Here is a 115,343-nt window from a genome sequence, read left to right on the forward strand (position 1 = left end):
GCTCCGTTTTCCCGGAGTTTCCTTCATCGGATTCGCTTTCCGCTTTGTCGCCCCGGTCTCCCGCGGCGACTCCGGAACTGTACGGGGCCGGGCCCGCCACATGCAAATCGCCCCCACCCGGGGTCCGGGAGGGGGCGATCGGCGAACGACCGGCGAACGGCCGGCGAAGCGTTGACCGGGGTCAGCGGACCTCGGTGATCTCCGGGCCGCGGGCAAACGGATCGATCGAGGCGCCGCCGAAGCGGCTCTCGCCCTCGGCGGCGGCAGCGGCTGCCCCGCCGCCGTCGGCCACCATCTGCGCGTCCTCAGGGAGCTTCAGCACGATCGGGTCGCGGGGCGCCATCGGGCTCTCGCCGCGCACGACGACGGTCTGCCGGAAGACCTGCTCGAGAATTCCGGCCATCTCCGGCTGCACCGCAGCCTGGCCCGAGATCACGCCGCGCAGGAACCAGCGCGGACCGTCGCAGCCGACGAAGCGCACCAGCTGCACACCCTGGGTGCCGTCCGGCAGCTGCACCGGGACCTGGGCGCGGAGGTGCCAGCCCAGCGGGCCCTCCTCCTCCTCGATGAGACCGCCCTGCGAGGTGATGCCGTTGGCGATCTCCTCCCGGACCTCCCCCCAGATGCCCTCCGACCGCGGCGCGGCGAAGGCCTGGAGCTGGATGGCGCTGTTGCCGAGGACGAGGGTCGCGGCGACGATCGCGTCACCGGCGACCTCGACGCGCAGCTCCATGCCCTCGACACCCGGGACCAGCAGGCCCCCGAGGTCGACGCGGCCCTCCTCGGGGTTCTCCAGCTCGGAGTGGTCCCACGGACCGTCCGGCCGCGGGGCCGGCGGCAGGCCGACCTTGTCGGCCGGGTCCAGCTCGGTCACGTTCTCGCTCTCGGCGGAACCTTCGACGTCATCGGCCGTCTCGTCGGCGCTGATGGCGTCGTCGGCGAGCTGCTCGACAGCGTCCTCGCTCTTCTGGCGACGACGGAACACGGTCACTGTCCTTCCCGGTCCAAGACCGATGCGAATACCTGCTCGGCTTCCTGCGAGGCCGCGGGCATGCTAGACCGCAGCGTGGCCACCGGTCGACCCGAACCCGCCCTCGGCGCGTGCCGACCCGGGCAGCTCGGCCACCTCGTGGAAGCGGGCCTTCTCGACCTGCTGGATGACCAGCTGGGCGATCCGGTCCCCTCGGCGGAAGCTGACCCCCTCGCGCGGGTCCAGATTGACGACGATCACCTTGATCTCTCCACGGTACCCGGCATCGACCGTCCCCGGGGCGTTCACGAGAGCAACTCCGCAACGAGCTGCCAGCCCGGACCTGGGGTGGACGAAGGCCGCGAAGCCGTCCGGGAGGGCGATGGCGACGCCGGTCGGCAGCACGGCCCGCTCGCCGGGCGCCAGCTCGGCGTCGACGGTGGTGCGCAGGTCGGCGCCCGCGTCACCGGGCTGCGCGTACTCGGGCAGCGGCAGCTCGGGGTCGATGCGCCGGATCAGGACGTCCAGCGGCTGGGGGGTGTGGCTCAAGGGTTCACCTCAAAGGCTCGTGCGCGCTTCATCAGGTCCGGGTCGTCGAGGACCTTCTCGATGTCCTCGGGACGACCGTGCGTGGTGAAGTGTTCCAGCTTCACCTGGATGAAGAGCGCCCGCGCCCGTACGGCGACCGGCCCGTCCGGCCCGCCGATCCGCGCCTCGGCGGCGCTGTAGATCTTGCGGCCGTGCACACCGGTGATCCAGGCGCGCAGGTGCAGCACCGAGTCGACCGGGACGGGGCACAGGAAGTCGGTCTCCAGCCGGCCGGTGACGGCGGGGGCGTGCAGCAGCCAGTTGAGCGTGCCGAGGGTCTCGTCCATGGCCGTGGTCAGCACGCCGCCGTGGGCGAGGCCGGGGCCGCCCTGGTGGACGTCCCGGACGGTGAACTCGGCGGTGACGTCGAGCCCGGCACCGGCGACGGCGTCGATCCGCAGGCCGCCGGGGTGCTGCGGGCCGCAGCCGAAGCAGTGCTCGTAGTGCGAGCCGAGCCGGGTGCCGGGGGCGGGCGCCTCGGGGGCGCGCGGGGGCAGCACGGCGTCCGGCGGCGGGGTGGTCGGGGTCGGCGGCGTCGCGGGCGCCGACCGGTCGGCGGGGGGCGTGGGGGCAGTCGTACCGGTCACGCTGCCCCACCCTACCGACGCGTTACCGGGCGGTAGGAGGGGTGACGGACGGGGCGCCGTCCGGGCCCGGCCGTGAGAGCGCCCACAATGGGGGCATGTACGACGAACGCCTCACCGTGCCCCGCTCCTGGTGGCTGTTCCCGGTCGTGACCGGGCTCGCGCTCGCGTTGATCCTGCTGCGGGTCAGCGGGCTGGGCGCACTGATCGGGCTGGTCGTCGGGATCGCCGTCGGCGCGGTCGCGATCAGCAGCTACGGCTCGGCCCGGATCCGCGTGGTGCAGGGTTCCCTGGTCGCCGGTCCGGCCCGGATCCCGGTGGACGCCCTGGGCGACGCGCACGCGCTGAGCCCGGCCGAGGCGGTCGCCTGGCGCGGGCCGAAGGCCGACCCGCGGGCCTTCATGCTGCTGCGCAGCTACGTCCCGACGGCGCTGCGGGTCGAGGTGACGGACCCGACCGACCCGACGCCGTACCTCTATCTGTCCACGCGCTCGCCGATGAAGCTGGCGGAGGCGCTGGAGGAGGCCCGCCGGAGCGCGCGGGCGTAGCACCGAGCGCGCGCCCGCAGCAGCGCGCCGGGAGGCACTCCTGTGGGCGTCGGAGGAAGCGCCGGGAAACGAAGAGGGACGGTTCCGCGATTGCGGGACCGTCCCTACGACTTTGTCCTGCCCGGACCTGCCGTCCGGCTCCGCTGCCCGGAGCCGGAAGGGGCTTGGTGCCGGCCCCGCGCGAGCCGCGGGTGCCTGGCCGTGTCCGCCGCGGTGCTCAGGCGCCGCAGTCCCGGCAGATCGGGTTGCCGTTCTTCTCGCTGTAGAGCTGGCTGCGGTGGTGCACCAGGAAGCAGCTCATGCAGGTGAACTCGTCGGCCTGCTTCGGCAGGACGCGGACGGCGAGCTCCTCGTTCGAGAGGTCGGCGCCGGGGAGCTCCATGCCCTCGGCGGCATCGAACTCGTCGACGTCGACAGAGCTGCCGCCCTTGTCGTTCCGCCGAGCCTTGAGTTCCTCAATGCTGTCCTCGTTGAGCTCGTCGTCAGTCTTGCGTGGGGTGTCGTAGTCCGTTGCCATTTTTCGCTCTCCCCCTCCGGGTTGTGCGGTGTGTGCGGTATCTCCAGCGCACGTAACGCATGGGGGGTCGGTCTTGTGCCCGACCCGAGGCGGAGATTTTGCCTTACTTCAAGCCCTGTTACTCAATCGACACTCAGCCGGGGGTCCGTTGGGGTGATCCGCCGGGGCGCGGCAGGCCTCACGCTGGGCCATCGCCGCCTCGCTCCGGGGCCCGCCGGGCGGCGACTCACAGTGAGCGCGGACCGTACGGGTACCCGCCGAATCCCTTGCCCAGCAGGGGCGTCCGTCAACCCCGTGGAGGCCCACGCGCCGGAAATCCGGTCACGGACCGCGATCATGACCCTGATCACAACGATCACTCTCCGAGTTCGCCCGGCGCCAGGGAGCGACACGGTGTGACCTTGGTCACGTTCAGAATCTTCCGGGGCAAATCATGGAAAATCCACCCAGTCCGAACCCCCTGACGGCCCTCGGGAGCGCCCCCGCAACCGTACGCCGCCCCGGAGGGCGGCGCACCGGCGGGCGGTCGCCCCGCGGGGCGTGCTAGGAGGCCTGGCGCGCGGCCCGGCGGGCCAGCAGGGCGGCCTGGCGCTCCTCGAACTTGCGGGCCTGCCCGTCCAGCCCCTCGAGGAAGAGCCCGAGCTCGTCCTGGGCCATCAGACCTTCCGGGCCGAGGCCGTCGATGTCCATCACCCGCAGGTGCCGCAGCACCGGCTGCAGCACGTCGTCGTGGTGGATGCGCAGGTTGTACACCCCGCCGAGGGCGATCTGCGCGGCGGCGCGCTCGAAGCCGGGGATGCCGTGGCCGGGCATCCGGAAGTTGGTCACGACGTCGGCGACGGCCCGCATGGCCTGGTCGGGGGCGATCTCCAGGGCGGCCTTGAGCAGGTTCCGGTAGAAGACCATGTGCAGGTTCTCGTCGTTGGCGATCTTCGCCAGCAACTGGTCGCACAGCGGGTCGCCGGCGTGCTTGCCGGTGTTGCGGTGCGAGATGCGGGTGGCGAGCTCCTGGAAGGCCACGTACGCGACCGAGTGCAGCATGCTGTGCGCGTTGTCGGACTCGAAGCCCTCGGACATGTGCGACATCCGGGCCCGCTCCAGCTCCACCGGGTCGACGGCCCGGGTGGCGAGCAGGAAGTCGCGAATGGCTATCCCGTGCCGGCCCTCCTCGGCGGTCCAGCGGTGCACCCAGGTGCCCCAGGCGCCCTCGCGGCCGAACATCGTCGCGATCTCGTGGTGGTAGCTCGGGAGGTTGTCCTCGGTGAGCAGGTTGACCACGAGCGAGACCCGGCCGAGCGGCGTCACCTGGGACTGCTCCAGCGCCCAGGCCTCGCCGCCGAGCACGCCGTCGAAGTCGCGGCCCTGGCTCCAGGGGACGTACTCGTGCGGCATCCACTCCTTGGCCACCGCCAGGTGGCGGTCGAGCTCCTTCTCCACGACCTCCTCAAGGGCGAGGATCAGCCGCGTGTCGGTCCAGGCGCTCGATCCGAGCGAGGTGCTTCGCTGCACAGGGGCGGTGGTCACGGGGCTTGCTCCTGGGGGACGGCACGCGCGGGACGGGCGCGTTGGGCGGGCACGTCGGGGGACGTACGGAGGGACACACTTACGGTTGCGTAGGTTACGACACCGTAAGTTGCCCGGGCCGGAAAAGACAAGCCGCCCCCGCCTGGCCTTATGTCGTCTTGACGGGCCTGGCGGGGGCGGCCGGGAACGGTCGCTTACGGAGGGCGGTGGCGCGGACGGCGCGGCGGGCCCGGGAGCGGCCCGCGGGCGGGGTCAGGGTCCGGGGATGCGCACCCGCATCGTGAGGCCGCCCCCGGGGCGCGGGGTGGCCTCGATGGCGCCTCCGTGGGCGCGGACCACCGAGCGCACGATGGACAGGCCGAGCCCGACCCCCTTGTCACTGCGGGTGCGGTCGGCGCCCTTGATCCGGCGGAACGGTTCGAAGATGTGCTCCAGCTCGTACTGCGGCACCACCGGGCCCGTGTTGGCGACGACCAGCTCGCCGCCGCCCGGCACCTCGGCCGTGGTCAGTTCGACCCAGCCGCCGGCCGTGTTGTAGCGGACGGCGTTCTGCAGCAGGTTCAGCGCGATCCGCTCCAGCAGGACGCCGTTGCCCGAGACCACGGCCGGATCGAGCGTCGAGCGCAGCTCGACCTCGCGCTTGTCGGCCTCCGCGCGGGTCTGCTCCAGCGCCCTCGTGGCCACCTCGGACAGCTCGACCGGGCGCCGCTCGGTGAGCTCGTTGTCGCTGCGGGCGAGCAGCAGCAGCCCCTCGACGAGCTGCTCGCTGCGCTCGTTGGTGGCCAGCAGGGTCTTGCCGAGCTGCTGGAGGTCGGGCGAGGCGGCCGGGTCGGAGAGCTGGACCTCCAGCAGGGTCCGGTTGATCGCCAACGGCGTGCGCAGCTCGTGCGAGGCGTTGGCGACGAAGCGGCGCTGGGAGTCGAACGAGCGGTCCAGCCGGTCGAGCATGTCGTCGAAGGTGTCGGCGAGCTCCTTGAGCTCGTCGTCCGGCCCGTCCAGCTCGATCCGCCGGTGCAGGTCGGAGGAGGCGACGTCGCGGGCGGTGCGGGTGATCCGGCCGAGCGGGCGCAGCACCCGGCCGGCCATCGCGTAGCCGGCCGCGAAGGCGATCACGGCGAGGCAGACGAGCACGGTGAGGGACTTGCGCAGCAGCGTGTTGGCGGCGACGGCGGAGGCCGCCTCGTGCTGGCTGGCGATCAGCTTGTTGAGCTGGTCGCTGTTCATCGGCACGCCGCGGACGCTGAACGTGTTGGAGATGCTGCCGGTGCGGGGGTCGACGACCGCGAAGTCGAACTTCGGCGGCGCGACGTCGTTCAGCGCCTCGTGGACGAAGAAGTACATCACCAGCAGGAGCACGACACCGGCCATCAGGAACATCCCGCCGTAGAGCAGGGTGAGCCGGATGCGGATGGTGGGGCGGAAGGGCAGCCAGGCGAGCATGCCGTCGCCGGGCACGTAGGCGGTGTCGTGCCCGGACTGGTGCAGTCGGGGCGCGCGCGGGGGGTGTGCGGGCTTGGGCGGTACGGTGCGCGGGCCGCCGGCGGGCGCGCCGGAGGGCCCGCCGGCCGGGGGCGGGGTGGTCATGATGGTCCTCTCGGGGCGTCCGCCGGGGCGGGCGCTGCTCGGTGGGGAATCCGGTGGGGAATCCGGGGTCGGACTCCGGTCAGATCCGGTAGCCGGATCCCGGCACGGTGACGATCACCGGCGGGTCGCCCAGCTTGCGGCGCAGCGTCATCACGGTGACGCGCACGACGTTGGTGAACGGGTCGGTGTGCTCGTCCCAGGCCTTCTCCAGGAGTTGCTCGGCGGAGACGACGGCGCCGCCGGCGCGCATCAGGACCTCCAGGACGGCGAACTCCTTGGGGGCGAGCTGGACGGTGCGTCCGTCCCGGATGACCTCGCGGCGGCCGGGGTCGAGCGAGATGCCGGCGCGTTCCAGGACGGGCGGCAGCGGGATGGTCGCGCGGCGGCCCAGCGCCCTTACCCGGGCCACGAGTTCGCTGAAGGCGAACGGCTTCGGAAGGTAGTCGTCGGCGCCGATCTCCAGGCCCTCGACCCGGTCGCTGATGTCGCCGGAGGCGGTCAGCATGATCACCCGGGTCGCCAGGCCCTGCTCGACCACCTTGCGGCAGACGTCGTCGCCGTGGACCAGCGGCAGGTCCCGGTCCAGCACCACGACGTCGTAGTCGTTGACCGCGATGCGCTGGAGCGCGGCCTCGCCGTCGTACACCACGTCGACGGCCATCGCCTCGCGGCGCAGGCCTGTTGCGACGGCCTCGGCGAGCAGCTGCTCGTCCTCGACGACGAGAACCCGCACGGTCGTTGTCCCTTCTCCAGGCCGGCCCCGGAAGCGGACGCGCGGCTCCGACGGTGCCTCCATCCTGCCTGGTCCTTCGGTAAAGCAGCGATAAGCTGCCGCCCGGGCAGGTTCGCCCGACTCCCCGCGGTCACGGTTCGCATCCGGAGCAGTCCGATTGGACTGTGACACGGGCAACTTTCTCGCCCGGGAAGGTTTCCCCGCCCCCGAGGTGGGGAGGACAGCTGCACACCCGCGATCCGGCCCTTGGCTGATCGCACCCACCCGCCGTGCGTTCATCCGCGCCGGCCCTGGGGCTGGGACGTCACCGGGAGCGGCCGAGCGGCCGTCTCCGCGCCCGACCGGAGCAGCAGACCCACCGGCTCGGGCGCTTGCGTCGACCGGACCACCTCAGGGCGGAGAGCGCACGACCGTGCACGTCCGACACAGTAAGGGGGCCCGTATGGACGCCTTCAAGGCCGGAATCCTGCAGCGCATAGCCAACGCCGAGCAGGATCTGCACCGCGCGATCGAGGCCGGGGACGAGTTCCTCGCCGAGGTGGAGCAGTCCGAGCTGGACGACCTCCGCCGGCTCGCCGCCGAGCACGGCGTGGACACCGTGCTGGAGCGCCACCGCACGGCCGCGTGACGCTCCGCAACGCCTGACCCGACGCCGGTCCTCCGGCACCAGCGGCCCTGCGGGGGTCGTGCGAAACCCCAGGCCCTGGCATCCCCCGTATGCCAGGGCTCTTCGCTTGCCCCGGCGACACCCCTTCTCCACGGGGCAAAGTTTTGCCCCTGAGGCACGACAGGCCTCAGGGGCGGACGTACCTCAGGGGCAGGAGCGGCGGCTCAGTCGGCCCACGCGCGCAGCGCGGCCAGGCGCGCCTGCAGCGGCTCGTACACGCCGGGTGCGGCGGCGACGGTCAGGTCGCCGTCGGGGCCGTGCCCCGGCCGGCCGCCGGTCAGGGCGCCGGCCTCGGTGGCGATCAGGCAGCCCGCGGCGCGGTCCCAGGGCGCCAGGCCGCGCTCGTAGTAGCCGTCCAGCCGCCCGGCGGCGACATCGCACAGGTCCACCGCGGCGGCGCCGCCCCGGCGGATGTCCCGCACCTCGGGCATCAGGGCCAGCAGCACCTCGGCCTGCCGGACCCGCACCGACTGGACGTAGTTGAAGCCGGTGCCGATCAGCGCCTGCCCCCACGGCGGGGCCGGGCGAGCCGAGAGCGGCCGGCCGTCGAGGTGGGCGCCGCGCCCGAGGACGGCGTGGAACAGCTCGCCGCGCGCCGGGGCGTACACCACGCCGACGACCGCCCGGCCGTCCACCTCGGCGGCCACGCTCACCGCCCAGGAGGGCAGCCCGTACAGGTAGTTGACCGTGCCGTCGAGCGGGTCGACGACCCAGCGCACCCCGCTGGTGCCGGGCCGGTCGGCACCCTCCTCGCCGAGGTAGCCGTCCTGTGGGCGGCGCTCGGTGATCAGCTCCAGGACGAGCTTCTCGGAGGCGAGGTCCATCTCGGTGACCACGTCGACCGGGCTGCTCTTGGTGCCGGCCACGCCCAGGTCGGCGGGCCGGCCGTCGCGCAGCAGGGCGCCGGCCCGGCGGGCCGCGTCCAGGGCCACGTCGAGCAGTTCGTCGAGCAGCCGGGCGTCGGGCAGGGCGGGGCTGGACACGGGGATCTCCTCCGGTACGGGGTCAGTGCTCGGCGGCGGCCGGGCGGGGAGCGCGCGGGTTGGGGCAGCAGGCCACCGCGCACACGTCGTGGCTGGGCCCGAGCGCCCCGAGGGCGCAGCGGGTGGCGCCCTCACCGCGCTCGGTGGCGGCCCGCTCCAGGACCAGCTCGCGCACGGCCGCGGTGAACCGCGGGTCGACGCCGACGGTGGCGGCCCGGGCCACCGGCAGGCCGAGCTCGGCGGCCTTGGCGACGGCCTCCGTGTCGAGGTCGTACGTGACCTCCATGTGGTCGGAGACGAAGCCGATCGGGACCATCACCACGGCCGGCGCGCCATCGGCGTGCTGGGCCTCCAGGTGGTCGCAGATGTCGGGTTCCAGCCACGGGATGTGCGGAGCGCCGCTTCGGCTCTGGAAAACGAGCTCCCACGGCCGGTCGGCGACGCCGGTGCGTCCGGCGACGGCCTCGACGATCAGCCGCGCGACGTCCAGGTGCTGGGCGACGTACGCGCCGCCGGGCCGGCCGCGGGCTGGGTCGTCCGGGGCGCCGGAGGTCTCGGCCATCGTGTCGGGGATGGAGTGGGTGGTGAACGCGAGCCGGGCGCCGGCCCGCACGTCGGCGGGCAGCTGCTCCAGGGCGGCGAGGGTGGCGTCGATCATCGGCTCGACGAAGCCCGGGTGGTTGTAGAAGTGCCGCAGCTTGTCGACGCGCAGCTCGGGGCGGCCCTCCTCGGCGAGGGTGGCGAGCGCGTCGGCGAGGTTCTCGCGGTACTGGCGGCAGCCGGAGTAGCCGGCGTAGGCGCTGGTGGCGAGGACGGCGATCCGGCGGTGCCCGTCGGCGGCCATCTCGCGCAGGGTGTCGACCAGGTAGGGCGCCCAGTTCCGGTTGCCCCAGTAGACCGGCAGGTCCAGGCCGTGCTCGGCGAAGTCCTTGCGCAGCGCGGCCAGCAGCTCGCGGTTCTGCCCGTTGATCGGACTCACGCCGCCGAACATGAAGTAGTGCCTGCCCACCTCCTTCAGGCGTTCCTTCGGGATTCCCCGGCCGCGGGTGACGTTCTCCAGGAACGGCACGACGTCCTCGGGGGCCTCGGGGCCACCGAAGGAGAGCAGCAGGAGGGCGTCGTAGGGAGCGGCGCCGGAGGGGGAGGGTTTGTGCGCGTCGGACATGGCACCGATCCTGCCATCGAGGGGCCGGGACCCGTCGCCGGGGCCGCACGGGAGACCGGAAAATACCGTTTGCCAACATACGTAAGCTGTGTTCAACCGCCTTGTTCCTTACCCCCACGGAGCTTCCGCGTGCTGTCCAGCTACCGCCAGATATTCGCCGCTCCCGGCACGCTGGCCTTCTCCTCCGCAGGGTTCATAGCCCGCCTGCCGATATCGATGACCGGCATCGGCATCGTGACCATGCTGTCCCAGCAGCGCGGCTCCTTCGGGGTGGCGGGCCTCGTCTCGGCGACGCTGGCGATCGCCGCCGCGGTGCTCGGACCGGCCGTCTCCTGGCTCGTCGACCGGCACGGACAGCGCCGCGTCGCGCTCCCCGCCGCCGCGCTCACCATGACCGCCGCGGCCGGGCTGCTGCTCTGCGCCCACTTCGGCGCGCCGGACTGGACGCTCTTCCTCTTCGCCGTCGGCATGGGCGCGATGCCGAGCGCCGGCGCCATGGTCCGCGCCCGCTGGGCCCACCTCTACCGGGACAAGCCCGCCAGGCTGCACACCGCGTACTCCTTCGAGGCGGTGGTCGACGAGTTCTGCTTCATGGTCGGCCCGATCCTCGCCGTCAACCTGGCCACCAACGTCTTCCCCGAGTCCGGCGTGATCGCGGCGGGCCTCGCGCTCACCGTCGGGATCGTCCTGTTCACCGCCCAGCGGCGCACCGAGCCGCCGGTCCACCCGGCCGCCGCCCGCAGCGGCCGCAGCGCCATCCTCAACCCCGGCCTGATCGTGCTGGTGCTCACCTTCATCGCCACCGGGGCGATCTTCGGATCGGTCGAGATCGTCACCGTCGCCTTCGCCCGGGCCCAGGGCCACGAGGGGCTCGCCGGCGCCGTCCTCGCCGTGTGGGCGCTCGGTTCCGGCCTGGCCGGCATGGTCTACGGCGCGCTCAAGCCCACCAGCCCGCTGGCCACCCGCTTCTTCATCGGCGTCCTGATGATGGCGCTCACCATGATCCCGGTGCTGCTCGTCGCCGAGGCGATGCAGGGGCTCGGCGGGCTGCTCGCCACCGGCGCCGTCCTGATGCTGGCCGGCCTCGCCATCTCCCCCACCCTGATCTCCGCGATGGCCCTGGTCGAGCGGCTCGTCCCGGCCGCCCAGCTCACCGAGGGCATGGCCTGGACCACCACCGGGCTCGCCCTCGGCGTCGCCCTCGGGTCGTCGGCCGGTGGCTGGGTGGTCGACGCCTCCGGCGCCGCCGCCGGCTACTGGGTGCCGCTGGTCGCCGGCGTGTTCGGCGTCCTGGTCGCCCTGGTCGGTCTGCGCACCCTGCGGGCCGGCCTGCCCGCGGCCGAGCCCGTAGACCTCGGACGGTGAACTGACTAATCTCCTCCCTACTCGCGGGCCTACCCGCTGGTAGGGGTCCGCGCGGCCCCGTGCACAGGCCCCACCGGCGGCCCCCACCGCCCGGACCCCCGCCGACCCCGTTCGGCCACGGAGCAGGAGGCAGCGCAATGCCCCAGGCCAGTACCGCGACCCCCACCCGCTGGACCAACTGGGCCGGCAACCAGAGCGCCCGGCCCACCCGGGTCGCCGTGCCCGGCACCGCGGAGGAACTGGCCAGGGAGATCCGGCGCGCCGCCGACCAGGGCCGCACCGTCAAGGCCGTCGGCTCCGGCCACTCCTTCACCGCGATCGCCTCCGCCGGCGACGGGGTCCAGATCCGCCCGCACGCCCTCACCGCCGTCCGCGAGATCGACCGCGCGGCCGGCACCGTCACCGTCGAATCCGGCCTCCCGCTGCACCGGCTCAACCGGCTCCTCGCCGCCGAGGGCCTCTCCCTCACCAACATGGGCGACATCGAGGTCCAGACCGTCGCCGGCGCCACCAGCACCGGCACCCACGGCACCGGCCGCGACTCCGGCTCGCTCGCCGCGCAGATCCGCGCCCTGGAGATCGTCCTCGCCGACGGCACGATCCACCGCTGCTCCCCCACCCGGAACCCGCGGCTCTTCCAGGGCGCCCGGCTCGGCCTCGGCGCGCTCGGCGTGATCACCGCGCTCACCTTCGGCGTCGAACCGGCCTTCCTGCTCACCGCCCACGAGCAGCCGATGCGCTTCGACGAGGTCCTCGACCGCCTCGACGACCTCATCGCCGTCAACGAGCACTTCGAGTTCTACTGGTTCCCGCACACCGACCGCTGCAGCACCAAGCGCAACAACCGCAGCCAGGGCCCGGCCGCCCCGCTGCCCCGGTTCAAGGGCTGGCTGGAGGACGACTTCCTCTCCAACACCGTCTGGGAGGGCGCCTGCCGGGTCGGCCGCCGTTTCCCCGGCAGCATCCCCACCATCGCCTCGCTGGCCAGCCGCGCGTGGTCCGACCGCAGCTACACCGACACCTCGCACAAGGTGTTCACCAGCCCGCGCAAGGTCCGCTTCGTCGAGATGGAGTACGCGGTGCCGCGCGCCGCCGTCGCCGACGTGCTGCGCGAGCTGAAGGCACTCATCGAACGGTCCGACTGGCGGATCAGCTTCCCGGTCGAGGTCCGCTTCGCCCCCGCCGACGACCTCTGGCTCTCCACCGCCTCCGGCCGCGACAGCGCCTACATCGCCGTCCACCTCTACCGCGGCACCCGCGACCAGGGCTACTTCACCGGCGTCGAACACCTGATGACCGCCCACCAGGGCCGCCCCCACTGGGGCAAGCTGCACACCCGCGACGCCGAGTACCTCGCCGGGGTCTACCCGCACTTCGGCGACTTCACCGCCCTGCGCGACGAGGTCGACCCCGGCCGCCTCTTCGGCAACCCCTACCTGCGCCGGGTGCTCGGCGCTTAGGGCGCCGGGGTCTCGGCGGCGGGCGGTGCCGTCGACGCCGGGGCCTGGCCCGAGGTGGGCGGCTGCGGGGTCACCCCGCCGGTCGGCGTCCCGCCGCCGCTCGGCGACGGGGACGTGCCGGAGGTGGGCGTCGTGCTCGAACCGGGGTCCGGGGTCGGCTTCGGGTCCGCCGACGGCGACCCTCCGGAGGCGGGCGTCCCGCTCGGGCTGCCGCTCGGCTCCGGCCGCGGCTTCGACGTCGCCGCGGCCGACGCACCGCCGGACGGCGCCCCGCCCGGCTCGTGCCCGCCACCGGACGGACGGCTCGCCGGTTCGCCGGCCGGCCGCTTCGAGTCCGTGCTCACCTTGCCTCCGAACGACGTGCCGTCGCCCGCCTGCCCCGTCACCGTCGCCGCCACCGGCTGTCCGGTGGCCAGCTCGAACGCCACGATCGGCGTCATCGCCAGCGCGAACACCAGCCCCGACACCGCCGCGTACGTCTTCCACGTCCACCGCCGGCGCGCCCGCACCATCTGCGGCTCGTTCCACTCCGCGGAGATCACCGGGGGCGCCTGCGGGGGTGCCTGCGGGAGAGCCCCGTCCGCCGGCGCCTGGCGCAGCTCGTTCGCCGTCTGGTTCGGCCCGCGGTCCACCGCCTCGCGCAGCTGCTCGCCGGTGCGTTTGAAGATGTGCTGGAACACCGCGCCGCCCGTGGTGGCCCCGACGCTCACCACCGCCGCGCCCATGATGGTGCCGTAGACCCCGAGTTCGGAGGCCAGCAGCGCCCCCGCCACGGCGGCCAGCGCGCTCGCCACGACCTGAGCCATGCTCAGATCGATGCGCTTGCGCTCGTCCTTCCCGCCCTCCCCGACGGGGTTCCGCTCCGGCATCGACATCCCTCGGTCCGCACGACTGTTCTTCGAACAAGAGACTCCATCTTGCCCAAAGAAGGACACAAGGGACGAAAATCCGGTTCTCCGCTCCGGGATTGTGTGAAGATGATCACCGTTCATCCGGCGGTGGTCCGCCATTGGGGGCGCGCGCTCTTGAGATTCCCGTGAATCGCGGGAGACTTGAGCGGCGAGCCGCCCCTTCGGGTGCCACGAATGGAGTACTGTTCGTAAAGCCTGAGCCTTGGGTCGACTTGTCGACTGTGCCTACCGCGGCAGCTTGACGAAGAGCCACGACACAGGCACGCACGGCGACGCCGGTCCCGGATCGTCGCGACCACTGCGCGTGCGAGGACCGGCCGGGACACCCAGGCGCGACGTCGACGGATGACGTGGCAAAAAGGCAACCGTGCCACAGCGGCGTGGACGGGCACAGGCCCGACACGCCGGGGAACTCAGCAAGGTTGTGGCCAGTCGCGAGCGGGCAGGCCACACTCAGTACGGGAGCAGCGACGCAGGTGACGTCGGCAGGCACCACCCGGGAGGTAACCGTGCCCGAACTGCGGGTTGTGGCCGTCAGCAACGACGGCACACGGCTGGTGCTCAAGGCTGCCGACAGCACGGAGTACACCCTCCCCATCGACGAGCGGCTGCGCGCCGCCATCCGCGGCGACCGCCCGCGCCTCGGCCAGATCGAGATCGAGGTCGAGAGCCACCTGCGCCCCCGGGACATCCAGGCGCGGATACGAGCCGGTGCCTCCGCCGAGGAGGTCGCCCAGGCCGCCGGCATCTCCGTCGACCGGGTCCGCCGCTTCGAGGGCCCCGTCCTCGCCGAACGCGCCTTCATGGCCGAGCGCGCCCGCAAGACCGCCATCCGCCGCAACGGCGAGTCCCCCGGCCCGCAGCTCGGCGAGGCCGTCGCCGAGCGGCTCGCGCTGCGCAGCGCCGAGAAGGACACCGAGCGCTGGGACTCCTGGCGGCGCGACGACGGCACGTGGGAGGTCATCCTCTCCTACCGCTCCGACGGCGAGGGCCGCAGCGCCTCGTGGACGTACGACCCGCCCCGGCGCCTCGTCACGCCCAACGACGACGAGGCCCGCGCGCTGATCGGCGAGACAGTCGAGCGCGAGGAGGACTCGGTCTTCCCGTTCATCCCGCGGATCGCCCGGCTCCCCCAGGACCGGCCGCCCCGCCCGATGATCGACCGGCCCTCCGCCGACCGCATCATGTCGGCCCGCGAGGCGCGCGAGGCCGCGGCCGAGGGCCGGGACTCGCTCACCAGCCTGCTCGACGTCGTCCCCGCGTTCCGCGGCGACCTCGCCGTCGGCCCCGCCCCGATCGAGCCGGTGCCCGCCGAGGTCGCCGAGGAGAACGAGGAGCCGGCCGCCGCCGCGGCACCCGCCGTCGGCGCGGGCTCGGCGTACGCGGACATCCTGATGCCGCGCGCCGTCGCCCCGCACCGCGAGCGCCTGGTCGGCACCACCGACCGGCAGGCCGAGGCGGACGGCGTCCGGCCCGGCCGCCGGGCCACCGTGCCCAGCTGGGACGAGATCGTCTTCGGCAGTCGGCGCAAGAAGCAGGAATAGCCCTGCACGTCGAAGGGGCGGGAGGCTTCGGCCTCCCGCCCCTTCGACGTGCCCCGCCGGCGTCGGGGTGATCAGCCCGGCTGGTCCGTGACCGCCACCGGGCGGCTCCCGTCGCTCGACCACTCGCTCCACGACCCCGGGTACAGCGTGGCCGGCACGCCCGCCACCTCCAGCGCCAGGATCTGGTGCGCCGCCGTCACCCCCGACCCGCAGTACACGGCCGTCTCCCGCTCACCCGCACCCAGCGCGCGGAACCGCTCGGCCAGCTCCGCGGCCGGCCGGAACCGCCCGTCCGGGCCGACGTTCTCGGTGGTCGGCGCCGACACGGCCCCCGGGATGTGCCCCGCGCGCGGGTCGACCGGCTCCGTCTCGCCCCGGTAGCGCTCTCCCGAGCGGGCGTCCAGCAGCAGGCCGCTGCGCGCCCACGCCGCCGCGCCGTCCGCGTCGACCGTCGGCAACCGGCCCGGGACCGGCTTGAAGTCGCCCGCCTCCGGCGCCGGCACCTCGGCCGTCACCGGCAACCCGGCCGCCGACCAGGCCGCGTAGCCGCCGTCCAGCACCCGCACGTCCTGGTGCCCGGCCCAGCGCAGCAGCCACCAGGCGCGGGCCGCCGACAGCGAGGGCCCGCCGTCGTACACCACGACCGGGCGGTCGGCACCGACGCCGAACCGGCGCATGGCGGCGCCGAACTCCTCCAGATCCGGCAGGGGGTGGCGGCCGCCCTGCCCGGGGGCGCCGGGCGCCGCCGCGAGGTCCTGGTCCAGGTCGACGAAGTGGGCGCCGGGCAGGTGCCCGGCCCGGTACTCCTCCGCCGCCGTCGGGCCGGAGGCGGCCGCACCGACCAGCTGGTAGCGCACGTCCAGCAGCACCGGCGGACGCGACGAGGCGAGCGCCTCCCGCAGCTCGGCCGCGGAGATCAGCGGGGAACCGTCGTTGTAGGTGGTCATGCCGGACATTGTCGCGCAGCAGGGGCGAACCGCCGCTCTTTGTGGGGTCTTTGCCGGAATTTCCGCGCGGCCCGAGGGTTCGGCGCGCGCCGGAGTGGAAGCATCACCCTCGCGTGCGCGAATTTCCGTGCGCCAACCGCCCGTGAGGAGGCCCGCATTGCCCGCGGTGAAACTCCGGCTCGCCCAGGGCACGCCCTGCTGGGTCAGCCTGCTGACCGACGACCTGGCCGGCGCCCGCGCCTTCTACGGCGAACTGCTCGGCTGGAGCTACTCCCCCGGCCCGGCCCAACTCGGCGACTACGTCCGGGCCGAGCTCGACGGGCAGCCGGTCGCCGGCCTCGGTGTCTCCACCGCCACCGGCTTCCCGGTGCAGTGGACCACCTACTTCGCCGTGGACAGCGCCGACTCCGCCACCCAACTCGTCCGCGAGTGCGGCGGCACCGTCGCCGTCGGACCTCTCCAGGCCGAACGCGCAGGACGGATGGCCATCGCCGCCGACGTGTCCGGCGCCGTCTTCGGTCTCTGGCAGGGCGAGGAACACGTCGGCCGCGAGGCGGGCCCCGAACCCGGCGGCCCCGCCTGGGCCGAACTGCTCACCCCCGACGGCGAGGGCGCCGCCGCCTTCTACGCCATGGTCCTCGGCCGCACCGTCCGGCCCGGCACCGACGAATCCGCGCTGCTGGTGCAGGGCCGACCGGTCGCCGGCATCCGGCACGGCGCCGAACTGCGCGGCCACCCGCCCCGTTGGCGGATCCACTTCGCCGTCCGCGACGCCGCCCAGACCGCCCGCCGCGCCGTCGAACTCGGCGGCCGGGTCCTCGTCGAGCCGCACGACACCGCGCGCGGCCGGGCCGCCCGGCTGGCCGACCCGCAAGGCGGGCACTTCTCCGTCCTGGAATCCCGCTAGGACACTACGGCTGAGACTGCTCGAAGGGGAGCACGTCCGGGGAGAGCACCGAGGCGCGGGCGGTCGCCGCGGTCAGGCGACGGCGGTGGTGCCGGCGGCACAGCACCTCGTAGCCGACCTCGTCCTCGTTCACCGAGATGTCGCCGATGACGACCTGCGCGCCCTCGACGACCATCACGCCACCGACCGTCCGCGCGTTGTGGGTGGCCCGCGCGCCGCACCAGCACAGCGCCTCCACCTGCAGTACCTCGACCCGGTCGGCCAGCTCGATCAGCCGCTGCGAGCCGGGGAACAGCCTGGTGCGGAAATCCGTCGTGATCCCGAACGTGTAGACGTCGATGTCGAGTTCGTCCACCACCCGGGCCAGCTGATCGACCTGCTCGGCCGCGAAGAACTGGGCCTCGTCGCAGATCAGGTAGTCCACCCGGCCGCCGGCCGACAGTCGCTGCACCACGTGCGCGTGGAAGTCGAAGTCGTCGGTCACCTCGACGGCGTCGGCGCGCAGGCCGAGGCGGCTGGAGATGGTCGCCGCCCCCGCCCGGTCGTGGCGGGTCAGGATGATCCCCTGCCGGCCGCGGGCGGTGTGGTTGTGGTCCATCTGCAGCGCCAGCGTCGACTTGCCGCAGTCCATCGTGCCCGAGAAGAACACCAGTTCAGCCATGGGTGGAGCAGAGGCCTTTCAAATCAGGGGAGTTCGGGCACAGGAAGGTTCGGGCACGGGGGGTTCGCGCACGGGGGATTCGAGCGCGGCGGCATCGGCGGCACGGCTCAGGCGCGCACTTCGAGCAGCGGCACGAACTGCTCGACCGGGGTCATCGAACCGTGCAGACCGACCATCGCCGACTCACCGGGCTCGTTGCGGGAGGCGATGATCGCGACGTCGTCCCTGGCCGCGGCGACCACGTCGCCGATCCGCCGGTAGACCCGCTCGTCCACGGCCGGGCCGAACCAGCCCGCCGCGATCGCCTCGTCCCGGGTCGCCACCCACATCCGGTCGCCCAGCACCTCGCTCCAGACCGTGTGCACGTCGGCCGCCGCCCCGGGCACCGCGTACACGTGCCGGGCCCGGCCCTCGCCGCCCAGCAGGGCCACGCCCGCGCCGAGCTCCCAGTCCTCGTCGAAGTCGATCCGGTCCTCGGGCGCGATGTCGATCATGCCGTGGTCGGCCGTGACGTACATCGCCGAGCGCGGCGGCAGCTGCTCGGCCAGGCGCCGGGCCAGGCGGTCCACCGCGTCCAGGGTCATCCGCCACTCGTCCGAGTCCACACCGAAGCGGTGGCCCGCTCCGTCCAGCTCGCTGACGTACGTGTACACCAGCGCCCGGTCGTGCTCGGCCAGCCAGGCCGCGGCCTGGTCCATCCGCTCCTCGCCGGTGGTCCGGCCCATGAACGTGCCGCCGGACAGCGCCACCCTGGTCAGCGGGGTCTGCGCGAACAGCGGGGACGACACCTGCGCCGTCGCCACCCCGGCCGCGTGCGTCCGCTCGAAGACCGTCGGGTACGGCTGCCAGGCCGTCGGATCGGTCGGCGGCTGCCAGCGCAGCTGGTTCATCAGGTAGCCGGCACCGGGGACCGCCACCGTGTACCCGGCCAGACCGTGCAGCCCCGGCGGGGTGCCGGTGCCGACCGAGGCCAGCGAGGTCGCCGTCGTCGACGGGAAACCGGCCGTCAGCGGGCGGCCCGTGCCACCCAGCGAACTTCCCGCCAGCGAGGACAGGAACGGCGCGTACTCGGGGTGGCGCAGCAGCAGCTCCCAGCCGAGGCCGTCGACCAGGAACACCACCACGCGGTCGGCCGGGGCGATCGGGAGCGTCGCCGAGAACCCCTCGACGCCCAGCCCCGCCGCGACCGAGGGCAGCAGGTCGCAGAGCGAACCGCTGCCGTAAGCGGGAGCGGGGGCGGAGGCGGGATCGAGGATCTCGAAGGCGTCGTAGCCGTCGGAAGGTACGAAAGACATTGATCCGGTTTCGTGGCGGTCGGCGCGGTCGGCGGCGCGGTCGTGCGCGGCGGGGCTCAGGCCCGCGGGGCGTTGCTGATCGTCGCGTCCGACAGCGCCCGGGCGAACACCAGCGCCTGCGCGACCGTCTCCGGGCCGTCGCCGGCCTCGCTCACCCGCAGTGACAGGTCGTCAGCCGTCGCCGAACCCGTGTAACCGTGGTCCGCCTCGCAGTTCGGGTCCGAGCAGCCCGCCGGCTCCAGGTCCAGCCGCTGCACCGCGCCCCAGCCGATCGTCAGCACGACCTCGCGCGGCAGCGTGCCCGGGGTGTACGTCTCCGGGTTCGCCACCATCCGGCTCACCACGACCGAGCCGATCCGGTCCAGCCGGACGCTCTCCGTCGACGTCGTCGCGAGCGGCACCGACGGGCTGGCGGCGTCACCGGTCTGCTCGTCGGTGTGGCTCACCACGAAGCGGGTCGGGGTCAGCACCAGCACGGTGACGTGGCGGCGCACCTCGTTGGCGTCGAACGTCGTCTCCTGGTGGACCAGGTAGGAGCTGATCGGCTCCGGGCCAACCGCGGACTCCACCGCCTCGGACACGAGGGCCGGGTAGTAGCCGCTGCGCTCGATCGCCGAGCGCAGGTCCTGAGTGGTGGTGGTACCGGTCTTCGCCATAACTCCATCCTGGCATGGTCCGCCGACGAAGCGGGCGGCGCGGCGCCGAGCTTCGGACAACAGCGCCCACGGGCAGGCGCAACCAAGGAAGGTTACAGGGTGCTCATGGCACGCGGGCCCAGATCGCTGCGGACGGGCAGGGGCGCGATGCGCACCCGCGCCCCCAGGATCGCCAGCCCGTGCGGGGCCACGACCACCGGTTCGAGGTCCACCGACGCCACCTCCGGCAGATCGTCCACCAGCCGCGACACCCGCAGGAGCAGCTCCTCCAGCGCGTCCGTGTCCACCGCCTCCGCACCCCGCCAGCCGAACAGCAGCGGGGCCGCCCGGACCTCCCGGATCAGCCCGGCGACGTCCTGATCGGTGGCCGGAACCAGTCGGTGCGCGACATCGCCCAGGAGTTCGGCCGGCGCGCCGGCGAGACCGAAGGACAGGATCGCGCCCACCGCGGGGTCGACCGTGGCGCCGATCACGGTGTCCACCCCGCGCGGGGCCAGCCGCTGCACCACCAGCTCGGCCTGCGCGGCGCCGCCGAGCAGGGCGTCCAGCTCGCGGTGGGCGCGGCGCAGGCCCGGCTCGCCGGTGAGGTCCAGGCGGACGCTGCCCAGGTCGGGGCGGTGACGCAGGTGCGGGGCGGTCGCCTTGAGGGCCACCGGATAGCCGAGCGCCGACGCCGCTCGCACCGCCGTCTCCTCGTCCGGCGCCGGGAGGGTCGGCGAGACGTCGATGCCGTAGCGGGCCAGCAGCGCGCGGGCCTCCGTGTCGGGCAGCGTGATCCGGGTGCCGCCCGGCTGGCTGCGGAAGAGGATGGAGCGGCGCGTAGTGCCTGGAGCAAGGGTGGTGGCGGGCGACGGACGGGAGATCGCGGTGCGGGTGTTCAGCACGGCGTCCACCAGGGCGCGGGCGCCCGGCTCGTCGATCCGGTCCAGTTCGGGCACCCGGGCGGTCTCCTCCGCCTCTGCCATCCGACGGCGCCACTGCGCGTAGTGCACCGCGTGCGCGAGGGCGCGCACCGCGCGCTCGGGCGCCGCGAACGCCGGGATGCCGCCCGGGCGCAGCCGGACCGGCAGATCGGTCAGCGCCAGGTGCGCCAGCACCAGCGGCTTGCCCAACTCCCTTGCCCGCTCGCCGGCTTCGAGCAGCGCGGCGGCGATCTCCGGGTCGTCCGAGCCCATCTCCGGGTCCTCCGGGCCGGTCAGCCGGCCGCCCATGAACGCGTGTGCCGAGGTGCCGATCGGCGGGATCGCGACGGCGATCACGGCGTCCACGGCGGGGTCGGCGAGGGCGACGTCCAGCGCGATCCGGAAGTTCTCGCCGGTCGCGGCGGTGGTCAGGTCGACGGGGGTGCGGGGGCGCAGGCCCGCGCTCAGGCAGGCGTCGTAGGTCAGCAGGCCGAGCGAGTCCGAGTTGCCGACCACCGCGACCCGGTCCCCCGGCGGCAGCGGCTGCTGCACCAGCAGCTCGCCGGTGTCGTACAGCTCGGTGATCGTCTCCACCCGGGTGACCCCGGCTTGTTCGAACAGCGCGTCCACCGTCGCGTCGCGCAGCCCGGTGGCCGTGGCCGGGACGGTGTGGCCGGGCGGCAGGCTGCCGGTGTGGCGCGCGCCCTTCACGACGACGATCGGCTTCACGGCGGCCAGGCGGCGGGCGATCCGCGTGAACTTGCGCGGGTTGCCGAACGACTCCAGGTAGAGCAGCACCACCTCGGTCGCGTCGTCCTCCGCCCAGTACTGCAGGAAGTCGTTCCCGGAGACGTCGGCCCGGTTGCCGACCGACGCGAAGGAGGAGACGCCCAGGCCCCGGCGGTGCGCGGCCTCCAGGAGCGCCACGCCGATCGCGCCGGACTGGCAGAAGATCCCGAAGCCGCCGCGCCTCGGCAGGTGCGGCGCCAGCGAGGCGTTCAGCGGGAGCCCGGGATCGGTGTTGATCAGGCCGAAGGCGTTCGGGCCGATCACGCGCATCCCCGCCGCACGGGCCTGCCGGACCAGGGCCCGCTGGCGGTCGCGGCCCTCCGGACCGGTCTCGGCGTACCCGGCGGTCACCACGACCAGGCCCTGCACCCCGTGGGCGCCGCACTCGGCGACCGCCGCCGGCACCGAACCCTCGGGGACGGCGATCACGGCCAGGTCCACAGGACCGGGGACGTCCAGGACCGAGCGGTACACCGGGACACCGTCCAGCTCCGTCCCGGACGGGGCCTTGCGGTTCACCGCGTAGACGGGACGCGGGGCGTCCTTCTCCTCGGCCTCGTACCTGCTGTCGAACTCGGTGTCGAAACTGCCGAGCAGATCGCGCAGGAGTGCCCGGCCGACGGTCTGCGGATTGCGCGAGACCCCGATCACCGCCACCGAGCGCGGGGTGAGCAGCCGCTGCACCGAACGCGCCTCCGCGCGGTGCTCGCGCGCCCGCATCACGGCCAGCGAGCGGGCTGTCGGTTCCAGGTCGAACTCCAGGTGCACCACGCCGTCGGCGAAGCTGCGGCGCTGCGTGTAGCCGGCGTCCGTGAAGACCTTCACCATCTTCCGGTTCTCCGGCAGCACCTCCGCCTGGAAGCGGCGGATCCCGCGCTCCTGCGCCACCGCCGCGATGTGCTCCAGCAACGCCGACGCCACCCCGCGGCCCTGGTGCGCGTCCTGCACCAGGAACGCCACCTCGGCGTCGGTACCGGTGTCGCAGGGGCGGCCCTCGGCGTCGATCCGGTCGTAGCGGACGGTCGCGATGAAGCGGTCGCGGACGACGACGGCGAGGGCGACCCGGTTCACGAAGTCGTGGTGCGTGAAGCGGCGGACGTCCTTCTCGGAGAGCTTCGGATACGGGGCGAAGAAACGGAAGTACTTGGACTGGTCCGAGACCTGCTCGTAGAACTCCACCAACCGCCCGGCGTCGGCGGGAGTGATCGGCCGGATCCGGGCCGTGCCGCCGTCGCGCAGCAGGATGTCGGCCTCCCAGTGCTGCGGATAGTCCGGTTGCTCGGGGTGTTGCGCCGCCGCGGAGTCGTCCACGTTCGTCAGGTTATCCGGCAGCAGGCCGGATGGCGCACGGCAATGCACGCGCGGCAGGGTGGCAGGGCCACCGGCCGGGCCTTATGCCCCGAAAAGAAACAATCACAACTCCCGAACACGGCGGCCCGCAGGGGCCGACTGCGTGCAACACTGGTCTAGACAACATGGCCGCTTCCCCGAGCACGGCCGTGACCAGCTTCACCGGAAAGGCACGTCTCATGGCCGAGCGCCGCGTCACCATCGGTTGGGCCGAGGGCCTGCACGCCCGTCCCGCCTCCATCTTCGTCCGGGCGGTCACGGCCACCGGCGTGCCGATCACCATCGCCAAGCCGGGCGGCAACCCGGTCAACGCCGCCTCCATGCTCGGCCTCCTGGCCCTGGGCGCCCAGGGCGGCGAGGAGGTCATCCTCGCTTCCGACGCCCCGGGCGCCGACGAAGCCCTCGACCGCCTCGCCAAGCTGGTCCAGGAAGGCCTCGACGAACTCCCCGCCGCAGCCTGAGCCCACTCGCTCGACGCACAGCGTCCGGCAGTGCATCACACTGCCGGACGCTTTGCGCAGGCAATTCGATCGCATCCACACCATTGAGCGAACTGGTGCACGATCGCCCCTCTCGAACGGCTTTTCGCGCGCACACTCGCCGCATGACGTTCTTCGATCTCGAACGACCCGAGCACGCCTACATGTTCGCCTTCCTCCAGGCGGACGGCCACCTCACCGAGCAGTCTCGCAACCGCGGCCGGCTCTCCGTGGAGCTCTCCGCACGCGACGCCCCGATCCTGGAGGAGTTCCAACGGCTCTGCCCGTTCAACAGCAGCATCCGTTACCGAACGCGCAGCACCAACTTCAAGGCGGACCACACCTCGGTAATGTGGACCGTGTGCGCCCGCGAGTTCCGCGAGGAACTGCAGGCACTCGGCCTGCCCGTGGGGCCCAAGTCCGAGATCGTGGTACCGCCGAACAGGCCCTTCTCCGAGCGCGACTACGTGCGTGGTCTCATCGATGCCGATGGGTCACTCGGCATCACCGCCAAGACCTTGCCGTTCCTCAGCTTCACCACCCAGAGCGACACGATGGCCGCCTTCTTCGCGGGCTATGCCGAGCAGCTCTGCGGCATGAAGCGCAAGCTCGCCCGAAACAAGCGTGACGGCATCTACAACATCCTCTTCACGAGGGAAGCCGCGGTGGCCATCACTGCCGAGCTGTACTATCCGGGCTGCCTCGCACTGCCACGCAAGCAAGCGGGTGCCGCGCACGTCGAGGCGTGGGTCCGCCCGCCGACGATGGGGATAGCCGCTCCTCGGCGCAGCTGGACCACCGAAGAAGATGTGGTGCTCCTGGGCGCGGCCAGCATGGAACTGGCCGCCGGACAGCTGGGCCGGACCCTCAAGAGCTGCACCATCCGCAAGTGGCGGCTTGCCGGTCCCAAACGCCCGAGAGTGTTTCCACAGCGGTAGAGATGGCCCCCGACATCGTCGGGGGCCATCTCATTTCGACTGCTCATCCCTTGATGCAGATGACCTGCTTGATCTGAGCGACGACCTCGACCAGGTCGCGCTGCTGATCCATGACCTTCTCGATCGACTTGTAGGCGCCCGGGATCTCGTCGACGACGCCGCTGTCCTTGCGGCACTCCACGCCCCGCGTCTGCTCCTCCAAGTCCCGTACGGTGAAGCGCTTCTTCGCCGCCGTGCGGCTCATCTTCCGCCCGGCGCCGTGCGAGGCCGAGTTGAACGCCGCCTTGTTGCCGAGGCCGCGAACGATGAACGAACTGGTGCCCATCGAGCCCGGGATGATGCCGTACTCGCCCGTCCCTGCTCGGATCGCGCCCTTGCGGGTCACGAGCAGGTCGACACCGTCGTACGTCTCCTCAGCCACGTAGTTGTGGTGGCAGCTAATGACCTCGTCGAAGGTGACCTTCGCCTTGGGGAACTCGCGGCGGACGACGTCCTGGAAGAGCGTCATCATGACGGCACGATTGTGCTTGGCGTACTCCTGCGCCCAGTACAGGTCCGCTCGGTAGGCCACCATCTGCGGAGTGTCCGCGATGAACACCGCGAGGTCGCGATCGACCAGGCCCTGGTTGTGCGGCAGCGACCGGGCAACGGTCATGTGGTGCTCCGCCAGCTCCTTGCCGATGTTGCGCGAGCCGGAGTGCAGCATCAGCCACACCGTCCCGATCGTATCGATGCACAGTTCGATCATGTGATTTCCGGCTCCGAGCGTTCCCATCTGCTGCATGGCACGTTCACGACGCCATTTGACCGCTTCTGCCACACCATCGAACCGCTGCCAGAAGTCGTCCCAGCCCGCCGTCTGGAAGCCGTGGAGCTTGCGCGGGTCGACGGGGTCGGTGTGGAGGCCGCGGCCGACCGGGATGGCCTGCTCAATCTTGGAGCGGAGGCGGGACAGGTCGTCCGGGAGGTCCTTGGCGGTGAGGGAGGTCTTCACCGCACTCATCCCGCAGCCGATGTCCACGCCGACCGCCGCCGGGCAGACGGCGCCCTTCATGGCGATGACGGAGCCGACGGTCGCGCCCTTGCCCAGGTGGACGTCGGGCATGACGGCGAGGCCGTGCAGCCACGGCAGGGAGCTGATGTTGCGCAACTGCTGCATCGCCGCGCCCTCGACGGTGGCCGGGTCGGTCCACATCCGGATCGGGACCCGGATACCGGGCACTTCGGTGTACGACATGGGTGTTCGACCTCCAGGGTCGGTTGGTTCACAGGGAGTTGCCGCGCAAAAGAAATCCCGGCGCGGCTCGGGGAAGACCAGGAAGGGCTCAGACGCCCAGGGCATAGAGGGAGTGCGGCCTTGGGGAGCGTCGTCGTATGGTTCGCTCGACCCGCATGGTGACCGCCTCCCTTCATTCGTCAGAGTCAGACTTCGTACATCTGTGCCGGGGGATATCTATCCACGGAACGGCCCGGGCTCGCAACGGATTTAAAAGCGGCGGATCCGGAAACGGCGGCAGGCCCGCCGGAGCGTGGAGCGCTCCAGCGGGCCTGCCGCGCATCGGAAGGGTCAGCTGATGACCGTGACCTCGCCGATGCCCAACTCCCGCACGTCGTCCGCGATCGCTGCGGCGTCACCGACCAGCACCGTGACCAGCCGGTCCGGCGGGAAGGCGGCGACGACGGCCTCGGTGGCCGCGGCGGTGGGCAGTTCGGCGAGCTGCCGGTAGACCTCGGCCTGGTAGTCGTCGGGCAGGTGCTGCTCGACCTGGTCGGCGAGGGTGCCGGCGACCGAGCCCGCGGTCTCGTACTTGAGCGGCGCGACCCCGACCAGGAACTGCACGGCCTCGTCCCGCTCGGCGTCGGTCAGGCCCTCGGCGGCGAGGGTGCGCAGGATCGTCCAGGTGTCCTTCAGGGCCGGGGCGGTGGAGGCGGTGTCCACCGAGCCGCTGATGGCGAGCAGCGAGCGCCCGCTGCCGTCGGCGGCCGAGCGCAGCGGCTGGGCGAAGGCGCGGACGCCGTAGGTGTAGCCCTTCTCTTCGCGAAGGACGCGGTCGAGGCGGGAGGTGAGGGTGCCGCCGAGGCAGTAGGTGCCGAGGATCTGGGCCGACCAGGCGGGGTCGTGGCGGTCGGGGCCGATGCGGCCGATGAGGAGCTGGGTCTGGACGGAGTCGGGCCGGTCGACGATGACGACGCGGCCGCGGTCGTCGGCGGTGACGGGCGCGTGGACGCCGGCCGTGCCGGCGGAGCCGGTCCAGGCGCCGAGGGTGCTCTCCAGGAGGGCGGGCAGGTCGACGCCGGTGAGGTCGCCGACCACGACGACGGTGCTGGTGGCGGGCCGGACGTGGGTGTCGTAGAAGGCCTTGACGGCGGCGCGGTCGATGGACTTGACCGTGTCGGCGGTGCCGCCGCGGGGGCGCGAGAGGCGGTCGGCGGCGTCGAAGAGCTCGGCGTAGAGGGCCTTGGCGGCGCGCCGGGCGGGGTTGGCCTGCTCGTGGACGATCTCGTCGAGGCGGTTGGCGACGAGCCGCTCGATCTCGTCCTCGGGGAGGGCGGGGGCGCGCAGGGCGTCCGCGAGGAGGGCGAGGCCGCGCTGGAGGCGGGAGGCGGGGACTTCGAGGGAGACGCGGATGCAGGGGTGGTCCGCGTGGGCGTCGAGGGTGGCGCCGGCGCGCTCGAGTTCGGCGGCGAACTCCTCGGCGGTGAGGGTGTCGGTGCCTTCGCTGAGGGCGCGCGCGAGGATGGCGGCGATGCCGTCGAGGCCGGCCGGTTCGGCGGCGAGCGGGGCGTCGACGAGGACCTCGACGGCGACGAGCTGCTGGCCGGGGCGGTGGCAGTGCAGAACGGTGATGCCGTTGCCGAGGGCGGTGCGCTCGGGCGCCGGGAAGGCCCAGGGGCTCGGGGTGCCGGGCCTGGGCTGGGGGTGGAAGGTCATGGCGGGGACGTAGTCGGTGCTCATGCGGCGGCACCCTCCTCTTCGGAAGCGGCGTCGGTGTCGGCCGTGGTCGGCTCGTAGACGAGGACGGCCCGGTTGTCGGGGTGGAGTCGGGCCTTGGCGACGGCCTGGACCTCTTCGGCGGTGACGTCGAGGACCTTGGGGAGGGCGTCGTTGAGCAGCTTGGGGTCACCGAACAGGACGGCGTAGCGGCAGAGTTCGTCGGCGCGGCCGGCGACGGTGGTGAGCCGGTCGAGCCACTCGCGCTCGATCTGGGCCTGGGCGCGTTCGAGTTCCTCGGGGGTGGGGCCCTCGGCGGCGAAGCGGGCGAGTTCCTCGTCGACGGCGGTGTCGATCTGCGCGATGGTGGCGTCGCCGGAGGTCTTGACGTCGAGCCAGCCGAGGCTGGGTGCGCCGGCGAGGCGGAGCAGGCCGAAGCCGGCGGCGACGGCGGTGCGGTCGCGGCGGACGAGGCGGTTGTAGAGGCGGCTGGACTCGCCGCTGCCGAGGATGGTGAGGGCGAGGTCGGCGGCGTCGGCCTCGCGGGTGCCGTCGTGCGGGAGGCGGTAGGCGGCCATGAGGGCGCGGGAGGGGACGTCCTCGTGGATCTCCTCGCGCAGTTCGCGCCCGATGGTGTCCGGGAGTTCGCCGGAGCGCGGGGGCTGCTTGCCGTCGTGGGCGGGGATGCTGCCGAAGTACTTCTCGACCCAGGCGATGGTCTGCTCGGGGTCGATGTCGCCGACGACGGAGAGGACGGCGTTGTTGGGCGCGTAGTAGGTGCGGAAGAACGCGCGGGCGTCCTCGAGCGTGGCGGCGTCGAGGTCGGCCATGGAGCCGATGGGGGTGTGGTGGTACGGGTGGCCGTCGGGGAAGGAGAGCGCGGTGAGCTTCTCGAAGGCTGTGCCGTAGGGGACGTTGTCGTAGCGCTGGCGGCGCTCGTTCTTGACGACGTCCCGCTGGTTCTCCATGGAGGTCTCGTCGAGTGCGGCGAGGAGGGAGCCCATGCGGTCGGCCTCGAGCCAGAGGGCGAGCTCCAGCTGGTGGGCGGGCATGGTCTCGAAGTAGTTGGTGCGCTCGAAGCTGGTGGTGCCGTTGAGCGAGCCGCCGGCGCCCTGGACGAGCTCGAAGTGGCCGTTGTTGGAGACGTTGGCCGAGCCCTGGAACATGAGGTGCTCGAAGAGGTGGGCGAGGCCGGTGCGGCCCTTGACCTCGTGGCGCGAGCCGACGTCGTACCAGAGGCAGACCGCGGCGACCGGGGTGAGGTGGTCCTCGGAGAGGACGACGCGCAGGCCGTTGGCCAGGCGGTGCTCGGTGATGGCGATGCCTCGGCTGGAGGCGGGGGCCGGGTTGGCCATGCGCTCGGGTCCTTCCCGTCGTCGATGTCGGGGTTCGTGTGGCGTCCCCCATTGTGGTGCAACGCGCGAGGGGCACGGATGTGTCCGCGCGGAGGGGGCGTTCGCCAGGGGCGGAAGAGGGCCGCTGGCCGGGAGTGTCGGTCCGAGGGTCCACAATGGGGGCGCCACGCCCTGTTGACGGGGGCAGCCGGCCGGCCGACAGAGCCGGACGACTGAGCCGGACACCGGAGCCGGACGAAGAGACTGACCGAGACACAGAGCAAGCGAGACGTAAGGGAGCCCCGCCGCGATGGCCCGCCGCAGTTCGCAGACCCCGCCGCCCGGAGACTTCGAGGAGCGGATCCTCGACGTCGACGTCGTGGACGAGATGCAGGGTTCCTTCCTGGAGTACGCCTACTCGGTGATCTACTCCCGCGCGCTGCCGGACGCGCGGGACGGTCTGAAGCCCGTGCACCGGCGAATCCTGTACCAGGCCAACGAGATGGGCCTGCGCCCGGAGCGCGCGCACGTGAAGTGCGCCCGTGTGGTGGGCGAGGTGATGGGCCGCCTGCACCCGCACGGCGACCAGTCGATCTACGACGCGGTCGTCCGGATGGCACAGCCGTTCTCGATGCGCCTGCCACTGATCGACGGGCACGGGAACTTCGGTTCGCTGGGCAACGACGACCCGCCGGCCGCCATGCGTTACACCGAGTCGCGGCTGACGCCGGCGTCGATGGCGCTGGTGGAGTCGATCCACGAGGACACCGTCGACTTCGGGCCGAACTACGACGGCAGCGAGCAGGAGCCGCTGGCGCTTCCGGCGGCGTTCCCGAACCTGCTGGTGAACGGCGCGACGGGCATCGCGGTCGGGATGGCGACGAACATGCCGCCGCACAACCTGTCCGAGGTGGTGGCGGCGGCCCGGCACCTGATCAAGCACCCGAACGCGGACCTGGACACGCTGATGCGGTTCGTGCCCGGTCCGGACCTGCCGACCGGCGGGCGGATCGTGGGTCTGTCGGGCATCCGGGACGCGTACGAGTCGGGCCGCGGCACGTTCAAGATCCGCGCCACGGCGACGGTGGAGGCGGTGACGGCGCGCCGCAAGGGCATCGTCGTGACGGAGCTGCCGTACAACGTCGGCCCGGAGAAGGTCATCTCGAAGATCAAGGACCTGGTCAACGCGAAGAAGCTGCAGGGCATCGCGGACGTCAAGGACCTGACCGATCGCGAGCACGGGCTGCGGCTGGTCATCGAGGTGAAGAACGGCTTCGTGCCGGAGGCGCTCCTGGAGCAGCTGTACAAGCTGACGCCGATGGAGGAGACCTTCGGCATCAACAACGTGGCGCTGGTGGACGGCCAGCCGCTGACGCTGGGGCTGAAGGAACTGCTGGAGGTCTACGTCGACCACCGCTTCACGGTGGTGCGCCGGCGCAGCGACTTCCGCCGGCGCAAGCGCGAGGAGCGGCTGCACCTGGTCGAGGGCCTGCTGGTGGCGCTGGTCGACATCGACGAGGTGATCGCGATCATCCGGTCGAGCGACAACGCCGGGCAGGCGAAGGAGCGGCTGATGGAGCGCTTCTCGCTGTCGGACACGCAGACGGCGTACATCCTGGACACCCCGCTGCGCCGGCTGACCCGGTTCGACCGGGTGGAGCTGGAGCAGGAGAAGGCGAAGCTGACCTCGGAGATCGCGGAGCTGACCGAGATCCTGGAGTCGGACGCGAAGCTGCGCAGCGTGGTGTCGTCCGAACTGGGCGCGGTGGCGAAGCAGTTCGGGACGGAGCGGCGCACGGTGCTGCTGGAGGCGGGGGCGGCGCCGTCGGCGGCGCTGGCGGTGCCGCTGGAGGTGGCGGACGATCCGTGCCGGGTGCTGCTGTCGTCGACGGGTCTGCTGGCGCGGACGGCGGACGGGGAGCCGTTCGAGCTGTCGGAGGCGCGGGCGAAGCACGACGTGATCGTGTCGGCGGTGCCGGCGACGGCCCGGGCGGACGTGGGTGTGGTGACGTCGGCGGGCCGGGTGTTGCGGCTGCCGGTGATCGACCTGCCGGCGCTGCCGCCGACGCCGTCGCCGACGCTGGCCGGTGGGGCCTCGGTGGAGGAGTTCCTGCGGCTGGAGGCCGGTGAGCGGGTGCTGGCGCTGACGACGCTGGACGAGTCGTCGCCGGGGCTGGCGCTGGGCACGGTGCAGGGCGTGGTGAAGCGGGTGGTGCCGGAGTGGCCCGCGAACAAGGACGAGTTCGAGGTGATCGCCCTCAAGGAGGGTGACGAGCTGGTGGGCGCGGTCGAGCTGCGCACTGGCGAGGAGGACCTGGTCTTCATCACGTCGGACGCGCAGTTGCTGCGCTACCCGGCGGGCCAGGTGCGTCCGCAGGGCCGCCCGGCGGGCGGCATGGCGGGGGTCAAGCTGGCGGACGGGGCCCGGGTGCTGTCGTTCACGGCGGTGGATCCGGCGGTGGACGCGGTGGTGGTCTCGGTGGCGGGTGCGTCGGGCACGTTGACGGGCGGCGAGCAGTCGACGTGGAAGGTGACGCCGTTCGAGCAGTACCCGCGCAAGGGCCGGGCGACGGGTGGTGTCCGCTGCCAGCGGTTCCTGCGCGGTGAGGACCTGCTGACGTTCGCGTGGGCGGGCGCGGCGCCGGCCCGTGCGGCGACGGCCAAGGGCGCGCCGGTGGAGCTGCCGGAGCGGGACCCGCGCCGGGACGGTTCGGGCTCGCCGGTGACGACGCCGATCGCGGTGGTCGCGGGCCCGGCGTGACCGGGTGAGCGGGTGAGTGGGAGGAGGGGTGCCGGTCGGGTGCCCCTCCTCCGCCGGCCTGGGCTCCTGCCGCCGTTCGGGGCCGGTCCGCCGCCCGGGAGCGCCGGGAGGGCTGAGGGTAGCCTTGCCCGCGTGAGCACCTGTGCGACGCAGTCGCGTGAACTTTCGGAGCCGCTGACCGCCACGGCGGCGGTGGCGACCACCTGGCTGCTGGTGGAGCAGAACGGGCCGTGGGGCGCGAAGGCGCTGGGCGAGAGCCACCTCGACCCGGCGACCGGGCGCGCGCTGGAGTCGGCCGCGGCGGGGACGGGCGTGCGGGTGGCGCTGATCCGTCGGCCGGGCCGGCACGCGGACTGCCTGCCGACGTCGCGGCACGAGGTGATCGTGGCGCACACGGTGCCGGGCCGCGGCTGGGTGCGCCGGGCCGGGGTGGCCGATCCGGCGGAGCTGCTGGAACTGGACTTCGCGGCGCTGGGCGTGGGCGACCACACGGGTTTCGGCACGGAGCACGTGGGCGGTCCGGTGGCGCTGGTGTGCACGAACGGGCGCCGGGACCGCTGCTGCGCGCTGCTGGGCCGTCCGCTGGCGGCGGACCTGGCGGCGGCGGGCCACAGCGAGGTGTGGGAGGTGACGCACCTGGGCGGGCACCGCTTCTCCCCCACGATGCTGGTGCTGCCGTCCGGTTACGCGTACGGGCGGCTGACGGCGGAGACCGCCAAGGAGGTGCTGGCGGCGACGGCGGCCGGGCACATGGTGCCGGAGTGGTCGCGGGGCTGCTCGGGCTGGGACCGTCCGGGTCAGGCGGCCGACCACGCGGTGCGGCTGGCGATCGGCGAGACCCGGGTGGACGCGCTGACCGCCGCGCAGCGACCGGACGGCGAGGGCCGCTGGCTGGTCACGGTGCTGCACGCGGACGGGCGGGCGTGGGAGGTGGACGTGATCGAGGGCCGGAGCGAGCCGCCGCGTCCGGAGAGCTGCGGGAAGGCGGCGGGCACGCCGTCGCGGATGGACGTGCTGTCGGTCCGCGGGATCTGAAAGGGCGGGCCCGCGCCCGTGGGGGTGAGCGCGGGACCGCCGTGCCGGCCCGGGATCAGCCGGTGGCCTTGTCGACGAACTCGGTGGTGTAGGTGCGGGAGAGGTCGATCGAGCCCTCCTTGCCCTTCACGTCCGGGTGGAAGGCCGCGAGCACCGCGAGGACGGTCTTCGGCCCGTCGGCCGGCATCACGCCGTCCGTCGTGAACATCGGCAGCGTCGTCTTGATCGCGGCCGCGTACTGGTCGGCGCCGCCCTGCGCGTAGTCGGCGGGCATCTTCGTGGCGATCTCCTCGGGGGTGTGCGTGGACATCCACTTGAGGGTCTTCACGAAGGCGTTGGCGAGCTTCCGGGTGGTGTCCTTGTTCTTCTCCACCCAGTCGGTGGCCATGTAGAGCGAGGACGACGGGTAGAGGCCGCCGAGCGCCTGGCGCGAGCCCTCGGGGGTGCGCAGGTCGTAGAGGATCTTGCCGAGGCCCTTGTCGAGGACGTTGGCGACGGTCGGGTCGGTCGTCATGCCGGCGTCGATGCTGCCCTGCTGGAGCGCGGCGACGAAGGTCTGGCCGGCGCCGACCGCGATCGGGCTGAACTCGCTGGCGGAGGTGCCGTTCTTGACCGCGAGGTACTTGGTCAGGAAGTCGGTCGAGGAGCCGAGGCCGGTGACGCCGAGCTTCCTGCCCTTGAAGTCGGCGCCGGACCTGATGGCATCGGCCTGCTTGGCGGAGACGAGTTCGACCTCGCCGGGGGCCTGCGCGAACTGCACGACGGACTCGACGTTCTTGCCCTTGGCCTGGAGGTCGATCGTGTGGTCGTAGAAGCCGACGGCACCCTGGACGTCCCCGGCGAGCAGCGCGGTGGTGGCGTTGACGCCGGCGGGCTCGGTCATCAGCTCGACGTTCACGCCGGCCTCGGCGAAGAACCCGAGCCGCTGGGTGAGCATCGCGGGGAGGTAGATGACCTTGTCCAGACCGCCGACCATGATCTTGACCTTGGGTCCGTCGACCTGCCGGCCGGCCGGGACTGCGGCACCGTGGTCGGACGTTGCGGCGTCGTTGGCACAGGCGGAGAGCGGAAGGAGGAGGACGGTGGCGAGGGCCACGGCAGCAGATCTGCTTGTCGAGTTCGGACGCATGGGTGAGAGTGCCTCTCTGCTACGGACGAGGGGATCAGCGGCCGTCGCCCGCGTCGGCGGGCTTCCAGCGGAACAACTTCTTCTCGGCGAAGGTCAGCAGGCCTTCGGTCACGAGTGCGACGACGGCGAGGATCGTCATCGCGGCGTACACACCGGCCGCGTTGAAGGTGCCCTGCGCGGCGGCGACGAGCAGGCCGAGGCCCTTGGTGGCACCGATGTACTCGCCGACGATGGCGCCGATCAGCGCGAAGCCGAAGCTGACGTGCAGGCTGGTGAAGATCCAGGTGGTGGCGGCGGGGATGACGACCTGGAGGGTGACCTTGCGGTTGTCCGCGCCGAGGATGCGGGCGTTGGCGACGAGGTTGCGGTCCACCTCGCGGGCGCCCTGGAAGGCGTTGAAGAACACCGGGAAGAACACCAGCACCACGGCCGAGGCGACCTTGGAGGCCGGGCCGAGGCCGAACCAGATCAGGAAGATCGGCGCCAGGACGATGCGCGGGATCGCGTTGAGCACCTTGACGTAGGGTCCGAACACGTCGGCCAGGAAGCGGATCCGACCGAGCGCGATGCCGAGCAGCACACCGGCGACGACACCGATCACCCAGCCGGTGAGGGCCTCGTAGAGGGTGTAGCCGATCTGCTCGCCGAGCGAGCCCTGGGCGGTGCCGTGGGTGATCCACTGCCAGATCTGGTCCCATATCCTCGACGGCTGCGAGAAGTTGAACGGGTCGATGACGTCCGTCCGGGCGCACGCCTCCCACAGCCCCAGGAAGGCGAGGAGCACCGCGACCCGGGCACCGTGGACGCTCAACTTCCGCTTGCGGGCGGCCCGCTCGCGGGCCTCGGTTCTCGTCGTGGTGGCGGCCGGTGCGGTGGGCACGGCCGACGCGGTCTCAAGCGGCACGACCCGCTCCTCTCTCCCGGGTGATGCGCACCTCTTCGCCGAGCGAGGCCCATATCTCGCGGTACAGCTCGACGAACCTCGGTTCCAGCCGGACGGCCTCCACGGTGCGCGGTCGTGGCAGGTCGACGGTGAAGATCTCCTTGACGGTGGCCGGCCCGGCGGTCATGACGACGACGCGGTCGGCGAGCGCGATGGCCTCGTCGAGGTCGTGGGTCACGAAGACGACCGACGCCGCGTTGCCGGAAGAACTCGTGCCCGCCCACAACTCCAGCAGCTGGTCGGACATCAGCGCTCGGGTCTGCACGTCCAGCGCCGAGAACGGCTCGTCCATCAGCAGGATGTCCGGGTCGTTGACGAAGGTCTGGGCGAGCGCGACGCGCTTGCGCATGCCGCCGGACAGCTGGTGCGGGTAGCGGTCCTCGAAGGCACCGAGGCCGACCCGGCCGAGCCAGTCCCGGGCCCGTTCCTTCGCCTCTGCGGTGGGCACGCCGCGGAAGCGGGGGCCGGCCATGACGTTCGACAGGACGGTGCGCCAGGGGAAGACGGCGTCCTGCTGGAAGACGAACCCGACCCGGGGGTGGATCCCGCGGACCGGCTCCCCGTACACCCGGACCTCGCCCTCGGTGGGCTCCTCCAGGCCGCTGACCAGCGTCAGCGTGGTGGACTTGCCGCAGCCGGTCGGGCCGACGACAGCGACGAACTCGCCCTGGGCGACGGTCAGATCGAGATCGCGGACGGCGGTGTGCAGGGTCCCGGAGGGGGTGCGGAACCGTTTGGTCGCGCCGGTCAGCTCGATCGCCGGGGTCTTGCTCATGCCCGCACCTCGCTGCGCTCGGCGCTTGCTTCGCAAGGCCTGTCCTTGTTGATTCGCTCGCTTCGCTCGCTCATGTCGACCTCCCGGGTCAGTGCTTGCCCCGGAAAGGTAGGAGCGGGCCCGGCCCCGGCGGGAGCCTTCTCCGCGTAGTGCGACTTCTCCGCATTGAGGGGTGTTCTGCTCGTTTTGCTTCCGCTACAACTGCGAGGACGCGGTGACGCAGACACGCCGGAAACATAGGGTGTCCCGACCCCCGGTCCCGACCCCCACGTACCCCCACAGCCGCCGAGAGGAGGCCCGGATGAAGTTCCCCCGCTGGCCCCGCCGGGTCTTCGCGCAGCTGCTGCTCAGCCAGACCGTCGTCACCGTCGGTGTCACCGCCGTGACCGCCGGGCTGTTCCTCGCCCCGGTCAGCAACGAGCTCGACCACGACGCGATGCAGCGCGCCCTGTCCATCGCCCAGGCGACCGCCACCGACGAGGTGCTCGCCCGGGCCGCCGCCGCCCGCGACTGCGCCACGGCGCAGCACACCGCCGAACAGGTCCGCCTGTCCACCGGCGCGAGCTTCGTCGTGGTCACCGACCTGGACGGAATCCGGCTCTCGCACACCGATCCGGACCGGATCGGCCACCGGGTCAGCACCGACCCGGAGCCCGCGCTCAGCGGGCGCAGCGTCACCGCGATCCAGCAGGGCACCCTGGGGCGCACCGCGCGCGGCAAGGTGCCGCTGCGTCTCGCGGACGGGCGGATCGTCGGCGAGGTGTCGGTCGGCATCAGCGACGACTCGATCCGCCGCCGGCTGCTGAAGATGCTGACCGGGATCCTGTTGTGCGCGGGCGCCGGCCTGGCCGCGGGGACGGTCGCCACGCTCGCGCTGGCCCGTCGGCTCAAGCGCCGGACGCACAACATCGCGCTGGCCGACATCTCGGCGCTGCTGGTGGAGCGCGAGGCGATGCTGCACGGCATCCGCGAGGGCATGGTGGCGCTGGACGAACGCGGCCGGATCCGGCTGGCGAACGACGAGGCGGTGCGGCTGCTGGGCCTGCCCGAGGTCTGCACCGGCCGCCGGATCGACCAGGTGCTGCCGCCGGGCCGGCTGGCGGACGTGCTGGCCGGGCGGATCACCGGCCCGGACCTGCCGGCCGTCCGGGACGACCGGGTGCTGGTGGTGAACCGCATGACCACCGCCGAGGGAGGCGCCGTGGTGACGCTGCGCGACCGCACCGAACTGGAGTCGCTGGTCCGTGAGCTGGACACGACCCGCAGCCTCACCGAGGCCCTGCGCGCCCAGGACCACGAACACGCCAACCGGATGCACACCCTGCTCGGTCTGCTCGAACTCGGCCGCCACGAACAGGCGGTGGCATTCATCTCGGAGCAGTCCGGTTCGCACGCGGTGGTCGCGGCGCGGATCGCCGAACAGGTGCAGGACCCGCACGTGGCGGCGCTACTGGCGGGCAAGTCGGCCGTGGCGGGCGAGCGCGGGGTGCGGCTGGTGCTGGCCCCGGCGGCGCACCTGCCGGACGCGGTGGTGGACGCGCGGGCGCTGGTGACGGTGCTCGGCAACCTGATCGACAACGCGGTGGACGCCCTGGGCGGGGGCGGCCGGGTGGACGTCAGCCTGGCCGCAGCGGGCTCCACGCTGCTGCTCCAGGTCGCCGACAGCGGCCCGGGCGTGCCGGAGGAGCTGCGCGAGCAGGTCTTCGAGGAGGGGTGGAGCAGCAAGGACGCGCCCGCGCACCGTCCGCGCGGGCTGGGGCTGGCGATGGTGCGGCGGCTGGTGGAGCGCACCGGAGGCCGGATCGTGCTCGACGCGGGGCCGCTGGGCGGCGCCCGGTTCACGGTCGAGCTGCCGGAGGCCCTGCTCACCGCTCGGCACGTGGAGGCGTGATGATCGACGTACTCGTGGTGGACGACGACTTCCGGGTCGCGGACGTGCACGCCGCCTACGTGGCGAAGGTGCCGGGCTTCCGGGTGACGGGCACGGCGCACTCGGCCGGGGAGGCGCTGGCCGCGCTGGAGCGCCGCCCGGTGGACCTGCTGCTGCTCGACCACCACCTTCCGGACGAGACGGGCCTGGCCCTGGTGCGCCGACTGCGGGAGCGGCAGGTGGCGTGCGACGTGATGATGGTGACGGCCGCCCGGGACGTGTCGACGGTGCACGCGGCGATGCAGCACGGCGCGCTGCAGTACCTGGTCAAGCCGTTCACGTTCGCCGGGCTGCGCGAGAAGCTCTCGGCGTACGCGCAGCTGCGGCACGCGCTGGCCGGTCCGGCGGCGCGGGAGGCGGGCCAGGACGAGGTGGACCGGCTGTTCGCGACCTTGCGCAGCGCGACGGCCCCGGCCGGCGCGCTGCCGAAGGGGCATTCGGCGCCGACGACGGACCTGGTACTCGGGGTGCTTCGGCGGGCGGGCCGACCGCTGTCCGCGCAGGAGGTGGCCGACGAGACCGGGCTGAGCCGGTCGACGGCGCAGCGCTACCTCAAGCAGCTGGAGCGGAACAGCCGCCTGCGGCTGACGCTGCGCTACGGCGACACCGGACGGCCGGAGCACCGGTACGGGCTGGCCGCCCGTCCCTGAGCACGGGGGAACCCCGGCGGCCCCAGGACCGCCGGGGTTCCCCGGGGGGCGCGGCTCAGGCCGCACCCGCACCGGTGAGGGCACGCACCTCCAGCTCGGCGAAGCAGTCCGCATCGGCCGGTTCGGGCGACGTGAGCGCCCCGATCCAGCCGGCCAGGAAGCCGAGTGGGATGGAGATGATGCCGGGGTTCTCCAGCGGGAACCAGTGGAAGTCGACGCCGGGGAAGAGCGCGGCCTTCGTGCCGGAGACGACCGGCGAGAAGGTCACCAGCACGATGGCCGGGACGAGGCCGCCGTACACCGACCAGACCGCGCCGCGGGCGGTGAACCGCCGCCAGAACAGGCTGTAGAGCAGCACCGGCAGGTTGGCCGAGGCCGCGACGGCGAAGGCCAGGCCGACCAGGAAGGCGACGTTCAGCTGCTGGGCGAAGAGGCTGATCGCGATCGCCACCGCGCCGATCACGACGGCGGCGATCCGCGCGACGACGACCTCCTGGCGGTCGCTCGCGGGCTCCTCAGTCCGCGGCGCCCCGTCGTCCGCCCGCCGGCGCAGCGTCCGGCCGCGGAGGGCGCCGGCCCAGATGTCGTGGGCGAAGGCCGCCGAGGAAGCCAGGGTGAGCCCGGCGACGACGGCGAGGATGGTGGCGAAGGCGATCGCGGAGATCAGCGCGAACAGCAGCACCCCGCCGGTGCTGCCGTTGCCGCCGCCGAGCACCAGGGCGAGCAGCGGAACGGCGGTGTTCCCGGCCGGGTTGGCGTTCCGCACCTCCTCCGAGCCGACCAGGGCGCTGGCGCCGAGGCCGAGCGCGATGGCCATCAGGTAGAAGCCGCCGACCAGGCCGATCGCCCACATTGTGGAGCGGCGGGCGGCCCGGGCGGTGGGCACGGTGTAGAAGCGGGACAGGATGTGCGGCAGGCCGGCGGTGCCGAGCACCAGGGCGAGGCCGAGGCTGAAGAAGTCGAGCCGGCTGGTGAAGGTCGCGCCGTACTTGAGCCCGGGTTCGAGGTAGCGCCGTCCGGCGCCGCTGTGCCGGGCGGCCTGGCGCATCAACTCGCCGACGTCGCCGTGGTAGTGGACCATCAGCAGCACGGTGAGCAGCACCGACCCGGCGGTCAGCAGGAACGCCTTGACGATCTGGATCCAGGTGGTGGCCCGCATGCCGCCGATCGTCACGTAGACGATCATCAGGCCGCCGACCGCGACGATGGTCCAGGTCCTGGCCGACGCGCTGTTGGTGCCGAGCAGCAGGGCGACCAGCGAGCCCGCGCCGACCATCTGCGCGACCAGGTACAGCAGGGTGACGACGACGCTGGCGCCGCCGGCCGCGGCCCGGACCTTGCGCTGGCGCAGTCGAAGCGCGAGCACGTCGGCGAGGGTGTAGCGGCCGGCGTTGCGGACGAGTTCGGCGACCAGCATCAGGACGACCAGCCAGGCGACCAGGAAGCCGATGCTGTAGAGCACGCCGTCGTAGCCGTAGAGGGCGATCAGCCCGGCGACGCCGAGGAAGGAGGCGGCGGAGAGGTAGTCGCCGGAGAGCGCGAAACCGTTCTGCAGCGGGGTGAAGTCCCGCCCGCCGGCGTAGAAGTCCTCGGCGGCGCTGCCGCGGCGCCCGACCCAGAGGGTGATGCCGAGGGTGACCAGGACGATGACGGCGAAGAGCGCGATCGCGAGGTCGTGGTGGTCGCCGGTGGGGACGACGGGGGGCTGGGTGGCGGTGGTGGTCACGGCCGTCGTGGTGGTCATCGCAGCTGGTCCTGGGTGTCCCAGCGCAGGCCCAGGGCGGCGCGGTCGCGCTTGGTGCGGGCGTTGCGGGCGTAGAGCCAGGTGAGCAGGAACGTGCTGGCGAACTGCAGCAGGCCGAGCAGCCAGGCGACGTTGAACGGCCCGGCCACCGGGGTGCGCATCAGGTCGGGCGCGGCGGCCTGGGCGGCGACGTACGCCAGGTACCAGGCGAGGGACGCGCTGCTGACCGGGAAGACGAACGACCGGTAGCTGCGGCGGATGTCCTGGAAGGCGCCGCTGCACTGGATCGTCCGGTACACCTCGGTGCTGTCCGTGGTGGTGGCCGGTGCGGCGGCGGGGGCGGGCTGCGTGGGCACCGCGTGGTCCGTCCGGGTGGAGGCCGACCGGGTGACCGGGTCCGGCCGATCGGACGTGGTGGGCGCGCTCGTGGCGGCCGGAGCGGCCCACCAGTCGAATCGCTGCCCCTGCCCGGGACTGCTCGTCTGCTGCTGTGGCACTGCTGCTCCTGAACCGGCGGGCACTCTGACCCGACCCATGATGAGGGCCTCTGAGCAGCGACTTTGACCATTGCAGATGCGTTCACTCGATGAGGTGATCGATCATCCGACATACACTCATCCGACTACTGCTGCATACCGGTGATTCCGTGTCGAAACGCGTACGCGACGGCCTGCGCCCGGTCCCGCACGGCGGTCTTCGCGAACAGGTTGTTGATGTGCGTCTTCACGGTGGCCGGGCTGACGAACAGCCGCTGGGCGATCTCGGTGTTGGAGAGTCCCTCGGCGATCAGCGCCAGAACCTCCGCCTCGCGGGCGGTCAGCCCGTCCGGCAGCTCCGCCGTCCGGGCGGCGGGCTGTGCGGGGGCCGGTCCGGGCGCCGCCGGGGATGCCTTCGGGGCCTCCGAAAGCCGTTCCAGCAGCCGGAGTTGGACCTGCGGCGAGAGCCCGGCCGCGCCCGAGCGCACGTCCGCGATGGCCCGGACGATCTCCTCGCCGCCGGCGTCCTTGGTGAGGTAGCCGCGCGCCCCCGCCTGGAGCGCCGGGAACAGCGAGTCGTCGTCGGCGTAGGTGGTCAGCACCACGACCTCGGTCTCCGGATGCGCCGCCCGGATCCGCCGGGTCGCCTCGACGCCGTCGACGCGCGGCATCCGCAGGTCCATCAGCACCACGTCCGGGTGATGCCGCTCCACCAGGGCGACGGCCTCCTCGCCGTCCGCCGCCGCGCCGACCACCTCGATCCCGGGCAGCAGCCCGAGCAGCATCACGATGCCCTCGCGCACCACCGTCTGGTCGTCCGCGACCAGCACCCTCGTCGTCCCGGCGCTCATACCGGTCATGCCGGCACCCGCAGCAGCACGCGCCACCCTCCGTCCTCCGGGCCCGCCAGCAGGGTGCCGCCGAGCAGTTCCGCGCGTTCGCGCATCCCCAGCAGACCGTACCCGCTGCCGCTCGCCGCCAGTTCCCCGGGCGCTTCGCCGCGCGGCGACTCGGAGTTGCGCACCTCCAGCTCCACCGCGTCCGGCAGGTACCGCAGTTCGACCTCGCACCGGGCACCCGGCGCGTGCTTGCGGACGTTGGTCACCGCCTCCTGCGCGGTGCGCCGCACCGCGAGCGCGACCTCGGCGGCGAGCGGCCGGGGCGCGCCGACGACGCCGAACACCGCCCGTTCACGCCCGGTCAGTTCGACCAGGAAGTCCCCCACAGGGGTGAGTTCGCCGCGCAGCGCGGACAGCGCCTGCCGGGTCTCGGCCAGCCCGTCCTGCGCCATCCGCCGGGCGGCGACGACGCGTTCGCGGATCCGCTCGCGGTCGGTGCCGGCGTCCAGCATCAGCCGGGCCGCCTCCAGGTGGACGAGCTGCGCGGAGAGGCTGTGGGCGAGCACGTCGTGGATCTCCCGGGCGATCCTGGCCCGTTCGGCGAGCGCCGCGCTCTGCGCCTCGGCGGCCCGGGCGGCCCGCTCCTGCGCGAGCAGCCGACGGGCGGTGCCGCGGGCCTCGATGTCCAGCCGCAGCAGGAAGCCGAGCAGGCCGAGACCGACGACCGACGACACGACGCTGAGCCAACTCGCCCAGCTGGCCGCGGTGTACGACCCCAGCGCGGCCACCGCGACGAGGACGGCGGGCGCGGGCGGCAGCCGGACCAGCGCCATCACGGCCAGCCCGAGCCAGGTGATGTCCGCCAGCATGTACGCGCCGCCCCAGTTGGCCAGCCACGCGAGGCCGATCAGGGCGACGGCCAGGGCGAGCGAGGGCACCAGCCGCTGCGCCCGGCTGGTGTGCAGGTAGGCCGTGCTCAGCCCCACCATCGCGACCAGCCCGCCGGCCGCGGCCGCCGCCGCCCAGCCCTCGAAGCGGCCGCCGGCGAACGTCCCCCAGGTGGCGCTGACGACCAGCACGATCCGCCCGAGCACGGTGAGGACCCGCCGCGGGCCGCTCTCGGCCTCGCGCTCCAGTCCCTCGCGGGACGGCCAGCGGGTCCAGTACCCGGTCACGGATGCCTCCTCGGGGATGCCGTACACGGTGACGGCTCGAACATGGCGGTGGGGGCGGTCAGCCGACGGCGACGGTCTGCCGGGGCAGCTCCATGGTCCGCGCCCTCCAGTTCACCACGAGCGACCGGACGAGGAGCATGACCGCGAGGCCGAGCATCAGCGCGCTGCTCGCCTGGTGGACGTGCATCGCCGAGCCGATCCCGTACAGGCCGAGCCGAATGGCGATCATGCCGACCCAGGCGGCCACCGTGGCCTTGGTGCCCTTGGCCCAGACCGAGCCGTCCTCGGCCTGCCGGAGCCGGACGGTCCAGCCCCAGACGGAGCCCATGGCGAGCACCGCCACCAGCGAGCAGGCGAGCAGGACGGCGGAGACCGCCGCGTGGTCGTGGTCGATCAGCTGCGGGTCGCGCACCGCGAGCACGCCGAGGATCAGCGGCAGCAGCCAGAAGCGGCGCTGGGTGTCCAGGCGCCGGGCGCGCATCTGCCGCTGGACCACCAGGACCAGTACCGCGGTGATCACGACGATGTTGACGAGGGCGGTCATCGGACTCTCCGTCCAGACGGGAGGCTTCGTGCTGACCTCTCCGACGCTACGGATCCGGCACCGCCCGGTGATCGGAGCCGGGGTGGACCGGGGGTGGAACCGGCAGCGCGAGGGCCCTCCACCCGTGGGTGGAGGGCCCTCGCGCGTACGGGCCGGTCAGGCGTCGATGCGGGAGCGGTCCAGGGTCGCCGCCGAGTCCACGATGAACTCCTTGCGCGGGGCGACGTCGTTGCCCATCAGCAGGTCGAAGATCTTCTCGGCCTGTTCCAGGTCGCCCAGGTTGATCCGGCGCAGCGTGCGGTGGCGCGGGTCCATGGTGGTCTCGGCCAGCTGGTCGGCGTCCATCTCGCCCAGACCCTTGTACCGCTGCACCGGCTCCTTCCAGCGCATCCCCTTGCGCTGGAACTCCAGGAGCGTGGAGCGCAGTTCGGCGTCGGAGTAGGTGTAGTGGTACTTCTCCTGGCCGCGCTTGGGGTTGGTGAGCTCGATGCGGTGCAGCGGCGGCACCGCGGCGAACACCCGGCCCTGCTCGACCATCGGCCGCATGTAGCGGTGGAAGAGGGTCAGCAGCAGGGTGCGGATGTGCGAGCCGTCGACGTCGGCGTCGGCCATGAAGATGACGCGGCCGTAGCGGGCCTGGTCGATGTCGAAGGTGCGGCCGGAGCCGGCTCCTATGACCTGGATGATCGCGGCGCACTCGGCGTTCTTGAGCATGTCGCTCACCGAGGCCTTCTGGACGTTGAGGATCTTGCCGCGGATCGGCAGCAGCGCCTGGAACTCGGAGTTGCGGGCGAGCTTGGCGGTGCCGAGCGCGGAGTCGCCCTCGACGATGAAGAGTTCGCTGCGGTCGACGTCGTCGCTGCGGCAGTCGGCGAGCTTGGCCGGCAGCGAGCTGGTCTCCAGCGCGGTCTTGCGGCGCTGGGCCTCCTTGTGCTGGCGCGCGGCGACCCGCGTGCGGGCGGCGGCGACGACCTTCTCCAGGACGGCCCGGACCTGGAGCTTGTCGTCCTTCTTCGTCGAGGTGAGGAAGGCCTTGAGCTCCTTGGCGACGACCGCGGCGACGATCCGGTTGGCCGCCGAGGTTCCGAGCACCTCCTTGGTCTGGCCCTCGAACTGCGGCTCGGCGAGCCGGACGGTGACGACGGCGGTGAGGCCCTCGGTGGCGTCGTCCTTGGTGATGTCGTCCTCGGCCACGCGCAGCAGCTTGGTGGCGCGCAGCACCTCGTTGACGGTCTTGGCGAGCGAGCGCTCGAAGCCGGTGACGTGGGTGCCGCCCTTGGGGGTGGCGATGATGTTGACGAACGAGCGCAGGGTGGTGTCGTAGCCGGCGCCCCAGCGCAGCGCGATGTCCACGCCGAGCTGGCGGGTCACCTCGGTGGGGGTCATGTGACCGAGCTCGTCCAGGACGGGCACGGTCTCCTTGAAGGTGCCCTCGCCGCGCAGCCGCAGGATGTCGCAGACCGGCTTGTCGGGGGCCAGGAACTCGCAGAACTCGGCGATGCCGCCGTCGTAGCGGAAGACCGTTTCCTCGATCTGCTCGCTCTCGGTGAGGCGCTCGTCACGGACGACGATGGTCAGGCCGGGGACGAGGAAGGCGGTCTGCCGGGCCCGGCTGTGCAGGTTCTCCAGCGAGAGCCTGGCGTCCTTGAGGAAGATCTGCCGGTCGGCCCAGTAGCGGATCCGGGTGCCGGTGCGGGTCCTGGGCACCTTGCGGGCCTTGGTCAGACCGTTGGCCGGCTCGAACGGCGCGTCCGGGCTGGTCTCGGTGAAGATGCCGGGGGTGCCGCGGCGGAAGCTGATCGCGTGGGTGTGGCCGCCGCGGTCGACCTCGACGTCCAGGCGGGCGGAGAGCGCGTTGACGACGGAGGCGCCGACGCCGTGCAGACCGCCGGAGGCCGCGTAGGAGCCGCCGCCGAACTTGCCGCCGGCGTGCAGCTTGGTCATCACGACCTCGACGCCGGACAGCCCGGTCTTGGGCTCGACGTCGACCGGGATGCCGCGCCCGTTGTCGCGGACCTCGACCGAGGAGTCCGGGTGCAGGACGACCTCGATGCGGTCGCAGTAGCCGCCCAGGGCCTCGTCGACGGAGTTGTCGATGATCTCCCACAGGCAGTGCATCAGGCCGCGGCTGTCGGTCGAGCCGATGTACATGCCGGGGCGCTTGCGGACCGCCTCCAGGCCCTCCAGGACGAGCAGGTGCCGAGCGGTGTAGTTGGAGCCGTCGTCACCGGCCAGCAGTGCGGACGGCACGGTCGTTTCGGCACTCACGCGGCACTCTCCTCGGTGAAGTTCTGTCTCATCGGTCACATCCGGAACACGTCCGGACCGTCCGCCAGTGCAGCACACCGCACCGACAGCCGTCGCCCGGCGTGTGCGCACCCCTGCGCCGGGTGCCCAGCACGGCGGGCCGGTCCCGCGCAGCTTGTACGCGCTGCGCGAACAAGGACCGGGCTGGAGTCCGGAGCTCCGGGACGCCATCTCCTCCCGGTACCACCGGTCCTGGCGGATCGTGGGGTCCGGCGCAGGCTCCGGAACTGCCGTTATGCAGGCTACCGGGGCCTGGGACGGGGCTTATGCTCCAACCCGGCAGAGGATTATGCTACGCGGACCTCGGACCCGGTCCCGATCGGGCGTTCGAGGGACGGGCGGATCCTGGGATCCGGTACGCATGAACCACCGGCCCCCGGGGCACGTCCTCATCAACACAGCAGAATCCTCAGAGAAGAAAAGCCACGAGCGGGAACGTTTTCGGCCTGGTTGGATGTTGACCCTGGTACGACAGCTCGTCGAGCTAGAGAAGAGGCGACGTGACTACTGTTCTGACACCTGCGAGCCCGCTGACCGCGGCTGACCGCTGCGACCGCTGCGGCGCCCAGGCCTACCTGCGCGTCGTACTCGCCAGCGGCGGAGAGCTGCTCTTCTGCGCCCACCACGGCCGGAAGTTCGAGCCCGAGCTCAAGAAGATCGCCGTTGAGATACAGGACGAGAGCGGCCGTCTGACCAGCACCACCGCGACGGCCACCGACGACGAGCGCTGATCCCGGGCGCCTCACCAGCAGCCAGCGTCGAGCTGTGTCCGGTCGCGCACCACGCGCGACCGGTGGGCCGGGCGATCGACCCCTCCGGGGCCGGTCGCCCGGCTCTGCTGTTCGCCGAGGAGGCCCGCCACTCCCGATGGAACGTCAGAACGTGACCAGGAGGTCACGTTCCGGCGTCACAGCGCCGAGCGCACCGTGTCCGAGAAAGCGGCGATCCTCGTGTACACCCCGGGGTGGTGCGCCTCCGCGCAGCCCGTCCCCCAGGAGACCAGGCCGGCCAGTCGCCCACCGATGACCAGCGGACCGCCGCTGTCGCCCTGGCAGGCGTCCTTGCCGCCCTGCTCCTCCTCGCCCGCGCACACCATGGCCCGGGCGTCGAACTTCCCGTCCGACCCGCCCGGGTAGTCGCGCGCACACACCTGGTCCGCGACGACCGGCACGTCCACCGTGCGCAGCGTGGCCGAGTAGTTACCGCGCCCCGTGCTGTCACCCCAGCCGAACACCTGCGCCCTGGTCCCGGCCGCGTACGGGTCGGTCTCGCCCTGGCCGAGCAGGTCGATCACCGGCCGCGCCCCCTGGGACTCGCCGAGCGTGACCACGGCCACGTCGTTCGTGTTGGTGGACCAGTTGTAGTCGGGGTGGATCCAGACCTTCTTGACCGGCACCTCGCGGCCGGCCGCCCCGCGCAGGTCGTCCCGGCCGATGATCACCCTGAGGCCCGGTCGGTCGACCCGGACACCCTTGGGCTCGTCGAAGAAGCAGTGCGCGGCCGTCACCACCTTGGTCGCGGTGACCAGCGCTCCCCCGCAGAACTGGCCGGAGCGCCCGGGGCCGAACTGCTGCCGGCTGCCCAGCGCGACCACCCATGGGAACTCCGCGGTGCTCACCACTGCGCCGCCGACCACCCTGCGCTGGGCCTCGGCGGGCGCGGCCGGGCCGAAGGCGACCAGCGGGACGGGAACCGCGGCCAGCAGCACCAGCACGGCGGCCCGCTTTCGGCGGCCCAGCCGGGCGGCGGCCGGGCTTGCCGGGGGCGGGGCGGCGGTCGTCAGGTCCGCGCGGTCCGGGTTGGGCAGCACCGTTTCTCCAGGTGGCTCGGCAGCAGGCAACCGGCACAGCGTAGGCGATCGACTACACTGTGCGACCGCTTCTCGCCGGACGGCCACCCGGACGAGCGACAACAGACACTCGGACGGTGACGAACCCCGCCCCGACGGCCGAGAAGGCCCGGAGCCGTGGGGCTCCGGGCCTTCTCAGAGGTGCTTCACTGCCGTCGGATCAGTCCAGGTAGTCGCGCAGCACCTGGGAGCGCGACGGGTGGCGCAGCTTCGACATGGTCTTCGACTCGATCTGGCGGATGCGCTCACGGGTGACCCCGTACACCTTGCCGATCTCGTCGAGGGTCTTCGGCTGACCGTCCGTCAGGCCGAAGCGCATCGACACGACGCCGGCCTCGCGCTCGGACAGGGTGTCCAGCACCGAGTGCAGCTGCTCCTGGAGCAGGGTGAAGGAGACCGCGTCGGCCGGCACGACCGCCTCGGAGTCCTCGATCAGGTCACCGAACTCGCTGTCGCCGTCCTCGCCGAGCGGGGTGTGCAGCGAGATCGGCTCGCGGCCGTACTTCTGGACCTCGATGACCTTCTCGGGGGTCATGTCGAGTTCCTTGGCCAGCTCCTCCGGGGTGGGCTCGCGGCCTAGGTCCTGGAGCATCTGGCGCTGGACGCGGGCCAGCTTGTTGATGACCTCGACCATGTGCACCGGGATGCGGATGGTGCGGGCCTGGTCGGCCATGGCGCGGGTGATCGCCTGGCGGATCCACCACGTGGCGTAGGTGGAGAACTTGTAGCCCTTGGTGTAGTCGAACTTCTCGACCGCGCGGATCAGACCGAGGTTGCCCTCCTGGATCAGGTCCAGGAAGAGCATGCCGCGGCCGGTGTAGCGCTTGGCCAGCGAGACCACGAGGCGGAGGTTGGCCTCCAGCAGGTGGTTCTTGGCGCGGCGGCCGTCCTCGGCGATGATCTCCAGCTCGCGCTTGAGCTTGGGGGCGAGCTTGTCGGCGGCCGAGAGCTTGTCCTCGGCGAACAGGCCGGCCTCGATGCGCTTGGCGAGCTCGACCTCCTGCTCGGCGTTGAGCAGCGGGACCTTGCCGATCTGCTTCAGGTAGTCCTTGACCGGGTCGGCGGTGGCGCCGGCGACGGCGACCTGCTGGGCCGGCGCGTCGTCCTCGTCGTCGTCGGAGAGGACGAAGCCCTCCGACTCCTCCTCCGGGCCGGTCTCGGCCTCGGCACCGGCCTTGTCGCCGGGCAGCGCGACGTCGTCGAGCAGTTCCTCGTCGCCGAGCAGCTCGTCCTCGGCGCCCTTGGCGGCCTTGGCGGTGGCGGTCTTCTTGGCGGCGGCCTTCTTGGCCGGCGCGGCAGCCTTCTTGGCCACGGCCTTCTTTGCCGGGGCGGCCTTCTTCGCCGGGGCCGCCTTCGCCTCGGCGACGACCGTGGTCGTCCCCTCGACGGTGATCTCGGCGGACACGGTGGGCGCCGGTGCCGCGGCGGCGGCCGCCACGGCCGGGGCCGCGACGGGGGCGCCGGGCGCGATGCGCACGGGCGGCTTGGTCGGGGCCGACGGAGCAGCCGGGGTCCGGGTGGTGACAGCCTTGGTGGCGGTGCGCTTCGTGGGGCTCTTGGCGGCAACGCTCTTGCGCTTGGCACCGGCCGGCTCGGCCGCGCTCACCATGAGGTCCACCCCCTCCTCAATCAGCACCTGATTGAGGCTGCGCATGACGTTCTTCCACTTGGTGACCGGGATCTGGTCCGCCTCGAACGCCTGGCGCACGTCGTCACCGGCGATCTGCCCCTGGGCCTTGCCCCGCTCGATGAGCGCCAGCAGAGCCGCGGACTCGGCGATCTCGGGGGGAAGCGAACGGGATGTGCTGGCCGACACGAACAACCTCTCGGACGATGAGTGGACTCGAACCCGTACCGGCCGCCCGAGCGGGCGGGGAAGGAGATCGCGCGTCGGACGCGCGGTGTCGATTCCGACCGACTCGGGCTTGAGGACAGGGTTTGCAGGACGGCAGCAGCGCCGCGGACCAGCACAGCCATCTGGCGCGCTGGAGTATTCCGGAGCTGCTTCCGCTCAGGACACATCGCTGCTACTCGTCAAGTGTTACGCATGGCCTTCGTGTCGCGGGTCACACCGCTCGGCGACCGCGGCCCGGGGCCGGACTCCATCATCGCGCACTCGCGCCGGAGTCTTCTGCCATGGACATGTTGCCCAGACTGGGAGCTCTTCCGAAAAGCCCTGCCGGGAGTCGTTCCGGGCGTCCAGCAGGACGGCCCTCCGGCTGCACCGGACGGTGCGACCGGAGGGCCGTGGGCGGGCGGACCGAACCAGACAGCTCAGTGCTCCCGGGGAGCCGGGACGGACGGCTCGATCTCGGGATGGACGGTGAGCAGCGACCGCATCGCGGCCTCGCCCGCGGTGCCGTCGCCGGTACCGAGCGCGTCCACCAGCCGGGCGTGCAGGCTGACCGAGGCCTCGGAGGGCCGCTCGCACGAGGTGGCCGGTCCGCCCGAGACCTGGAGCGCGCAGGAGACGATCCCCGAGAGGTGCTCCAGCATCCGGTTGCCCGCCATCTGCAGGACGAGGCCGTGCAACTCGGCGTCGGCCCGGGTGTAGGTGGAGAGGTCGGCCTGGGCGGCGGCGTGGCCCATGATCTCGACCAGCTCGACCAGGCGCTGCTGGACGTCCTCACGGCCGTGGCCGGCGGCCAGCCGGGCGGCCAGCGGCTCGATGGCCCAGCGCAGCTCGAAGAGCTCCCGGCGCTGCTCGTCCCGTTGGGGGCCGAAGGCGCGCCACTCGATGATGTCCGGGTCGAGCAGGTTCCAGTCGCCGACCGGGCGGACCCGGGTGCCGACGTTCGGCCGGGCGCTGACCAGGCCCTTGGCCTCCAGTACGCGCAACGACTCGCGGACGACCGTACGGGAGACCTCGAAGCGCTGCCCGATCTCCTCGGGCACGAGCGGGCGGTCGGCGCCGAGGTCGCCGGAGACGATCATCTGGCCGAGCTGCTGGACCAGCTGGCCGTGCAGGCCGCGACCGCGGCTGCTGGTGGTCTTGCGGCCGACCCGGGCGAGCTCGGACTCGGCGCCCTCCCAGCGGGGCGCCGGCGGGGTCGGCCGGTCGGCGTACGAGAAGCGGTCCAGGTCGCCGGGGCCGTGGACGGGCCCTTCGGCGGAACGGGCGGGGGTCATGGTGGGGTGCGCAAGGGTACTCACAGGTCCTTTGTCGGCGATCGGCAGGCGCAGCTTGAGAATTCTCGTGAAAAGCACACGAAAGGGTGATCGACCGTGACTGGATAATTGACTTCTTATCAGGAAGAACCACGCAATACGGTCACTGCTGGTCGATCTTGATGGTTCGGGGCGGCGACCCGGGAATCAGAACGCGCGACGGCGGGTCTGGACCGCCAGGGCCGCCACCAGCAGGACGGCCGCCGGGGCGGCCGCCGCCGCGAGGAGCGCCGGGTCCGTCAGCGCCGCGCCGCCGGGCGCCACCCGCCGGGCGCCACCGTAAACCCACCCGTACGCCCACTCGACGCCGGACTGGAACGGCAGCAGTTCGGCCATCCGGGTCGGCCACGGCGTGCCGGTCTGCCGCAGCAGCAGCGCCACGCCCGACTCCAGCAGGGCCGGCAGCGCGCACAGCAGCAGCACCCCGGCGGTGGCACTGCGGGTGAGCGAGGCCGTCAGCACGCCGGTCCAGCCCGCCACGACCGTCAGCACGACGAAGGCCAGCAGGGCGCCCGGCACCCCGTGCCCCGCGACCAGGGCCGCCGGCGCGAACGCCCCCGGCAGGTCGGCGAGCCGGGACAGCCCGGCGGATGCCAGTGCCCCGGACACCCGGCCGGACAGCGCGGACGGGTCCGCCCAGGCCGCCACCGTCACCCCGGCGGGCAGCGCGAGGTGCACGGCCACCGTGTCCACCAGCAGGGTGGCCAGCGCCAGCAGCCCGGCCACCGGGCCGATCACCAGCAGCTTGGCCACCAGCAGTCGCACCCGGCGCAGGCACGACACGTACGAGCCCGGCAGCCCCGGGTAGCTCACCTCGTGCCCGTACGCGAGGGCACCCAGCACGCCGGCCCCGAGCGCCGCGAACGGCAGCGGGAGCAGCGGGACGGCCGCGGTCAGCAGCCGCACCCCCGCCGGGCCGGACAGCGGGCCCTCGGGCCGCTGGCTCGCCAGGACGGCGGCCACGACGGCGTCGCAGAGCAGCACGGCGGCGAGGAGCAGCCAGGTGGAACGGAGGCCGCGCAGCCGGCGCAGCTCGTAGGCCAGGACGCGCACGGTTCACTCGCTCCGGTGGTCGTCGGGGGTGGTGGGGATCGCGGAAGCGGCCGGGGTGACGGCCGGGGTAGCGGTCGAGGTGACAGCCGGGGGCCCGTTCGGCGTCAGCCGGCCGAGCCGGACGGTGTCGTCGGACGGCAGGGTGCCGGCCGGAGCGGCGGGACCGTCCCGGTAAAGCCGGCCCTGGGCGACGGTCGGAGCGGTGCTGTCGGCGGCGCGGGGCTCGGGCCGGGGCACGAGCGTGGGCACGGGCGCGGGCCTGGGCGCGGGCGCGGGCCTGGGCACGGACTCGGGCTCGTGCGGGGGCTCGGGCTCGTGCGGGGGCTCGGGGGAGAGCTCATGCAAGGGCTCACGGGAGGCCTCGGCGACAGCGAGGGCGGTCGCGACGGGCAGGGCTTGGGTGGGGAGCGCGGCGTCGTCCTGGGACTTCGGGGCGGCCGGTTCGGCCACCGACCGCGGCTGCGCGGCGGACTTCGGCTGCAGGTGGATCTGGCCGGAGCGGCCCGAGGAGACCGTCAGGGCGGCCTTCGGGGCGGGCTGCTCGACCACCCGGTCCGCCAGCTCGTGCAGCAGGATGCCGTGCCGGTAGGCGAGTTCGCCGATCTCGGTGCGTTCGATGCCCGCCACGGCGAGACCGGCGCCGCCGTCCCGGCGCACCTGGGCACCCTGGCTCACCAGGAGGTCGGCGAGGCGCGCCATCTGCGGTCCGCGGACGGCTACTTCGGGGCTGAGCCGGGTGCGGCGGAACTCCGCCACCGGCTGGTCCGCCACCAGCTGGCCCTGGTCCAGCGTGATCACGCGGTCGGCCAGCAGGGCAGCCTCCTGCGGGGTGCGGGTGGTCACCAGGACCGTCCCGCCCGCGACGGCGAACGAGCGCAGGAAGGAGTGGAACCACTCCACGTTGCGCGGGGACAGGCCCTCGGTCGGCGCGTCCAGGAGGAGCGTGCCGGGGTCGCCCAGCAGCGCGACCGCCAGCGCCAGCCGCCGGTGCATGCCGGGCGAGAAGGTGCGCAGCCGCTGCCCGGCGACGGTGGCCAGCCGGGTCTGCTCCAGCAGTTCATCGGCGCGCCCGGCGGGCACGCCGACGGCCGCGGCGAGCATCAGCAGCTGGCCGCGCGCGGTGCGGCCCGGGTGGCCGGCCACGGCCGCCGCCGCCTCCCCCGGCCCGGGCAGCAGCACGCCGACCTCGCGCTCGGGGCGGCGCAGACGGCGGTAGGTGCGGCCGTCGAAGAGCGTGACACCATGACCCCGTTCGAGTTCGAGCATCAACCGCAGCGCGGTGGACTTGCCGGAGCCCTCGGGGCCGAGCAGCGCCGTCACGAGGCCGGGCCTCGCGTCGAAGGTCAGGTCCAGCACGGCCGGCGGAACGCCCTTGCCGCGAACCTTGGTCAGTCCGGTGATCTGGATCATCGCTGCCTGCTCCCATGCCCTCGACCGGCCCCGCGCCAGCACATTAGGGGTCGGCGAAGGAGATTCCGGGCATTACGGGAGCGGCACGGGCCTGCGGGCCACCCACCTCACCCGATCAGGGGACAATCCGATCCTGCGGTTCCCGGCCGCGCGGGCCCAGGCACGGGGGCACGCGACCTCAGGACTCCGGGCGGAGCATGGGCGGGTTGAGCACGGTCGCGCCGCCGGCGGTGAACAGCTGGGCCGGGCGGCCGCCCTGACGGGTCGTCGTGCCACCGGAGGGCAGCAAAAAACCGGGGGTGCCGGTGACCTTGCGATGGAAGTTCCGCGGGTCCAGGGCCACGCCCCAGACCGCCTCGTAGACCCGCCGCAGCTCGCCGACGGTGAACTCGGTCGGACAGAAGGCGGTCGCGAGCGAGGAGTACTCGATCTTGGAGCGGGCGCGCTCGACCCCGTCGGCGAGGATCAGTCCGTGGTCGAAGGCGAGCGGAACCCCGTCGGCCGGGCTCTGCCCGAGCAGTTCGGCGACCGGCGCCCAGCGGGCGCTGCTGGCGTCCCCGCCCGCCCGCGGTGTCGGCAGGTCGGGAGCGAGGACGAGGTACGCGACGCTGACCACCCGCATCCGGGGATCGCGCTGCGGGTGGCCGTAGGTGGCGAGCTGCTCCAAGTGGGCGCCGGCCGCGCCCGGGCCCGCCGCGTCGTGCCCGGGCGCGGAGTGCGCCCGCAGCCCGGTCTCCTCGGCCAGCTCGCGCGAGGCCGCCTCGGCCAGCCCTTCGTCCGGCCGCACGAACCCGCCGGGCAGCGCCCAGTACCCCTGGAACGGGGGCTCCCCTCGTCTCACCAGCAGGGCGCACAGCGCATGGTCGCGCACCGTCAGCACCACCAGGTCAACCGTGACAGCGAACGGGGGGAAGGCCGACGGGTCATAGCGCGACATGGCGACGATCATAGTCGTCTCTCTGACGATAAGCACAGGCCCGTGTACAACCCGTGCCCGTGGTCCGCGGGCGGGCCGGGGCAGGGATCAGCGCGCCACCAGCTGGAGGTCCGCGGGCGCCTCCTCGACCATCGCCACGCCGATCCGGCTCACCCTGACGGAGAAAGGCTCGCCGGACACCCGCAGGTTGGTCAGTTCCAGCTCTCCGAGGGGGGCCGTGCTGGCCGGGCGGACCTTGACCCGGCCACCGGGGACGTCCGGGCGGACCCCGGCGAGGGCGAAGACCGCGTGGGCGGCCCCGGCGGCCGAGACCGCCGCCGGGCGGCACGCCGCCGGGTGCGGGACGGGCGGGCAGCCGGGGATGCGCTGCTCTCCGGCGTACATCTCGGGCACGCGGCCCTCGAAGTGGACGGCCGCGGCGAGCAGGCCCTCCAGTAGGGTGCCGGCCTCGTTCTCGTGGCCGGCCTCGGCGAGCCCGGCGATCGCGAGGGCGGTCTCGTGCACCCGCACGGCACCGCTCCGGTGGCCCAGCGGGTTGAAGCGGGGCGACTTGGCGCTGAGGGTGCGCAGACCCCAGCCGCTGTCGAGCTCCGGGGCCACGAGCCGCTGGGCGAGCAGCCGGGTCTGCTCGCGGTCCAGCAGGCTCTCGTGGCGACCGCCGTCGACGGCCAGGCCGGTGTCGAGCAGGTGGACGAAGGAGGAGACGACGGCCGGGAGCGGCTGACCATCCGGGCCGAGGCCCGCGGCGGGGCGGCCGCCGAAGAGGTCGTCGATCCAGAACCGCTCGCGGAAGCGGCCGCGCAGCCCGGCGGCCCAGCCGCGCCACTCCTCGGCGCCGGGGCGGCCGAAGGCCTCCAGGAGCTCCGCGCCGTGCAGGGCGGCGCGGTGCGCCTGGGCCTGGACCTCCGCGCGGGCGGCCACCGGGTGGGCGGCACGGTCCTCCACCGGGCGGCTCAGGTCGGTGACGAAGCCGTCGACCAGGCCCTCGCGGAGGGCGTCGAGGGCCCGCTCGGCGGCCGGGAGCAGGTCCGCGACCTCGGCCCTGGGCAGGCCCCAGCGCCAGGCCTCGGCCAGCACCGTGACGAACAGCAGGGTGGCCTCGGTGGCGGTGCAGGTGGGCGGCAGCTCGGGGCCGCCGTGCCGCAGGGCGCCGGGCAGCAGCCCCTCGGTGCGGCCGGGGGCCGGGGTGAGCTGCTGGCGCCGGGCCAGGGCTCGCAGGGTGCCGGCGGCGAGCCGGGTGCCGAGCGGGAGCGTCAGCCGGGCGGCCCAGAGCGCGTCGGCCGGGGCGAGGCCGAAGCGCCAGGGTGCACCCGAGGCCGGGTAGAGGTCGGTCGGGCGGTCCGGGTCGGCGAACAGCAGGCCGCCGAGGGCGTCGAGGGAACGGGCGACCAGCAGCGCCGCGCGGGGGTCGTCGCTGCGCACCTCCGGTTCGGACCAGGGCAGCGGCACGCCGGTACCGCGGCCGCCGGGCGGACGCGGGCCGGGCACGGTGCTCTCCAGTTCGGCGCGCAGCTCGACCGACCAGCGCGCGCCGGGCTGCACCTCCAGGTCCCAGCGGAGCACTCCGGCACCGGCGAGGACGGCGTGCGGGGACGGCTTGGCGGCGACCACGGCGCTGTGCGCCGGGCCGGCCCAGCGCAGGCCGGCGGACTGCACCTGCCCCGGCAGGTCCGGCGAACGGTGCCCGGCGGCGATCTCGCCGACCGGGCCGAGGTCGGTGCCGAGCGCGATCTCCAGCGGGAGCCGGGCGGGCCGGGCGCCGGTGTTGCGCACGATCACCGTCTCCAGGCCGTCTGCGTGGCGCAGCCGCTCGACGGTGAGCGCCGGGTCCGGGTCGAGGTCGCCGGGGAGGCGGACGGCGCCGAGGAAGCGGGCCTCGGCGGCGCTGGTCGGGGTGCCCTGGAGGGGCAACGGCTCCATGCCGCCGAGGCGCAGCTCCATCCGGGCGAGGACCCGGACGCCGTTGCGGTAGAAGCCGTGCAGCCCATGCCCGCGCAGCTGGCCGTCCGGGCCGGAGGCGGCCATCCCGGGGGCCTTGACGCAGAGCACCGCGTGGTGGACGGCGGCGGGCTGCGGCCGGGGCGGGCCCGCCGGGACGTGGTCGGGACGGCCGACCGGTCTCGGCGCGCCGACCACGCTCTCGGCCGGCACGGCCTGGGGCGGCCTCATGGCGGTCACCGGACTCTCCTCCCCTCGGCGGTCCGGTGGCCGGGTCAGGCCGGTGGGCCGCGAGCATGCTCGATCGCGTGCTGATGGTGCCGAGCCGGCGGGGTGTCCCGTCGGCGGGTGTGCCGTGTCTGGCCGTACCCGGTGCCGGGCCGTGCCATGCCGTGCGCGGTACCGGGCCGGTACCGGCGCGCCGGGTCTTCGCGCCGGGCACGTCGGTGTGCCCGGCCCGTCGTCAGGTCGTGCGCCCCGGCACGCCGGTGACGCCCTCTCCCCGCGGCCCGCCGCCCTGGCCTGGCGCTCGCGCGCGGCGGCCGGGCGCGGTGCCGTGTGCGGACGCTCGCGGTCCGGTGCGCGGGGGCGCCGGTGCGGCGCGGATCCCGCCGCGGTGCGCACACAGGGCCCCCGGAGTCAACGTCGCACACCGGCCCCAGGTCACGCCCGCCCGGAGCTCGGGGCTCCGGCGCACCGGGACCCGCAGCGCCCGGGTGGCCGCTGTCGGGCCGTCACCGACGGCCCCGGCGGCGAACCGCGTGGTCCCGGCGTCGGCCGGTCCCGGGCGCGCCCCGGCAAGGAGCGCAGCTGTCGAACCGGTGCCCGATCGCGGCCAGGATACGGTGCGGAGGTCGCGGCGCCCGCACCCGGTGACACCGTGAACGGCGACGTGACCGCTGTGACCTGCAGAGACCGAGGAGTTGTATGTCCACCGCCAGCCGGCTGCCCGGGATTGTCACGACCGACCACGTCTTCCAGCTCCCGCTCGACCACGCCACCCCGCAGGGCGAGCAGATCGCGGTGTACGCCCGCGAGGTGGTGGCCGCCGGCCGCGAGCGGGACGACCTGCCCTGGCTGCTCTTCCTCCAGGGCGGCCCCGGCGGCAAGGCGGCCCGCCCGCTCGGCCGGGACGCCTGGCTGGACCGGGCCCTGGACGACTACCGGGTGCTCCTGCTCGACCAGCGCGGCACCGGGCGCTCAACGCCCGCGACCCGGCAGACCCTCGCCCGGCGCGGCGGCGCCCGGGAGCAGGCGGACTACCTGGCACACTTCCGCGCGGACTCGATCGTGCGCGACGCCGAGCTGATCCGCCACCGCCTGCTCGGCGCGGACCGGCGCTGGAGCGTGCTCGGCCAGAGCTTCGGCGGTTTCTGCACCCTCACCTACCTCTCGATCGCCCCCGAAGGCCTGACCGAGGCCTTCATCACCGGCGGCCTCGCCGGCCTGCGGAGCTCGGCGGACGACGTCTACCGGGCCGCCTACCCTCGGGTGGTCCGCAAGAACGAGGGCCACTACGCGCGCTTCCCGCAGGACGTCGAAGCGGTGCGGCGGATCGCCGCGCACCTCGCCGCCGCCCCGGCGACGCTGCCCGACGGCGCTCTGCTCACCGTCGAAGCCTTCCAGTCGCTCGGGATGATGCTGGGCGGCGGCAGCGGCTCCGGCGCCCTGCACTACCTGCTGGAGGAGGCCTGGGTGGAGGGTCCTACCGGGCCCGAGCTCTCCGACACCTTCCTGTACGGCGTCCAGGCCAGGATCTCCTTCGCCGAGGGCCCGCTGTACGCGGTGCTGCACGAGTCGATCTACGGCCAGCGGTCGGTGGACGGGGGCGGCACCGTGTGGTCGGCCGAGCGAATCCGCAAGGAGTTCCCCGCATTCGACGCCCGGGCCGCGCTGGACTCGGACGCCCCGGTGCTGTTCACCGGGGAGATGATCTACCCCTGGATGTTCGACACCGACCCGGCGCTGCGGCCCTTGAAGGAGGCCGCGGACCTGCTGGCCACCCGGAACGACTGGCCCGATCTGTACGACCCGCAGCGGCTGGCCGCCAACGAGGTGCGCGTCGTGGCGGCCGTCTACCACGACGACATGTACGTGGACACCGCCGACTCGCTGGAGACCGCCCGCGCGGTGCGCGGCCTGCGGACCTGGATCACCAACGAGTGGGAGCACGACGGCCTGCGGGTGAGCGGCGGCAAGGTGCTGGACCGCCTGATCAAGATGGCGCGCGGCGAGGTGTAGCCGGCCCCGGCCCCGGGAAGCCCGCGGCGGGCGGGCGAGGACGTCAACGCGCATGGCGGGCTCCCCTGGCCGACCGCCGGGTACAGCGGTGCGCGCCGCCCGCGACCGGCACCGCGGTCCGGGCGCAGGCCCGACTCCGGCCGAGCCGCAGGCTCCCGGAGGACCGCTCGCCCGGGCGGCGGCCCGGCTCCGGGAGCAGGGCGACCGGCCCGGACCCCTCCGGTTCCGGCGCGGCCTCGACGGCGCCACCGGGAGCACCGCCCGTCGGTGCCGGGCCGGTGACCGAGCCCGCCCGGCGGCCGCCCCTGCGGCGGCGCCTGGCCGTCGTCGGCTTGCTCTCCCCTCCGCGGGATCCGCCCGGCGCCTCGCCGGGAGCCCCGTCCGGGGCCACGGCCGGGCCGGCGGGCTCCTCGACGGCCGGTTCCGGCGCCGCCGGGCGCTCACGTGCCTCCTGTGCCTCCCGTGCCTCCCGGCGCAGCCGCTGGCCCTCGACGGCCGCGAGCAGTGCCTCCGGTGTCATGCCGTCGTTGAGCGACTCGTGCAGCAGATCGGCCAGCAGGTAGGACGGGTCGAGGTCGAGCGCGCGACCGAGCACGACCCGGGCCGTCGCGGTGTCTCCCGCCACCCAGGAGGCCCAGGCCAGCAGGGTGAGCGGGGCCACCGCACAGCTCTCGTGGGGCGGCACGGCGCGCCGGGCGAGGAAGCGCCAGAGCCGCTCGGCGGGCGCCAGCTCCGCAGGCCGGACGTACTCGGCGCCGCGGTCCCGGGTGAACCGGTCCCGGAGGGCGACCAGCAACTGCGCCGCCCGGTCCTCGTCGAGCTCGCGGGCACCGGCCGCGAACTCGGCGAAGGCCCGGTCGAGCAGGGCGCCCCCCGGCTCCGGCGGATCGGCCGCCTCGGCCCGGGCGAGGGCCGCGCGCTGGGCGTCGGCGCCCGGCGGCCCGATCGGGGCCAGCCCGGCGATGATCGCCTTCCGGCTGCCGCGCGGGGCGAGGCCGGCGAACGTCGCCGCGGCGGCGGCCGGTCCCGGGGCGGGGGCACGGCGGATCGGGTTCCCCGCCGAATCGCAGCAGCCGTCCCGGCGGCAGAGGAAGGACCACCAGCGGCCGTCCGAGACGCACAGCGACTCCTTGACCGGCACGCCCCGGCGGGCGAACGCGGCCCGGAGGCCGTCGGCCAGGGGCCGCAGGCCGTCCACCGCAGGCGGCCCGTGCCCCGGGACGGGATCCTGGCAGAGGTAGAGGAGCACCTGGATCGGGCGGCTGCCGCGCTGCTCGGAGACGTCGACGAGAAGGGCCGCCGTCTCCTCCGCCGCGGCCGGCCACTGCGCGCGGGACGCGGGGATGTCCGCCCGGAGCACCCCGCCCTGGTGGAGGTCGGGGCCGTGCAGACCGACGGCGACAATGCTGTCGTCGGGGAAGAACCCCAGGAGGTAGGGCAGCAGCTCGGCCATGTCGGCCGGGCCGCGCATGGTGACCGGCCGGTGACCGGAGGCCGGGCCGAGGGAGAGCGTCACGTGGTCGTTGTTCACGGCGTTGTCGTTGTTCATGGCGTTCATGACCGGAAGAGTGCCGCACCCCGGAATCCCCGTCGGACTTTTGTTTTTTCCTGTGGACAACTCCGTGCCGAAATTCCGCTTCCCTCGTTCGGAGCAGGCCACCACCACTCTCCCGGGGGATATTTGACAGCCGTTCAACCGAAGAGCGGATGACATACACCTCCGCTCCACCTTTCTCCCCGCCCCGGCATTCGCCCGTTGTCGGCACCTCGGGGTTACATGGACGCCATGCAGCCGCACGAGATCCACACCACCGCCACCACCGCCGACCGCGCCGAGGTCAGGGCGCGGGCCGAAGCCGTCCTGCGCGAACTGGCCGGCTCGGGCGCCGCCCTGCGCGACGACCAGTGGACGGCCATCGAGGCGCTCGTGGTCGACCACCGCCGGGCCCTGGTCGTGCAGCGCACCGGCTGGGGCAAGTCCGCCGTCTACTTCATCGCCACCGCCCTGCTCCGCGCCCGGGGCGCCGGGCCGACGGTGATCGTCTCGCCGCTGCTCGCCTTGATGCGCAACCAGGTCGAGTCCGCGGCCCGGGCGGGCATCCACGCCCGCACCATCAACTCGGCCAACACCGAGGAGTGGGACGCGGTCCAGGCCGAGGTGGCGGCCGGGCAGGTGGACGTCCTGCTGGTCAGCCCGGAGCGGCTGAACAACCCCGACTTCCGCGACCAGGTGCTCCCCAAGCTCGCCGCCTCCACCGGCCTGCTCGTGGTCGACGAGGCGCACTGCATCTCCGACTGGGGCCACGACTTCCGCCCCGACTACCGCCGCCTGCGCACCATGCTCGCCGACCTCCCGCCCGGCGTCCCGGTGCTGGCCACCACCGCGACGGCCAACGCCCGGGTCACCGCCGACGTCGCCGAGCAGCTCGGCACCGGCACCGCCGACGAGCACGCCCTGGTGCTGCGCGGCCCGCTCGACCGGGAGAGCCTCACCCTCGGCGTGCTCGCCCTGCCCGACCCGACGCACCGGCTCGCCTGGCTGGCCGACCACCTCGACCGGCTGCCGGGCTCGGGCATCGTCTACACCCTGACGGTGGCCGCGGCCGAGGAGGTCGCCGCGTTCCTGCGCGAGCGCGGCTTCGCCGTGGCCTCCTACTCCGGCCGCACCGAGGACGCCGAGCGCCGCACCGCCGAGGCGGACCTGCTGGCCAACCGGGTCAAGGCGCTGGTCGCCACCTCCGCGCTCGGCATGGGCTTCGACAAGCCCGACCTCGGCTTCGTGGTGCACCTGGGCTCGCCCAGCTCCCCGATCGCCTACTACCAGCAGGTCGGCCGGGCCGGCCGCGGCGTCGACCGGGCCGAGGTGCTGCTCCTGCCGGGGCGCGAGGACGAGGCGATCTGGCGCTACTTCGCCTCGCTGGCCTTCCCCCCGGAGGAGCAGGTGCGCCGCACGATCGACGCCCTCGCCGAGGCCGGCCGGCCGCTGTCCACGGCCGCCCTGGAACCCCGGGTGGACCTGCGCCGCACCCGGCTGGAGACCATGCTCAAGGTTCTCGACGTGGACGGTGCCGTCCGCCGGGTCAAGGGCGGCTGGACGGCCACCGGGCAGAGCTGGGAGTACGACACCGCCCGCTACGCCAAGGTCGCGGCCTCCCGCGAGGCCGAGCAGCGCGCCATGCGCGAGTATGCGGCGGCCACCGGCTGCCGGATGGAGTTCCTGCGCCGGCAGCTGGACGACGAGGAGGCCTCGCCGTGCGGGCGGTGCGACAACTGCGCCGGACCGCTGCACTCCCCGGAGGTGTCCGCCGCCACGCTGGAGGCCGCCCGCGCCGCGCTCGGCCGCCCCGGGGTCGGCTTCGAGCCGCGTCGGCTCTGGCCGACCGGCATGGACGCCCTGGGCGTGCCGCTCAAGGGCCGCATCCCGGCCGGCGAGCAGGCCGAGAGCGGCCGGGCGCTCGGCCGGCTGTCCGACATCGGCTGGGGCACCCGGCTGCGCACCCTGCTCGCCGAGCAGGCGCCGGACGTGCCCGTCCCCGGCGAAGCGGTGGACGCCCTGGTCACGGTGCTCGCCGACTGGGCGCGCGGGCCGGGCGGCTGGGCCGGGGCCGCCCCGGCCGACGGCACCCGGCTGGAGCGGCCGGTCGGCGTGGTGACCATGGCCTCCTCGACCCGCCCCCAGCTGGTCGGCAGCCTCGGCGCGCGGATCGCCGAGATCGGGCGGCTGCCGCTGCTCGGGCGGATCGAGTACGCGGCCGGCCGTCCGCCGCACGGCGCCCGCAGCAACAGCGCGCAGCGGCTGCACTCGGTCGCCGAAGCACTGGTCCTGCCGCCCGAGTTGGCGCAGGCGGTGGCCGCCGCGGGCGGTCCGGTGCTGCTGGTGGACGACCTGGTCGACTCGGGCTGGACGGTCACCGTCGCCGCGCGTCTGCTGCGCCGCGCCGGAGCGAGTGCGGTGCTGCCCCTGGTGCTGGCCGTACAGGCCTGAGCCGGGCCCGGACGGCGGCGCCGCGCACGCGAATGGACTCACTCGAATGGCCTAAAGGAGGGAGAGATCACACCGGCGGGGGACCCACGGAACACCAGCGACAGGAGAGGGGCGATGACATTGCGGAACCCAGTTCACGGGCCGTTCACACCGGTCCTCGCCGGGCTGCGGAGATGCCTGAGCGCCGCTTGCGCCGCGGTGGAATATATCCGGCAGAACGTGGACTTTCGGGCGGCGTTCATCATTTCATCGTTGCCGCTCCGCCCCCGATGCCACGAGAATTGGCGGGTACCCGAAACCCGGTCCGGTGGACCCGGCCTTCGGCGTACACACGTACCCGCGTGCCCGTGGGTCGGGAAGGAGGATCGTGATCAACGGTATCGGCCGAGGTCAGTCTCCCCTCGCCCGGAGTTCGGCGCCCAGACGGCTGCTGGACCTGGAGACCTGGACCGCCTCGGGGATCCCGTTGCTGCGCGATCCGCGCGAGTTCGTCCTGGAACTGCACCAGCGCCACCTGCCCCAACCGGGCACGGTCGTGATCGCCGTCCTCGACGCGGTGCACCACCTGAGCGCCTCGGCCTCGTTCACGCCCTGGCCGCACGACACGGACGGCTGGCAGCACCGGAACGCCCTGCTCGCGCACCTGCGCCAGATCACCCCGCACGACCTGCGCCAGCCGGCGCCGACCCGCACCGCGGTGCTGCTGCGCTGCCGCGAGGGCGCCCCTGGCTGGACCGAGCAGGACGGGGCCTGGATGTGGGCGCTGCGGGACGCGTCCGCCCTGCACGGACTGCGCTGCGGCTCCTACATCGGGCTGACCCCGGCCGGCTGGCAGATCCTCGGGGACGGACGGCAGGGCCGCAATCCGCACGCTGGTTCGTGGGCGGACGGACCGGTCCACACCGTGACGGAGCTGCCTCCGCGCTCGGCCCTGGACACTCCGAGTGGCCGGCGCGCGCTGCGCCAGACGTCCGAGCAGCCCTGGACACCCGCCAGGGTCGCCGCGGTCCAACCGGCCCGGCGCACCGGGACCCGCTGAGCCCCTCGGGCCCCACGACCACCGGCGGACGGCAGCGGGGTACGACGGCCCGCGGGCCCGGCACCGTACGGCACCGGGCCCGGGCGGGACCGCTCGTCTCAGGCGCTGACCGGACGACCGGGGGCCGCTCCGGCGGCACCCGCGGCGGCCGGGCCGGCGTCACCGCAGACCACGAGCAGCACGGACGCGCGCTCGAGCGCCCCGGGGCACGCCTCTGCGGCCCGGGCGGCCGGTCCGCCGTTGGCGACCAGGACGACCACCTCGCGGCGGGCCGGGCGGATCAGCGCGGCGTCCGCGTAGAACACGTCCCCGCCCTCGGCGAGTTGCGCCCAGTAGCGCTCCTCGCCGAAGGACAGCTCGTGCTGCTGCCACGGGTGCGCCTCACCGACCGTCAGCACCAGGATCTCGCCCGGGTCTCGCCCGGCGTCGAGCAGCTGGTCGACCACCTCGTCGGCGCGCTCCAGTGCCTCGGCCGGGGTGGCCGCGACCCGCCGGACCTCGATCTGCGGCACGGCGGGCGCCGGACGGCGCGGCGTCGGGCCGGGCCTGGGCACCGGGCGCGGCTGCGGACCGGGCCGGTCGGCGCGCGGCGGTGCCGGGCGCGGCGGCGCGGGGCGCGGGCCGGGCACCGGGGCGGGTGCGGCGACGGTGGTGGGTGCGGTGGCGGGCGCGCTGCCGGTGGCAGGCGCGCGGAGGGCTTGTGCGTCCGACTCGCGGGGGAAGGGAACGCCGGGGCCCGGGAGGCTCTCGTGAATCTCCGGCTCCTCGGGGAAGACAGGCATACCCGGATATCTATCAAATGCCGGTCGAACGCGCACGGGCACCCCACCCATTGGGCACCGCCGCGCCACCGGAGCCACCCGGGGCAATTCCAGACGGACCGTCAGAAACCGAGCGTCAACTGTTCGTCGGCGGAGCCTTCGGCCGACTCCAGACCCGGTCGAACCCGTTTCAGGTGACGCCACTTCGGCAGTGCGTCCAAGTACGCCCAGGAGAGCCGGTGGTGTTCGGTGGGCCCGAACTCCTCCAGCGCGGCGCGGTGCACCGGGGAGGGGTAGCCGGCGTTGTCGGCGAAGCCGTACGCGGGGCACTGCGCGCCGAGGTCGGCCATCAGCCCGTCGCGGTGGACCTTCGCGAGGACCGAGGCGGCGGAGACGCAGATGCAGGACTGGTCGCCCTTGATCACCGTGCGCACCCGCCAGGGGCCGCCGAGGTAGTCGTGCTTGCCGTCGAGGATCACCGCATCGGGCTCGACCGGCAGCGCCGCCAGGGCGCGGACGGCGGCCAGGCGCAGGGCCGCGGTCATGCCGAGCTCGTCGCACTCCTGCGGCGAGGCGTGGCCGAGCGCGTACGCGGTGACCCAGTCGGCGAGGACCGGGGCGAGCGCGCGGCGCCGCAGCTCGGTGAGCAGCTTGGAGTCGGTGAGCCCCTCCGGCGGCCGGCGCAGCCCGGTGACGGCCGCACCGACCGTGACCGGGCCCGCCCAGGCGCCGCGCCCCACCTCGTCCAGCCCGACGACGATCTTGGCGCCGGCCCGGCGGAGCGAGCGCTCGACGGAGTGCGTCGGCGGGACGATGGGCATCACAGGCTCCGTTCGGCTGGGCGGCCCGTTCAGCTGGGGCAGCCTCCAGCCTAAGCCTGTCGCCGAGGCGCCCCGCGCCACCTCGGAGGAGGCCGCCGAGGCCGCGCCGGAGGGCCGCCGCGGGTCACCCGGGAGCCGCCACGGGCCGCCCGGGACGGCCCGGGTCGCACGTCACACCCGGATCATCGGCACCAGCACGTCGTCGACCAGGCGGACCGCGTAGTCGGGGGGCATGTTCTCCCGGCCGCGGATCTTGACCTGGTAGAGCAGCATCGCCGGGGCGACGTCCGCGACCATCGGGGTGACCGCCCCCGGGCGGACCTCGCCGCGCTCGGCTCCGCGGCGGAGGATGTCGAGGATCGTCCCGGTGGTCGGCGCGATCACCCGCTGCACGATGAAGTCCTTGAACATCAGGGCCTGTTCGTGGTCGAGCTCGCCCATCAGCACCTGCAGGGCGCTGCCCGCGCGCGAGCTCATCGCGCCCGCGAACACGTCGATGAGCTGCAGGAGTTCACCACGGGTGGACCCGAGGTCGGGGATGCCGTTAGGGCGTGGGAGAGTGGAGTCCAGGGCGTCCACGACGAGTTCGACCTTGGAGGCCCAGCGCCGGTAGAGCGCGGCCTTGCCGGTCCGCGCCGCAGCGGCGACGCCCTCCATCGTCAGCCGCGCGTACCCGCCGGAGGTGAGCTGGTCGAGCGTGGCCTCGAAGATCGCGTTCTCCAGTTCCTTCCCCCGGCGCCGCGCCGGCCGGGTGAGGACCTCGGCGGCCACCCGCACCGGACACAGCGCCGGCGAGCCGGACGCCGTCCGCGACGGCGGCACCGTCGCACCCTCCGGGGCCGGGCCCACCGCCCGGTCCATCACCTGGCGTCGCACCGAATGATCCATTGCCACCAACCTTAAGGAACGCTTGCGTTCACAAACCGGCCCAGGATATCGTCCCACCTTAGTGAACGGTCCCGTTCCTTCCTAGCCCGCAGCACGGCGCAGGATCCCGCCGGACCCAAGGTCCGCAGCACATCGAGCACATGGCCAGCAGGGGGCACTTTCGTGGCTATATCCGACACGCTCAGCAAGAACTCACCACCGCGCGGCGGCCAGAGCCGGGGCAAGGGCATCACCCTGGCGGTCATCGCGGCGACGCAGCTCATGGTGGTGCTCGACGCGACCATCGTGAACATCGCGCTGCCGCACATCAAGGACGCGCTGAACTTCTCGACCACCGACCTGTCGTGGGTCATCAACGCCTACACGCTGACCTTCGGCGGGCTGCTGCTGCTCGGCGGCCGCGCGGGTGACATCCTCGGGCGCCGCCGGGTGTTCATCTTCGGCACCCTGCTGTTCGGCCTGGCCTCGCTGCTGGGCGGGTTCGCACAGGACAGCGGCCTGCTGCTGGCCGCCCGGGCGCTCCAGGGCATCGGCGGTGCGATCTGCTCCCCGACGGCCTTCGCACTGATCGCCACCAACTTCGAGGAGGGGCCGGAACGCAACAAGGCGTTCGGCGTGTTCTCGGCGGTGGCCGGCTCGGGCGCCGCGATCGGCCTGCTGGCCGGCGGTCTGCTCACCGAGTACCTGAACTGGCGCTGGGTCTTCTTCGTCAACGTGCCGATCGCGGTGCTGATCGCGATCGCCGCGCCGCGCTACATCGCCGAGTCCGAGCGCACCGACGGCCGTTTCGACCTGCCCGGCGCGTTCACCTCGACGCTCGGCCTGGTCGGCCTGGTCTACGGGTTCATCCGGGCCGCCAATCCGGACTACGGCTGGTCGGACGGGCTCACGATCGGTTCCTTCGCGGCCGGCGCGATCCTGCTCGCCGCGTTCATCGTGATCGAGCGGCGGACGGCCCAGCCGATCACCCCGCTGCATCTGTTCGCCAACCGCAACCGCACCGGCGGCCTGGTGATGATGCTCTGCCTGGCCGCGGCCATGTTCGGCATCTTCTTCTACGTCGTGCTCTTCGTGCAGGGCCCGCTCGGCTACAGCCCGCTGAAGGCAGGCGTGTCGTTCCTGCCGATCAGCGTGGCGATCATCATCGCCGCGCAGATCGCGTCCGGCCTGCAGGCCAAGTACGGCCCGAAGCCGTTCATGGCGGGCGGCGCGCTGCTGGTCACCATCGGCCTCGGCTGGCTGACCCAGCTGGGCAAGGACAGCGGCTACGTCGACGGGGTGCTCGGCCCCACGGTGGTCTTCGGCTTCGGCATGGGCCTGATCTTCGTCCCGGTCATGCTGCTCGCCGTCGCGGGCGTCCCCGGCGAGGAGACCGGCGCCGCGTCCGGCCTGCTCAACTCGATGCAGCAGATCGGCGGTTCGCTGGGCCTGTCGATCCTGACCACGGTCTACGCGCACTACGCCACGGCCGAGGGCAAGCTGCAGCTGCCCAAGTTCCTGGCCTCGGCCACGCCGGAGCAGCAGGGCTACTTCAAGGAGCACCACGACTTCCCGACGGGCACGGACGCGGCCAACTCCGTCCTCGCCCAGGGCATTTCGCACGGCTTCATCGTGGGCGTCGCGCTCGCGGCCGTCGCGTTGCTGGTCGCGGTCTTCGCGATCAAGGCCAAGGCGAGCGACCTGCCGTCGGGGTCTTCGGGCGTCGCGATGCACTGAGGCGCCCACTGAGGCGCCGGAGGGACACCACGGCCGACGGGCCGGCCGGGAGCGCACTGCTCCCGGCCGGCCCGTCGGCCGTTCCCGCCTTCGACCAAGCATCAGACGTGCACGTCAGCGCACATCAGTACACGTCGTACCGCAATCCGGCCTGCTCGCACGCGCTCGGCCCGCCGCGTCCGTCGTCCGCCAGGGGCCGTGCGGCGAGGATCTCCCGGGCCCGGACGGCGGAGCGGCTGGTGGCGTACCAGGGCTCGGCGCGGTTCGTCAGGTCGGTGCGGATCAGCTGCAGCGCGCACGTCCGCTGGACGCCCGGCAGCCGGTCGAGGGCGGGGACGGCGTCCGGCGAGAGGTCGCGGACGTTGCGCAGGTCGATCCGGCCCGTGCGCTCGTAGCGGGCGACGTTCTGCTCGGCGACGATCGCGTCCGGCCCCATCAGCCCGTAGACCACGGCGGCGAGCGCGCCGCTGAGCACGACGGCTCGCGGCAGCCAGGCGGCGGAGCGGGTGAGTCCGGCGGCGATCACCAGGGCGAAGACGGTGCCGAGCCAAATCTCGACCACCAGCACCCAGAGCCGGAGCCTGGTCAGGCCCGAGGCGTCGACGTAGAACCACATCCGCCCGAGCGCCGACGCGACGACGGTCAGGGCGAGCACGCAGAGCGTGCCGAGCAGGATCCGCGCCACGCGGCGGTCGACGGGGGTCGCGCGCGGGGCCCAGCGCTTGGCAACGGCCACGACGACCAGCGTGAGCACCGTGATGACGGACAGCTGCCAGAAACCCTGCCGCGCGTACTCCGAGCGGCTCATCCCGGTGTTCCGCAGGACGGCGTCGGCACCGCCGAGCACCATCACGGCCTGGATGACGGCGAAGACGCCGAACATCAGGTTGAGCGCGACGAGCGGCAGCGCCCACTCCAGCCGCCCGCGGGCCCGGCCGGGCCGGACCACCGTGCGGTCCCAGCGGCGCGGGCCTGCGGCGATGTGCGCGAAGCCGAGCGCGGCGAGCAGCCCGACCGCGAACAGCACGGCGCGCACCGGGAGCCGGTCGAGGTCCAGGCTGGGGCTGAGGCTGCCCAGGACGTCCGCCATCGCGGCGTCGGCCCCGGCGAACAGCCAGCCGAAGACGACGAGCAGGACGGCGGCGACCGCGAGCGCCTTGAGCACCGGGGCGATCCGGCCCCGGCCGCGCAGGCCGTGGCCGGCCATGCCGTCCACGGCCCAGAGCACGCCGGGTCCCACCTGCCAGAGGACGCCCGGCAGGGCGAGCAGCACGCCCGGCCAGCGGCGACCGCCGTGCAGCGCGAGCGAGGCCAGGGCCAGCGCGCCGACCGTGGCGAGCGCCACCGGCCAGCCCGCCTCCCACAGGGCCGGCACCACGAGCAGGGCCATCGCGAGCGCGCTCCAGGCGACCGTCCAGGGCCGGAGCCGGCGGCCGGCCGCGCGGGCGGCGAGCCCGGCCCCGACGGCCGCGGCGGCCCCGCAGATCGGCAGGCCGATGCCCATGCCGTCGCCCAGCAGCCAGGCCGTCAGGAGCCCGGTGAGCAGCGCCGCGAGGAGCACCCACGGTGAGGCGGCGGCCTTGTCGGCGGGGTCACTGGGCCGCAGCCACGAGGACGGCTTCGGGGCGGGCCTGCCGGTCCCCCAGGCGGGCCCGGCGGCAGGTCCGGCGGCAGGCCCGGCGGGCGGCGGATCGGCCTGGGCAGGGCTGGACAGCGCGGACATGAGTCCCCCTCGGTGGTCGGTGGGCAGGCGGAATCCGCCCTCGGGGCAGTCCGCCAGCAGGCGCGCTCGGCGCTGCGGCTGCAGCCGACTGTAGACCATTCTGAACGGGTTCAAAAGTCAGATCTGAACGCGTTCAGAACACCTGACCGCCCGGGGGCACCACCCACCCCGCCGCCAGCCCCTTTCACCTCCCCCTCGTCGACCCCTCACCTACCCCTTCACCGACCCCGCCAGCAGTCCGCGGACGAAGTACCGCTGGAGACCGAAGAAAACGATCAGCGGGACGACGATCGACAGGAACGCCCCCGCCGTCAGCAGCTCCCAATGCCCGCCGAACGACCCGGACAGCTGCGCCAGCCGGACGGTCATCGGCGCCACCTCCGGTGTGCCGCCCGCGAAGGTCAGCGCCACCAGCAGGTCGTTCCAGACCCACAGGAACTGGAAGATCGCGAACGAGGCCAGCGCCGGCGTGCACAGCGGCAGCACGATCGAACGGAAGATCTTGAAGTGCGAGGCGCCGTCCACCACCGCCGCCTCCATCAGGTCCCGCGGCAGCTGCGCGATGAAGTTGTGCAGCAGGAACACCGCCAGCGGCAGCGCGAACATGGTGTGCGCCAGCCAGACCGGCGCGTAGCTGCCCTTCAGGTCCACCGGTGGGATCAGCGTGAGCGAGCCCAGGTGCGCGCCGCCGGAGAACAGTCGCAGCAGCGGGATCAGCGCCATCTGGATCGGCACCACCTGGAGCGCGAACACCACGAAGAACACCGTGTCGCTGCCCCGGAACCGCACCCACGCCAGCCCGTACGCCGCCATGGCCGCCAGCACCAGCGGGAAGACCGTCGCCGGGATGCCGATCGCCAGCGAGTTGACCAGGAACGGCATCAGGCCGGTCGAGACGCCCGAGCCGCCCTCGAACAGCACCGTGTGGTAGTTGCCGAGGCCGAGGTCCGGGTGGAGGAAGGCGTTCCACCAGCCGTCGGCCGTGACGTCCTGCTTGGGCCGCAGCGACGTCACCAGCAGGCCCAGTGTCGGGATCGTCCACAGCACGGTGACCGCGATCACGAACACCGAGGCGAGCGGGCTGCTGAAGGCCTTCCGGACCGGGTTGACCGGACTGCGCGTGCTCATCGCACCCCACGCTCCTTCCGCAGCTGGACGATGTTGTAAGCCACCAGCGGCAGCACCGCGAGGAAGAGGATCACCGCGAGCGCGCTGCCCCGGCCGGTGTTGAACTGCACGAAGGACTGCGAGTACATCTCGTTCGCCAGCACCTGGGTGCCGAAGTTGCCGCCCGTCATGGTGCGGACGATGTCGAAGGCCTTCAGCGTGGTGATCATGACGGTGGTCAGCACGACCACCACCGTCGTGCGGATCATCGGCACGGTGACGTACCAGAACAGCCGCAGCCCGCCGGCGCCGTCCAGCCGGGCCGCCTCGGTGATCTCGTCCGGGATCGCCTTGATCGCCGCCGACAGCACCACCATCGCGAAGCCCGTCTGCACCCAGACCATGACCGCCATCAGCAGGAAGGTGTTCAGCGGCTGGTCGAGCATCCAGTTCGGCGGATGCTGCCAGCCCAACGCGACGGCCAGTTGGCTGAGCAGGCCGATCTGGGACTGGCCCGGGCCGCGCGACTCGTAGACGAACTTGAAGATGATCGACGCGCCGACCAGCGAGATCGCCATCGGCATGAAGATCAGCGACTTGTACACCGCCTGACCGCGCATCCGGTCCACCAGCAGCGCCAGCACCAGGCCGAGGCCGGTCGCCGCCAGCGGCGCGATCACCAGCCAGAGCAGGGTGTTGACCAGCACGTGCCGGATCGAGTCGGTGGTCAACGCCCAGCCGTAGTTCTCTCCGCCGACGAAGCGGGAGCCGTCGTCGTTGTACAGGCTCAGGTAGACCGTGCGCAGCAGCGGCGCGACCAGGCCGACCAGGAGCAGCAGCACGGCCGGGCCGAGGAACACCGCGACGGCCAGCGGCCGGGCCAGGCGGCCCCGGGCCCGGCCCGCCGCGAGGAAGACCAGCAGCAGGATGCCGAGGAAGCCCGCGACCGCGCCGAAGGTGTTGCCGAACTTGATCGCCGCGTCGCCCCACGCGCCGCCGGCGAGCGCGGCGGCCGTGGGCGGAGTGCCGGGTACGGACATGGCTGTGCGTCCCTCCTGGTACCGGTGGGAAGGGGACGGGCGGTGCGGGTGGGTGGCCCCGCACCGCCCTCGACAGGTGGTCCCGTGACGGCGTCGGCCGCTACTGCGGCCAGGCGGCGTCGATGTCGCCCGCGACCTTCTGGATCGACTGGCCCTCGGCGAACCAGGAGGTCAGCGACTTCCACTCCTGCCCGGAGCCGACCGCGGCCGGCATCATGTCGGAGGCGTCGAAGCGGAAGGTCGCCCCCGGGTCGGTCAGCGCGTCCGCCGACAGCCTGTCGATCGGGTCGGTGTACAGGCTCTTGTCGACGCCCTGGTTGGCCGAGACCCAGCCGGTGGCCGTCCTCACCCGGCTGCTCGCCCAGTCCGAGCTGGACAGGTAGTTCTGCACCGCCTGCACCTCGGGACGGCTCGCGAACGCGGTCAGGAACTCGCCGCCGCCCTCGACCGGGCTGGGGACCGCCGGGTTCACCGCGGGCAGGTGGAAGGCGAAGATGTCGCCGTCCGGACCGATCTTCGCGTCCTTGGGCCACTGCGCCTTGTAGAAGGACGCCTGCTGGAGCAGGTAGCACTTGCCGCTCAGGATCGGCGTGCCCGCGTCCTGGAACGTCGTCGTGGCGATCGACTTGACGTCGCCGAAGCCGCCGTTGACCCAGGCCGGGTTCTGCATCCAGTCGGCGACCGTCTTCATGGCGGCGGTGATCTTCGCGTCGGAGAACTTCACCTGGTGGCTCACCCACTGGTCGTAGACGTCACCGCCGTACGTGCCCAGCACCGCCTCCTCCAGCCAGTCGGTGGCCGGCCAGCCGGTGGCCGTGCCGGAGGCGATGCCGCCGCACCACGGCTTGCCGCCGCCCGCCTTGGCGATCCGGTCGCTGAGCGCCATCAGGTCGGCCCAGGTCTTCGGCACCTCGTAGCCGGCCGCCTTGAAGGCCTTCGGCGAGTACCAGACCAGCGACTTCATGTTGGCGCTCATCGGAGCCGCGTAGAAGGTGCCGTTGACCGAGCCGTAGGTCTTCCAGACCGGGCTCCACCTGTCCTGGTTGCTGACGGTCCGGGCGGGCGGCTTCACCACCTTGCCGCTCTTCACCATCTGCGCCAGCAGGCCCGGCTGCGGGATGATCGCGAAGTCGGGGGCGTTGCCGCCGGCCACCCGGACCGGCAGCTGGGACTCGAAGTCGTTCGACCCCTCGTAACTGATCCTGATCCCGGTGCACTTGCCGAACTCGGCCCAGGACTTCTCCAGGTTGTCCGACTCCGGGCTCAGGATCGAGGCGAACATCGTCACCGTGGTGCCCGAGTGCCCGGCGTACGGCTGGTACTTGGCGCAGTCCCCGGACAGCGACTGGGCCGCTCCCCCGCCGTCGCCCGAACCGCCGGAGCTGTTCGAGCAGGCGGCGGTCAGCGCCAGCGCCGCGAGCAGCGCGGGCGCGGCGACCGGACGGCGGCGGGAACTCGTGGACGACACGGTCGGGTTGAGGGTCAATGTGGTTCTCCTCGCCAGGGCGGGCTGCCGGCTGTGGACCGAACGACATTGCGCTGTACCGGAGATGGTCGGCTGATCGGATCATCGGATACGGGCGGGCCGATCCGACGACGTTAACCCAGCCGCCGGTCGCCGCCAAGGTCCGCGGACGGGCGAGCGACCGGCCACCGGGTGACGAGCCGTACGGGCGACCGTCAGAAGAGCCGGATCGGCAGCTCCTGCAAGCTGTTGACCACCAGCGACGGGCTCGCCCGCAGCTCCCCGTCCGGCACCGCCAGGGACAGCCCCGGGAACCGCTCGAACAGCGCCGGCAGCGCGATCCCCGCCTCCAGCCGGGCCAGCGGCGACCCCGGGCAGACGTGCGGGCCGTGGCCGAAGGACAGGTGGCGGGTCGCGTCCCGGGTGATGTCGAACAGCTCGGCCGTCACCCCGTGCTGCACCGGGTCCCGGCCGATCGCGTTGTACGAGATCAGCACCGGCTCGCCCGCCGGGATCACCGTCTCGCCGACCGGGATGTCCTCGGCGGCGAAGCGGAACAGGAAGTTGCTGGTCGGCGGCGTCCAGCGGAGGGACTCCTCCACCACCGCCTCCCACGGCACCTGCCCCGAACGCACCAGCTCCAGCTGGTCCGGGTGGGCCAGCAGTGCCCGGACGGCGTTGCCGATCAGGTTCACCGTGGTCTCGTGCCCGGCCGCGATGATCACCCGCAGGGTCGCCGCCGCCTCCGCGTCGGTCAGCGCGCCGCCCTCGGTGTCCGCCGCCAGCAGCACGCTCGCCAGGTCGTCGCCGGGGGCCGAACGGCGCTGCGCCACGAGGTCGTTGACGAAGGCGTTCAGCCCGGCGATGGTCGCCTGGATGCCCGCCGGGTCCGGCTTGATGCCGAAGAACCGCTCGTACAGGTCGCGCAGCACGCCGTGGTCCGACTCCGGCACGCCCAGCAGCGAGCAGATCACCGTCATCGGGAGCGGGAACGCGAACGCCGTCTTCAGGTCCACCACCGGCTCGCCCGCGGCCAGCGTGTCCAGCAGCCCGTGCGTGATCTCCTCGACGCGCGGGCGCATCAGCTCCACCCGGCGCGGCGTGAACGCCTGCGCCACCAGCGCCCGCAGCCGGCGGTGCTCGGCGCCGTCCGTGGTCACCATGCTCGGGCCCGGCACCGCGAGGCCGATCAGCGGCCAGGTCCTCGGGACCTCCCCGCGCCGGTAGGCCGCCCAGTGCGCGGGGTCCTTCACCAGCCGGGCGTCGGTCAGCAGATCGCGCGCGGCGGCGTGCCGGGTCACCGCCCACGCGGTGACCCCGCCGGGCAGTTCGACCGGCACCGCCGGACCAGCGGCGCGCAGCAGGGCGCCCTCGGCGGCGTTGTCGCGGGCCAGCGGGTCGAGGACGATCGGGGCCGGGGCCGCGGTCATCGGCAACTCTCCTTCGGTCGGCGGGACTTCGTACGGGGCTTCGTACGACGAGGCTTCGGCCGACGGGGCTTCGGCCGGCGGGAGGTCAGGCCGCGTGACCCGGGGTGAACGAGACCGGCAGCGCCACCAGCCCGCGCACCCAGGCCGACGGCCGCCACACCAGCGCGTGCTCGGCCACCGCGAGCCGCAGGTCCGGCAGCCGGTCCAGCAGCACCTCGATCGCGGTCGTGGCGATCACCTCGGCCGCCTCCTGCGCGGGGAACGGACAGCCGTGCTCGCCGTACGAGTAGCTCATGTGCGCCCGGTTGCCCTCGGCAGGCCGTCCGTCCGGCTGTCGCACCAACGGGTCGCCGTTCGCCCCGGCGAAGCCCAGCAGCACCATGTCCCCGGCGGCGATCCGCTGCCCGCCGAGCTGGGTGTCCTGGGCGGCCCAGCGGCCGGCGAAGATCTGGACCGGCGTGTCCTCCCAGAGCGCCTCGTTGAGCGCCTGGGCGATGCTGCGCCGACCGCCCGCGAGCGAGGCGGAGAACCGCTCGTCGGTGAGCATCAGCCGCAGCGCGTTGGAGATCCAGTACGAGCTCGGCTGGTGGCCGGAGATCAGCAGCACACGGAGGTCGCGCATGATCTCGTCGTGGTCCAGGCCCACCGGATGGGCCAGCAGCCGGGAGGTCACGTCCTCGCCCGGGTGCTCGGCCTTCGAGCGGACCACGTCGAGCATCAGCTCCAGCAGCCGCTGGGCGGCGGCGGGCGCGCCCTGGCCGCCGTCCAGCATGGTGAGCACCGCGTCGACCAGCTCCGGCGCCTGCTCCTCGTCCAGGCCGAACACCCGGCAGAGCACCAGCAGCGGCATCAGGTGGGCGTACTCGGCGACCAGGTCGGCCTCACCGCGCCCGGCGAACCCGTCGATCAGCCGGTCCGCGATCTCCTCGCCGTGCTTGCGCAGCTCGTAGGGGTCGATGCCGGCCAGCGCGTCGGTGACCGCCCGGGAGCGACGGACGTGCTCCTCTCCCTCGGTGTACAGCATCGACGGCACGGGCGCCATCATCGGCTTCAGCGGCCAGTCGGCGGGGATGGACTCCCAGAGGCGCCAGCGCGCGGAGTCGCGGCCGAACAACTGCGGCTGGCCGGTCACCAGTTGGAGCTCGCGGTAGCCGATGACCAGCCAGGCGGGGACGCCCCCGGCCAGCTCGACCGGGGCCACCGGGCCGTGCTGGGCGCGCAGCTCGCGGTAGAGCTGGGCCGGGTCGGTCTGGAAGCGCGGCCCGTACAGCGGCGTGGCGCCGGCGTGCGCCGGGCAGCCCGGGGGCGGGGTGGCGGCGGGCTCGGTCACGGGGTGCTCTCCTCGTACTGTTGCGCGGGGAATGCGGCCTGGTGCGCGGGGGACTCGGCCTGGTGTGCGGCTTCGGCCTCCGCGAGGGCGGCCAGGTGACTGACCAGCTCGATCAGCACCCGCTTGCCGGACTCCCGGTCCCGTGCGTCGCAGTCCACCAGCGGCACCTCCGCGGGCAGGTCGAGCGCCTCGCGGACCTGGTCCAGGGTGTGGGTCTGCTCGCCGAAGTTGTTGCGGGCCACGATGAACGGGGTGCCGTGCTGCTCCAGCCGGTCGATGGCGTACCAGGACTCCTCCAGGCGCCGGGTGTCCACCAGGACGACCGCGCCGAGCGCGCCGCTGAACAGGCGGTCCCAGAGGAACCAGAAACGTTCCTGCCCCGGAGCGCCGAACAGGTAGAGCACCTGACTCTCGGAGAGCGTGATCCGGCCGAAGTCGAAGGCGACCGTCGTGGAGCGCTTGCCCCAGGCGCCGGCCGGGTCGATGCCCTCGCCCGCCCGCGTCATGACCTCCTCGGTGTTCAGCGGACGGATCTCGCTGACCGAGCCGACCAGCGTCGTCTTGCCGACGCCGAAGCCGCCGACCACGACGATCTTCAGCGCGTTGTCGGCGGTCGCACGCAGCGGAGTGCGACCGGTGGCCGGGGCCGCCGCCGGGGAGGGGTCAGAGCCGTTGGAGGCCATGCAGCACCTGCTTCAGCGTGTCGAGATCGGGCAACCGGGCCTTGTTCGGCGCGAACCGGGGGTGCCGGGCGGTGATCGCCCCGGTCTCCAGCAGGTCGCCGAGCAGGATCTTCACCACCGAGACCGGCAGCGCCAGCTCCGCCGCGACCTCCACGACGGCGGTCGGGGCCTCGCACATCCGCAGGATGCGGGCGTGCTCCGACTGCATGCCCGGCGCCGGCTCCCGCTCGGCGACGATCAGGGTGACCAGGTCGAAGGCGTTCTCCGGGGAGCGGCTGCGGCCCCGGGTGATCGTGTAGAGGCGGTCCGGGTCGTCGTCCCGACCCGGCAGGACCGGCCCGGCGGTCATGCCCGGGCGCTCTCGTGCGTCCCGGTGTCCTCCGCCGACCGGGCCGGCGCGCTCAGGTGGACGCCGATCTGCTCGATCAGGCCGTGCATGTTGTGGCCGACCACGCCCACGTCCGCCTCGTCGTCCGTGACGACGGCCAGGTGCGCGCCCTCGCCGGCCGCCACGATGCACAGGATGCCGCCGTGGAACTCGGTCATCGACTGCCGGACGCCACCGCTGCCGTCGCCGAACTCGATCGAGGCACCGTGCGCGAGGCTCTGCAGGCCGGAGGCGATCGCGGCCAGCTGGTCGGCCTGGTCGGTGCCGAGGCCGGAGGTGTGGCAGAGCTTGAGGCCGTCGGCGGAGAGCACCAGGGCGTGCCGCGCGCCGGGGGTGGCGGCCAGCAGGTTTTCCAACAGCCAGTCGAGGTCACGTTCGGTGGCGCTGCTCATCAGGAATCCTTCTCGGTGCCGGGGGAAGCGTCGGGCGTGGTGTCGGTGTCCGTGGTCGGGGCGGCTTCCGCGGGGCGCTGGGCGGCCCGGCGGAAGGCGCCGAACCGGGCGGCGGCCGTCGAGGCGTCCGCGCGAACGGGCTTCGCGGCCGGGGCCGCCGGCGCGGCGGCGGCGAGCGTCTGCCCGCGGCGGCGCTGCGGCAGACCACTGTCGGTGATCCGCGCGGGCGCGGGCGGGAACGGGGCCGGTGCGGCCGGTACGGGAACCGCCGGGGTGGTGGGCGCGGGCGGCAGCGGAGCAGGCGCTGGGCGTGCGGGGGTGAGCGCGGGGCGCGCAGGCTCCGCGACGGGCGGCTGGACCGGGGCGGGCGCCGGAGCAGTGTGCGCGACCAGCTGCTGCGGGACCAGCATCACCACGCCCGTGCCGCCACGCGCCGACGGCCGGAACGAGATCTGCAGGCCGTGCTTGCGCGCCAGCACGCCGACCACCGCCAGGCCCAGCCGCGTACCGGCGGAGAGTGTGGTGAGGTCCAACGGCTCGGCGGAGACGGCCCGTTCGGCCCGGCGCAGCCAACTGTCGGCCAGCCCCAGCCCGCTGTCCTCGACGGTGATCGCCAGCCCGGCGGACACCTCTTCGACGTAGACGTGTACCTCGGCCGGCGGGGCGGAGAAGTTGGTGGCGTTGTCGAGCAGTTCGGCCAGCGCGTGCATCACGCCCTCGGCCGCGTACCCGGCGATGGCGGCGGTGCTGGCGTTGTGCAGCCGCACCCGCTGGTAGGCGCCGATCCGGCCGAGCGCACCGCGCAGCACCGACTCCACCGCGATCGGCTTGGCCCAGCGGCGGCCCGAGCGGGCGCCGGTGAGCACCGCGATGCTGTCGGCCATCCGGCCCGCCTGGGCGGTCGAGTGGTCCAGCCGCAGGAGGTCGCCGAGGACCTCCTCGTCGTGCCGGTGCTGCATCTCGCGCAGCTCCGCGTGCATGCTCGTGGCCAGCGCCTGGACGCGCCCGGCGGCGGTCGCGCACACCGCGAGCGCGGCGGCCCGCAGCCGTTCGCCCCGGCCGACCTCCTCCGCGACGGCGCGCAGCAGCGCGTGCTGGGGGTGCGCACGGTGGGCGGTCAGCGAGCTGTCGACGGACGCGCCGCCGCGCAGCTTCTTCACGACCTCGGGCAGGACCCCGTCGGCGAGCCGGTCCAGGTCCGCGCGCTCGGCCTCGGCCGCCGCCCGGACCGCCGCGGCCTGCGCCCGCTCCTCGTCGAGCTCGGCCCGCAGCCGGGCCAGCTCGGCGTGCGCGGCGGCGACGTCCGCCTCGACCCGGGCCTGCTCGGCCCGGGCGGCGTCCCGCTCGGCCCGGGCGGAGGCGGCGTCGTCGTGCGCGGCGGTCTCGGCCTGCCGGGCGGAGCCGGCGAGGACGAGGGCCGCGGTGGTCTCCTGGTGCTGCGCGGCGAGGTCCTCGGCCAGCCGCCGGGACCGCTCGGCCCCGGTCGCGGCCACGCCGACGGCGATCAGCCAGAGGACGGCGACCGCCCCGACCGCGAGCGCGGTCAGCGGCTGGTGCGCGCCCAGTGCCCGGCCGATCCCGACCGGCGCGGCGACCACGGCGAGCAGGACGGCCGCGGCGGTCAGCACGACGGTCCGCGGCGCGGGCGGTCGGCGCGAGCCGCCGTCGGAGCTGGTGGCTTCTCTCATCAGTGCGGTCCTCGGCAACAGCGGCGGCGCGGGCGGCGGGTCGACGACGATCGACGCCGCCGACAGTGGTTCGAGCGCATACGAGACCGCCCAGCGGCGTCGTGAAACGTCTCCGGGCGGCTGATCGGTTCACGCTTTCAGCCGATCATATCGATTCAGACATTGCCCTCAAGCAGCCAGTTGACGGTCATTCTTGTTCATTCACGCCGTCCACACCGATTCACGACGTCTCACGGACACCCGACGGCACCCGGCGACGCCCGACAAACGCCTGATGAACACCCGGCGAATGCCTGACAACGGCACACCCGGACACCGGACGGGCCGGGGGCGCCCGCCAACCAGGCCGGCTCCCCTCCACCGCCTCCCGGACGGCGCCCAGGTCCGGCCCGTGATCGGCGGTCACCCGAGGGTCTCCTCGAAGGTGCCCCGGCCCACTGCGCGGTCCGGGGTGAGGTTGCCGCCCGCGCGCAGCTCGCGGAGGGCCGACCCTGCGGCTCGACCCACGCACCGCCACCCCGCGCGCGACCAACAGCCAGACCACCTCCCGCCCCAACGTCCCTGTCGCCCCGGTCACCAGCACCGTCATCGCTCACCCACTCCTCTCCGGAAGCCCTTAACCCCTACCGACAGTCCGGCGGCCCCATCCGTGACATCGGCGTCCCGACACGAAAAAAGCGGGGCGAGGACCGTGAAGTCCTCGCCCCGCTTCGGGTTCTCACCTCAGGGGGCGGGAACCGGGGTCGGGCGTGATCAGCTGCAGCCGCTGGTGGAGCCGCAGCCCTCGCAGAGGTAGCAGCTGCCGGCGCGGCGCATCTTGGTGCCGCAGGAGAAGCACAGCGGGGCGTCGGCGTTCAGGCCGAGCTGGATCTCCATCAGCTCCGTGGAGTTGTGGGCCTGCTTCGCCGGGGCCTTGGGCGCCTCCGCGACCGGGGCCGGGGCGGGCTTGGCGACGACCGGGGCCACCGGGGCGGACTGGGCGAGGCTCTCGGTGTCGAGCTCCTCGGCCTCCAGCGGCTCGTACGAACCCGTCTCCAGGTGGCGCTGGCGCTCCTCGACGGAGTGGATGCCGAGCGCGGAGCGGGTCTCGAACGGCAGGAAGTCCAGCGCCAGGCGGCGGAAGATGTAGTCGACGATCGACTGCGCCATCCGCACGTCCGGGTCGTCGGTCAGACCGGCCGGCTCGAAGCGCATGTTGGTGAACTTCGAGACGTAGGTCTCCAGCGGCACGCCGTACTGCAGGCCGACCGAGACGGCGATGGAGAAGGCGTCCATCATGCCCGCGAGGGTCGAGCCCTGCTTGGACATCTTCAGGAAGACCTCGCCGAGGCCGTCGTCCGGGTAAGAGTTGGCGGTCATGTAACCCTCGGCGCCACCGACCGTGAAGGAGGTGGTGATGCCCGGGCGGCCCTTGGGCAGGCGCTTGCGGACCGGGCGGTACTCGACGACCTTCTCGACCGCGGCGGGGGCCGGGGCCTCCTCGGCCTTGGTCTCGGAGTCCTTCTTCTTGGCCGAGAGCGGCTGGCCGACCTTGCAGTTGTCGCGGTAGATCGCGAGCGCCTTGACGCCCATCTTCCACGCCTCGAAGTAGATCTCCTCGATCTCCTCGACGGTGGCGACCTCCGGCATGTTCACGGTCTTGGAGATGGCGCCGGAGATCCACGGCTGGATCGCGGCCATCATCCGCACGTGGCCCATGGCCGAGATGACGCGCTCGCCCATCGCGCAGTCGAACACCGCGTAGTGCTCGGCCTTGAGGCCCGGCGCGTCGACGACGTTGCCGTGCTCGCCGATGTGGGCGACGACCGCCTCGATCTGCTCGTCCTGGTAGCCGAGGCGCTTGAGGGCGCGCGGGACGGTGCCGTTGACGATCTGCATCGAGCCGCCGCCGACGAGCTTCTTGAACTTGACCAGGGCGAGATCGGGCTCGACACCGGTGGTGTCGCAGTCCATCATCAGGCCGATGGTGCCGGTCGGGGCGAGGACCGAGGCCTGGGCGTTGCGGAAACCGTTCTGTGCGCCGAGGCGCAGCACGTCCTGCCAGGTCTTGTTGGCCGCGAGCCAGACCGGCGCGTCCAGGTCGTCGAAGGAGACGGCGTCGAGCGAGGCGTCCGCGTGCTGCTTCATGACCCGCTGGTGCGGGGCCGCGTTGCGGGCGTAGCCGTCGTACGGGCCGACGACGCCGGCGAGTTCGGCGCCGCGGCGGTAGGCGGTGCCGGTCATCAGGGAGGTGATGGCGCCGGCCAGGGCGCGGCCGCCCTCGCTGTCGTAGGCGTGGCCGGTGGCCATGAGCAGGGCGCCGAGGTTGGCGTAGCCGATGCCGAGCTGGCGGTAGGCGCGGGTGGTCTCGCCGATCTTCTCGGTCGGGAAGTCGGCGAAGCAGATGGAGATGTCCATCGCGGTGATGACCAGCTCGACGACCTTGGCGAAGGCGGCGGCGTCGAACGTGTCGTCGTCGCGCAGGAACTTCATCAGGTTGAGCGAGGCGAGGTTGCAGCTGGAGTTGTCCAGGTGCATGTACTCGGAGCAGGGGTTGGACGCGTTGATGCGGCCGGACTCCGGGCAGGTGTGCCAGTGGTTGATGACGGAGTCGTACTGGATGCCGGGGTCGGCGCAGGCCCAGGCGGCCTCGGCCATCTTGCGGAACAGCTTCTTCGCGTCGACGGTCTCGATGACCTCGCCGGTGAGGCGGGCGCGCAGGCCGAACTCGGTGCCGTTCTCGACGGCGGTCATGAATTCGTCGGAGACGCGGACCGAGTTGTTGGCGTTCTGGTACTGGACGGACGCGATGTCGTCGCCGCCGAGGTCCATGTCGAAGCCCGCGTCGCGCAGGGCGCGGATCTTCTCCTCCTCCTTCACCTTGGTCTCGATGAAGGCCTCGACGTCCGGGTGGTCGACGTCGAGCACGACCATCTTGGCGGCCCGACGGGTGGCGCCGCCGGACTTGATGGTGCCGGCGGAGGCGTCGGCGCCGCGCATGAAGGAGACCGGGCCGGAGGCGTTGCCGCCGGAGGTGAGGAGCTCCTTGGAGGAGCGGATGCGGGAGAGGTTGAGGCCGGCGCCGGAGCCGCCCTTGAAGATCATGCCCTCTTCCTTGTACCAGTCGAGGATGGACTCCATGGAGTCGTCGACGGACAGGATGAAGCAGGCGCTGACCTGCTGGGGCTGCTTGGTGCCGACGTTGAACCAGACCGGCGAGTTGAAGCTGAACACCTGGTGGAGGAGGGCGTGGGTCAGCTCGTGCTCGAAGGTCTCGGCGTCGTCCTTGGTGGCGAAGTAGCCGTGCTTCTCGCCGGCGGCGCGGTAGGTGAGCACCACGCGGTCGATGATCTGCTTGAGGCTCCACTCGCGCTGCGGGGTGCCGACCGCGCCGCGGAAGTACTTGGACGTGACGATGTTGACGGCGTTGACCGACCAGAAGTCGGGGAACTCGACGCCGCGCTGCTCGAAGTTGATCGACCCGTCACGCCAGTTGGTCATGACGACGTCGCGCCGCTCCCAGCGGACCTCGTCGTACGGGTGGACGCCAGGGGTGGTGTAGATGCGCTCCATCCGCAGACCGCCCTTGGGGGCCTTGCCGGCACCCTTGGCCGCGGCCTTGTCGGACTTCGACCCGCGTGCGGAACCGCTCGTGGTGTCTGTCACTTCTCGCTCCTCCTCCTGGGCAAACGCCCGACTCCTGGGCAAACGCCCGTGGCGCCCCGAAAAGTCCGGGCACCGCTGGTTCGTTCTTCCGGTGTGCTGGCAGACGAGACCATCGCCCGCTTGCGCACGGTTTGTTGTGTTCTGTGCCCGGTTTTCGGGCACGCGCGGGCCCCGGAGGGCCGTTGTGGCACGGTCGGGCCCCGCAGGGGCCGCAGGCGCCTCCTAGGGCGCGGCGGCGGCAACGGGCACGCAGGTGCCGTCCGCCTCGGCGACGGGCCGTTCGGCGCGGAGCTCCGCGATGGCGGCCTCGAAGTCTTCCAGTCCGTCGTACGCCTGGTACACGCTGGCGAAGCGCAGGAAGGCGACCACGTCGAGCTCCTTGAGCGGGCCGAGTATGGCCAGCCCGACGTCGTGGGTGGTCAGTTCGGCGTTGCCGGTGGCCCGCACGCACTCCTCGACCCGCTGCCCGAGCAGGGCGAGCGCGTCCTCGGTGACCGGGCGGCCCTGGCAGGCCTTGCGGACGCCGGAGATGACCTTCTCCCGGGAGAACGGCTCGGTGACCCCGCTGCGCTTGATGACCATCAGCGCGGCCGTCTCCACCGTGGTGAAGCGGCGGCCGCAGTCCGGGCACTGCCGACGACGGCGGATCGAGCTGCCGTCCTCGGTGGTCCGGCTGTCGACGACGCGGCTGTCGGAGTGCCGGCAGAAGGGGCAGTGCACCTGAAGGATCCCTCCCTGGCAGGACGTGCGGACTCGTCGAGTCTATGCGATGCGCCCCGGGCCTCGGCAAGCTGATCATGCGCCGTGACCACTAGTACTGGGCACGGAGAGGACTGTAACCACTAGATGTAGGCCTCAGGGGGAAGCGACACCCCTGGCGTGTCGACGCGGATTAGACTGCGGAAGTCGAGTTCGGGTCGAACATTCGATCGATGTACAACAAAGCCTTGATCGAGTCAGCCAACTCTCGAATAATTCACTCGAACGTGTGTTTGGCGCAACCTTTCGATAGGAGGTGCGTTGGGCTGGAAAAAGGAGAGGACAGCCGTCGAGAGGGGCCGCCGTGAACACCATCGAAAGCAACACCATCCCGGTGCAGGAACACTCCCAGTTCAAGGTGGGGCAGCGCACCACGAATCAGCAGAGTGTGGACGTCAGCATGGACCGTAGCGAAGACCACCGCCTCTCCGGCCCGGGCGTTTCCAGCCCGAGCCGCGTTCCCGACCAGCCGATCGAACACTCCCCCGTCCTGGACGACACCCACCCCGCGCCCGCCCGAGCGATGCCCGGCCGCCCCCCCGGCATCCGCACCGACGAGGCCGGGCTCACCGAGCGCCAGCGCCGCGTCATCGAGGTCATCCGGGATTCCGTCCAGCGCCGCGGCTACCCGCCGTCCATGCGCGAGATCGGCCAGGCCGTCGGCCTCTCCAGCACCTCCTCGGTCGCCCACCAGCTGATGGCCCTGGAGCGCAAGGGCTTCCTCCGCCGCGACCCGCACCGCCCGCGCGCCTACGAGGTCCGCGGCGTCGAGGTGGCCCGCCCGAACACCGCCGAGACGGCCGGCCGGCCGTCCACCTCGTACGTCCCGCTGGTCGGCCGGATCGCCGCCGGCGGGCCGATCCTGGCCGAGCAGACGGTCGAGGACGTCTTCCCGCTGCCGCGCCAACTGGTCGGCGAGGGCGAGCTGTTCGCGCTCACCGTGCGCGGCGACTCGATGATCGAGGCGGCCATCTGCGACGGCGACTGGGTCACCGTCCGCCGCCAGCCGGTCGCCGAGAACGGCGACATCGTGGCCGCCATGATCGACGGCGAGGCCACCGTCAAGCGGCTCAAGCGCGAGGACGGCCGGATCTGGCTGATGCCGCACAACCCCGCCTACGAGCCGATCAACGGCGACAACGCGACCATCCTGGGCAAGGTCGTGGCAGTCCTGCGCCGCCTCTGAGCGCGCCCCGCACGCACACACCGGGAAGGGGCTCCACCGCGACTGCGCGGGGGAACCCCTCCGGCGTTCCCGAGGACGGCCGACGGGGCGCTCAGCCCCGCTTCACCACCGGCTTGACCGGCGGCGCCGAGGCGTCGATCGCCGCCAGCGAGCGGCGCACCTGGTTGCGGTCCGTCGTGTACCAGAACTCCGGCATCGAGGAGCGGAAGAAGCTCCCGTACCGCTTGGTCGCCACCCGCGGGTCGAGCACCGCCACGATCCCGCGGTCGTCGGCCGCGCGGACCAGCCGGCCCGCGCCCTGCGCCATCAGCAGCGCCGCGTGCGTCGCCGCGACCGCCATGAAGCCGTTCCCGCCGCGCTGTTCGACGTCCTTCTGGCGGGCGCTCATCAGCGGGTCGTCCGGCCGCGGGAACGGAATGCGGTCCATCACCACCAACTGGCAGGCCGAGCCGGGCACGTCCACGCCCTGCCAGAGCGAGAGCGTGCCGAACAGGCAGGTGGTCGCGTCCGAGGCGAACTCGCGGATCAACTCGCCCAGGGTGTCCTCCCCTTGGAGCAGGATCCGGTTGTCGAGCCGCTCCCGCATCGCCTCGGCCGCCGCCTGGGCGCCGCGCATCGAGGAGAACAGGCCCAGCGTCCGCCCGCCGGCCGCGCCGATCAGCTCGGCCAACTCGTCGAGCATGTCCGGCCGTTCGGGATCGCGGCCGGGCTCGGGGAGGTGCTTGGCGACGTACAGGATGCCCTGCTTGGGGTACTTGAACGGCGAGCCGACGTCGATCCCCCGCCAGTGCGGCACCGCCTCTTCCCCGAAGCCGGCGCCGGCCTCCGGGTTGTCCCCCGGCGTGCGCTCGTCCGGCAGCCGGGCCTCGGAGAGCAGGCCGACGGAGCCGGCCACGCCGTTGAAGTCCCCGCCGAGCTTGAGCGTGGCCGAGGTGAGGACGACCGAGCGCTCCTTGTACAGGCCCTCGCGCAGCAGCCCGGACACGCTCAGCGGTGCGACCCGCAGCGAGGCCGTGCCCATCCCGAAGCGGTCGCTGCGCTCGATCCAGACCACGTCGTACTCGGAGTCCTCCAGCAGCCGCTCGGCGGTCTCGTGCAGCGTCTCGACCGAGGCCATGGCCTGCTTGCGGACCGCGTCCTCGTCGGTGAGCCCCTTGTCCCTGGTCTCGCCGAGCGAGGTGATCACCTGCCGGGCGGCGTCCCGGATGGCCGTGACGGCGTACGCCAGGTACTCGGGCAGTTCCTCGACCCGGCCGGGCTGGGCGGTCTCCATCAGGCCGTGGTAGTTCTCGGCGGCGGCCTGGAGCGCGTCGACGGCCTTCTCGTTGGCGAGCCGCGCGGACCGCTTGACCGCCCGGTTGACGGCGCCGACGGTCAGCTCGGCGGTGGCCGCGCCGGTGACCCGGTTGACCAGCTCGTGCGCCTCGTCGACGATCAGCAGCCCGTGCTCGGGCAGCACCGGCGCGCCCTCGATCGCGTCGATCGCGAGCATCGCGTGGTTGGTGACGACGACGTCCGCGAGCTTGGCCCGCTCCCTGGCCTTCTCCGCGAAGCACTCCTGCCCGTACGCGCAACGCGTCGCGCCCAGGCACTCCTTGGACGTGACCGACAGCTGGGCCCAGGCCCGGTCGGACACGCCGGGGCTCATGTCGTCCCGGTCGCCGGTCTCGGTCTCGTCCGCCCACTCGCGCAGCCGCAGCACCTCCTGCCCGAGTTTGCTGGCCGGCCCGCCGAGCGCCTCGGCCGGGTCGAACAGGCCCTCGCCCTCGTCGCTCGGGGTGCCCTCGTTGGCCCGGTGCAGGCACAGGTAGTTGGAACGGCCCTTGAGCATCGCGAACAGCGGGCGGCGGCGCAGCACCGGGTGCAGCGCCTCGACCGTGCGCGGCAAGTCCCGCTCGACCAGCTGGCGTTGCAGCGCCAGGGTGGCGGTGGCGACCACGACGCGGTCCCCGTGCGCGAGCGCGGGCACCAGGTACGCGAGGGACTTTCCGGTGCCGGTGCCGGCCTGGACGAGCAGGTGCTCGGTGTGGTCGACGGCGTCGGCGACGGCCTCGGCCATCCGCACCTGGCCGGGGCGTTCCACGCCGCCGACGGCGGCGACGGCGGCGTGGAGCAGCTCGGGGATGCGCGAGCGCGGGACCGCGACGGCTTCCCCGGAGTCGGCCGGGGCGGCTGCGTCCTCGCCGGGGAGCTGGGTTTGGGAGTCGTTCGTCATGACCCTCCCACCCTACGGCGCGGGGGTGACAATCCGGTCCCGTCGCCCCGGAAGATCCGCGCCGAGGGTGACGAGGGCGTTGGGCACCGTCCCGTGCCGGGCGGCGTGCGGGCGGTGCGGGCGGTCCTGGTAGCCGTCGAGGAGCAGCCGGTTGCGGTTCAGGCAGAGCCGGTCGATCCGCGGTGTGAACAGGTCGAACAGCTCGAAGCGCTCGCGCAGCTCGGGGAAGCGGTCCTGGTGGCGGCGGATCTCGTCGCGCAGCAGGGCCCAGAACGCGGCCTCGGGCAGGCCGGTCTGCGCTTCCAGGAGCGGGGCGAGGTAGCGGTAGACGCCGATGAAGAGCCCGGAGTGCAGGAACTGGCAGAGGCCCTGCGCCGGCTCGCGGAGAAGGACGTCGTCGACCTCGGCGGGCAGGTCGCGCAGCTCGGGCAGGTCCTCGTCGCTCAGGTTGACGTCGTCGACGAAGTCCTTGACCGCGAGCCGGGCCGGGGTGTCGTGCTCGTCGAAGACGACGACGGCGTTCTCGCCGTGCGGGGAGAAGACCAGTCCGTACCGGTAGAGGAAGTGCAGCAGCGGCGGCAGCATGGCGGCGAACAGCCGGCGGGTCCACTGGGCGGGGGCGAGCCCGGAGCGGGCGACCAGCTCGGCGGCGAGAGCGCGGCCGTCGGAGCCGGTCTGCAGCAGGGACGCCAGGGTGCGGGCGCGCTCGCCGCCCGCGAGGAAGGGGCCGAGCGGTTCGCGCCAGATCGCGCCGAGGAGCTCCTTGTACTGGTAGGGCGCCTCGGGCAGGTCGCGGTAGAGCGGGTGGTCGACGGTGACGGAGGCGATCTCGCCGAGCAGGATCACCCGGCACTCGTCCCGCAGGAACGGGTCGGCGTCGCGCAGGCCGTGGATCCAGGCGGTGACGGCGGGCGCGGCCAGGGTGCGTTCGGTGGGCAGGCCGCGCCAGACCAGGGTGTTGAGGATGGCGAGCGGCAGTTTGACGGTGCAGCGCTCGGGGTGGGCGGTGTTGAAGAAGGAGCGGATGGACTGCTGGGGCAGCCGTGGGTCGCCGTCGGAGGGCAGCGGGACGATCTCGCCGGAGGCGATCCAGGGGGCGAACAGCGGAACGACCGTCTCGTCCCACTGCCAGGGGTGGACGGGCAGCAGCAGGTAGTCGTCAGCGTCGGGGCCGAGCGCGGCGCGCAGCGCGCCGGGGTCGTCGAGCTCGCGCGCGTACAGGTGCTCGGGCCGCTCCAGGCCGGGCACGCCGCGGTACCGGGCGAGCCGCCGGTGGACGGCGATCCAGGGCAGCGGGCGCGGCGTGCGCGCCTCGGGGGCCCAGCGGGCGGCGTCTGCGGCGGAGAAGCCGATCCGGCCCTTGTTGGGCACGATCCAGGGGTGGCCGTCCTGGCGGCCCTCCAGCGCGGGGTGGTCGAGGTCGGCGAGCTCGGCGGCGGTGAGCGCGGTGGCCAGGTGGTGCGCGTCGGCGGTGAGCGTGGCGGTGAGCTCGCGGATCAGGTGGCCGGTGGTCTCGCCGCGCAGGCCGAGGGTGTGCCGGGCGTACGGGAGGAAGCGCAGCGGGTCGAGGCCGTCCTCGCGGTCGCAGCGGACGGAGTCCGGGGCGATCCGCCAGCTGCCGTAGGCGCCGCGGCGGGCGGTGAAGCGGTACTCGGCCTCGGGCAGCCCGAGCAGGTACTCGCCGTCGACGGCGCCCGCCACGGGGGTGAGCAGTTCCTCGTAGGCGAACTCGGCGAGCATCTTGGCCAGCATCGTGCGGCCGGCCCGTTGCCAGGGCCCGGGGGTGAGCTGCGGCGGCAGGTAGAGCGGCGGTTCATCGGCCGGCGGTTGCGGCACGGGTCAGCTCCTGGGGGCGGGGGAAGGCGGGGGCGGGCGGCGCGAAGCCGGTCCACGCGGTGCGGGTGGGCAGCCGGTGGACGGTGCGGCCGGTGACGGCGTTGAGGATGACGGCGGCGCGGTGGGCGCCGAGGCCGAGGTCGGGGGTGCCGACGCCGTGGGTGTGCAGTTCGGCGTTCTGGACGTAGAGGCCGCCGGTGAGTTCGGGCCGGGTGGCGACGCGGTGGTCCAGGTCGACCCGGTAGCGCCCGGCCGCGTCCCGGTCGATCAGGTGGGCGAGCGGTTCGAGTGCGGCCGGGCGGGCGGCCCGGTAGCCGGTGGCGAGCACCACGGCGTCGGTGCGCACGAGGTGGTCGGCGCCGGAGTCGGTGTGCCGGCAGCGCAGTTCGAGGCCGCCGCAGGGGCCGGGCCGGGCCTCGGTGACGGCGGTGCCGGGGGTGATCTCGACCGGGGCGGTGTCGATCGGGCGGCCGATGGTCCGCTCGTACAGGTGGTCGTGGATCTCGGCGAGGGTCTCGGCGCTGGCGGCCTTGTGCAGCTGCCACTGAGCGGCGACCAGGGTGTCCCGGACGGGCTCGGGCAGGCTGTGGAAGTAGCGGGTGTAGTCGGGGGTGAAGTGCTCCAGGCCGAGCTTGGAGTACTCCATGGGCGCGAGCGCGCGGGTGCGGGTGAGCCAGCGCAGCCGCACGCCGTCGCCGTCGTGCCGGCGCAGCAGGTCGAGGAACACCTCGGCGCCGGACTGCCCGCTGCCGACGACGGTGATGTCCCGGGCGCCGTCGAGGCCGGCGCGCCGGTCGAGGTAGTCGGCGGAGTGGAAGGCCCTCGGGTGCCCGTCGAGGGCGGCGAAGGCCTCGGGCAGGACGGGACTGGTGCCGACGCCGAGCGCCAGGTTGCGGGCGTGCACGCGGCTGCGCCGGCCGGTCGCGGTGTCCGTCAGCTCGACGCGGAACACGTCGCCTTCCCAGTGCAACGCGCTGACCAGGGTGGCGAACCGGCAGTTGCCGAGCCGCTCGGCCGCCCAGCGGCAGTAGTGGTCGTACTCGCGGCGCGGCAGCTGGAAGCGCTCGGCGAAGTAGAACGGGAACAGCCGGTCCTGGTCGCGCAGGTAGTTGAGGAAGGACCACCGGCTGGTCGGGTCGACCAGGGAGACCAGGTCGGCGAGGAACGGCACCTGCATCCGGGCCCCGTCCACCAGCATCCCGGGGTGCCAGCGGAACTCCGGGCGCTGGTCGCAGAAGAGCGTCCGCAGGCCGGCGACGGGCTCGGCGAGCGCGGCGAGCGAGAGGTTGAACGGGCCGATGCCCACGCCGAGCAGGTCGTACGGCGGCTGGGGGGTCGAGGTGTCCACGGGGGTGTCCTAGGCGGGGAGTCAGGCGCGGGCGCGGATCATCAGGGCGGCGCGCTTGTCGGGCAGGTCGAGTTCGCCGGCCGACCGGAACCCGGCCCGCTCGAAGGCCCGGACCGAGCGCCGGTTGCGGACGTCGGGTTCCGCCACCACCCGTTCGCAGCGCGGCCGTTGCCGCAGGATCCGGTCGGCGAGGGCGGCCAGCAGGACGGCGCCCAGGCCCCGGCCGCGGCTCGCGGCGGGACCGAGCAGCAGGTGGACGCCGGTGTCGTGGGGCCGGGCCGGGTAGTGCGCGGCGAGCGGGTCGAGGTCGGCGCGGTAGACCTCCCAGTAGCTCATCGGGGTGCCGTCGAGCAGGCCCAGGCAGGGCACGCTGCGCCCGTCGCCGTCGAGTCGGGCCCGGACGTGCCGCTCGGTGACGGCGGGCGGCCCGGCGAGCTCCCAGAAGGCGGCGACCTCGGGGTCGTTCATCCACCCGGCGAGCAGCTCCAGGTCGGCGGGCAGCCGGACCGGGCGGAGCCGGAACCCGCCGGCCGGGGTGCGGATCGCACCCCACCCGGGCACGTCGTCGGGCATGGTCACGCTTCCGCCAGGGGGTTGGGGATGTCCACGTAGACGGACTGCGTGGCGACCGGGCCGACCAGCTCGTCCAGGCCGTTGATCCGGGTGAGCAGGTTGGCCTTGCAGGGCAGCGTCGGCGCGTCGAGCAGCAGCGCGGGCAGCGCCGACCCGGTGGCGGCCGCCCGGGGCCCGGCCAGGAACCCGCGCAGCGCGGCCAGCAGCGCCGTTTCGTCGGCGAGCCCCTGGGAGCCGAGCGCGCCGACCAGGCCGAGCACGTGGTTGATGCCGAGGTAGTAGGCGAAGTGGTGGTCGATCACGTCGTCCGGGAGGAAGGTGTCGCTGTGCTCGCCGAGCCCGGGCAGCCTGGCGGTGAGCCGCTCGGCGGCGCTCTCCCGGTAGTAGTAGCCCTGGTTGTCGCGGTAGCGCCCGCCGCACGGCCAGCCCTCGGCGTCGAGCAGGACGAGGCTGTTCTGCTGGTGCGCCTCCAGGGCGATGCCGCCCCGGCCGTCCAGCCACAGGACGGGCAGCACGACGGTGTCCAGGTAGCGCAGGAACCATTCAGCGGCCACGGTGCGCAGCGGGCGGCCGCAGCGCACCGCGAGCGCCCGGAGGGTGTCGCCGAGCCGGGACGGCACGGTGGTGCCGGTGCCGAGCGGCTGTTCGGCGACGAGCCCGGCGACGCACAGCGCGCGGTCGGCGGGGGCGAAGGGCTGGGCGCGCAGGACGGTGTCCAGGCCGCCCGGGTCGCCGAGACCGGGGTGGTCGACGCCGATCCAGGCCGGGTCGCGGACGATGTCGAAGCCGGGGTGGGCGGCCCGCCACTCGGCGGCGAGGCCGCTCTCCAGCAGCCGGTGCATCTCCAGGCCGCGGTGGAGCTCCTTGCGCAGGTTCTCCCGGCGGGAGTTGGTGATCCGCAGGCCGAGCGAGAGCTTGAGCATCCACGGGGTGCCGGGCCGGTAGACGGTGCGCACCGAGGAGGTGGGGTGCCAGGATTCGCCGGCCGGCCCGAGGTCGTGCAGGAGCCCTTCGGCGAGCAGCGCGGTGACGGCCGGGCGGTGCGCCAACTCACGGGCCTGCCACGGGTGCAGGGGCAGGGCGGCGGTGCCGGGCGGCAGCGGGGTGCGGTCGCCGAGCAGGCCGGCGGTGATCTGCTCGGCGCTCTCGGGGAGGGCGGAGCCGGTGGCGAGCAGGGCCCGGTCGACGGCGTACCAGTGGAGCTGGAAGGAGCCGTGCAGTTCGGGCGAGTAGGCGGCGCTCTGGGCCGGGCCGAGGCCGTCGCGGCTCTTGGGGGTGGGGTGCAGCGGGTGGCCGAGCAGCAGGGACTGCTCACCGGCGAGGAAGTGCGAGCCCTCCGGCCCGCCGGGCGCGGCGGCGGTGCGGCGGTGGGCGAGGATCTCGGCGGTGCGCACGACGGAGTCGGCGACCCGGGCGGCGAGGTCGGCGACCTGCCCGGGGTCGGGCCGGTCGGCGGCCGCTGCGGCGAGCAGCGCGGCGGCGGTGACGGCGTCCACCGGGGCGTCGGGGGCATCGTCGCCGACGGCGAGGCCGGCCGGGCCGAAGCGGTGCCACCCTCCGGGCGACCAGTAGCGGACGGGCGCGGAGAGCCGCGCGGCGCCGCCGAGGACGGCGATCTGCAGCCGGCCGTCCGGACCGGGACGGGCGCCGGTCTCGCGCGCCCAGCAGCGCAACAGGGCCTCCAGGGCGGCCTGTTCGGCGGCGACCGCGGGGTCGGGGTGCAGCAGCAGGTCGGGCCCGGCCGGCCGGTCCGCGGGCGACAGAGTTTCGGGCGGGGCTCCGGTCAGGGCGGCGGTGCTCAAGGGTGCTCCTCGGGACGCGTGGGGTGCGGACGCGCGCGGATGGTGGAGAGGGTTCGGCGGGCGCTCGCACCGTCGCGTCAGGTAAGGGTTACCTATCCCTGATGGGTGATCACAAGGACGGCTCACTCGTCCGGGTGAAGATCGGTGATTGTTCACCGCCCGGGAGCAAGGCCCGGTTGTACCGGCCGGGCCTTGCCGGGCTTCGTCACGGATCGGTGACCCCCCGGTCAGGACCGCAACCCGGGGGGTGCCCGACGTCGTCCTCCCGACCGGTGGAAGACTCCTGCACCGACCCGTCCACGAACCGACCCGGCCACGATCCGCCGCACAGCCACGAACCGACCCACGGGGGAAGCACACAGATGCCATCGATCCACCGGTCCGCCGTCGCCGCCGTCCTCGCCACCGGCACCCTGTTCGCGGTGAGCGCCTGCGGCCCGGACAGCCCGACGGCCACCGGCACGGGCAGCGCCGCGCCACCGCCCGCCGCGGCGAGCGGCACGAGCAGCGCCGCCCCGGGCGGCGGGGGCGTGATCGGCGGGATCACCCTGCCCTCGGGCATCCCCACCAGCCTGCTGGAAGGCCTGCCCAAGAGCTGGGACGACCTGAAGAAGTGGAAGTTCGAGGACTGGGACAAGTGGGCGTCCCAGCACGTCTTCAACAACCCGGTCGTGAAGGACTTCTGGAACCCGGACAAGATGGGCGACTCCAAGCCGGCCGACCCGGCCCCGCCCACCGCCAAGCCGGCCGCCGACGACGGCGTGACCGACCCCGAGCCGCCGGTGGTCAAGGCCGTGCCGGTGCCCCGCCCGTACCTCAAGCAGCCCTCGGGGAAGGTGTTCTTCAGCGCCCAGGGCGGCCGGGGCAACTGCTCGGCGACGGTCATCGCCGACCCGCAGCACCCGGGCAGGAGCAACTTGGTCTGGACGGCCGGCCACTGCGTGCACGAGGGCAAGGGCGGCAACTTCTACAAGGACCTCGTGTTCGTGCCCGCCTACAACAACTCGGGCGCCTCCAGCGGCGGCAAGAAGGCCCCGCTGTCCGATCTCGCCCCGCTCGGCACGTGGTGGGCCGACCAGGTCACCACCTCGCCGCAGTGGATGGTCGAGGGCGGCGGCACCGGGGACGCCGCCAGCCAGTACGACTTCGCCATCATGCGGGTGCACAGCCAGAACGAGACCGGCAAGTCGCTGGAGGAGACGGTCGGTTCGGCCGTCCCGGTCTGGTTCGACGCGCCGCGCGACCAGGTCTCCGTCTCGGCGGTCGGCTACCCGCTCTACAAGCCGTTCGACGGCCAGGAGCTGTACAAGTGCGACGGCGGCAAGCCGACCCGCCTGTCGTTCGACCCGAAGCGGCCGTCCATGCTCACCATCGGCTGCAACATGACCCAGGGCGCCAGCGGCGGCGGCTGGTTCGCCACCATGCCGGACGGAAGGACGGCCCTGGTCAGCAACACCTCGATCGGCACCCAGGAACACACCTCCCTGAGCGGCCCGTACCTGGAGTCGGTCGCCAGGAACGCCCTGGACTGGATCTCCAGGAAGCAGTAACCGCGTTCACCTCACAGCCGGGGGACGATGCACCATGCCGTACACCACCCGCGGACGCGTACCGCGGCGCCGGGCCGCACTGGCCGGCGCCGCGGCGCTCGCCGCCCTCGCCCTGACCGCGACCGCCTGCGGACCGGACAACTCCGGCCCCGGCAGCGCCGCGAGCCCGCCCGCCACCCTCGCCAGACCTGCGTCACCGACCAGCCTCGGCGACCTGGCCACCTGGAAGGTCGACGACTGGGCCCGCTTCGTCGCCGACAACGCCTTCAGCAACGAGGTGGCCCAGGGCTTCTGGTCCGTCGCCAGGATGGAGGCCGCCAAGGGCCGGCCCACCCCCGAGGTCCCGCACGCCGCCGCCCAGGGCGGCACCCAGCGGGACGCTCCCCCGGCCGCCGTCCCGGCCACGGCGCAGCCGCACCCGTACGGCCCGGCCGTGGTCGGCAGGATCTTCGTGACCGCGCCCGAGGGCGACGCCGTCTGCTCCGGCACGGTGGTCTCCGACCCGGCCAATCCGGGTCGCAGCAACCTGGTCTACACCGCCGCGCACTGCCTGCACGACGGCAAGGGCGGCGGCTGGATGCGGAACATCACCTTCGTGCCCGGCTTCAACCGGGACGGCCAGGCCAGTCGGGGCAAGCCGTACACCGAGCAGCAGGTGTCCCCGTACGGCCGCTGGACGGCGGTGCGCGCGCTGGTCTCGCCGACCTGGGTCAAGGAGAGCGGCGTCGGCGCCCACGACCAGTACGACTACGGGATCATCCGGGTGCGCAGCGAGAACGGCTCCGGCCGGTCGTTGGAGGAGACGGTCGGCGGCTCGGTCCCGGTCTGGTTCAACGCCCCGCGCGACCAGGTCACCTCGGCGTCCTCCTACGGCTACCCCGCCGAGCGCCCGTTCGACGGCATGGAGCTCAACCGCTGCGACTCGCAGATCCCGCCGACCAGGCTCTCCTTTGACCAGACCCGCCCGCCGATGTACGTGATCGGCTGCACCATGACCGGCGGTGCCGGCGGCGGCGGCTGGTTCATCCTCAAGGACGGCAAACCCAACCTGATCAGCGTCAACTCGATCGGCAGCCGCAACCCCTCCGAGTACATGGCCGGCCCCTCGCTCCAGGACCAGGCGAAGCAGGCCTTCGAGTACTTCAGCAAGAACGTCAGGTGAGGCGCGAGGGCCCCGGACGGCAAACCGTCCGGGGCCCTCGGTGCGAAACGGCGTCAGCCCTGCAGCGCCACCGTGTAGCGCTCCAGCTCGGCGGCCAGCTCGGCCGGCACCTTGGCGTGCAGCAGCGTGCCCTCGCCGGTGTGCTCGGTGGAGAGCAGCTCGCCCTCCGCGTGCACCCGGGAGACCAGCCCGCCCTGGGTGTAGGGCACCAGGGCCCGCACCTCGACGGCCGGGCGCGGCAGCTCGTCGTCGATGAGCTTCAGCAGCTCGTCGATGCCGGCGCCGCTGCGGGCCGACACCACGATGGCGTGCGGCTCGCGGCGCAGCAGGCGCTGCAGCACGTGGGGGTCGGCGGCGTCGGCCTTGTTGATCACCACGATCTCGGGGACGTTCTGCGCCTCCACCGAGACGATGACCTCGCGGACCGCGGCCAGCTGCGTCTCCGGCTCGGGGTGCGAGCCGTCCACCACGTGCAGGATGAGGTCCGCGTCGGCGACCTCCTCCATGGTCGAGCGGAACGCCTCGACCAGGTGGTGCGGCAGGTGCCGGACGAACCCGACGGTGTCGGCCAGCGTGTAGACCCGCCCGCTGGGCGTCTGTGCCCGGCGCACGGTCGGGTCGAGGGTGGCGAACAGCGCGTTCTCCACCAGCACGCCCGCGCCGGTGAGCCGGTTGAGCAGGGAGGACTTGCCGGCGTTGGTGTACCCGGCGATGGCCACGGACGGCACCTGGTGGCGCTTGCGCTCCTGGCGCTTGGTGTCGCGGCCCTTCTTCATGTCGGCGATCTCCTTGCGGAGCTTCGCCATCTTCTCGCGGATCCGGCGCCGGTCGGTCTCGATCTTGGTCTCACCGGGGCCACGGGTGGCCATGCCGCCGCCGGACGAGCCGGAGCCACCACCACCCATCTGCCGGGAGAGCGACTGGCCCCAGCCGCGCAGGCGCGGCAGCATGTACTGCATCTGCGCGAGCGAGACCTGCGCCTTGCCCTCGCGGGACTTGGCGTGCTGGGCGAAGATGTCGAGGATCAGGGCCGTCCGGTCGACGACCTTGACCTTGACCACGTCCTCCAGGTGGATCAGCTGGCCGGGGGTGAGCTCACCGTCGCACACCACGGTGTCGGCGCCGCTGGAGGCGACGATGTCGCGCAGCTCCTGCGCCTTGCCGGAGCCGATGTAGGTCGCGGCGTCGGGCTTGTCGCGGCGCTGGATCACACCGTCCAGCACCTCGGAGCCGGCGGTCTCGGCGAGCGCGGCGAGCTCGGCCATCGAGTTCTCCGCCTCCTCCAGCGTCCCGTCCGTCCAGACGCCGACGAGCACCACGCGCTCCAGGCGGAGCTGGCGGTACTCGACCTCGGTGACGTCCTGGAGCTCGGTGGAGAGGCCGGCGACGCGGCGCAGCGCGGCGCGCTCGCTGCGGTCGTACTGGTCGCCGTCGAAGTGGGTCGTGAGGTCCTCGTCGATGGCCGCGAGGTCCTCGTCCATGAGGGCTTCCGCCCGCAGTCCGCCGAGGCGGCGCGGGGCGTCGGCGCGGTCGCGGGTGTCGAACGTGGAGGTCATTCTGTCCTTTGGTCGCTGGATGGCTGCGGCGGCGACCCGTGGGTGTCGCCAGGGCTCCTGTGCCCTGTGAACGCCGTGGACCGGCCGTGAATTCCCCTTGATGGTCGCACGCCCGGTGCGGGCCGGTCACCCCCATTTCTTCCGGAGGCACCGCCCTCGGGGGCGTACGGGCGGCTCACGTCGTACACGCCGGAGACCCTGAGCACGGCCCGCATCAGCCCGGGCAGCGCGGCCGGGGCGGGCAGTTCGACGGTGTAGGTGTGCCGGACCCGCAGTTCCTGCGGCGGCTCGATCTCGGCCGCGACGATGCCGACGCCCTCGGCGGAGATCGCCGCGGTCAGGTCGGCGAGCAGCCGCGGCCGGTTCAGCGCCTCGGCCCGCAGGGTGGCCCGGTAGCCGTCGGCCGGGGTCCCGTCCGCCTGCCAGCGGACCTCCAGCGTGCCGCGTCCGGCCGTCCGCATCCGCTCCCCCGCCGGACAGCCGGCGCGGTGCACGACGACGGCCCCGCCGCGGATCGGGTAGCCGGTCACCTCGTCCGGCGGCACCGGCGTGCAGCAGCGCGCCAGCCGGACCTGTGCCCCCTGCCGCCCGGCCACCGCGACCGGGGCGGCTCGGCGCTCGGCGGTGCGGTGCGCGGGCGGGGCGGGCTGCCCGGCGGAGGGGCCGGTGCGGACCACCGGCAGCCGGGCGGGGTGGTCGGCCAGCCAGCGCTCGATGGCCAGCCGGGCGGCCGGGGTCCGGGCGTGGGCGAGCCACTCGGGCGCGGGCCCGGACGGCTCGGCGGCGCGCGGCCCGGCCCCGGCGGGCACGGTCTCGGTGAGCACGGCGATCAGGTCGCCGTCCTGGAGGACGGTGGACAGCGCGGTGAGCCGGCCGTTGACCCGCACGCCGATGCACCGGTGGCCGGTCTCCTCGCCGAGCAGGTAGGCGGCGTCCACGCAGGTGGCGCCGGCCCGCAGCTGAAGCGTTTCGCCGCCCTCCGTCACCACGGTGATCTCGCGGTCGCCGGCCAGGTCGGCGGTGAGCGCCGACCAGAAGGCGTCCGGGTCGGGCGTCTCCTGCTGCCACTCCAGCAGCCGGCTGAGCCAGCCGGGCCGGGCCGGGTCGGTGCGGTCCAGCTCGTCGGCGTCCTGGACGGTCCCGGCCGGCTCCGGGTCGCCGAGCGCGACCACCCCGGTCTCGGCCACCTCGTGCATCCGCCGGGTGCGCACCAGCACCTCGACCACCGCACCGCCCTCCAGCGCGACCGCGGTGTGCAGCGACTGGTAGAGGTTGAACTTGGGGGCGGCGACGAAGTCCTTGAACTCGCCGGGCAGCGGCGTCCAGCAGGTGTGCAGTTCCCCGAGCACGGCGTAGCAGTCGGCGTTCTCCTCGACGACCACCAGCAGCCGCCCGAAGTCGGCCGGCTGCGGCCCCTGCGGCCGGCCGTCCGGCCCGGGCGCGGCGGCCCGCTTGAGCAGCACCCGGTGCAGCGAGACGCAGTGCCGCGACCGGACGGTGACCTCGGCGGCCACCCCGGCCTCGGCCAACTGCCGGGCCAGCAGCCGCGCGAACGGCTCCAGCAGGGTGTCCGGCTCGGCCTCGTGACCGGCCATCAGGGCGCGCGTGCGGGCGTGCTCCTCGGGGTGCAGGGTGGCGAAGACGATGTCCTCCAGCTCCGCCTTGAGCACCCGGATGCCGAGCCGCTCGGCCAGCGGGATCAGCACGTCCCGGGTGACCTTGGCGATCCGCACCTGGCTGGCCGGTTTCATGTGCCGGATGGTGCGCATGTTGTGCAGCCGGTCGGCGAGCTTGATCACCATCACCCGGACGTCGTCCCCGGTGGCGACCAGCATCTTGCGGAAGGTCTCGGCCTCGGCGGCGGCGCCGAAGTCGACCTTCTCCAGTTTCGTCACCCCGTCGACCAGGTAGGCGACTTCGGGCCCGAACCCGGCGCTCACCTGGTCCAGCGTCAACTCGGTGTCCTCCACCGTGTCGTGGAGCAGCGAGGCGACCAACGTCGTGGTCCCGGCGCCGAGTTGGGCCAGGATCATGGTGACGGCCAGCGGGTGGGTGATGTACGGCTCGCCGCTCTTGCGCTTCTGCCCGCGGTGGCTGGCCTCGGCCAGCCGGTACGCCCGCGCGAGCAGCCCGAGGTCGGCCTGCGGGTGGTGCTCGCGGTGGACCCGGACGAGCGGTTCGAGGGCGTCCGGCACCGGCTGGCGGCCGGTGGCCAGCAGGGCGGCCCGCCCGGCCCGGCCGAGCGCGGCCCGGCCGAACCCGCCGAGGGGCCGTAGAACCCCGGCCTGCCGCGTGCCCGTCGGCTGCCCCGCCGAGGGCTGCCCGGCTTGCTGCAACCCCTCCAAGGGACTATCAACCCGCTGGTCCATGCTATAGAGCAGACCACGTTCCGCGACGAATCGCTCCCCCTTCGCAACCGATATCACCCGATCGGGGGGATTCGGCGCCCTCTGAAATGGGCAAACCGGCCCGTCAGTCGGCCAGCGCCGCCCACCACCGGGCGTCGATCTCGCCGGAGGCCACGATCACCGCCGGGCCGGTCATCTGCACCAGACCGTCGGGGTGCTCGGTGATCGTCAGTCGCCCGCCCGGCAGGTCCACCGTGTACGCCGCCGCCTCGCCGGTGACCGCCGGGTCGACGCCGTCCCGGCGGATCGCGGCCACCGCGACGGCGCAGGCGCCGGTGCCGCAGGAGAGGGTCTCGCCGGAGCCGCGCTCGTGCACCCGCATGGCGACGTGCCGCGGCCCGCGGTCCACCACGAACTCGACGTTGACGCCCTCGGGGTAGGCGCCCTCGGGGCTGGTGAGCGGCGGGCACAGCAGGTCCCCGGCGTGGTCGAGGCTCTCGACGAAGGCGACGGCGTGCGGGTTGCCCATGTTGACGTTCAGCGCGGGCCAGCGCCGCCCGCCGACCGCGACCTCGATGCCGTCCGGCCCGGGCAGCCGCGCGCGGCCCATGTCGACGGTGACCTCGCCGGGCGTGCCGTCCCCGGCGTCCTCGGCGACCCGCGCGGTCAGCACCCCGGCCCGGGTGGCGACGGCCACCTCGCCGGGCTTGGTGAGGCCGGCCTCGACCAGGTAGCGGGCGAAGACCCGCAGGCCGTTGCCACACATCTCGGCGATGCTGCCGTCGGAGTTCCGGTAGTCCATGAACCACTCGGCCCGGTCGGCGAGGTCCGCGGCGGCCGGGTCGGCGGCGGAGCGCACCACGCGCAGTAGCCCGTCCGCGCCGATGCCGGCCCGCCGGTCGCACAGCGCGGCGACGGCCTCGGGGCCGATCGCCAGCCGGCCGTCCGGGTCGGGGACGATGACGAAGTCGTTCTGGGTGCCGTGCCCCTTGAGGAAGGGGATGCCGGCCGGCTGCGGGGAGGATGCGCTCACCCTCCCGATGGTACTGTCGCCCACCCGCTCGCCTCCGGGCGCACCCTTCGGGTACCCGGCGCCGACGCTCGACGCACCCTTCGGCTCGGGGCGGGGGGAGCTACCTCAGGTGGGCGACCCGCCAGACGGCGAGGGCGCAGGCGGCCAGCGCGATGAGGGTGTAGACGACGATCGCCTTCCACCCGGCCCGCCGCCCGGAGCCCCGGCGCGGCAGGCCCGGCCACTTGTACCCGGCGTGCCGGGCGGCCATCGCGCCCCAGCCGACCGAGGCGGCGGTCAGCAGCAGCCCGAGCATCCCGACCATGGTCGCCCGCGCCCCGGCGGAGCCGAAGGCGAGCGGGAAGCTGAACATCAGCGAGCCGAGGGTGCCCAGCAGCGCGATCGGCAGCGTCTGCCACCACCGCAGCCGGCGCAGCGGCCGGATCTCCCGCTCGTGCACCGCGCCGGCCGGGCCGCTGGTGTCCAGCGTCGGCAGCGCGACCGCGTACGAGGTGGGCGCGTCCAGTCCGGTCAGCACGGGGAGGTCACCCATCGTCGACTCGTCGAACTCGTCGGCCGGTGCGGTGACACTCCCGCTCTGGCCGGACTCGGGGCCGGTACCCGTCGACACACGGCCTCCCCTGACAGTTCGACACGAGCGGACTCGCGGCCGGTACGGTCGGCCCGCCCGGGCCGACCCCTTATGACATCGATGATGGCATGTCCAGAGGGGCGTTCCGGGCTCCACCGGGGTCGGCCGGGTGATCCGTGGCCATCACGTGATCGGGCCGTAACCCCCGGTCGGTCCTGCACGGCCACGTGCTCGCGCAGCCGCACCGCCGAAGTGGCCGGATCCCGCCTACGCGGCCGGTACGCGCTGACGGTCGATCAGTTCGAGGGAGCGTTCCAGCAGGTCGACCGGGTCGGTGCCGGCCGGCCGGGAGAGCCAGTGGATCCGGTCGTCCCGGCGGAACCAGGACTCCTGCCGGCGGGCGAAGCGCTTGGTGGCCCGTACGGTTTCGGCCCGCGCCTCGTCCTCCGTGCACCGCCCGGCGAAGTGGTCGAGCACCTGCTGGTACCCGAGCGCCCGGGAGGCCGTCCTGCCCTCGCGCAGTCCGGCCTCCTCCAGCTCGCGCACCTCGTCGAGCAGCCCGGCCGCCCACATCCGGTCGACCCGCAGCGCGATCCGCTCGTCCAGCTCGGGGCGGGGCACCGCGACGCCGATCTGCACGGCGTCGTAGACGGCGGTGTTGCTCGGCAGGTTGGCGGTGAACGGCCGCCCGGTGATCTCGATGACCTCCAGCGCCCGGACGATCCGCCGCCCGTTGCCGGTCAGGATCGCCTCGGCCGCCGCCGGGTCGAGCTCTGCCAGCCGCCGGTGCAGCGCGTGGGGGCCGGCCTCGGCCAGCTCCTCCTCCAGCCGCGCCCGGACCGCCGGGTCGGTGCCCGGGAACTCCATCTCGTCGATCGCCGCCCGGACGTACAGCCCGGAGCCGCCGACCAGCACGGCGGCGCGCCCGGCGGCGAGCAGCCGGTCGATCTCGGCCCGGGCCAGCCGCTGGTACTCGGCGACGCTGGCGGTCTCGGTGACGTCCCAGACGTCCAGCAGGTGGTGCGGGACGCCGCCGCGCTCGTCGACGGTGAGCTTGGCGGTGCCGATGTCCATGCCGCGGTAGAGCTGCATCGAGTCGGTGTTGATCACCTCGCCGCCGAGGCCGCGGGCGACGGCCACGGCCAGATCGGACTTGCCGGCGGCGGTCGCCCCGACGATCGACACGACGGGGGGCTGGACGGTACGGGAGCTGCTCACCGCTCCAGTCTCGCAAAACCGCCGTGGGACCGGACACCGGGCTGCCTCCAGCCCCCGATTGCGCGACGATATGACTGTTTCCGGCCGTTTCCGCAGCCGAATCCGTTTTGCGAACGCTTTACCGGTCCCGGACGTTGTGCAGGGAACAGGGAAGGAAGGAGATCGCCATGGGTCTGATGGACAACCTCAAGGGCAAGGCCGAGGAGCTCAAGGAGCGGGCCAGTGAGCTCGCGGGCAAGCACCACGACCAGATCGAGCACATGGTGGACAGGGCCGGCGGCGCCATCGACAAGGCCACCATGGGCAAGTACACCGACAAGATCGAGCACGGCGCCAGCAGGGCCAAGGACGCGGTGGACGACTTCGCCCACACGCCGAAGCCCGGCGAGGAGGGCACCGGCGGCAACGGCCAGGCACCTCGGTCCTGAGCCGCGGCGCCCCGGTGATCAGCTCCAGGAGGCCACGAAGTACCCGACGCCGTACGGTGCGTCCTGGTAGCCGAGCCGCGCGGTGAGGCCGGCGCCCTCGGCGGCGCCGGCCAGCACCTGCCAGGGCGCCCGGCCGTCGGCCTTCAGCTCGGCGGCCAGACCGGCGTCCAGTGCGGCGAGCGCGGGCAGGTCGGCCGAGCCCAGGGCGGCTGCCAGCGCCGCGTCGAAGCCCTCGGCGCGCTCGTCCAGGTAGCCGGGCGCCTTCACCGTGCGGCAGGCGCTGCCGCCGCCGAGCACCAGCAGGGCGACCCGGTCGGCCAGCCCGGCCAGGCCCTGGCCCAGCCCGAGCATGCGGTCGGCGGGGGCGTCCTCGGGCACCGCGCAGGCGTGCGTCGGCAGGCGCACCCCGGCGCGCTCCAGCAGCCACGCGCCGACGGTGAGCGAGGGCGCGAGCTCCGGCCCCTCGACCCGGCCGCCGGGCAGCTTGGCCACCAGCGGCACCCCGTAGCGGTGGAAGGAGCCGGCACCACCCTCGGTCCACACCTCGGCCTGCGGCCCTGCTCCGACCACCACGACCAACTGCGGCTCGGCCGCGACGAGCGCCGCCAGTGCGTCGTCGCAAGCGGCCCGCAGCGCGTCCAGCTCGCTCGCCGCCCCGGCGGCGACCTCGGGGACGAGCAGCGGCGGACAGGGACACACGGCGGCGGCTACCAGCATGTGGATCACTCTAACGAAGAAGCGCGGCGGCCCGGCGGGACGCGAAGGTCCCGCCGGGCCGCCGAAACGTGCCTGCGCCGGTCGCCCGCGTCAGTCGCCGCAGCAGCCGCCCGCCGGGGCGGCCGGCGGCAGCGCAGCCGGCGCGCCGATGCCCGGCAGGCCGAGCATCACGCCGGCCGGCTTGGCGGCGGGCTCGGCCTGGCGCTTCTCCCACGCGTCCCCCGCGCGGGTGCGGCGCACCGCGAGGGTCGGGCCCTCGGCCAGCAGGTGGTGCGGGGCGGCGTAGGTGATCTCGACGGTCACCATGTCGCCCGGGCGCACCGGCTCGGCGGGCCGGGTGAAGTGCACGAGGCGGTTGTCGGGGGCGCGGCCGGAGAGGCGGTCCGTCCGGTCGTCCTTCTTGCCCTCGCCCTCGGCGACCAGGATCTCCAGGGTGCGGCCGACCTGCTTCTTGTTCTCCTCCCAGGAGATTTCCTCCTGGAGCGCGATCAGCCGGTCGTAGCGGGCCTGGACGACGGCCTTCGGCACCTGGTCCTCCATCTCCGCGGCCGGGGTGCCGGGGCGCTTGGAGTACTGGAAGGTGAAGGCGTTGGTGAAACGCGCCTCGCGGACGACGTGCATCGTCTCCTCGAAGTCCTCCTCGGTCTCGCCGGGGAAGCCCACGATGATGTCGGTGGAGATGGCCGCGTCCGGCATGGCCTCGCGGACCTTGCGGATGATCCCGAGGAAACGCTCCTGCCGGTAGGAGCGGCGCATCGCCTTGAGGATCCGGTCCGAGCCGGACTGCAGCGGCATGTGCAGCTGGTGCATCACGTTCGGCGTCTCGGCCATCGCGGCGATCACGTCGTCGGTGAAGTCGCGCGGGTGCGGCGAGGTGAAGCGGATCCGCTCCAGGCCCTCGACCTGGCCGGCGGCGCGCAGCAGCTTGGAGAAGGCCTCGCGGTCGCCCAGGTCGGAGCCGTAGGCGTTGACGTTCTGGCCGAGCAGGGTCACCTCGATGACGCCCTCGTCCACCAGCGCCTCGATCTCGGCGAGGACGTCGCCGGGGCGGCGGTCCTCCTCCTTGCCGCGCAGCGCGGGCACGATGCAGAAGGTGCAGGTGTTGTTGCAGCCGACCGAGATCGAGACCCAGGCGGCGTACGCGGACTCGCGGCGGGTGGGCAGCGTGGAGGGGAAGGTCTCCAGCGACTCCAGGATCTCGACCTGGGCCTTCTTCTCGACCGCGGCCCGCTCCAGCAGCGCCGGCAGGTGGCCGATGTTGTGGGTGCCGAAGACCACGTCGACCCAGGGGGCCCGCCGGACGATGGTGTCGCGGTCCTTCTGGGCCAGGCAGCCGCCGACGGCGATCTGCATGCCCTGGTGGCGGCCCTTGACCGGCGCGAGCTGCCCGAGGTTCCCGTACAGCTTGTTGTCGGCGTTCTCGCGCACCGCGCAGGTGTTGAACACCACCAGGTCCGGGTCGCCCTCCGGCCCGGCCTTGACGTAGCCCGCCTCCTCCAGCAGCCCGGACAGGCGCTCGGAGTCGTGGACGTTCATCTGACAGCCGTGCGTGACGACCTTGTAGCTCTTCAATCCGCTCTCACCGCTCACCAGACCAGGGTACGGGCACGCGCGAAGGGCTTTTCCCCGGACGGCGGCCCTGCGGCCCCTCCCGTTCTGCCGGGGCGCCTGGCAGTATCCCTGCATGGCCCCCACCGTTCCCTCACGTCCTGGCGCCGTGCTCCGCGCGGCCGCCCGCAGCCCCCTGTGGCGGACGGTCCTGGTGCTGGCCCTGCTGCTGGCGGGGCTCGGCGGGTGGTGGCTGTCGGCGGGCCGCTCGCGCGGCTACCCGCTCGGAGAGACGCGCTTCGCGACGGGTGTGCAGCGCGGGGTCTACGACCGGTACGGGCAGCTGCTGCAGGCGCACGTCGCCAAGTCGATGCCCGGGGTGCGGCTGACGCTGGACAACACCGAGGGCTCGATCGACAACCTCCGGCGGGTGACCAGCGGACAGGACCAGTTCGCGATAGCCACCGCCGACGCCGTCGCCGACTACAAGGGCCCCGGCAAGGACCGGCTCCGGGCGATCGCCCGGCTGTACGACGACTACCTCCAGCTGATCGTCCCGGCCTCCTCGCCGGTGCAGCGCACCGCCGACCTCAAGGGCCTGCGGGTGGGCGTGGGCCTGCCGCAGTCCGGGGTGAACCTCGTGACCCGGCGGCTGCTGACCGCGGCCAACCTGGACCCGGACCGGGACATCACCGCCGTCCCGGACGGCGTCGGCGACGCCGCCGACGACCTGCGCGAGGGCAGGGTGGACGCCTTCTTCTGGTCCGGCGGCCTGCCCACCAGCGCGCTGACCGACCTCTCCGACCACGTCCGGATCCGGATCGTCCCGCTGGCCGACCTGTCCGAGGCCCTCCACAAGGCGGAGGGCGGCGGCACCGACGCCTACCGGGCGGCCACCATGCCCAAGGGCACCTACCCGAACGCCGAGCCCAAGGACGCCGTCGCCACCATGGCCGTGCCCAACCTGCTGATCACCCGGGACGACGTCGATCCCGGCCTGGTCCAGGGCATGACCAAGGCGGTGATCGACAGCCGCGACCAGATCGGCGCCCAGGTCCACGCCGCCCAGCTGGTCGACCTGCGCACCGCCGTGTACACCGACCCGCTCCCCCTCCACGAGGGTGCGATGCGCTACTACCGCTCGGTGAAGCCCTAGTCCCGGCCCGGGAAGCCCTGGTCCCGGCCCGGCAGCTGTTCCTTCCCCGGCCGGGGGACCGCCAGGGTCACCGCGAGCCCGGTCGGCTTGACCGGGGCGAAGCCGAGCGAGCCGCCGCCGGCCGTCAGCAGGGTGCGGGCGATGGACAGGCCGAGCCCGGAGCCGTCCACGTTCTGGTGCCGCGGGCTGCGCCAGAACCGGTCGCCCGCCCGGGACACCTCCTCCTCGGTGAGGCCGGGCCCGGTGTCCGAAACCGTCACCGCGACCTCGTCGCGCCGCACCGCGACCCGCAGCCGCACCCGACCGCCCTCCGGGGAGAACTTGAGCGCGTTGTCCAGCACCGCGTCCAGCGCCGAGCCGAAGCCGATCGGGTCGGCCATGCCGAGCGCGAGCGCCGGCCCGTCCCAGCACAGCTCGATGCCGCGCTGCACGGCGACCGTCCGCCAGGCGCCGACCCGGGCGAGGGTGAGCGCGGCGAGGTCGGTCGGCTCGGGCTCGGGGCGGGCGTGCTCGGCGGTGGCGAGGCCGAGCAGGTCGTCCAGGACGCGGGCGAGCCGGGCGCCCTCCTCGCGGACGACGCCCAGCTCCTCCTCGTGCCCCTCGGGCAGCTCCAGACCGAGCACCTCGACCCGCAGCAGCAGCGCCGCCAGCGGGTTGCGCAGCTGGTGCGAGGCGTCCGCGACGAAGGCCTTCTGCTGGTCCAGGGCCAGCACCACGTGGTCGGCCATCTCGTTGAAGGAGCGGGCCAGCCGCTGGAGCTCGGGCGGCCCGCCGCCGGGGGCGACCCGGGCGTTCATCCGGCCGGTCGCGATGTCGTGGGTGGCCCGGTCCAGGGTGCGCACCGGGCGCAGCACCCACTCGGTGAGCCGGACGGCGAGCAGCACGGCGACGATCATCGCGGCGGCCTCGCCGGCCCCGATCACCAGCCAGCTGTGCAGGATCCGGGTGCGCAGCGCCCCGGTCGGCGACTCGCTGAGCACCACGGCGACGACGTCGCCGTCGCGCACGACCGGGGTGGCGACGGTGATCGTGCGGTCGGCCGTCCACGGCCAGACCTGGGGCGGGTTGTGGCTGCGCCGCCCGTCCAGCGCCTCCTGGAAGGCCTGCGCGCCGGAGCCGCCGGTCGGCACCGTCCAGTTCTTCGGCGCGGCGGAGATCGGGACGCCGTCGCGCTGGAAGATGCCGAGGCGCACGCCGTACAGGTCGTGGTAGCGGGCGACCTCGGCGTCGATCGCGTTGCGCCGGCTGAGGTCGCCGGGGGCGGGGCCCGGGTCGCCCTTGCGCGCCGCGTCCGAGGTGCCGGAGGTGGGCAGGTCCTGGGCGAAGCGGGCGGCGTCGTCGAGCCGGTCGACGACCACCTTGGTCTGCTGGGCCGCCGCGACCGCCGCCGCGAGCGGCAGCCCGAGGGCGGCCAGGACGCAAACCATCAGGGCGAGCAGGATGCCGAGCAGGCGATTGCGCACGTACGGTCAGTGCTCCGCGGTGGGCGCGTCCGGGGCGGCCGCCGGGGACTCGGGGATCAGCCGGTAGCCGACGCCGCGCACGGCCTCGACCAGGCCGGGCAGGGCGAGCTTGTTGCGCAGCGAACCGATGTGCACCTCCAGGGTGCGGCCGTTGCCCTCCCAGCCGCTGCGCCACACCTCGCTGAAGATCTGCTCGCGCCGGTAGACCACGCCGGGGCTCTGGGCGAGCAGGGCGAGCAGGTCGAACTCCTTGCGGGTGAGCGGCACGTCGCGGCCGTCCACGCTGACCCGGCGGCGCTCCCGGTCGATCCGGATGCCGCGGGACTCCAGCGGGCCGCGCTGCTGCGGGACGGCGTCGGGCGCGGCCACCGAGACGGCGGCGAGCGCGGCGCCGCGCCGGGCGACGGCGTGGATGCGGGCGAGCAACTCGCCCATGTCGTAGGGCTTGGTGACGTAGTCGTCGGCGCCGAGGTTGAGCCCGTGGATCCGGGAGCGGATGTCGGCGCGGGCGGTGACCATGATCACCGGGACGCCGCTGCCGGCCCGGATCCGGCTGCACACCTCGAAGCCGTCGCGGTCGGGCAGCCCGAGGTCGAGCAGCACCACCCGGTACGGCTCGTTGCCGTCCGGCACCAGCGCGTCCAGGGCCTCGTGCCCGCTGCGGGCGTGCCGGACCTGGAACCCGTGCCGTCCCAGCACCGCGACCAGCGCGGCGGCCACGCGTTCGTCGTCCTCGACGAGCAGCAGTCGCATGTCTCCTCCTTCCCCGTTCCCCGACGTCTCCAGGGGTCCCGGGGGCTCCCCCGGGCGGTGATCACCGGGTCCGCTCGGTCGGTCCCGGTCCTGCGCAGTATGGGCCAGCGGGCCGCCGGGCGCCAGGCTCGGCCGCGCCGCGGCCGCTGCGGGAGGGCGGCGCGGGGGGGCTCGCCCCACACCCACCGTGCCCCGGCCGCGGCCGGACGAACAGTGTGCGAGCGCCGTGTGGCCGTTTCGTGATGCTCAAGTTCCGCTCAGATCGGCTGACGGGGAATCGTCAGGGCTCCTAAGGTCGGCCCACCGGGGGCTGCGGCTCCGCCGGCCGCGGCCCCCGGATTCGTACCACCATTGCCGCCCAAGGGAGTTCAGACTTCTCGGGCCGACACGAGGGAGCAGGCGCGATGACCGGGAATCCGATCGGGGCCTCGAACTCCGCAGCCGCTCCGCTGGTCGTGCTGGACGGCGTGAACAAGCACTACGGTGCCCTGCACGTGCTCCAGGACATCGACCTGCGGATCACGCAGGGCGAGGTCGTGGTGCTGATCGGGCCGTCCGGCTCCGGCAAGTCGACCCTGTGCCGGACGATCAACCGGCTGGAGACCATCGACTCCGGCACGATCACCATCGACGGCCGCCCGCTGCCCGCCGAGGGCAAGGAGCTGGCCCGGCTGCGCGCCGAGGTCGGCATGGTGTTCCAGAGCTTCAACCTGTTCGCCCACAAGACCGTGCTGGAGAACGTGGTCATGGGCCAGGTCAAGGTGCGCAAGGTCGCGCGTCCGCAGGCCGAGAAGACGGCCCGGGAGCTGCTGGAGCGGGTCGGCGTCGGCGCGCAGGCGGACAAGTACCCGGCCCAGCTGTCCGGCGGTCAGCAGCAGCGGGTGGCGATCGCCCGCGCGCTGGCCATGAAGCCGAAGGTGATGCTCTTCGACGAGCCCACCTCGGCCCTCGACCCGGAGATGGTCAACGAGGTGCTGGAGGTCATGCGCCAACTGGCCGCCGACGGCATGACGATGGTCGTGGTCACCCACGAGATGGGCTTCGCCCGCTCCGCCGCGAACCGGGTGCTGTTCATGGCCGACGGGAAGATCGTCGAGCAGAACACCCCGGACGCCTTCTTCACCGCGCCGCGCTCCGAGCGCGCCAAGGACTTCCTCTCCAAGATCCTGCACCACTGACGCTCCGCCTCCCCGCACAGCTCTGACCCCCATGCAGCTCTGACCCGCGCGCAGCTCCGATCCCCCACGACCGGCCCGGCAAGGGCGCCGGCCGGCCCACCCGTGCGCACACCTTCCAGACGCCAGAGCCCGGTTGACCCCGTGGCCCAGCCCCCAGGAGAACAACCCTCATGAGGACTCGTCGCACCCTCGCCGTCGCGCTCTGTGCCGTCGCGCTCACCGCCACCGCCGCCTGCGGCAAGGACGGCTCGCCCGACGCGGCCGCCGCGAGCGGCAGCAACGCCCCCGCGCTGCCGGCCTACACGGTCAAGACCGACGTCAAGATCGACTCGGCGGTGCTGGCCGCGGCCAAGAAGCGCGGCCAGCTGATCATCGGTGCCAAGGCCGACCAGCCGTTCCTCGGCTGGGAGGACGTGGCCAGCGGTGACCGCAGCGGCTTCGACATCGAGATCGCCAAGATGATCGCCGCCGACCTCGGCTTCACCCCGCAGCAGATCAAGTGGCAGACCCTGGTCTCCTCGCAGCGCGAGCCGGCCATCGCCAAGGGCCAGATCGACCTCTACGTCGGCACCTACAGCATCAACGACGAGCGCAAGAAGACGGTCTCCTTCGCCGGCCCGTACTACATCGCCGGCCAGGACTTGCTGGTGAAGGCCGACAACAAGGACATCACCGGCAAGGACTCGATCGCGGGCAAGAACGTCTGCACCGCCACCGGCTCCACCTCCATCAAGAACATCCAGCCGTACAACGCGAAGATCACGCAGTTCGACACCTACTCGGCCTGCGTCGACAAGCTGCTCTCCAGCGAGGTCGACGCCGTCACCACCGACGACGCCATCCTCAAGGGCTACGCCTCCAAGTTCTCCGGCAAGCTCAGGGTGGTCGGCCAGCCGTTCACCGAGGAGAAGTACGGCGTCGGCCTCAACAAGGACGACGCGGCCCTGCGCGGTGCCATCGACGACGCCATCAAGGCGCACCAGGACAACGGCGACTGGAAGAAGGCGTACGACGCGACCCTCGGCCTCTCCGGCTCCGCGGCGCCCACCCCGCCGGCCCTTGAGCGCTACTGATCCACTCGCCCGATTTTCCTGACCACTCCCGAGAGGAGGGCCGCCGGATGGGGTTCCTGTTCGAGGACGGCAACTTCGCGCTGTTCCGCGACGGCTTCCTGCAGACGATCGAGCTGAGCGCGCTCAGCGCCCTGCTCGCCCTGCTGCTGGGCACCCTGCTGGCGGCCTTCCGGGTCTCCCCGGTGCCGGTGCTGCGCGGCTTCGGCACCGCCTGGGTGACGCTCTTCCGTAACACCCCGCTCACTCTGCTGTTCTTCGCCGTCGAGTTCGGACTGCCCGCGCTCGACGTGCACTTCGAGCACCTCACCTTCGCGGTGCTGGCGCTCGGCGGGTACACCGCCTCGTTCGTCTGCGAGGTGCTGCGCTCGGGCATCAACACCGTGCCGCTCGGCCAGGCCGAGGCCGCCCGCAGCCTCGGCATGACCTTCGGCCAGACGCTCACCCTGGTCGTCCTTCCGCAGGCCGCCCGCACCGTGCTGGCCCCGATGAGCAGCGTGTTCATCGCCCTGCCGAGGAACTCGGCGATCGCCGGCGCGTTCAGCGTCGGCGAGCTGTACAGCGCGCAGCAGACCTTCTCCGAGCGCGGCTACTCGATCTTCTCGATCTTCTTCTGGGTGGCCTGCGCCTACCTGGTGATCAGCGCGGCGATCGCCACCCTGTTCCGTTTCCTGGAGTCCCGACTGGCGGTGGCCCGATGAGTGTCTTCACCCGCTCCGCTACGGCCGGCGTCCTCTACGACGCCCCCGGCCCGAAGGCCCGCGCGCGGTACCGCCTGTTCGGGGTGCTGTCGATCGTCGCGATCGCCGGCCTGATCTGGTACGCCGTCACGATGCTGTCCGACAACGGGCAGTTCGACGCCGGACTCTGGGACGTCTTCCAGTACAACACCATCCAGCAGCGGATCCTGGACGGCCTGCTCGCCACCCTGGAGGCCTTCGGCCTGGCGGCGCTGTTCTCCCTCACCCTCGGCTCGCTGCTCGCCGCCGGGCGGCTCTCCGACCACAAGCCGGTGCGCTGGGTGTGCACCGCCGTCGTCCAGTTCTTCCGGGCGATGCCGCTGCTGATCCTCATCGTCGCGCTCTACTACGCGTTCTTCGCCAAGGAGCCGATGTGGGCGCTGGTGCTCGGCCTCACCCTCTACAACGGCGCGGTCCAGGCCGAGATCATCCGCAGCGGCGTCAACGCCGTCCCGCGCGGCCAGGCCGAGGCCGCGTACGCCCTGGGCATGCGCAAGACCCAGGTGATGGCCGACATCCTGGTGCCGCAGGCGGTCCGCTCGATGCTGCCGACGATGATCGGCCAGCTGGTCGTCACCCTGAAGGACACCTCGCTCGGCTTCATCATCACCTACCACGAGCTGCTGTTCATCGGTAAGGCGATCGCGAGCCAGCCGCTGAACGCCGCGGGCTTCCCGTACATCCCCGTGGTCCTGGTGATCGGTCCGATCTACATCACGATGTGCCTGTTGCTCACCGCGCTCGCCCGGTGGATCGAAGCACGCGGCCGTCGCGGCGCGAACCGGCGCACTTCGGCTGCTGCTTGACGCACACGCAGGTGAACTGTTGCATTGCTCTTCGTGACACCTCCCGGGAGCTTCCACGCGGCATATGACGCCAGCCTGACGGCCTGCCCATGCCCGGTCTTCCGGGCCCGAACGGTCCGCCCGCGCCCGGAGGTCCCGGCATGGACCCCGTGATCGTGGTCGGGGCCGGACCGGTCGGTCTGGCCCTGGCCCTCGCGCTCGCCCGGCACGAGGTGCCGACCGTCGTCCTGGACGAGGGCTCCGGGCTCTGCCCCGAGGGCCCGCGCAGCGTCGTCCTCGGCGCCGACTCCACCGCCTTCCTCACCCGCATCGGCTACCCCAGGGCCGTCTCCGACTCCGCCCTGTGGGACTCCTTCGCCATCTGGCGGCGCCGCCAGGAGGTGCTGCGGATCGACCTCGCCGACTCGCCCACCTTCCACCTGCCCCAGCACCGCCTCCAGCGCGGCCTGCGCGACGCCCTCACCGGCACCCCGCTGGTCAGGCTCGTCCCGCTCAGCCGCGTCACCGAGCTCGAACACGACCGCGACGGCGTCAGCGTCCGCACCCACGGCACCCAGGACGGCACCAGCACCTGGTGGCGCGGCAGCCACCTGGTCGGCTGCGACGGCGCCCGCTCGACCGTCCGCAAGCTCCTGAAGATCCGCTTCCCCGGCCGCCCGGCCGTCGACCGCAACGCCATCGCCACCGTCCGGGTCGACCTGCCCTTCGACGGCGCCCGGCTGCACCGCGAGCCCCCCTGGCGCGGCGACCGCGAAGCCTCCGCCCGCCCCCTGCCGGACGGCGTCTGGCGGCTCGACTGGCGCCTGCCCCCCGGCCGCCCCACCCCCACCGAGCCGGTCGACCCGCACGCCACCTGGCCCGGCGTCGTCACCGGCGACACCCTGCTCACCCGTGTCACCACGAGCCTCACCGGCTGGTGCGGCGAGCTCCCCCGCTTCGAGCTCCTCGCCGCCGCCGACCACACCGCCCAGCAGCGCCTCGCCGCCCGCTTCCGCAGCGGCCGCTGCTTCCTCGCCGGCGACGCCGCCCACCTGCACGGCGCGCTCGGCATGCAGAACCTCGCCGACGGGCTGCGCGACGCCGACAACCTCGCCTGGCGCCTCGCCCTCGCCTGGCACCTCCACTCCGGCGGCCCCCAGCCCGGCGGTTCCCTCCTGGACGGCTACGAGGCCGAGCGCCGTGGTGCCGTCGGCGCCCGCCTGCGCGCAGTCGACCAGGCCATGCCGCTGCTGCGCCCGCTGCGCGGCTGGCAGCAGACCCGGCGCTCGCTGCTCGTCGGCGGCTTCCGCAAGCACGCGCCGCTGCTCGCCGACGGCCAGCTCGGCACCGGCCGCTTCGGCGGCGCGCCCGCCTACCCGGCGGCGCCCTCGGGCGTCCCCGGCCGGGTGCCGGTGCAGCGCGGCGTGCGCGGCACCACCTCGCTCAGCGAGCTGCTGCCCGCCACCGCCCCCGGCGTGCTCGTCCCGGACCTCCCCGTGCTCTCCGCCGACGGCACCCCCGACCACCTGCACGCCCGGCTCGGCGCCACCTTCCTGCTGCTGCTGGTCGCCCCCGGCACCGCTGTGTGGTCCGCCGAGCACTGGCTGGGCGCCGGCCTGATGCCGCGGCTCGCCGAGGTGGCCAATGCCCTGCCCGTCCCGGCCGAGGTGCTCGTCACCGAGGAGTACCCGGACGCCGGCCCGCACACCGTGCTGCTGATCCGGCCGGACGGACACCTCGTCGGCGTCACCCAGGGCGCCGCCGCCGAGGACCTGCTGGCGCTCGCCGACCGCGCCCGGGGCGGCCCGACGCCGCTCACCGGCGCGCCCGAACCCGAGCCCGCCCCCGTACCCGCCCCCGAGCAGTTGGACCCCTCTACCGCGCCACCTCGGTGACCCGGCTCTCACGGACCACCGTCACCCGGTTCTGCCCCGGGTGGGTCAGCTCCTCGGACACCTGCCGGGCGACCTCGCGGGCGATCAGCTGCGCACGTACATCTCCAGCGACTCCTTGCACGCCCCCGGCCGCCCGCCCGAGCAGGCGTTCCCGGAGTCGGCCATGACGCCTACGGAGCCGGCCTCGGCTCCCCGCAGTCGTCACATCCAGTGCGCGTCCTCCTGGTTCTCCTCCGCAGCCTCCTCCGCGCTCTCCTCCTCGATCGCCGCACGCACCACCCGGAAGGCCAGGCCCTCGGAGTAGCCGCGCCGGGCCAGCACGCCGACCAGCCGCCGCATCCGGGCCTGCGGGTCCAGCCCACGGGTGCTCCGGAGCTTGCGCTCGACGAGGGCCCGGGCGGCCTCGGTCTCGTCGTCGTGGTCGAGTTGGGCCACGGCCTGCTCGACCAGGTCGGCGGCCACGCCCTTGGTCCGCAGCTCCTGGGCGAGCGCCCGCCGCGACAGGCCCCGGACGGCGTGCCGGGACTCGACCCAGGCCGCGGCGAAGGCGGCGTCGTCGATCAGCCCGACCTCTTCGAGCCGGGTGAGCACCTCGTCGGCGACGTCCTCCGGAATCTCCCGCTTGCGCAGGGCGTCGGCGAGCTGCTTGCGGGTCTTGGCGGCGCCGGTGAGCAGCCGCAGGCAGATGTCGCGGGCTCGGGTCTCGGGATCGGCCGGCTCCTCGGTCCTGGACCGCTTCGGCTCGCGCGGCCCGGTGGTACCGCCGCCCCGCTCGGCGAGCCGGCGCGCGCCCGTCCGGGTGCGCGTTGCGAGGGCGGCCGCACCCCCACGACCGGCCGCCTCCACCTCGTCCGCCGGTTCCGTGCGGCCGACGGCCTCCTCGGACAGCGCCGAGCGGCGGCGCCGCCGGCCGGTGGGCAGCTCGGAGGCGGAGACCAGCCCGAGCCCGTCGGCCAGGCCCTCCGCCGGACCCGGTCCGGGCGCCGCGCCGCGCACCGCCCGGACCGGTGCCCGGTCGAACTCCGGCTCCGGGCCGGATGTCGCTCGTGCCGCCGGGCGCGGCTCCCGCCGACGGCGCGGCCGTGCCGGGACGGCCGTCGGCGGCTCCGGATCCAGCTCCTGCGCCACGGCGGCGAACCAGTCCGGCGGGCCGTAGTCGTCGTCCGGCTCCGCCGGGCCGCCGTCACCCACCTCGTCGTGCTGCGTCAACGGCTCAGGCCTTGGCGGCCGCCGCCGTCTTCTTCGCCGCGGCCGTCTTGGCGGCGGTCGCGGTGATCGGCTTGGCGGCGCCGTCGGCGGCGTCCGCCGCGCCCTCGGCGGGCTCCTCGGTCTTCGGGCCGATGCCGAGCTTGCCCTTGATCTTCCGCTCGATCTCGTCGGCCAGCTGCGGGTTGTCCCGCAGGAAGTTGCGGGCGTTCTCCTTGCCCTGGCCGAGCTGGTCGCCCTCGTACGTGTACCAGGCGCCCGACTTGCGGATGAAGCCGTGCTCGACGCCCATGTCGATCAGGCCGCCCTCGCGGCTGATGCCGACGCCGTAGAGGATGTCGAACTCGGCCTGCTTGAACGGCGCGGCGACCTTGTTCTTGACCACCTTGACGCGGGTGCGGTTACCCACGGCCTCGGTGCCGTCCTTCAGGGTCTCGATCCGGCGGATGTCCAGGCGGACGGACGCGTAGAACTTCAGCGCGCGGCCACCGGTCGTGGTCTCCGGCGAGCCGAACATGACGCCGATCTTCTCGCGGAGCTGGTTGATGAACACGGCGGTGGTGTTCGACTGGTTCAGCGCACCGGCGATCTTGCGCAGCGCCTGGCTCATCAGGCGGGCCTGCAGACCGACGTGCGAGTCGCCCATCTCGCCCTCGATCTCGGCGCGCGGGACGAGCGCCGCGACCGAGTCGATGATCACCAGGTCGATCGCGCCGGAGCGGATCAGCATGTCGGTGATCTCCAGGGCCTGCTCACCGGTGTCCGGCTGGCTGACCAGCAGGGAGTCGGTGTCCACGCCGAGCTTCTTGGCGTACTCCGGGTCGAGCGCGTGCTCCGCGTCGACGAACGCGACCGTGCCGCCGGCCCGCTGGGCGTTGGCCGCCAGGTGCAGCGTCAGGGTGGTCTTGCCGGAGGACTCGGGGCCGTAGATCTCGATCACCCGGCCGCGGGGGATGCCGCCGACCCCGAGGGCGACGTCCAGGGCGGTGGACCCGGTGGAGATCACGTCGATCGGCTCGTTGGCCTTCTCGCCGAGGCGCATCACCGAGCCCTTGCCGAACTGCCGCTCGATCTGGGCGAGTGCGGTCTCTAGGGCCTTCTCGCGGTCCGTACCTGCCATGGCCTTTTCCTTCGGGTTCTGTGCTGTGCGCTTCATCGTCCTCGACGCTAGCGCGTCCCACTGACAAACGAGCCCGACCGGGCTCCGCCTGTGGAAAACTCCTCGCCGGAGAGTACAAAGAACATCTGTTCGATTCAAGCGTGGCACGCCTCGCCCAGCGCACGCCCATCCCCGCCCGCCCCCGCCCCGGCCCCCGTTCGGCGCCGTTCGATTCAGCTCGTCTCGTCCGACCCGCCGCCGACCATCCGCCGCAGCCGCCGCGCCGCCTCCCGGCGCGGCTCGTGCCGGGCCCGCCGCTGCTCGCCCCGGTCGATCCGCGGGTCGGTCGCCACCTCGTAGCGCCGCACGTACGTCCCGACGAACCCCTGCAGCGTGGCCGCCGCCGGGATCGCGATCAGCGCGCCCACCGCGCCCAGCAGCGCCGCGCCCGCGATCACCGCGCCGAATGCCACCGCCGGGTGCACGTCCACCGTCCGCGCGGTGATCCGCGGGTGCAGCAGGTAGTTCTCGACCTGCTGGTAGACCGTCACGAACACCAGCACCCACAGCGCGTCCACCGGCTCCACCGTCAGCGCGACGAGCACCGGCAGCGCGCCCGCCAGGTAGGTGCCGATGGTCGGCACGAACTGCGACATGACGCCGGCCCAGATCGCCAGCGCGACCGAGTACGGCAGGTCCAGCAGCGCGAACATCACCCAGTGCCCGGCCGCCGACACCACCGCGAGCAGCGCGCGCGAGTACAGGTAGCCGCCGGTCTTGGCGAGCGCGATCTCCCAGGCCCGCAGCACC

At 73.2% G+C, this 115,343-nt stretch carries 95 protein-coding genes (1 of these 95 running past the window's edge); 27 read left to right on the forward strand and 68 right to left on the reverse strand.

What is annotated here, in order from left to right; translation table 11 throughout:
* Positions 1–181 precede the first annotated feature (181 nt).
* The 3 genes from ACWCXH_RS21225 to ACWCXH_RS21235 form a co-directional block, all read right to left on the reverse strand.
* Positions 182–985, reverse strand: a complete 804-nt coding sequence (locus ACWCXH_RS21225) for a DUF3710 domain-containing protein (protein ID WP_449802986.1) — start codon at positions 983–985, stop codon at positions 182–184.
* A 69-nt stretch (positions 986–1,054) separates the two neighbouring features.
* On the reverse strand, positions 1,055–1,519 hold the full coding sequence (gene dut, locus ACWCXH_RS21230) for a dUTP diphosphatase (protein WP_449802987.1): 465 nt from the start codon (positions 1,517–1,519) through the stop codon (positions 1,055–1,057).
* Positions 1,516–2,145, reverse strand: a complete 630-nt coding sequence (locus tag ACWCXH_RS21235; protein WP_449802988.1) for a PaaI family thioesterase — start codon at positions 2,143–2,145, stop codon at positions 1,516–1,518. Before ACWCXH_RS21235 ends, dut begins: the two co-directional genes overlap by 4 nt.
* Before the next feature lie 95 nt (positions 2,146–2,240).
* On the opposite strand from ACWCXH_RS21235, the gene ACWCXH_RS21240 reads away from it, so the two are divergent.
* A complete protein-coding gene (locus tag ACWCXH_RS21240; protein ID WP_449802989.1) occupies positions 2,241–2,690 on the forward strand; it encodes a DUF3093 domain-containing protein in 450 nt (149 codons plus the stop codon).
* A 217-nt stretch (positions 2,691–2,907) separates the two neighbouring features.
* Here the strand turns inward: ACWCXH_RS21240 and ACWCXH_RS21245 are convergent, their stop codons facing one another.
* The 4 genes from ACWCXH_RS21245 to ACWCXH_RS21260 all read right to left on the reverse strand — a co-directional run bounded on the left by ACWCXH_RS21245 (position 2,908) and on the right by ACWCXH_RS21260 (position 7,048).
* Positions 2,908–3,207, reverse strand: coding sequence for a DUF4193 domain-containing protein (locus ACWCXH_RS21245; protein ID WP_030285479.1), 300 nt, complete (start codon positions 3,205–3,207; stop codon positions 2,908–2,910).
* Between the two features lie 543 nt (positions 3,208–3,750).
* A complete protein-coding gene (locus ACWCXH_RS21250; RefSeq protein WP_449802990.1) occupies positions 3,751–4,731 on the reverse strand; it encodes an acyl-ACP desaturase in 981 nt (326 codons plus the stop codon).
* 252 nt (positions 4,732–4,983) lie between these two features.
* Positions 4,984–6,315: a sensor histidine kinase gene (locus ACWCXH_RS21255; RefSeq protein ID WP_449802991.1), complete on the reverse strand. Its 1,332-nt coding sequence runs from the start codon at positions 6,313–6,315 to the stop codon at positions 4,984–4,986.
* A 79-nt stretch (positions 6,316–6,394) separates the two neighbouring features.
* On the reverse strand, positions 6,395–7,048 hold the full coding sequence (locus tag ACWCXH_RS21260) for a response regulator transcription factor (protein ID WP_030057689.1): 654 nt from the start codon (positions 7,046–7,048) through the stop codon (positions 6,395–6,397).
* Positions 7,049–7,490: 442 nt separating this feature from the next.
* Here ACWCXH_RS21260 and ACWCXH_RS21265 point away from each other — a divergent pair, with 442 nt between their 5' ends.
* Positions 7,491–7,676, forward strand: coding sequence for a hypothetical protein (locus ACWCXH_RS21265; protein ID WP_030057688.1), 186 nt, complete (start codon positions 7,491–7,493; stop codon positions 7,674–7,676).
* A 203-nt stretch (positions 7,677–7,879) separates the two neighbouring features.
* Here ACWCXH_RS21265 and ACWCXH_RS21270 read toward each other — a convergent pair whose 3' ends face one another.
* Complete coding sequence (locus ACWCXH_RS21270; RefSeq protein WP_449802992.1) at positions 7,880–8,698, reverse strand: inositol monophosphatase family protein; 819 nt, start codon at positions 8,696–8,698, stop codon at positions 7,880–7,882.
* A gap of 22 nt (positions 8,699–8,720) precedes the next feature.
* Entirely contained in the window at positions 8,721–9,863 is a 1,143-nt protein-coding gene (locus tag ACWCXH_RS21275) for a ferrochelatase (RefSeq protein WP_449802993.1), read from the reverse strand.
* A gap of 129 nt (positions 9,864–9,992) precedes the next feature.
* On the opposite strand from ACWCXH_RS21275, the gene ACWCXH_RS21280 reads away from it, so the two are divergent.
* Together ACWCXH_RS21280 and ACWCXH_RS21285 are read left to right on the forward strand one after the other, a co-directional pair.
* Positions 9,993–11,228 carry an MFS transporter gene (locus ACWCXH_RS21280; RefSeq protein WP_449802994.1) on the forward strand — a complete coding sequence of 412 codons (1,236 nt, stop codon included), beginning with the start codon at positions 9,993–9,995 and terminating at the stop codon, positions 11,226–11,228.
* Positions 11,229–11,365: 137 nt separating this feature from the next.
* Positions 11,366–12,688, forward strand: a complete 1,323-nt coding sequence (locus ACWCXH_RS21285) for a D-arabinono-1,4-lactone oxidase (RefSeq protein ID WP_449802995.1) — start codon at positions 11,366–11,368, stop codon at positions 12,686–12,688.
* On the opposite strand, the gene ACWCXH_RS21290 is transcribed toward ACWCXH_RS21285, so the two are convergent.
* Entirely contained in the window at positions 12,685–13,557 is an 873-nt protein-coding gene (locus tag ACWCXH_RS21290; RefSeq protein ID WP_449802996.1) for a hypothetical protein, read from the reverse strand. The genes ACWCXH_RS21285 and ACWCXH_RS21290 overlap by 4 nt on opposite strands.
* Before the next feature lie 518 nt (positions 13,558–14,075).
* Between ACWCXH_RS21290 and sepH the strand changes: the two genes are divergently transcribed.
* Positions 14,076–15,143: a septation protein SepH gene (sepH, locus tag ACWCXH_RS21295; protein ID WP_449802997.1), complete on the forward strand. Its 1,068-nt coding sequence runs from the start codon at positions 14,076–14,078 to the stop codon at positions 15,141–15,143.
* A gap of 71 nt (positions 15,144–15,214) precedes the next feature.
* On the opposite strand, the gene ACWCXH_RS21300 is transcribed toward sepH, so the two are convergent.
* On the reverse strand, positions 15,215–16,099 hold the full coding sequence (locus ACWCXH_RS21300) for a sulfurtransferase (protein WP_449802998.1): 885 nt from the start codon (positions 16,097–16,099) through the stop codon (positions 15,215–15,217).
* 157 nt (positions 16,100–16,256) lie between these two features.
* Between ACWCXH_RS21300 and ACWCXH_RS21305 the strand changes: the two genes are divergently transcribed.
* Positions 16,257–16,997, forward strand: a complete 741-nt coding sequence (locus ACWCXH_RS21305; protein WP_449803080.1) for a VOC family protein — start codon at positions 16,257–16,259, stop codon at positions 16,995–16,997.
* Positions 16,998–17,001: 4 nt separating this feature from the next.
* Here ACWCXH_RS21305 and ACWCXH_RS21310 read toward each other — a convergent pair whose 3' ends face one another.
* From ACWCXH_RS21310 to ACWCXH_RS21325, 4 genes are all read right to left on the reverse strand, one after another.
* Entirely contained in the window at positions 17,002–17,658 is a 657-nt protein-coding gene (locus ACWCXH_RS21310; RefSeq protein ID WP_449802999.1) for a thymidine kinase, read from the reverse strand.
* 107 nt (positions 17,659–17,765) lie between these two features.
* Positions 17,766–18,953, reverse strand: a complete 1,188-nt coding sequence (locus ACWCXH_RS21315) for an alkaline phosphatase family protein (protein ID WP_449803000.1) — start codon at positions 18,951–18,953, stop codon at positions 17,766–17,768.
* A gap of 56 nt (positions 18,954–19,009) precedes the next feature.
* Positions 19,010–19,609, reverse strand: coding sequence for a DUF5998 family protein (locus ACWCXH_RS21320; RefSeq protein ID WP_363650572.1), 600 nt, complete (start codon positions 19,607–19,609; stop codon positions 19,010–19,012).
* Between the two features lie 92 nt (positions 19,610–19,701).
* The gene (locus ACWCXH_RS21325) at positions 19,702–22,611 is read right to left on the reverse strand and encodes a bifunctional acetate--CoA ligase family protein/GNAT family N-acetyltransferase (RefSeq protein WP_449803001.1); all 2,910 of its coding nucleotides are present in this window, start codon (positions 22,609–22,611) and stop codon (positions 19,702–19,704) included.
* Positions 22,612–22,829: 218 nt separating this feature from the next.
* Here ACWCXH_RS21325 and ACWCXH_RS21330 point away from each other — a divergent pair, with 218 nt between their 5' ends.
* Positions 22,830–23,111 (forward strand): HPr family phosphocarrier protein, encoded by a 282-nt coding sequence (locus tag ACWCXH_RS21330; protein ID WP_449803081.1) that lies wholly within the window; start codon positions 22,830–22,832, stop codon positions 23,109–23,111.
* A gap of 143 nt (positions 23,112–23,254) precedes the next feature.
* Positions 23,255–24,067, forward strand: coding sequence for a hypothetical protein (locus ACWCXH_RS21335; protein ID WP_449803002.1), 813 nt, complete (start codon positions 23,255–23,257; stop codon positions 24,065–24,067).
* Between the two features lie 43 nt (positions 24,068–24,110).
* Here the strand turns inward: ACWCXH_RS21335 and ACWCXH_RS21340 are convergent, their stop codons facing one another.
* The 3 genes from ACWCXH_RS21340 to ACWCXH_RS21350 form a co-directional block, all read right to left on the reverse strand.
* Complete coding sequence (locus ACWCXH_RS21340) at positions 24,111–25,304, reverse strand: RtcB family protein (protein ID WP_449803003.1); 1,194 nt, start codon at positions 25,302–25,304, stop codon at positions 24,111–24,113.
* Between the two features lie 330 nt (positions 25,305–25,634).
* On the reverse strand, positions 25,635–26,999 hold the full coding sequence (locus tag ACWCXH_RS21345) for a M16 family metallopeptidase (protein ID WP_449803082.1): 1,365 nt from the start codon (positions 26,997–26,999) through the stop codon (positions 25,635–25,637).
* Between the two features lie 20 nt (positions 27,000–27,019).
* The gene (locus ACWCXH_RS21350; RefSeq protein ID WP_449803004.1) at positions 27,020–28,354 is read right to left on the reverse strand and encodes a M16 family metallopeptidase; all 1,335 of its coding nucleotides are present in this window, start codon (positions 28,352–28,354) and stop codon (positions 27,020–27,022) included.
* 289 nt (positions 28,355–28,643) lie between these two features.
* On the opposite strand from ACWCXH_RS21350, the gene ACWCXH_RS21355 reads away from it, so the two are divergent.
* Entirely contained in the window at positions 28,644–31,094 is a 2,451-nt protein-coding gene (locus ACWCXH_RS21355) for a DNA gyrase/topoisomerase IV subunit A (RefSeq protein ID WP_449803005.1), read from the forward strand.
* Between the two features lie 132 nt (positions 31,095–31,226).
* Entirely contained in the window at positions 31,227–32,129 is a 903-nt protein-coding gene (locus ACWCXH_RS21360) for a sucrase ferredoxin (RefSeq protein WP_449803006.1), read from the forward strand.
* Positions 32,130–32,184: 55 nt separating this feature from the next.
* On the opposite strand, the gene ACWCXH_RS21365 is transcribed toward ACWCXH_RS21360, so the two are convergent.
* The 3 genes from ACWCXH_RS21365 to ACWCXH_RS21375 are packed head-to-tail and all read right to left on the reverse strand — an operon-like array spanning position 32,185 to position 34,976.
* Entirely contained in the window at positions 32,185–33,258 is a 1,074-nt protein-coding gene (locus ACWCXH_RS21365) for an ABC transporter substrate-binding protein (RefSeq protein ID WP_449803007.1), read from the reverse strand.
* A gap of 34 nt (positions 33,259–33,292) precedes the next feature.
* Positions 33,293–34,162 (reverse strand): ABC transporter permease, encoded by an 870-nt coding sequence (locus ACWCXH_RS21370; protein ID WP_449803008.1) that lies wholly within the window; start codon positions 34,160–34,162, stop codon positions 33,293–33,295.
* On the reverse strand, positions 34,152–34,976 hold the full coding sequence (locus tag ACWCXH_RS21375; RefSeq protein WP_449803009.1) for an ABC transporter ATP-binding protein: 825 nt from the start codon (positions 34,974–34,976) through the stop codon (positions 34,152–34,154). Before ACWCXH_RS21375 ends, ACWCXH_RS21370 begins: the two co-directional genes overlap by 11 nt.
* A gap of 301 nt (positions 34,977–35,277) precedes the next feature.
* Between ACWCXH_RS21375 and ACWCXH_RS21380 the strand changes: the two genes are divergently transcribed.
* Together ACWCXH_RS21380 and ACWCXH_RS21385 are read left to right on the forward strand one after the other, a co-directional pair.
* Positions 35,278–36,867, forward strand: a complete 1,590-nt coding sequence (locus tag ACWCXH_RS21380; RefSeq protein ID WP_449803010.1) for a sensor histidine kinase — start codon at positions 35,278–35,280, stop codon at positions 36,865–36,867.
* Positions 36,867–37,556: a response regulator gene (locus ACWCXH_RS21385; protein ID WP_449803011.1), complete on the forward strand. Its 690-nt coding sequence runs from the start codon at positions 36,867–36,869 to the stop codon at positions 37,554–37,556. The genes ACWCXH_RS21380 and ACWCXH_RS21385 overlap by 1 nt, the downstream gene beginning before the upstream one ends.
* Positions 37,557–37,611: 55 nt before the next feature.
* Here the strand turns inward: ACWCXH_RS21385 and ACWCXH_RS21390 are convergent, their stop codons facing one another.
* The 6 genes from ACWCXH_RS21390 to ACWCXH_RS21415 form a co-directional block, all read right to left on the reverse strand.
* Positions 37,612–39,300, reverse strand: a complete 1,689-nt coding sequence (locus ACWCXH_RS21390) for a solute symporter family protein (protein ID WP_449803012.1) — start codon at positions 39,298–39,300, stop codon at positions 37,612–37,614.
* Positions 39,297–39,797: a DUF485 domain-containing protein gene (locus ACWCXH_RS21395; protein WP_449803013.1), complete on the reverse strand. Its 501-nt coding sequence runs from the start codon at positions 39,795–39,797 to the stop codon at positions 39,297–39,299. The genes ACWCXH_RS21390 and ACWCXH_RS21395 overlap by 4 nt, the downstream gene beginning before the upstream one ends.
* Before the next feature lie 125 nt (positions 39,798–39,922).
* Positions 39,923–40,627, reverse strand: a complete 705-nt coding sequence (locus ACWCXH_RS21400) for a response regulator (RefSeq protein ID WP_449803083.1) — start codon at positions 40,625–40,627, stop codon at positions 39,923–39,925.
* Between the two features lie 5 nt (positions 40,628–40,632).
* Positions 40,633–41,790 (reverse strand): sensor histidine kinase, encoded by a 1,158-nt coding sequence (locus tag ACWCXH_RS21405; RefSeq protein ID WP_449803014.1) that lies wholly within the window; start codon positions 41,788–41,790, stop codon positions 40,633–40,635.
* A 58-nt stretch (positions 41,791–41,848) separates the two neighbouring features.
* Positions 41,849–42,334, reverse strand: a complete 486-nt coding sequence (locus ACWCXH_RS21410; RefSeq protein WP_449803015.1) for a DUF1453 domain-containing protein — start codon at positions 42,332–42,334, stop codon at positions 41,849–41,851.
* A 156-nt stretch (positions 42,335–42,490) separates the two neighbouring features.
* Positions 42,491–44,602, reverse strand: a complete 2,112-nt coding sequence (locus tag ACWCXH_RS21415; RefSeq protein WP_449803016.1) for a DNA gyrase/topoisomerase IV subunit B — start codon at positions 44,600–44,602, stop codon at positions 42,491–42,493.
* Positions 44,603–45,141: 539 nt separating this feature from the next.
* Between ACWCXH_RS21415 and ACWCXH_RS21420 the strand changes: the two genes are divergently transcribed.
* A complete protein-coding gene (locus ACWCXH_RS21420) occupies positions 45,142–45,372 on the forward strand; it encodes a DUF7455 domain-containing protein (protein WP_238863936.1) in 231 nt (76 codons plus the stop codon).
* 176 nt (positions 45,373–45,548) lie between these two features.
* Here the strand turns inward: ACWCXH_RS21420 and ACWCXH_RS21425 are convergent, their stop codons facing one another.
* The 7 genes from ACWCXH_RS21425 to ACWCXH_RS21455 form a co-directional block, all read right to left on the reverse strand.
* Positions 45,549–46,451, reverse strand: a complete 903-nt coding sequence (locus tag ACWCXH_RS21425; protein WP_449803017.1) for a S1 family peptidase — start codon at positions 46,449–46,451, stop codon at positions 45,549–45,551.
* A 199-nt stretch (positions 46,452–46,650) separates the two neighbouring features.
* Positions 46,651–48,312 (reverse strand): RNA polymerase sigma factor, encoded by a 1,662-nt coding sequence (locus ACWCXH_RS21430; RefSeq protein WP_449803018.1) that lies wholly within the window; start codon positions 48,310–48,312, stop codon positions 46,651–46,653.
* A gap of 452 nt (positions 48,313–48,764) precedes the next feature.
* Positions 48,765–49,697: a FadR/GntR family transcriptional regulator gene (locus ACWCXH_RS21435; protein WP_449803019.1), complete on the reverse strand. Its 933-nt coding sequence runs from the start codon at positions 49,695–49,697 to the stop codon at positions 48,765–48,767.
* Between the two features lie 108 nt (positions 49,698–49,805).
* On the reverse strand, positions 49,806–50,711 hold the full coding sequence (locus ACWCXH_RS21440) for a hypothetical protein (RefSeq protein ID WP_449803020.1): 906 nt from the start codon (positions 50,709–50,711) through the stop codon (positions 49,806–49,808).
* Between the two features lie 3 nt (positions 50,712–50,714).
* The gene (locus tag ACWCXH_RS21445) at positions 50,715–52,121 is read right to left on the reverse strand and encodes an ABC transporter ATP-binding protein (protein ID WP_449803021.1); all 1,407 of its coding nucleotides are present in this window, start codon (positions 52,119–52,121) and stop codon (positions 50,715–50,717) included.
* A gap of 178 nt (positions 52,122–52,299) precedes the next feature.
* Positions 52,300–53,058, reverse strand: a complete 759-nt coding sequence (locus tag ACWCXH_RS21450) for an NUDIX hydrolase (RefSeq protein WP_449803022.1) — start codon at positions 53,056–53,058, stop codon at positions 52,300–52,302.
* Between the two features lie 87 nt (positions 53,059–53,145).
* Positions 53,146–55,227, reverse strand: a complete 2,082-nt coding sequence (locus tag ACWCXH_RS21455; protein ID WP_449803084.1) for a glycogen debranching N-terminal domain-containing protein — start codon at positions 55,225–55,227, stop codon at positions 53,146–53,148.
* A gap of 696 nt (positions 55,228–55,923) precedes the next feature.
* Here ACWCXH_RS21455 and ACWCXH_RS21460 point away from each other — a divergent pair.
* Positions 55,924–57,237, forward strand: coding sequence for an alpha/beta fold hydrolase (locus ACWCXH_RS21460; RefSeq protein ID WP_449803023.1), 1,314 nt, complete (start codon positions 55,924–55,926; stop codon positions 57,235–57,237).
* A 43-nt stretch (positions 57,238–57,280) separates the two neighbouring features.
* Here ACWCXH_RS21460 and ACWCXH_RS21465 read toward each other — a convergent pair whose 3' ends face one another.
* Positions 57,281–58,795: a DUF4192 domain-containing protein gene (locus ACWCXH_RS21465; protein WP_449803024.1), complete on the reverse strand. Its 1,515-nt coding sequence runs from the start codon at positions 58,793–58,795 to the stop codon at positions 57,281–57,283.
* A 228-nt stretch (positions 58,796–59,023) separates the two neighbouring features.
* On the opposite strand from ACWCXH_RS21465, the gene ACWCXH_RS21470 reads away from it, so the two are divergent.
* Both ACWCXH_RS21470 and ACWCXH_RS21475 read left to right on the forward strand, forming a co-directional pair.
* Positions 59,024–61,222 (forward strand): RecQ family ATP-dependent DNA helicase, encoded by a 2,199-nt coding sequence (locus ACWCXH_RS21470; RefSeq protein WP_449803085.1) that lies wholly within the window; start codon positions 59,024–59,026, stop codon positions 61,220–61,222.
* Positions 61,223–61,649: 427 nt separating this feature from the next.
* Positions 61,650–62,261, forward strand: coding sequence for a hypothetical protein (locus tag ACWCXH_RS21475; protein ID WP_449803086.1), 612 nt, complete (start codon positions 61,650–61,652; stop codon positions 62,259–62,261).
* A gap of 98 nt (positions 62,262–62,359) precedes the next feature.
* Here the strand turns inward: ACWCXH_RS21475 and ACWCXH_RS21480 are convergent, their stop codons facing one another.
* The 3 genes from ACWCXH_RS21480 to ACWCXH_RS21490 all read right to left on the reverse strand — a co-directional run bounded on the left by ACWCXH_RS21480 (position 62,360) and on the right by ACWCXH_RS21490 (position 64,719).
* Positions 62,360–63,043 (reverse strand): hypothetical protein, encoded by a 684-nt coding sequence (locus tag ACWCXH_RS21480; RefSeq protein WP_449803025.1) that lies wholly within the window; start codon positions 63,041–63,043, stop codon positions 62,360–62,362.
* Positions 63,044–63,144: 101 nt separating this feature from the next.
* Positions 63,145–63,843, reverse strand: coding sequence for a ribonuclease HII (locus tag ACWCXH_RS21485; RefSeq protein ID WP_449803026.1), 699 nt, complete (start codon positions 63,841–63,843; stop codon positions 63,145–63,147).
* A gap of 171 nt (positions 63,844–64,014) precedes the next feature.
* Positions 64,015–64,719 carry a TetR-like C-terminal domain-containing protein gene (locus ACWCXH_RS21490; protein WP_449803027.1) on the reverse strand — a complete coding sequence of 235 codons (705 nt, stop codon included), beginning with the start codon at positions 64,717–64,719 and terminating at the stop codon, positions 64,015–64,017.
* 174 nt (positions 64,720–64,893) lie between these two features.
* Here ACWCXH_RS21490 and ACWCXH_RS21495 point away from each other — a divergent pair, with 174 nt between their 5' ends.
* Positions 64,894–66,447, forward strand: coding sequence for an MFS transporter (locus tag ACWCXH_RS21495; RefSeq protein WP_449803028.1), 1,554 nt, complete (start codon positions 64,894–64,896; stop codon positions 66,445–66,447).
* A gap of 124 nt (positions 66,448–66,571) precedes the next feature.
* On the opposite strand, the gene ACWCXH_RS21500 is transcribed toward ACWCXH_RS21495, so the two are convergent.
* The 12 genes from ACWCXH_RS21500 to nrdR all read right to left on the reverse strand — a co-directional run bounded on the left by ACWCXH_RS21500 (position 66,572) and on the right by nrdR (position 82,058).
* Positions 66,572–68,269 (reverse strand): DUF4153 domain-containing protein, encoded by a 1,698-nt coding sequence (locus tag ACWCXH_RS21500; protein WP_449803029.1) that lies wholly within the window; start codon positions 68,267–68,269, stop codon positions 66,572–66,574.
* Between the two features lie 111 nt (positions 68,270–68,380).
* Positions 68,381–69,298 carry a carbohydrate ABC transporter permease gene (locus tag ACWCXH_RS21505; protein ID WP_449803030.1) on the reverse strand — a complete coding sequence of 306 codons (918 nt, stop codon included), beginning with the start codon at positions 69,296–69,298 and terminating at the stop codon, positions 68,381–68,383.
* Complete coding sequence (locus tag ACWCXH_RS21510; RefSeq protein ID WP_449803031.1) at positions 69,295–70,317, reverse strand: carbohydrate ABC transporter permease; 1,023 nt, start codon at positions 70,315–70,317, stop codon at positions 69,295–69,297. The genes ACWCXH_RS21505 and ACWCXH_RS21510 overlap by 4 nt, the downstream gene beginning before the upstream one ends.
* A gap of 100 nt (positions 70,318–70,417) precedes the next feature.
* Entirely contained in the window at positions 70,418–71,803 is a 1,386-nt protein-coding gene (locus ACWCXH_RS21515) for an ABC transporter substrate-binding protein (protein ID WP_449803032.1), read from the reverse strand.
* Positions 71,804–71,997: 194 nt separating this feature from the next.
* Entirely contained in the window at positions 71,998–73,212 is a 1,215-nt protein-coding gene (locus tag ACWCXH_RS21520; protein WP_449803033.1) for a cytochrome P450 family protein, read from the reverse strand.
* A gap of 85 nt (positions 73,213–73,297) precedes the next feature.
* On the reverse strand, positions 73,298–74,542 hold the full coding sequence (locus ACWCXH_RS21525; protein WP_449803034.1) for a cytochrome P450: 1,245 nt from the start codon (positions 74,540–74,542) through the stop codon (positions 73,298–73,300).
* Positions 74,539–75,225, reverse strand: coding sequence for a GTP-binding protein (locus tag ACWCXH_RS21530; protein WP_449803035.1), 687 nt, complete (start codon positions 75,223–75,225; stop codon positions 74,539–74,541). The genes ACWCXH_RS21525 and ACWCXH_RS21530 overlap by 4 nt, the downstream gene beginning before the upstream one ends.
* Positions 75,206–75,574 carry a DUF742 domain-containing protein gene (locus ACWCXH_RS21535; protein ID WP_449803036.1) on the reverse strand — a complete coding sequence of 123 codons (369 nt, stop codon included), beginning with the start codon at positions 75,572–75,574 and terminating at the stop codon, positions 75,206–75,208. Before ACWCXH_RS21535 ends, ACWCXH_RS21530 begins: the two co-directional genes overlap by 20 nt.
* Positions 75,571–76,005: a roadblock/LC7 domain-containing protein gene (locus tag ACWCXH_RS21540; protein ID WP_449803037.1), complete on the reverse strand. Its 435-nt coding sequence runs from the start codon at positions 76,003–76,005 to the stop codon at positions 75,571–75,573. Before ACWCXH_RS21540 ends, ACWCXH_RS21535 begins: the two co-directional genes overlap by 4 nt.
* The gene (locus tag ACWCXH_RS21545; RefSeq protein WP_449803038.1) at positions 76,005–77,693 is read right to left on the reverse strand and encodes a sensor histidine kinase; all 1,689 of its coding nucleotides are present in this window, start codon (positions 77,691–77,693) and stop codon (positions 76,005–76,007) included. The genes ACWCXH_RS21540 and ACWCXH_RS21545 overlap by 1 nt, the downstream gene beginning before the upstream one ends.
* A gap of 753 nt (positions 77,694–78,446) precedes the next feature.
* Entirely contained in the window at positions 78,447–81,338 is a 2,892-nt protein-coding gene (locus ACWCXH_RS21550) for a vitamin B12-dependent ribonucleotide reductase (protein WP_449803039.1), read from the reverse strand.
* Positions 81,339–81,560: 222 nt separating this feature from the next.
* Positions 81,561–82,058, reverse strand: coding sequence for a transcriptional regulator NrdR (nrdR, locus tag ACWCXH_RS21555; RefSeq protein ID WP_449803040.1), 498 nt, complete (start codon positions 82,056–82,058; stop codon positions 81,561–81,563).
* Between the two features lie 562 nt (positions 82,059–82,620).
* On the opposite strand from nrdR, the gene lexA reads away from it, so the two are divergent.
* A complete protein-coding gene (lexA, locus tag ACWCXH_RS21560) occupies positions 82,621–83,283 on the forward strand; it encodes a transcriptional repressor LexA (protein WP_224281048.1) in 663 nt (220 codons plus the stop codon).
* 91 nt (positions 83,284–83,374) lie between these two features.
* Here lexA and ACWCXH_RS21565 read toward each other — a convergent pair whose 3' ends face one another.
* The 5 genes from ACWCXH_RS21565 to ACWCXH_RS21585 are packed head-to-tail and all read right to left on the reverse strand — an operon-like array spanning position 83,375 to position 91,057.
* Positions 83,375–85,498, reverse strand: a complete 2,124-nt coding sequence (locus ACWCXH_RS21565) for an ATP-dependent DNA helicase (RefSeq protein WP_449803041.1) — start codon at positions 85,496–85,498, stop codon at positions 83,375–83,377.
* A gap of 12 nt (positions 85,499–85,510) precedes the next feature.
* Positions 85,511–87,334 carry an IucA/IucC family protein gene (locus tag ACWCXH_RS21570; protein WP_449803042.1) on the reverse strand — a complete coding sequence of 608 codons (1,824 nt, stop codon included), beginning with the start codon at positions 87,332–87,334 and terminating at the stop codon, positions 85,511–85,513.
* Positions 87,312–88,682: a lysine N(6)-hydroxylase/L-ornithine N(5)-oxygenase family protein gene (locus ACWCXH_RS21575; protein WP_449803043.1), complete on the reverse strand. Its 1,371-nt coding sequence runs from the start codon at positions 88,680–88,682 to the stop codon at positions 87,312–87,314. Before ACWCXH_RS21575 ends, ACWCXH_RS21570 begins: the two co-directional genes overlap by 23 nt.
* A gap of 21 nt (positions 88,683–88,703) precedes the next feature.
* On the reverse strand, positions 88,704–89,255 hold the full coding sequence (locus tag ACWCXH_RS21580; RefSeq protein WP_449803044.1) for a GNAT family N-acetyltransferase: 552 nt from the start codon (positions 89,253–89,255) through the stop codon (positions 88,704–88,706).
* 2 nt (positions 89,256–89,257) lie between these two features.
* Positions 89,258–91,057 carry an IucA/IucC family protein gene (locus ACWCXH_RS21585; RefSeq protein WP_449803045.1) on the reverse strand — a complete coding sequence of 600 codons (1,800 nt, stop codon included), beginning with the start codon at positions 91,055–91,057 and terminating at the stop codon, positions 89,258–89,260.
* A gap of 362 nt (positions 91,058–91,419) precedes the next feature.
* Here ACWCXH_RS21585 and ACWCXH_RS21590 point away from each other — a divergent pair, with 362 nt between their 5' ends.
* Both ACWCXH_RS21590 and ACWCXH_RS21595 read left to right on the forward strand, forming a co-directional pair.
* The gene (locus ACWCXH_RS21590; RefSeq protein WP_449803046.1) at positions 91,420–92,607 is read left to right on the forward strand and encodes a trypsin-like serine peptidase; all 1,188 of its coding nucleotides are present in this window, start codon (positions 91,420–91,422) and stop codon (positions 92,605–92,607) included.
* A 34-nt stretch (positions 92,608–92,641) separates the two neighbouring features.
* A complete protein-coding gene (locus tag ACWCXH_RS21595) occupies positions 92,642–93,769 on the forward strand; it encodes a trypsin-like serine peptidase (protein ID WP_449803047.1) in 1,128 nt (375 codons plus the stop codon).
* A 53-nt stretch (positions 93,770–93,822) separates the two neighbouring features.
* Here ACWCXH_RS21595 and hflX read toward each other — a convergent pair whose 3' ends face one another.
* The 5 genes from hflX to miaA all read right to left on the reverse strand — a co-directional run bounded on the left by hflX (position 93,823) and on the right by miaA (position 100,495).
* Positions 93,823–95,325 (reverse strand): GTPase HflX, encoded by a 1,503-nt coding sequence (gene hflX, locus ACWCXH_RS21600; RefSeq protein WP_449803048.1) that lies wholly within the window; start codon positions 95,323–95,325, stop codon positions 93,823–93,825.
* A complete protein-coding gene (locus tag ACWCXH_RS21605; RefSeq protein ID WP_449803049.1) occupies positions 95,322–97,694 on the reverse strand; it encodes a RelA/SpoT family protein in 2,373 nt (790 codons plus the stop codon). The genes hflX and ACWCXH_RS21605 overlap by 4 nt, the downstream gene beginning before the upstream one ends.
* Before the next feature lie 103 nt (positions 97,695–97,797).
* Positions 97,798–98,706, reverse strand: coding sequence for a diaminopimelate epimerase (gene dapF / locus ACWCXH_RS21610; RefSeq protein WP_449803050.1), 909 nt, complete (start codon positions 98,704–98,706; stop codon positions 97,798–97,800).
* A gap of 100 nt (positions 98,707–98,806) precedes the next feature.
* Positions 98,807–99,316: a hypothetical protein gene (locus ACWCXH_RS21615; RefSeq protein ID WP_449803051.1), complete on the reverse strand. Its 510-nt coding sequence runs from the start codon at positions 99,314–99,316 to the stop codon at positions 98,807–98,809.
* A 228-nt stretch (positions 99,317–99,544) separates the two neighbouring features.
* Positions 99,545–100,495: a tRNA (adenosine(37)-N6)-dimethylallyltransferase MiaA gene (gene miaA, locus ACWCXH_RS21620; protein ID WP_449803052.1), complete on the reverse strand. Its 951-nt coding sequence runs from the start codon at positions 100,493–100,495 to the stop codon at positions 99,545–99,547.
* A gap of 167 nt (positions 100,496–100,662) precedes the next feature.
* Between miaA and ACWCXH_RS21625 the strand changes: the two genes are divergently transcribed.
* The gene (locus tag ACWCXH_RS21625; RefSeq protein WP_449803053.1) at positions 100,663–100,923 is read left to right on the forward strand and encodes an antitoxin; all 261 of its coding nucleotides are present in this window, start codon (positions 100,663–100,665) and stop codon (positions 100,921–100,923) included.
* Between the two features lie 18 nt (positions 100,924–100,941).
* Here the strand turns inward: ACWCXH_RS21625 and ACWCXH_RS21630 are convergent, their stop codons facing one another.
* Entirely contained in the window at positions 100,942–101,640 is a 699-nt protein-coding gene (locus tag ACWCXH_RS21630) for a hypothetical protein (RefSeq protein WP_449803054.1), read from the reverse strand.
* A 90-nt stretch (positions 101,641–101,730) separates the two neighbouring features.
* Positions 101,731–103,230 carry a tRNA (N6-isopentenyl adenosine(37)-C2)-methylthiotransferase MiaB gene (miaB, locus tag ACWCXH_RS21635; protein WP_449803055.1) on the reverse strand — a complete coding sequence of 500 codons (1,500 nt, stop codon included), beginning with the start codon at positions 103,228–103,230 and terminating at the stop codon, positions 101,731–101,733.
* Between the two features lie 94 nt (positions 103,231–103,324).
* Between miaB and ACWCXH_RS21640 the strand changes: the two genes are divergently transcribed.
* Complete coding sequence (locus ACWCXH_RS21640; protein ID WP_449803056.1) at positions 103,325–104,344, forward strand: TAXI family TRAP transporter solute-binding subunit; 1,020 nt, start codon at positions 103,325–103,327, stop codon at positions 104,342–104,344.
* Here the strand turns inward: ACWCXH_RS21640 and ACWCXH_RS21645 are convergent.
* Together ACWCXH_RS21645 and ACWCXH_RS21650 are read right to left on the reverse strand one after the other, a co-directional pair.
* Positions 104,341–105,807 (reverse strand): sensor histidine kinase, encoded by a 1,467-nt coding sequence (locus ACWCXH_RS21645; protein ID WP_449803057.1) that lies wholly within the window; start codon positions 105,805–105,807, stop codon positions 104,341–104,343. The two genes, ACWCXH_RS21640 and ACWCXH_RS21645, sit on opposite strands and share 4 nt — an antisense overlap.
* Positions 105,808–105,813: 6 nt before the next feature.
* Positions 105,814–106,560, reverse strand: a complete 747-nt coding sequence (locus ACWCXH_RS21650) for a response regulator transcription factor (protein ID WP_449803058.1) — start codon at positions 106,558–106,560, stop codon at positions 105,814–105,816.
* Positions 106,561–107,009: 449 nt separating this feature from the next.
* On the opposite strand from ACWCXH_RS21650, the gene ACWCXH_RS21655 reads away from it, so the two are divergent.
* The 5 genes from ACWCXH_RS21655 (at position 107,010) to ACWCXH_RS21675 (ending at position 112,228) form a co-directional block, all read left to right on the forward strand.
* Complete coding sequence (locus ACWCXH_RS21655; RefSeq protein WP_449803087.1) at positions 107,010–107,738, forward strand: amino acid ABC transporter ATP-binding protein; 729 nt, start codon at positions 107,010–107,012, stop codon at positions 107,736–107,738.
* A gap of 170 nt (positions 107,739–107,908) precedes the next feature.
* Positions 107,909–108,811 (forward strand): glutamate ABC transporter substrate-binding protein, encoded by a 903-nt coding sequence (locus ACWCXH_RS21660; protein ID WP_449803059.1) that lies wholly within the window; start codon positions 107,909–107,911, stop codon positions 108,809–108,811.
* A gap of 47 nt (positions 108,812–108,858) precedes the next feature.
* Positions 108,859–109,509, forward strand: coding sequence for an amino acid ABC transporter permease (locus ACWCXH_RS21665; RefSeq protein WP_449803060.1), 651 nt, complete (start codon positions 108,859–108,861; stop codon positions 109,507–109,509).
* A complete protein-coding gene (locus ACWCXH_RS21670; RefSeq protein WP_449803061.1) occupies positions 109,506–110,354 on the forward strand; it encodes an amino acid ABC transporter permease in 849 nt (282 codons plus the stop codon). Before ACWCXH_RS21665 ends, ACWCXH_RS21670 begins: the two co-directional genes overlap by 4 nt.
* A gap of 140 nt (positions 110,355–110,494) precedes the next feature.
* A complete protein-coding gene (locus ACWCXH_RS21675; protein WP_449803062.1) occupies positions 110,495–112,228 on the forward strand; it encodes an FAD-dependent monooxygenase in 1,734 nt (577 codons plus the stop codon).
* Here ACWCXH_RS21675 and ACWCXH_RS21680 read toward each other — a convergent pair.
* The 4 genes from ACWCXH_RS21680 to ACWCXH_RS21695 form a co-directional block, all read right to left on the reverse strand.
* Entirely contained in the window at positions 112,209–112,349 is a 141-nt protein-coding gene (locus ACWCXH_RS21680) for a hypothetical protein (RefSeq protein ID WP_449803063.1), read from the reverse strand. The two genes, ACWCXH_RS21675 and ACWCXH_RS21680, sit on opposite strands and share 20 nt — an antisense overlap.
* An 80-nt stretch (positions 112,350–112,429) precedes the next feature.
* The gene (gene recX, locus ACWCXH_RS21685; protein ID WP_449803064.1) at positions 112,430–113,437 is read right to left on the reverse strand and encodes a recombination regulator RecX; all 1,008 of its coding nucleotides are present in this window, start codon (positions 113,435–113,437) and stop codon (positions 112,430–112,432) included.
* 4 nt (positions 113,438–113,441) lie between these two features.
* Positions 113,442–114,554, reverse strand: a complete 1,113-nt coding sequence (gene recA / locus ACWCXH_RS21690; RefSeq protein ID WP_449803065.1) for a recombinase RecA — start codon at positions 114,552–114,554, stop codon at positions 113,442–113,444.
* A gap of 212 nt (positions 114,555–114,766) precedes the next feature.
* On the reverse strand, positions 114,767–115,343 hold the final stretch of the coding sequence (locus ACWCXH_RS21695; protein WP_449803066.1) for an AI-2E family transporter. 647 nt of this gene lie beyond the right edge of the window; the window shows 577 of its 1,224 coding nt (coding positions 648–1,224); the start codon falls outside the window, past its right edge; its stop codon occupies positions 114,767–114,769.

This window comes from Kitasatospora sp. NPDC001660 (assembly GCF_053596725.1).

Coding starts and splice junctions, on each gene's coding strand:
- ACWCXH_RS21595 (WP_449803047.1), top strand. CDS start 92,642: ATGCCGTACACCACCCGCGGACGCGTACCGCGGCGCCGGGCCGCACTG.
- recA (WP_449803065.1), bottom strand. CDS start 114,554: ATGGCAGGTACGGACCGCGAGAAGGCCCTAGAGACCGCACTCGCCCAG.
- ACWCXH_RS21285 (WP_449802995.1), top strand. CDS start 11,366: ATGCCCCAGGCCAGTACCGCGACCCCCACCCGCTGGACCAACTGGGCC.
- ACWCXH_RS21350 (WP_449803004.1), bottom strand. CDS start 28,354: ATGGCCAACCCGGCCCCCGCCTCCAGCCGAGGCATCGCCATCACCGAG.
- ACWCXH_RS21300 (WP_449802998.1), bottom strand. CDS start 16,099: ATGTCCGGCATGACCACCTACAACGACGGTTCCCCGCTGATCTCCGCG.
- ACWCXH_RS21335 (WP_449803002.1), top strand. CDS start 23,255: ATGACGTTCTTCGATCTCGAACGACCCGAGCACGCCTACATGTTCGCC.
- ACWCXH_RS21650 (WP_449803058.1), bottom strand. CDS start 106,560: ATGCGACTGCTGCTCGTCGAGGACGACGAACGCGTGGCCGCCGCGCTG.
- ACWCXH_RS21640 (WP_449803056.1), top strand. CDS start 103,325: ATGGCCCCCACCGTTCCCTCACGTCCTGGCGCCGTGCTCCGCGCGGCC.
- ACWCXH_RS21510 (WP_449803031.1), bottom strand. CDS start 70,317: ATGTCCGTACCCGGCACTCCGCCCACGGCCGCCGCGCTCGCCGGCGGC.
- ACWCXH_RS21630 (WP_449803054.1), bottom strand. CDS start 101,640: ATGCTGGTAGCCGCCGCCGTGTGTCCCTGTCCGCCGCTGCTCGTCCCC.
- ACWCXH_RS21465 (WP_449803024.1), bottom strand. CDS start 58,795: ATGAACGCCATGAACAACGACAACGCCGTGAACAACGACCACGTGACG.
- ACWCXH_RS21255 (WP_449802991.1), bottom strand. CDS start 6,315: ATGACCACCCCGCCCCCGGCCGGCGGGCCCTCCGGCGCGCCCGCCGGC.
- ACWCXH_RS21675 (WP_449803062.1), top strand. CDS start 110,495: ATGGACCCCGTGATCGTGGTCGGGGCCGGACCGGTCGGTCTGGCCCTG.
- ACWCXH_RS21375 (WP_449803009.1), bottom strand. CDS start 34,976: ATGAGCAAGACCCCGGCGATCGAGCTGACCGGCGCGACCAAACGGTTC.
- ACWCXH_RS21545 (WP_449803038.1), bottom strand. CDS start 77,693: ATGAGAGAAGCCACCAGCTCCGACGGCGGCTCGCGCCGACCGCCCGCG.
- hflX (WP_449803048.1), bottom strand. CDS start 95,325: ATGACCTCCACGTTCGACACCCGCGACCGCGCCGACGCCCCGCGCCGC.
- ACWCXH_RS21530 (WP_449803035.1), bottom strand. CDS start 75,225: ATGGCCTCCAACGGCTCTGACCCCTCCCCGGCGGCGGCCCCGGCCACC.
- ACWCXH_RS21340 (WP_449803003.1), bottom strand. CDS start 25,304: ATGTCGTACACCGAAGTGCCCGGTATCCGGGTCCCGATCCGGATGTGG.
- ACWCXH_RS21390 (WP_449803012.1), bottom strand. CDS start 39,300: ATGACCACCACGACGGCCGTGACCACCACCGCCACCCAGCCCCCCGTC.
- ACWCXH_RS21345 (WP_449803082.1), bottom strand. CDS start 26,999: ATGACCTTCCACCCCCAGCCCAGGCCCGGCACCCCGAGCCCCTGGGCC.
- ACWCXH_RS21240 (WP_449802989.1), top strand. CDS start 2,241: ATGTACGACGAACGCCTCACCGTGCCCCGCTCCTGGTGGCTGTTCCCG.
- ACWCXH_RS21535 (WP_449803036.1), bottom strand. CDS start 75,574: ATGACCGCCGGGCCGGTCCTGCCGGGTCGGGACGACGACCCGGACCGC.
- ACWCXH_RS21330 (WP_449803081.1), top strand. CDS start 22,830: ATGGCCGAGCGCCGCGTCACCATCGGTTGGGCCGAGGGCCTGCACGCC.
- ACWCXH_RS21365 (WP_449803007.1), bottom strand. CDS start 33,258: ATGCGTCCGAACTCGACAAGCAGATCTGCTGCCGTGGCCCTCGCCACC.
- ACWCXH_RS21310 (WP_449802999.1), bottom strand. CDS start 17,658: ATGGCTGAACTGGTGTTCTTCTCGGGCACGATGGACTGCGGCAAGTCG.
- ACWCXH_RS21380 (WP_449803010.1), top strand. CDS start 35,278: ATGAAGTTCCCCCGCTGGCCCCGCCGGGTCTTCGCGCAGCTGCTGCTC.
- ACWCXH_RS21665 (WP_449803060.1), top strand. CDS start 108,859: ATGGGGTTCCTGTTCGAGGACGGCAACTTCGCGCTGTTCCGCGACGGC.
- ACWCXH_RS21505 (WP_449803030.1), bottom strand. CDS start 69,298: ATGAGCACGCGCAGTCCGGTCAACCCGGTCCGGAAGGCCTTCAGCAGC.
- ACWCXH_RS21315 (WP_449803000.1), bottom strand. CDS start 18,953: ATGTCTTTCGTACCTTCCGACGGCTACGACGCCTTCGAGATCCTCGAT.
- ACWCXH_RS21460 (WP_449803023.1), top strand. CDS start 55,924: ATGTCCACCGCCAGCCGGCTGCCCGGGATTGTCACGACCGACCACGTC.
- ACWCXH_RS21660 (WP_449803059.1), top strand. CDS start 107,909: ATGAGGACTCGTCGCACCCTCGCCGTCGCGCTCTGTGCCGTCGCGCTC.
- ACWCXH_RS21565 (WP_449803041.1), bottom strand. CDS start 85,498: ATGACGAACGACTCCCAAACCCAGCTCCCCGGCGAGGACGCAGCCGCC.
- ACWCXH_RS21290 (WP_449802996.1), bottom strand. CDS start 13,557: ATGCCGGAGCGGAACCCCGTCGGGGAGGGCGGGAAGGACGAGCGCAAG.
- ACWCXH_RS21590 (WP_449803046.1), top strand. CDS start 91,420: ATGCCATCGATCCACCGGTCCGCCGTCGCCGCCGTCCTCGCCACCGGC.
- ACWCXH_RS21580 (WP_449803044.1), bottom strand. CDS start 89,255: ATGCCCGACGACGTGCCCGGGTGGGGTGCGATCCGCACCCCGGCCGGC.
- ACWCXH_RS21245 (WP_030285479.1), bottom strand. CDS start 3,207: ATGGCAACGGACTACGACACCCCACGCAAGACTGACGACGAGCTCAAC.
- ACWCXH_RS21470 (WP_449803085.1), top strand. CDS start 59,024: ATGCAGCCGCACGAGATCCACACCACCGCCACCACCGCCGACCGCGCC.
- ACWCXH_RS21485 (WP_449803026.1), bottom strand. CDS start 63,843: ATGCCCATCGTCCCGCCGACGCACTCCGTCGAGCGCTCGCTCCGCCGG.
- ACWCXH_RS21480 (WP_449803025.1), bottom strand. CDS start 63,043: ATGCCTGTCTTCCCCGAGGAGCCGGAGATTCACGAGAGCCTCCCGGGC.
- ACWCXH_RS21540 (WP_449803037.1), bottom strand. CDS start 76,005: ATGAGCAGCGCCACCGAACGTGACCTCGACTGGCTGTTGGAAAACCTG.
- ACWCXH_RS21320 (WP_363650572.1), bottom strand. CDS start 19,609: ATGGCGAAGACCGGTACCACCACCACTCAGGACCTGCGCTCGGCGATC.
- ACWCXH_RS21445 (WP_449803021.1), bottom strand. CDS start 52,121: ATGATCCAGATCACCGGACTGACCAAGGTTCGCGGCAAGGGCGTTCCG.
- ACWCXH_RS21455 (WP_449803084.1), bottom strand. CDS start 55,227: ATGAGGCCGCCCCAGGCCGTGCCGGCCGAGAGCGTGGTCGGCGCGCCG.
- ACWCXH_RS21500 (WP_449803029.1), bottom strand. CDS start 68,269: ATGGTCTACAGTCGGCTGCAGCCGCAGCGCCGAGCGCGCCTGCTGGCG.
- ACWCXH_RS21355 (WP_449803005.1), top strand. CDS start 28,644: ATGGCCCGCCGCAGTTCGCAGACCCCGCCGCCCGGAGACTTCGAGGAG.
- ACWCXH_RS21670 (WP_449803061.1), top strand. CDS start 109,506: ATGAGTGTCTTCACCCGCTCCGCTACGGCCGGCGTCCTCTACGACGCC.
- ACWCXH_RS21385 (WP_449803011.1), top strand. CDS start 36,867: ATGATCGACGTACTCGTGGTGGACGACGACTTCCGGGTCGCGGACGTG.
- ACWCXH_RS21410 (WP_449803015.1), bottom strand. CDS start 42,334: ATGACCGCCCTCGTCAACATCGTCGTGATCACCGCGGTACTGGTCCTG.
- lexA (WP_224281048.1), top strand. CDS start 82,621: ATGCCCGGCCGCCCCCCCGGCATCCGCACCGACGAGGCCGGGCTCACC.
- ACWCXH_RS21605 (WP_449803049.1), bottom strand. CDS start 97,694: ATGGACCAGCGGGTTGATAGTCCCTTGGAGGGGTTGCAGCAAGCCGGG.
- ACWCXH_RS21450 (WP_449803022.1), bottom strand. CDS start 53,058: ATGTCGCGCTATGACCCGTCGGCCTTCCCCCCGTTCGCTGTCACGGTT.
- ACWCXH_RS21520 (WP_449803033.1), bottom strand. CDS start 73,212: ATGACCGCGGCCCCGGCCCCGATCGTCCTCGACCCGCTGGCCCGCGAC.
- ACWCXH_RS21400 (WP_449803083.1), bottom strand. CDS start 40,627: ATGAGCGCCGGGACGACGAGGGTGCTGGTCGCGGACGACCAGACGGTG.
- ACWCXH_RS21265 (WP_030057688.1), top strand. CDS start 7,491: ATGGACGCCTTCAAGGCCGGAATCCTGCAGCGCATAGCCAACGCCGAG.
- ACWCXH_RS21275 (WP_449802993.1), bottom strand. CDS start 9,863: ATGTCCGACGCGCACAAACCCTCCCCCTCCGGCGCCGCTCCCTACGAC.
- ACWCXH_RS21625 (WP_449803053.1), top strand. CDS start 100,663: ATGGGTCTGATGGACAACCTCAAGGGCAAGGCCGAGGAGCTCAAGGAG.